Raw genomic sequence first — 99,272 nt, forward strand, 5'->3', positions numbered from 1 at the left:
GGACCCAGACAGAGCCGAGCAGGCGTGTGGGTCGACGGCAGCCGGGATGGGAGCTGGGGTGAGCGGTGGGCTGGAGAAGGCTTCTGGCCAGCCGTTGATGTGGCATCGCTGGGAAGGCCCTCACCTGCGATCATTTGAAAGGACCAGCAGCGCCCAGCGAGGCGCGTCCGAGATCCACTCAGAGATCGCGGTCATGGACCGCGCTCCGGCCAGGACACCCGCCGCCGCGGCAGCAACGAGAGCCGTCAGCGGGAAGCGCCAGCCACGACGGTCACGCGGGTCGGTCAGGCCCGCAAAAAACGGAACAAAGCATGCCATATCGGGCAACCGTCAACACGCAAGGCCCTTGGTGCCATGGCCACCATCCGCAACCTCGCCATCGATCTGCTCAAGAACCTCGACACTCCCGGAACTTGATCAAGCCCTGACCCTCATTAGCGGTCTACGACACGACATAGGATCGCCACGGACGTGACCGGGCATGACGATCGATCAGGAGTAGCACGGCCGATGGCGAACGAGCGCATCACTGAGGACATGGTCGAAGCCAGGCTGCGAGCGCTGGGCTACTACGACGACGAAGACGCCGTCGTGATCGAAAAGCAACAATCAACTGTACACGCGATTCGAACCGCCTTGTCGAAAGCATCGAAGACCGGCAAGGGAGGCGCGGGCTACCCTGAGTTTATTATCACCGCACCGGCCACACCCGACATGGTCGTGGTTGTCGAGTGCAAGGCAGATGTGAGAAACCATGAATCTGCAAAGCACGACCTTCCCGCCCAATACGCAGTAGACGGCGTTCTGCACTACGCGCGATATCTCTCCCCCAATTACACAGTCATCGCGGTAGCCGTCTCAGGCAATAGGCACACCAACAAGCACTCGTTCTTTGTACTCCCCAAGGGGGCAACTTCCGCAAAGCCTCTAGTGTCACCTACGGGCGCTCCTATTACCGAATGGGTCGGATTGGACGACCTACTGGCCGCAGCGTCCTTCGATCCAAACGTGCAGCAGCAACGCACGCACGACCTCATCGCGTTCTCGATGGAGATGCACGAATTCATGCGCGACGAGGCCGAACTCGAAGAAAAAGAGAAACCCCTTGCCGTTGCAGGTACTCTCATTGCACTAAACGATCCCGTGTTCGCAAAGACCTACGCCGAGTATCCCGCCACAGATCTCCCCGAATTTTGGATGCAGTCCATCCAGAAGGTAGTGCGAGCAGCAAAGCTCCCGGTCCCAAAGATCGAGAACATGACGCAGCCGTTCACTAACATTCAAGTACACCCGGAACTGCGCAAGCCGACCAAGGGATACCCAAAGGGACTTCTCAGCGAGATCGTGACACTGCTCGCCGATCGGGTAATGCCGTTTCTTAACGTTTATCACGACTTCGACGTGGTCGGAGCATTCTACGGCGAGTTTCTGAAGTACACGGGAGGCGACGGTAAAGGATTGGGCATCGTCCTTACACCCCGACACGTCACCGAACTATTCTCCTTGCTGGCAAACGTGACCAAGGATGACAAGGTCCTTGACATCTGCGCCGGCACGGGTGGGTTCCTCATCTCTGCAATGATGCAGATGATCCGCACAGCCACGACAGATACAGAAGTGGAGTCGGTGAAAAAGGAGCGGCTGATCGGCATTGAGCAGCAGGCGACTATGTACGCACTGGCTACTTCAAACATGATTCTTCGCGGAGACGGAAAAGCGAACATATACCAAGGATCATGCTTCGATGTCGCCATCACGAAGGAGATTAAATCCCATCGCGCGAACATCGGGATGATCAATCCCCCCTACGCCAAGTCCAAAGAAGATCTCCACGAACTACGTTTTGTCGAGCACATGCTCGACAACTTGGAGAAGGGTGGGACCGGGATTGCAATTGTCCCGGTTTCGTGCGCGACCCTCAGGTCCGAGCACAAAACAAATCTAATGAAGAAGCACACGCTGGAGGCAGTGATGAGCATGCCACCGGAGTTGTTCCACCCCGTAGGGGTAATCACGTGCATTCTCGTGTTCACTGCTGGCATTCCTCACGCCACCGCAAACAAGAAAACCTGGTTCGGATACTGGCGCGATGACCGATTTGTCAAGGTGAAGAATCTTGGACGCGTAGATAAGCACCAGGCTTGGCCGAAACTGCGGGACCACTGGGTTGAGATGTTCAGGAACCGCGAAGTTCATGCCGGCGAGTCTGTTATGCAAAAGGTCGGCCCAGGTGATGAGTGGGTGGCCGAGGCGTATATGGAGACGGACTACTCAGGGCTAGATCCCCTCATCCTTGAGAAGGTTATCCTCGACGACGCGATGCTGACCTTGAAGAGTGCTCAATCTGCCGCCGCGTCAGCGAGGCAGTTCTCAGACACGGAGACTTGGGGTCAGTTCGAACTTGGAAGCCTCTTCGACATTAAGAAGGGCAAGCGTGTCACGGCGGCCGATCGGGGACCCGGGACTACTCGCTTCATCGGAGCTTCCGAGTACAACAACGGGATCACCGACCTGTGTGATCTTGATCCTACTTTCCAGGAGCATTGCCTGACAGTTCCTTACAACGGCAACTCTGTCGGCGTGGCCTTCTATCAAGACCAGCCATTCTTTGCTTCCGATGACGTGCAGGTGCTAATTCCGAAGCAAGATGTATCCCGCTGGACACTACTGTTCGTTGCAGCAGTGATCAGATATGAACGCTATCGATTCACCTACGGGTACAAATGGAATCTCTCTCGCATGAAGAAGACCATCATTCGCCTGCCGATGACCGACGTTGGAGCGCCCGATTGGAGTCACATGGAGAGAGTTATGCAGGGGCTCCCATTCAGCACCGCAGTGGCATCTGATAGCGGGCACAGCTGAAGTCTGGAGGTTCCTATCGATCCGAAACGGTTGCCACTACAGCTCGCGAAGTGCAGTGAGAACCTGCCCCATCACAAACTAGGAGCCTTGCGTTTTGACGAGTTGCGTGGGCATGCCCGGTTGGTGATGGGCAGGACGCAGAAGCAAGCACGGCTTCCGTGATCATGTAGGTCAGCAGGGACGGCGGCCGCGCACGGCAGCCAGTCGTGGCACCGGTGCACGGGGCATACCCCGGCCAGATGAGTGCTGAACTCCTTATGCGGCGCTCCGCAGACGTGGACCATTCGTGGACCGGCACCACCGGATGTAAAACCGCCAGGCTCGTGACCTGCAGTCCTGCCCAGATGGCAACCGCCCTCCGGAGCCGTGTGCGCAGGTTCGAATCCTGCCGGGGGTACCTTGAATCAGGTGCCCAAAGACCCCGCCACCAGCGCTTTCGCTGAGGACGGGGTCTTGGCGTATGTGCAGCCATGTGCCGCTCGGAGCGGGCGTATGTCGGAGCCCGCGGCCTATTCGTGGCCAGGCCGCAGGGCAGAAAACCGCAGGTAGAACCCAGGAAACAACGAGGCGCCCGGACCGAAGTCCAGGGGCCATCATGCCGCAGTGCGTATGTCGGAGGCGTGTCGCGATCAGGGGCCGCCGCCGGGCCCGTCCTCCTGGCCGTCGTCCTCGCCGAGGAGTTCGGCGATCCGGCGATTGGCGACGTCCTGTCGTTCGTCGAGGCACTTCGCGTAGCGGCTGAGGAGCACTTCGACGCTGTTGGCCGCGCGCTCCGCAACCTCGGTGGGATCCACGCCGGCGGTGAGCCCGGACGACAGTGCCGCGTGCCGCAGGTCGTACGGTCGAGCCTCCAGCGGCGAGGCCACCTGTTCCGGGGTGAGCGCCAGATGCCGCGCCTCGTCCCAGACACGCCAGTACGTCGTCGAGGCGACCACGCCCCCGCGTTCGTTGGCGAACAGCCGGCCGTCCTTCGCGGCGCCGAACTCCCCGATATGCGCACGGAGCATCTGCACCAGACGGGGCGGGATCGGGACGACGCGTGTCTCGTTCGCCGGTCGGTTCTTCAAGCCGCGGTCGTCGTGAACGGCGCCGGTACCAGTCCAGCGCTTACCGACGGTCGGGCGGCTCTTCTCCAGGATCAGCGAGCCCCACCCGCTGTCCGGCAGCGTGCAGTCCTGACGGCGCAACGCCACCGTTTCAGCCGGACGCAGGCCGCCGAAGTACATGCAGGCGAACAGCGCGACAAGTCGACGCCCGCGAGCCCGGCGGTAGCCTCCCACGTACGAGACCGCAGCCAGGAGCTCCCCGGCCTGCCGAGGGTTCACGACGACCCGACGGTCTACTTCCTTGGTCACCTTGGGGGGTTTCCACTTCACGAGCGTGACCGGGTTCTCGGGGAGCTCCCCAGCTCGACGGCGTAGGCGAGGGCGTTGAAGAGGACGACCCGCTTGCGCCGCACCGTCTCGGCGGCGGCCGTGGCCCCGGACAGCGTGAGCTTGAGCGAGTCGAGGATGCGTCGGATGTCCGCCGGGTTCTTGAGCGTCGCCAGCGACAGCGATGCCTTGGCCACCCAGCGCAGGGCATTCGCGATCTCGACGGGAGGCGGTTCCTCCTTCTGACGCGCATACCTCACAAGCCCCCAGCAGCCCGCAGGACACACCCCCAGTTAGGCTCGCGGCCTTGGCATGGATCTGCCATCTGCCTTTGGGGGTTTGTGGGAATGTCCGTTCTTCTTTCCGTACCGCGCAGAGTGACGAGCGTGGCGTTCGCGGTCGTACTGCTCGCTGGGGGATCGGTAGCCTGCGGAGGGGGCGCCAAGAGCGATTCCGCGGTTGCAGCCCCACCCGAGGTGACTCCCGCGGCGGCCGTGGCGAAGGCTGCGAAGAACTCCGAGGACATCACGTCGCTCCACTATCGGATCAGCGGCACCGTGCCGGCGAAAGGCCGTCTGGAGGCCGAGGCCTCCATGAACACGAAACCGCTGGCCATGAGTATGAAGATGACCGCTGCGGCCGACCAGGGTGGGGACCACCATCTGGAAATCCGGTTCGTCGACGAGGCGATGTACGTCGGCGGGAGTGGGGTGAGTTCCGAGAAGCTGAACGGCAAAAGCTGGCTGAGCGCTGCGCCAGCCACATGGGGACGCAGTGCGGTGGACAACCAGTCCTATGGCGTGCTGCCCAGTCAGCTGCAGGGGACCCCAACTGCGCAGTCCACGCTTCTGACCGGGTCCAAGGACCTGCGGCTGGTCGGCACTGAGACGGTCGACGGCGCCAGTACCACGCACTACAAGGGGACGGTCAACAGCGACGGCCTGATTCGAGAGCGCCTCGATCAGTTCATACAGCTGCAAGTCTCCGACCCGCTCACCATGGACCTGTGGATAGACGGCGACTACCGCACCAAGCAGTTCCGTATGCGGGCCGAACACAACGACATGCTTGCCGGCACCGGAGACGGGCCGCTCGACCTGACCATCACCTTCCTCGACATCAATCAGCCTGTGACCGTCAAAGCCCCGCCGACCAAGGACACCGTCCCACTCGCGGACGACGCGCAAGAAGGCTGAGAGTCATCTGGGCAGAGGAGAACCCCTGACACGCTAGCCCCGTCTCAGTCTCCGTCTCATTCAGCCGCGTTCACGACGTTCAGGCGAGGCGCACAGCCCTGCCGGAAACCGACGACCGATCGGCCATGAACCCAGATGAACACCCCTGCACACGGCCCAACACTCCACCACCCCAGTTGGAGAGCGTGTTGGGCATCAGGCGGTGCCGACAGCTCCGTCAGGGAGCAGGATGAGGGGGGTGGGGATCCATGGCCTGGAACATAGTCCCGAGGTGGCTCCCGGGGAAAGCGCGCCGGCGCTCGTACCGCTCGAGTCGGTGGCTTCAGCCGCCCGCCGCCAACCTCTGCCCACGCTGGCCCGGCGAGACGCCCACTTGGGCCAAGCCGACATGCACGTTGGCTGCCGACCCGTAAGGCTGAAGCAACATCGCACGGTTAGGGAGCAACATGCCTCACGAACAGTGCCAGGCAGCTAAAACCAAACTTGAGCAAGCCAAGCAGCGAAGGAACCGCCTTCAGAGAGACCTGACAGAAGACGAAGCGAAACTCGCCCACTTGAAAGCGGACCCGCATCCGGACGCTGCCGCGATCGGCGCCCAAGAGCGCATGGTCGAAATCGACCGAAGGGTCCTCGGAGCGGCCGAAGTAGAAGTCACCGGCTTTGAAGAGCTGGTTCACGCCCTCTGTGATGATCTGCCGTAATCATGGGTCATGCCGCCCAGCCGCCCATGAACCCAGGTGAACGCCCCTGCGCACCGCCCACGGCTTCACCACCACAGTGGGAAAGCGTGCGTCCGCCCACGCAGAGGGGGTACGCGGTCGGCGCTGGCAGGTCATCTCATGGCCATCGACGAAGCCCGGCCGTCGGTTAGGTCCCGGACGAGTCTCCGGGCCGCCCCCGGACAGGCCGGGGATGAAACCTTTCCCTTCAGAGCTGGAACCCCCGGAAGCCGACCGCGCGCTTGAGACCATAGACGCAAGCACTGACAACGGACTCGCCAGCGATCGGCCGTTGAGCGGTGAGTGTCCCACTGCGTGACGATGCAGACGTACAACGGCGGACGCCCACGAACGTCTGCGGACCATCGGCGCAGGTGAGAGGCCCACCAGCCCAAGCCGGCACCCGCGCTCCCGATGGGTCGAGGCACCCGCTGACCCAACTGAACGTCGTCAGCAAACCACCCATCACCAGGTTGGCCAACGTCCCCGGGCAGTACACCTGGAACGCCCGCGAGAAAATCGCCTGGTGACTGTGTCTATCGACCGTAGTCGGTCCCTCGAGGAACTTGAACGTGATCGCCGGCAGGCGCCCCCACCCGACGCCACCCGTCTCATTGTGACGGCGCATGCCCTGCGGAGCCGGCCGGTCGGGACTCTGACCGTTGAGGACCTGCGCCTGCTGATCAGGCAGGACATTGGGCTGCCGGTGCTTCTTCCGCTCGCGGTGGAGGTGCTTCGTGACCACCCGCTGGCCGAAGGCCACATGGGCGAGGGCGACCTGCTGTGCGCGGTCCTGACCAGGACCTCGGCGGTCTGGAGCGTTCATCCGGAGCTTGCAAGGCAACTGACCTTCATCGTCGGCGGCCTCTGCGACCTCTCGTCAGACCTGCGAAGCGAGGTCGAGCGGTTCCTAGGCGCCGTCCAGAGTTCCTGACGCGTTGCAGGTGCCTGTCGTCAACTACCGTGCTGTCCACCGAAGACGCCGTGGTCCTGACCGTTCGGCCGGGCAACCTCGGGTGAACCGGCGGGCCATGATGCCGATCAGCGCCCATCGGATCATGGTCTCGGGCCGGGCGGGATCGGTCTGGTAGTCATGGACGGAGACCATCGAGGGCAGCGCACCGAAGAGGACGCCGCGCGGAGTTCCTCTGCACCAGGGCCTCGCAGGCCTCGGCGGTCCGGCTTCCAGCATCATCCGTCTCCCCTTGTCCGAGTGACGGAGACTGGCAAAGTACCGGAAGCGCTGGAGGGAACGTGGTGGACCGCGACTTGGTACGGGACCTGGGGGTGCCGGATCGACGCGAAGCGGCGGCGGACGCGTTGGTTGCTCTCGGGAGCGACGCGGTGGAGCGGCTGGTGCGGGAGTTGGCGCAGGAGGACTCTCCCGTGGACTGGCGGCCGATCGCCGCCGTGATGGGGAGGATCGGGGAAGCGGACGCCTTCGACAGCCTTCTCCGCGCTCTCGCCTCCGCGTCCAGCGAGAGTTCGCGCAAGCGCCTCGGCTTCGCTTTCTCCGGCTTCGGTGCGGCTGCCATTGACCGCTACACCACGGCCCTCTCCCATCCCGTGCCGCATGTGCGCCGGATGGCGGTCCGCGGGTTCCAGCGCTGCGGCGACGCTGGAACGTCCGCGGTCTCTGCCCTGCTGCCGTTGCTCGGGGACCCCGACCGGGAGGTCGCCCAGCAGGTGCAGGACGCCCTGATACTGCAAGGCGAGCACGTCGTTCCGCTGCTGCGGCGTATCCGGGAACTAGGGCCCGGTCGGCAGCGGGCGCGCGCCTTGACCATGCTCGCCGAGTTGGGCGGCGAACCGGCCCTTTCCCGCTCCGACGTGGCCGCGATCGAACGGCTCATCCGCGTCAAGCTCCCGGACGACCGGCCGGAAGGAATGTGGGCGTGCTGGAATCACTGGATGGCCGTCCCCGGCGGTGACCAGGCCGGAATCATGGACGCCCTCGGTCTGGTCGACCCCAGGCCCGTGACCTTCGCCCTCGGCAACGACATCGTCGACACCGACAGCCACGGCTTCGGTCCTGAGGACCCGTACGACGGCTACGAACGGGTCTTCGTGACACCCGAACTGGACGGCTGGACCCTCGTTCTCGGGGCCTGGTGCGATCCGTGTGGCGAGGAACGCGGCCCCGACGTGCTGCGGCTGTGCACCGAGCTCAGTGTCCGCTACGGCCGGGCACACGCGTACTACTACGGCGGCCAGGGCGACGGCTCCGCCTGGATCGTCGCCGAGCACGGCAGCGTCGTCCGGCGGTACTGCGAAACAGGTGAGGCCGACGACGAGTTGCTGACCCTCGGCGAGCCGCTGCCGTTCGAGCGGGCGCGCCGTGTGGAGCTGGGCCTCACGCCCGAGTGGGATGCCGCGCAGGAGGACCAGGACGCCGAAGACGAGTGGCGGTGGGCCGCCCACGACATGGCCGCCGATCTCGCCCACTCCTACGGCGTCAGCCCCCTGCACATCGGCCCTGGCACACCGTCACAGGGAACCGGGGTCATCGCCCTGACTCCGTACGGCCTCGCCCATGGCGTACCGGCGGGGGCCTACCGCATCTGAAGCACGGGCCGGAACAGGGCGACGCCGGTCGCTGCGCCAGCGTCCGGCGCAACGGACAAGGGCCCGTCCGGGGTGGCGGGTTCGAGGGAGCGGCCGATTCGCTTCGTGCTATCGCTCTGCGGCGCCACGGACGTCAGACTCCCTCGGCGCCCCCGGTGTGGCGCGTTGCGGAGTGCCTGGTCACGTAGGCGTCCAGGGGTTCCAGTGTGCCCCAGGCCTGGTCGAAGCTGTCCGCGAAGTACGCCAGGAACTGGGGATTTTCGACGCTACATCCCGTGAGCTGTCGGCGACCCGCGCCGGAGAAGGAGAGAAAGGTGACCGTGTCGTCGATGAGGCCCATGTTGTACCAGCCGCAGGAAGCGCTCCACGGCATGACGCGCGCCTCGTAGGCATAGAGATCCGTGACCTCGTCCTGATGTTGCCTCAGCCACTCGAATTAGCTCCCTTTCGGTACGCCCTTGCGTTCGGGGACGCCGATGATTCGCCGTACGCTGGCGCACTCGGCCGAGTTGTTTCTGGCGGCCGACAGGGGAACTGGTCGAATGAACCTCACTTCAGTCAGGGCAAAACAGGAAGAGGTGAGGAAGCGTGTACGTCACCTTCAGGACAGTGCTTCACGATCACTACATGGCATTCCTGGCGATTCTCGTGACCGGAATCATCCTGATCATCGCGGGAAACGGGATCTCGGAATCCACGTCGATCTGTCTGGACAGCGTGCTCGGTGTGGCCGGGCTGGTCGCCGCCTATGCGCTCACAACGCCTCCTGGACCGGAATCCCTGGCCCAGGACCCCGCACCTCGTCCGCTGTGACGGAAGTCGCCGACGGTTTCTGACCGCTGCGGAAGGCGGCGGGTTTGCTCAGCGGGTTTCCGGTTAGTCGTTGGCAGTGCTTGGCAAGGAGGCGATCGGACTCACCGCGGATTGGAGCCCTTGGTATGAGCCAGTTGCCCCGGCACCCGGCCGAAGCAGGCTCGGCGACCTACGCGTCCGACTCCGGGTCCGGGTCCGGGTCCGGGTCCGGGTCCGGGTCCGGGTCCGGCCAGGAGAGCGCGCTGCGGTGGCGGCAGGATGATCTCGATCTGCGCAACCGCCGGTACGGCCATGCCGGGGTCACCCGCGCCGAAGGGGTGTTGCTCCAGCGCTACGTCCTCGGCTCCGCCGCTGAGGCGTTCGCGCTGCTGAAGGGCGCGTCCCAGCAGTTCAACATCAAGCTCTCCACACTCGCCGACGCGGTCGTACGCACACCCGCGCCCGATCCCGACGCCGAGCTGTGGTTCCCGGGCCGGGTGCGGCGCGGGCCGCCCGCGCTTCCCGGTCTCCCGGTGGAGCGCGGCCACGGCACCAGCCAGGGCGCTGTCGTCGCGGCGGCCCTGCAACGGGTGCTGGCGATCACCCAGACGCCCATGGGCAACGTCCAGCTGAGCGAGAAGGGCCGGCTCCGCCTGGCCCGGCACACCGGCCTGAACAGGTACTTCTGCGACTTCTTCGCCTTCGTCGACACCCCTACCACCTCCTGCGCGCAGGCGGCGGGCCAGCGTCGGCAGGTCACCGTGCGGGACGTGGAGTCGGCGCCGGTCTTCGACGAAGCCTCCCGCCACGCCATCCTCCAGACGGGCAGTCGGGCCGCGCACAGTGTTCCGCTGGTGAACCGGCTGGGCGTGCCGCTGGGCATGGTGTCCTCCCATCATGAGCGGCCGCTGACCGGTTTCACCCACGCCGAACTGGCCGCGCTCCGGCAGACGGGCAGCGACGTCGGCCGCTGGCTGGCCTGGCACTGGAACACCGTCGTACTGGACGCCCTGGAACATCTCCACGCCGCGGCCACGCGGGGCACGCACGATTGAGCCCGGTCAGCGCGGTCAGCCCGGTCGGCGCGGTCAGCGCGGGCCGGTGGTGCTGTGGCGGACGCACAGGTCGACGGGGACGACCGTCAGCGGGCTTCCGGGGGTCGACGGGTTGTCGATGCGGTTCAGCAGGATGCGAAGGGAGATCGTGCCGATGTCCGTGAAGTCCGTACGGATCGTGGTCAGCGGGGGAAGGAAGTGGGCGGCCTCGGGGATGTCGTCGTAGCCGACGACGCTGACGTCCTCCGGCACCCGGCGGCCCGCCTCGTACAGGGCGCGCAGGACGCCGAGGGCCATCTGGTCGTTCGACACGAAGAGCGCGGTGACCGACGGGTCCTTCGCCAGTTCGCGGCCCAGGTCGTAGCCGGAGTCGGCGCTCCAGTCGCCGATGAGGGGGGCGTGCACCTCGGCTCCGGCCGCCTCGAGGGTGGCGCGCCAGCTCTCCGCCCGGCGGTCGGCCGAGGTCCAGCCCGTCGGGCCCGCGAGGTGGTGGACCGTGGGGTGGCCGAGGGAGAGCAGGTGCCGCGTGGCCTTGCGGGCGCCGGTGCTGGCGTCCGAGGTGACCATGGGGGTGCCGTCACCCAGGTCGTTGTCCATGACGACCAGGGGGGTGTCCAGGTGGGCCTCGGCCAGGGCCCGGGCCACCCGGACCTGGGGCGCGATCGCGATCACGCCGTCCGCGCCCTCCGCCGACAGCCGGTCCGCGGCCCGCACCACCGTGTCCCGGTCCGCGGTGTCCAGCGCGATCGAGCTCACCAGGTAACCGGCCTCCTGCGCCGCCGTGTTGATCGCGGTCAGGGTCGAGGCGGGGCCGTAGCGGGCCGCGTCGAAGGAGATCACCCCGAGCATTCTGGTGCGGCCGCTGGCCAGCGAGCGGGCGCTGCTGCTGGGGCGGTAGCCGAGCGTGCGCATGGCCGCCCGGACCGCCTCCCGGGTCTCGGCGCGGACGGCCGGATGGTCGTTGAGCACCCGGGAGACCGTCTGCTTGGAGACTCCGGCCAGTTTCGCGACGTCGTCCATGACCGGACGTGAGCCCGCGAAGTTGCGTCTGCTGCGTCCCCTGCTCGCCGGGCCGGCCGGGCCGTCGGCGGCGCTTCGGGTCATGGTGGGGGCTTCTTCCTCGGGACTGGTCCGGGGCCGGTCGCACTGGGCCGCCCGGCGGACCCACAGGATAGGCCGGGCGGACGAGGAGGAGGGGGTCAGGTCAGGTCAGGTCGTGCCGAGCCTCCAGGTGCGGGTGGTGATCCGTTCGGCGTGCCGTATCTCGGCGGTGCCGGGTGGCGGGGTGACGGGGAGGTGGACCGCCGCGTCGGCGGCGAGCGGCAGGATCCGTACGGTGAGCGGCTCGCCGGGCGGGAGTCGGTCGAGCGCGATGTCCCACGGGCGGCCCGTGAAGAACTGGTCGGCGACCAGTGTGTCCCCCACATAGGCGCGGGCCACGTCGCCGGTCCAGCGCAGGCGCAGCAGGTCGGCCCCGGGCGGGGTCGGGGTGCCGGGGCGGGAGGCCGGTACGTCGACGCGGTAGACGGCCGCCTTCGTGTCGTAGTGCTCGTCGGCGGGGGCGCTCGCCCGGTCCAGCACGCCCGTCTTTGGGGCCGGTGGCGGGCCCGCCGGGCGCAGCGCGGTGAGGGTGGGGGCGGGGGCGGTGGGCCCGTCCTCGTCGGGGACGAGTGTGTAGCGGATCAGGGCCCCGTCCTGGCTCTCCTTCACGGTGGCACCGGATGCCGTCGGTGGGCGGGGCGGGGCCGGGAGGACCGAGAGGGAGATCGTCGGGACGGGGGTACGGAACCCCCCGGCGGCCTTGGCAGCCCCGGAGTCCCCGGAGTCCCCGGCAGCCCCGGAGTCCCCGGCAGCCCCGGAGTCCCCGGCAGCCCCGGAGTCCCCAGCGGCCCCGGAGTCCCCAGCGGCCCCGGAGTCCCCAGCGGCCTCGGAGTCCCCGGCATCCGCGTCGCCCGCGTCGTTCTCGTCGCCCGCGTCGTTCTCGTCGCCCGCGCCGTTCTCGTCGCCCGCGCCGTTCTCGTCCGCGTCGTCCGAGGGGCGGGGGTGGATGCGTACCTCGTCGTTCGTCGCGTCGAAGACCACGCCCTCGGCGCACAGGACGAGCCGCTGCGCGCCCCAGGCCTCGCCACGGTAGGCGGTGCGGGCGGTGGCCGCGTCCAGGACCAGGAGCGCTACCCGGTCGCCGGCCGGTGTCTCCGCCTCGACCAGGGCGTCCGTGCCGGGGCGCAGGCCGGTGATCAGGATGCGGTCGTCGTCGGTCACGGCCGTGACGTCCGCACCGGGCGGGGCTGCGACGGTCGTCACCGTCCGTGTGTCCAGGGCCAGTTCGGGCTCGATGCCGTCCGTCGCCGCCAGCACCAGGATCGTACGGCCGTCGTCGTCCACGATCGTGCAGACCGGCTGGGCGGTGGCCCAGTCCAGGCGCAGGCCCGCCACGTCCAGCCGCAGCGGCCAGCAGAAGTAGGCGCCCGAGGGGACGGTGACGGGGGTACTGGGGAGGGTGAGGGGCGGGGCCTCGGGGAAGCCGATCGTGAAGCTGGTGTCCGGGTGGTCCGGGAGCGGCTCGTGCGGCTGGTGGTCGGTGACGAAGAGGAAGCCGGCGGCGCGCCCGTCACCGCGGACCGCCCAGCGCAGGGTGTCACGGTCGTGCTGGCCGCGCGGACGGCCGTCCGGCAGCACCGACCGCATGGGGGCGATCACCTCACCGAAGTCCGCCAAGAGCAGGTGCTGGAGGCGGAGTTCGTCGTACGAGGGGCGGTACTGGCCGTATTCGCCGAGGGGCGCCTGGAAGTCGTACGTCAGGACGGGGAGGTCGTTGGGGTAGGCGGTGGCGTGGGACTCCTGGAGGGTCGTCCGCTCCCCCGTCGGGTTGGTGCCGCCGTGGAACATGTAGTAGCCCTGCCAGACCGAGCCGCAGCCGATCTTCGTGAGGCCGAGGGCGCCGATGTCGGCGGCGTCGACGCGCGGGCGGCGGTGGTAGGCGACGGCCATGCCGCCGCCCAACTCGCAGGTGGCCCAGGGGAACCTGTCCGCGTAGGCGTCGGGATCCGCGCCGCGCACGGTCGTCGGGCGCAGGTCGGCGCCGATGCCCTCGTCGTCGCGCTGGTGGGTGAAGAAGAAGTGCTTGCGGCAGGTGTCGGGCCAGCCGCCGTCGGCCTCGGTCCAGAAGGCCTCGGGGTAGCCGCCGTAGAGGGGGAGCAGTTCGTCGTCGGGGAGGTGGACTCCGCCCCAGGCCGTCGAGGTCCAGAGGGGGGCGCTGAGGCCGGCCTCCTGAGCCATGCGCTTCAGGGTGCGGAGGTGGCCGGGCCGGTCGTAGAGCTCGTTCTCGATCTGGATCGCGACGATCGGGCCGTCGTGCGCGCGGTCCAGGCCGTCGAGTTGCGACGCGATCGCCGCCAGCCAGGGGCGGACGGCGGTCAGGTACGCCGGGTCGTCGGTGCGGGGGGCCGTGGTGCGGGCGAGTACCCAGTCGGGAAGGCCGCCGTTGCGGACCTCCGCGTGCGACCAGGGGCCGATGCGGGGGACGAAGTCCAGGCCGTGGCGGGCGCAGAGCAGGGCGAAGCGACGCAGGTCGCGGTCGCCGTCGAAGCGGACGCGGCCCTCGGTCTCCTCGTGGTGGATCCAGATGACGTACGAGGCGACGACCGAGACCCCGCCCGCCTTCATCTTCAGCAGCTCCTCCTCCCACTCCCGGGCCGGGTACCGGGAGTAGTGGAACTCGCCCGAGACCGGGAACCAGGGGCGGCCGCCCCGGGTCAGCCAGCGGCTGGTCACCTCGATGGGGTCGGCCGCGGCGGGGGCGTCGGCGAAGGGGAGGTGGCCTCGGAGCGGGGGCGCGGGAGGAGGCGGAACGCTCACCCGGTGCCGCATCAGGGCCGCTCCGGGCCGAGGTCGGGGGTGTCGGTGAGGTGGGCGTCGAGGGTGGTGGTGCCGTGCAGTTCGAGGACGACCAGCTCGTTGACGCCGGGGCGCAGGGCGGGGGCCGGGACGTAGAGGGTGTGCTGCGGGCCGCGGTTCCAGTAGCGGCCGAGGTGGAACCCGTTGATCCAGGCCTGGCCCTTGGTCCAGCCGGGGAGGGAGAGGAAGGTGTCGGCGGGGGTCCGCACCTCGAACGTGCCGCGGTGGAAAGCGGGTTCGGCGGAGGTGGAGGTCCCGGCGGGGGCGAAGGCGGCGGTGACCGGTACGTCGTCCAGGGGCAGTGCGTGGGAGTCCCAGCCGTGCAGGGGCGTGCCGTCGAGCGTCACGGGGCCCAGCAGGCCCTTGGGGACGCCGATGCGGGGGCCGTAGTTGACCCGTCCCATGTTCTCCACGAGCACCTCGAGCACGGCGTCAGGGCGGGGGACGTGGACGGGCAGGGTCTCCTCGTAGCGCTCGCGTTCGAGGACGCCCGCGGGGGCGCCGTCCAGGAAGACCTGGGCGCGGTCCCCCACTCCGCCGGAGAAGTGCAGGAGGCCGGCCCCGGGGGTGGGGACGGTGGTCCGGTACAGGGTGTACCCGGCGCGTTGGCCCAGTTGGTCGGCGGAGCGGGGGTCCGTGGCGTGCACGGGGCGGTCCGCGAGGGGCAGGAGGGGAGCGCGGTGGGTCAACCGGACGGTGGTCGGGGGGAGTTTGGGCGACGGGGCGGGCGCCGGCTCGTCCGGGACCGGGGCGTGGCGGGCGATGACCTCACGGAAGGCGTGGTACTTCGGGCCCGGGTCGCCGCTCTCGGTGAGCGGGGCGTCGTAGTCGTAGGAGGTGACGGTCGGCACGTAGGCGTGGTGGTGGTTGGCGCCGTTGGTGTAGCCGAAGTTGGTGCCGCCGTGGAACATGTAGATGTTGACGGAGGCGCCCGCCGAGAGGAGCCGGTCGAGGTCGGCGGCGGCGTCCTCGGCGTCCCTTCCGTGGTGCGGACCGCCCCAGTGGTCGAACCAGCCGATCCAGAACTCCCCGCACATCAGGGGACCTTCGGGCTGTGCCGCGCGGAGCCGCTGGAGGGACTGGTCCACGCGGCTGCCGAACGTGCCGGTGGCGAGGACTCCGGGCAGCACGCCGTTCTTGAGGTGGTCGCCGTCGGTCTGGTCGCAGGTGAAGAGGAGCTCCTCGACGCCGCGTGAGCGGAGCGAGTGCTCGAGGTGCTTGAGGTAGGCGATGTCGTCGCCGTAGGCGCCGTACTCGTTCTCCACCTGTACGGCGATGACCGGGCCGCCCGACGCCGCCATGTGCGGCAGGAGGGGCGGGAGGAGGAGGTCCAGGTAGCGGTCCACGACATCCGTGAAGCGGGGGTCGCTGGTGCGCAGGCGGATGTCGGGGTCGGTGGTGAGCCAGTGGGGCAGGCCACCGCCGTCCCACTCGGCGCAGATGAAGGGGCCGGGGCGGAGGAGGACGTGCAGGCCCTCCGCGGCGGCGAGGCGCAGGAAGCGGGGCAGGTCGAGGAGTCCGTCGAGGACGAGGGTGCCGGGTTCGGGCTGGTGGAGGTTCCATGGGATGTACGTCTCGACCGTGTTCAGGCCCATGAGGCGGGCCTTGCGCAGCCGGTCGGCCCACTGGTCGGGGTGGACGCGGAAGTAGTGCAGTGCGCCGGAGAGGATGCGGAACGGTTCGCCGTCCAGGAGGAAAGCGTCGGAGGTCGTGGTCAGGGCCGGCATGCGAGTCCCTTCGTCGGGGCGGACGTGCGGGTGCTGTTTGCGCTTGTGCTGGTGCGGGCGCGGGTGCGGGTTTGTGCGGGCGCGGGCGCGGGTGCGGGTTTGTGCTGGTGCGGGCGCGTATTTGTCTTGGTGCTCGTGCTGGTGCTCGTACTCGCGCTCGTGCTTCGGGATGGCTTCTCGTGCGGGTGCCTGTCCGTGTCTCGGGCCTGCCGGCGGGCGATGGGGTCGGCCGCACCACCCCGGGCCACGGGGTGCCGCGAGGCGACTCGGGGCGGCTCGGGGCGGCTCGGGGCGGCTCGGGGCGGCTCGGGGCGGCGGGGTGGTCATTTCAAGGGCTTCGGATGGGTCGCCCGGGTCAGCCAGAGGGTCGCCGCGAGGCAGACGGCGGAGACCGCGGCGAGGAGGAGCGGAACCGCTCGGACGCCGGACCACTCGATGACCTTGCCGAGTGCCGGGCCCGCCGCGACACCGCCCAGCATGGACGCGGCGATGACGACCGCGCCCGCCCGGCGGGCGTGCGGGGCGGCCCGGTGCAGCCAGGGCAGTCCGGTGGGGAAGATCGGTGCGATGAAGAGGCCCACACCCGCGTAGGCGAAGGGCGCCAGTTCCGGTACGGCCGCCAGCAGGAGGCAGACGGTCATACCCGCGCAGGAGACCGTGATGATGGTCTGGGCGGAGAAGCGCAGCGCGATGGGGGCGGCCAGGAAACGGCCTACGGTCATCATCAGCCAGTACACGGAGGTCGCGGTGGCGGCGACGCCGGCGCTGTGACCGACGGTCTCCAGGTGTGTGGGCTCCCAGCCGCCGACGCCCGCCTCGATGCCGACGTGCAGCACGTAGAGGGTGACGAAGACGGCGAGGACGGACCACAGGGCGCGGTCGGCCGGCGTGGACGACCCGGTGGACGTGGGGTGCCGCGAGGGCTGCGGCACCCGCGGGGGGCTGTCGCGGACGCCGCGCAGACAGAACAGCAGGGGCAGGTTGGCGAGCGCGAAGACCAGGAAGACGACGGGGTAGTGCTCGGCGCCCACCACCCCGATCAGGACCGGGCCGAGGATCGCGCCGATGCCGAAGTGGGCGTTGAGGACGTTGAGCATCGCGGTGGAACGGTGCCCGAAGCCCACCGCGAAGAGTTGGTTGAGGCCGTAGTCGATGCCGCCGAAGCCGAAGCCCGCGAGGAACGCCGCGGCGAGGGCGAGAGGCCAGTTCGGCGCGACCGCGAAACCCGCCGAGCCGACGGCCATCAGCAGATACGAGGCGGCGAGGATCCGCCGGTTGCCGGTACGGCCGTACAGCCGGTCGAAGAGGAGGACTCCGGCGACGCCGCCGACGAAGTGCGCGCTGAGCCCGAGCCCCGCGGCGGAGGGCGAGAGTCCGAACTCCTCGCGCAGGGCCGGGATCGCGGGGCCGTAGAACGCCTGGAGAGCGCCGATGAGCATGAAGCCGACGCAGGAGGCGACCACGGCGGACGTGGTGAAGACGGGACCGGGAGCGGCGGTGGTGCCGGTGTCGACGGTGGTGCCGACGGTGGTGCCGGCGTCGACGGTGGGGTCGGTGCCGATTGTGCCGACTGTGGGGTCGGTGGGGTCGGTGGGGTCCGGCGTAGGTGAGCCGGCCTGGGTGCGCTGGGCCGTGGGGTGGTCGGTCACGCGGACTCCAGAGAGCGGACGGCCCACCTCTGCGTGGGCGTGCGGGTGATGCTCCGACGGACAATGATGTTACCGGTAACATTCGGAGCGTCAAGATGCCTGACGCGTAGTCGGCGCTCTTGGACTTCGGGTCTGCGGGCGTTGTCAGTGGTGGCTGTCAGCATGGGGGCATGGTCGAAACGGGGGGCTTCGAGTGGCGTGACTTGCTGCTGCGGTGGAGCGGCGAGTGGACGGACGCGTGGGACGCCGAGGATTCGGCCGGAGCGCCGGACGAGCGGCTTCGGCGGGAGTGCCGGCCGGGGTTCGCGGGGGCGGACGAGGCACGGACGGCGATTGCCGAGCAGCGAGCGTCGCGCGGTGGTGGTGTGGCACTCCCCCTCGGGCCACCCCGGCCGGCAGAACGTCTTCCATCTCTCCGTCGCGCAGGACGGCGAGGAGCGGTAGCCGGGTGGTAGCGGGCCACCCGGTGGCGACGGGCCGGCGGGTATCGCCCCGGGAACGGGTTGGTTGCGACAAGGACTAGTCACCGTAGGGGAGTCGGGGGGCGGGCAGCATGCGACGTATGAGCCGAGACCGGTACGTCGACTTCCTGCGGGCCTGGGCGATCCTGCTCGTCGTGCTGGGGCACTGGCTGATCACCGGGCTGATCCGGCATCCGGACGGCGAGATCACCGCCCCGGAACTGCTGGCGACTCTGCCCTGGACGCAGTGGCTGACGCTGGGCTTCCAGATCATGCCGTTGTTCTTCCTCGCCGGTGGACATGCCGCCGGCGGTTCCTGGGCGCGGGCTCGGGCCGCCGGCGGGACCGCCGCGGGATGGGTGGGGCAGCGGGCGGTGCGGCTGCTGCTGCCCACGGCCGTGTACAGCGGCCTCGTGCTGCTCGCCGTCGGGGTGTGCTCCGCGCTCGGCGTGGACCGTGCGACCCTCGCGCTGGTGGGGTGGGCGATGGCCATGCAGTTCTGGTTCCTGCCGGTGTATCTGCTGCTCAGCGCCCTGACGCCGGTCCTCTACTCCCTTCACGAACGGTGGGGTGTGCGTGTTCCGGTGGGCATGGGCGTGGTGGGGCTCGGTGTCGGCGCGCTCATGGCGGCGGGCGACGCGTCCTCGCGCGGCTCGGCCGTCGAGACGATCGGGGCGCTCAACTACCTGCTTGTGTGGGGTGTCGTCTACCAGCTCGGCCTCTGCTGGCGGGACGGGTCGCTGGGCGGCGACGGTCGGACGGCGCCGCGAGCACACGTCCGGGCTCTGGCCATGGCGGTGGGGGGCGGGCTGGGGTTCACCCTGCTCGTCGGGCCAGGGCCGTATCCCGTCAGTCTGATCCTGGTGACCGGGCAGGAGCCGAGCAACACCGATCCCCCGTCGGCGGCCATGCTGGCGTGGAGCCTGGCGCAGGTCGGGGTGGCCCTGCTGGTCGCCCCTGCCGTACGTCGGGTACTGGAGCGGGCCCGGGTGCGGCGGGCGGTGCGGGTGCTGGGTGCCGGCAGCATGGCTCTCTACCTCTGGCACATGCTGCCCGTGCTGATCGTCGCCGCCGCGTTCTATCTGACCGGCCTCGCCCCCGAACCCCGCTACGGCTCGGCAGGCTGGTGGGCGCTGCGGGTGCCGTGGCTGCTGGTGCTGGCGGGCCTCCTGGTGGGGGTGGTGTGGGCGCTGCGGCCACTGGAGCGGGGGCTGGCCTCCGTGGACGTACGCGTGCGGCCCGGCGCGGGGATCCGGGGGGCGGCGGCCGGGCGGATATGGGCCGGGCTCGGCGTGAGCGTCTGGGCGCTGACGTATTTCGCGGGGCACGGGTTCGCGTACGGCGGTGAGTTCCCGGTGTGGCCGGCCGTGGGGCTGGGGCTGGGCACGCTGTGCGTGGCGTTCCCTCGCCGGGGCAACGGGGACGACGGAAGCCTTCCCCCTGCGGGGCGAGGGGACGTTCGAGTCAGGCAGCCTCTTCCAGTGCCCCTCGACGAGTGTGCCGCCAGGCAAGCCGGTGGGTGAGGCGAGGGGAGGGGAGCCGGGCGGGTCCGGCGGGCCGAGCGAGCCGCGTAGGCCAGGCGGTACAGGGGCCGGATGAGGCGCGCAAGCCAGGCGGGTCCGACGGACCGGATGAACCACGCAAGCCAGGCGGTCCGGCCAGCCGGATGAGACGCACAAACCAGCCGGTCCGGCGCCGCGTTCGCCGCGTAGGCCAGGCGGGCCAGGGACCGGATGAACCGCGCAAGCCAGGCGGTCCAGCCAGCCGGATGAGACGCACAAACCAGCCGGGTCCGGCGCCGCGTTCGCCGCGTAGGCCAGGCGGGCCAGGGACCGGATGAACCGCGCAAGCCAGGCGGTCCAGCCAGCCGGATGAGGCGCACAAACCAGCCGGGTCCGGCGGGCCGAGCGAGGCGCGTAGGCCAGGCGGGCCCAGTGGACCAAGTGAGCCGCGCAAGCCCGGCGGGGCGAGTCGGCCGGTGGGGAGTACGGGGCGGGGTCAGGCCGTGCGTTTGCGGGCTGTCGTCTTCTTCGCGGCCGTCTTCTTCGCCGTCGGCCCCTTTGCCGTCGTCTTCTTCGCGGCGGACTTCTTGGCCGTGCTCTTCGTCGCCGCCGTGCTCTTCGTCGCCGCCGTACCTTTCGCTTCGGCGGTGCTCTTCGACGCCGTTGCCTTCTTCGCCGGCTGCGTCGACTTCGCCGTCTTCGCCGTCGACTTCCTCGGGGTCGCCGTGGACTTCTTCGCCGTCGCCGTCGACGTCGACTTCTTACCGCCCGTCCCCTTGGGTGCCGCACGGGCCGACCTGCGCTGCGAAAGGTGTCTGACCTCGGCCCCCGACTCCGTCTCCTGTTCCGTCTCCTCCCCCGTCCCCGACGAGGCCTTCTCCGGTTCCTCGCCGCGCGACTCCTTCGCCGCGCGCACGCTCTTCTCCAGGGCCGCCATCAGGTCCAGCACCTTGCCGCTGGGCGGCGCGGCCGGGGCCTCGGGGGGTGTCTCGCCGGCCGCCTTCGCCGCCACGACCTCCTCCACCGCCTCGCGGTACTCGTCGTGCAGGTCGTCCAGGTCGACCTCGCCGAGGGTGTCCATCAGGGCGTCCGCGAGATCGAGTTCCTTGTCGCGGACGGTGACCGAGGTGTCCGGGGCCACGCCTTCCGGTGCGCGGACCTCGTCCGGCCAGAGCAGGCCGTGCATGGCGATCGCCTCGCCGACCACGCGGAGCATCCCGAGGCGCTCGCGGCCGCGCAGGGCGTACTTGGCGATCGCCACCTTGTGGCTGCGCTTCAATGCCTCCCTGAGCAGCGTGTACGGCTTGGCCGCCGGGGCGCCGCCCGCCTGGAGGTAGTAGGCGGCGTCCATCTGGAGCGGGTCGATCCGGTCGGCCGGGACGAAGGCCACGATCTCGATCGTCCTGGCGGTCGGGAGCGGCAGGTGGGACAGGTCCTCTTCGGTGATCGGGATGATCGTGCCGTCCGCGTCCTCGTACCCCTTGCCGATCTCCGCCGAGCTCACCTCGCGGTCCTCCAGCTCGCACACCTTGCGGTAGCGGATGCGGCCGCCGTCCTCCGTGTGGATCTGGCGGAAGGAGATCGAGTGGCTCTCGGTGGCGTTCACCAGCTTGATCGGGATGCTGACGAGGCCGAAGGAGATGGCGCCGTTCCAGATGGATCTCACGTGCAGCGCCCTCCTGAATGAGCCTTATGTGATGGTTTCATGTGATTCTCATCGTATGACGCCGATCACTGAGGTGGAGGGGAGACGGCTCGCGCTCAGCAATCTGGAGAAGGTGCTGTATCCGGCGACCGGCTTCACCAAGGGCGAGGTACTGCACTACTACGCGACCGTCGCCGACGCCCTGCTCCCCCATCTGCGTGACCGGCCGCTGTCTTTCCTGCGCTATCCGGACGGCCCCGACGGGCAGGTCTTCTTCGCCAAGAACGTGCCGCCGGGGACGCCCGAATGGGTCACCACCGCCGAGGTGCCCCGGTCGGAGGGACCCGCCCGGATGGTGGTCGTGCAGGATCTGGCGACTCTGGTCTGGGCGGCGAACCTCGTCACGGAGTTCCATACGCCCCAGTGGGTGATCCAGGATCCCGAGATCGCCGACCGGCTCGTCCTCGACCTCGATCCCGGCACGCCCGCGACCGTCGTCGAGTGCTGCGAGGTCGCGGTGTGGCTGCGGGAGCGGCTCGCGGTGGACGGGATCGAGGCGTTGCCGAAGACGTCCGGGTCCAAGGGGCTGCATCTGCTGGCGGCGGTGCGGGGGGCCTCCTCCGAACGGGTCACGGAGTACGCGAAGCAACTGGCCGTGGAGGCGGAGGGGGCGATGCCCCGGCTGGTTCTGCACCGGATGACGCGGAGTCTGCGGCCGGGAAAGGTGTTCGTGGACTGGAGTCAGAACGCGGCCCGGAAGACGACCGCGACGCCGTACACCTTGCGGGCGAGGGCCCAGCCGACCGTGTCGGCGCCGGTCACCTGGGAGGAGGTCGAGGAGTGCCGGTCCGCCGGGACGCTCACGTTCGCGGCCTCCGACATCGCTCCGAGGGTTCAGGACTTCGGGGATCTGCTGGCGCCGCTGCTCGATGCGGGGCGGGCGGGGGCGGTGCCGTGATCGGGCCGTCGGGCCCGCTCTTCTCTCGGGTCCGCTCTCTTCTCGCCCCCGCTGCCCCTACCCGCCCCGTCCCGCCCCTGGCCCACCCCCACCCCTACCCCTACCCGTCCCGTCCCTGGGGGCTGCGCCCCCGGGCCCCGGGCCACCGGGCCACCGGGCCACCGCTCTGTCGGCCCTGAACGGGCCTCGTCCTCGAACGCCGGACGGACTGGACAGCCGCGTCACACCCTCGCCCATGTCCCCCGGGCGCGGGCCATCGCGTGCAGGGCCTCCACATCGGCCGGTTTCAGTACTCCGCCGAGCCGGGTCAGGTCGGCGAGGTCGGTGTCGTTCAGGACGCGGACCTCGCGCGGGGGGACGGCGCCCGAGACGTCCGCCGGGCCGACCAGGGCCAGTACGGGGCGGACCTCGGCCGTCAGGGCGTGGGACGCGCGGTCGGCGGCGGCGCGCACCCGGCGCAGCAGCGGCTCCGGGTCCCGGCGGCCCAGGCCGACCAGGGGGTCGGAGATCCGGACCCGCTGTTTACGGGCGTACAGCGCGTGGATCGCGAACAGTCCGGCCGGGCCGATGGCGAGGTGGTGGACGCGGTCCCCGCCGGGGAGGGGCAGGGAGTGCAGGGTGTGCCAGCCGGCGCCGTCGAGTCGGTCCAGTGCCACGCCGACGGTCTGCTCGGCCTCCAGCGCGCGGCGGCGCGGGTCGGCCCGGAGGCGGCGGGCGGGGCCCGGGTCGCGGTCCAGGTCGATCAGGAGGGCCTCGCCGGGGCGGTTGGGGGCCAGGTCGTCGTCCGGGTGGAGGGAGAGACGGGCCAGCTCCGCAGGTGTGGGGACCGGGGGCGGGCCGACCGTGACCGGGCCGGTGATGAAGGGGCCGAGGGCCTCCAGGACGTCCGCTCTGCGGCTCTCCCCGATCAGGTTGATCCTGGCCGCATCACGGTCGTACCAGGCGATGTTCCTGCCGTCCGTGAGACATACGTAGAGCCGCTCCTGGCCATGCCGCCAGGTCGGTATGACGCGCAGTCCGTTCATGCACCATCACCCCACGACCATGGGAACAGGAGGGGCGCTCCGGGGGCAAGAAGGCGGTTACCTTCGGGGGGAGTTGGGCAGGGACTGGGCAGCGCGTTTGGGGAGGCGCCGTTGCGGACCCGCAGGAAGCAACTCGACGTACCGCCTCCGGACCGTCCGTGGAGCGAGATCGTGCCCGGCCTGTGGATGGGCGGGCACGAGTTCCGGGGACGCGCCGGGGAACTGGAACTCGCCGTGGTGCGGGGTGAGTTCGATCTCGTCCAGACGTTGACACGGGCCCGGCAGGGGCATGGGCCCGATCCCGGGGTGCAGCATCACGTGTGGCCGATTCCCGACGGTCCGCTGGACGGGACGCAGCTCGCCGGGGTGATCCGGCTGGCACGGGCCGCGGGAGACGCGATGGACGACGGCCGGACGGTCCTCGTCCGCTGCTACAGCGGCTACAACCGCTCGGGCCTGGTCATCGCCCACACGCTGGTGCGCCGGGGGCACTCGACCGAGGAGGCGATCCGGCTGATACGGTCGCGGCGCTCTCCGTGGGCTCTGCACAACGAGTTGTTCGTGGAGTACCTGCGGGTGGGGCTGCCGACGGCCAGGCTCCTGGAGGAACTGGCCGAATAATCGTTTCTCCATGGCCGGCACCCCGACACGTCCCACGCACCCCCACCCCCGGCCCACCAGTACGCAAAACGGACTTCCTCATGAATAAGGTGTACGGGCCTGACACCGTCCGTATCTCCAGAGGAGTCACAGGAGTCCCGTGCCCCGCCGCCGCACCTCCCGCACCTCCCGCACCTCCCGTCCCGTCCGGCGCGTGCTCGCCGCCGTCACCGTCGCCCTGCTGGCCTCGGTCGCCGTGGGGTGCGGTGACGCGGGTGAGCTTCAGGGAGCAGGGGCGACACCGACCGCGATCAGCCCGGACAAGCTCTGGCCGGATCTGACCCCCGCCTCCAGTCCGGCCTTCGACATCGGCGAGGTGGACACCAAGGTGGTGAAGGGCGTCACGGTGCCCGGCGGCGACATCCGCAAGGTGGACCCGGCGGCGGTCGTCCGCCAGGAGATCGCCGCACATCCCGGCGACTACGGCGAGGGGGCCTACGCCGAGACGGCCCGCCGGATGGCCGACTGCGGCAGGAGCGGAGCGGCGGGGACACGGTGCCCCGTGCTCGAGGCGTACTACCGGGACCTCACCGGCGACGGCCACGCCGACCTGACACTGGGCTTCCGGCAGCTGCCCGGCAAGCTGACCGCCGTCCGCGTCTACACCGCACGCAAGGACAGACTCGTGCAGGTCATGGCCTACGAGGACGCCGTGAGCGGGGTCGAACTGGCCGGACGGTCCGTGATCATCAGGGCTCCGTCGGAGGTCGCGGGCTACGAGTACCGCCTCCAGTGGACCTGGGACCAGCAGCAGCGGGCGATGCTGCTCACCCACGACGAGATGCTGCGCACCGGGGTCCGGAAGCACTCACCCCGGCCCTCCGCCTCCCCGACCCCATCCGCCTCCCCGACCCCATCCGCCTCCGCCTCCTCTTCCTCCGCCTCCCCCGCCGCGTCGGCGAGCGGCCGATGAGGCTCGCGTTTCCCTCGTGGGCCGGCACGCTCGCCGTGAAGGCCGCCGTCTTCATCACCGTGATGTGCTGTGCGCTGGCCGCCCTGCTCGGCGTACTGGTGCACGTCTCGGTGACGAACCAGACCGTCGGACAGGCTCGTGACCTCGCGCTCTCCCGGCTGACGGACGCGACGGCGGCGTTCGAGGCCGGGGACACCCTCGGGTGGGGCGCGCGCCTCGATCCGCCGGGACTGCCCGCGTCGCTGCGGACACTGGCCATGGCCGGCGAGCGCGGCACGATGGTCGCCGACCACCAGGGGCGCCCGACGATGTGGGCGGCCGGCCCCGCCGACGGTGCGCGGGCCCTCGCGGTCCCGGTCGACTACTCGCAGAGCGCCCGCACCATCGAGGCCCTCGACACCGCGATCCTGTGGTCGTCGGTCCTGGCCATCGGCGCGACGCTGCTGGTCGGCGCCGTCGCGGTCACCCGGGTGACCCGGCGGCTGCACACCACCGCGCAGGTGGCCCGGCGGATCACCGCCGGCGACCTGGACGCGCGCGTGGACGACCCCCGTGCGAAGGAACCGGGCCGGCCGCAGGACGAGGTGGGGGCCGTCGCCGTCGCGCTGGACTCCATGGCCTCCTCGCTCCAGGGCAAGCTGCTGAGCGAGCAGCGGTTCACCGCCGACGTGGCGCACGAGCTGCGCACGCCGCTGACCGGGCTGCACGCGGCGGCGGAACTGCTGCCGCCGGGACGGCCGACGGAGCTGGTCCGCGACCGGGTGGCGGCGCTTCGCACGCTGACGGAGGACCTGCTGGAGATCTCCCGCCTGGACACGGGGCGGGAGCGGCTGGAGCTGGACGCCGAGCAGCTGGGCGCGCTGGTGGCCCGGGTGGTGCGGACGGCGGAGGCTTCGGACACCTCCGGGGCCTCGGCGTCCGGCACCGAGGTGACGGTGGTCCGGGACGCGCGCGTGGAGACCGACCGGCGACGCCTCGAGCGGGTGCTGGGGAATCTGCTGGCCAACGCGCACCGGCACGGGCGGTCGCCCGTCGTTCTGACGGTGGACGGGCCCGAGGTCACCGTGCGGGACCACGGGGACGGCTATCCGGAGTACCTCGTCACGCACGGGCCGCAGCGGTTCCGTACCGAGGGCGGGGCCAGGGGGCACGGGCTCGGGCTGACGATCGCGGTCGGACAGGCGGAGGTGCTGGGCGCTCGGCTGACGTTCGCCAACGCCCCGGACGGCGGTGCGGTGGCGACACTGACGCTCCCTCAGACGCCTCCTGCCGGGAGCGGCCTCCCCGATGGCGCAGCGTGACGGGCGGCACGCGCGAACCGCTCCTAATGTGGCGATTAGTCAGCTTCACCCTCTTCATGGAGGTATCGCCATGCCCCTGCGCACCGCTCTCACCCGCATCGCCATACTCACCGCAGCCGGCACCCTCGCCGCCACCGCGGCCGTCGCCCCGGCGCTCGCCGACGACTGGGACGGCGACGGTCTCACCACCCAGGACGACGGCTCGTCCGACTGGCAGGACCAGGGCGGCGACGGCTTCCAGGAGAACCAGAACCAGGGAGGCGGAGGCGGCCAGGGCAACCAGAACCAAGGCGGCGGCCAGGGGAATCAGAACGCCCAAGGCAACCACAACCAGGGCGGGGGCCAAGGCAACCAGAACCAGAGCGGCGGCCAGGGCAACCAAGGCGGCGGCCAAGGCAACCAGAACCAGGGCGGGGGCCAAAGCAACCAGGGCGGAGGCCAAGGCAACCAAGCCGGGGGCCAAGGCAACCAGAACGGCCAGGGCAACCACGCCGGTCAGGGCAACCAGGCCGGGCAGAGCAGCCAGGCCGGGCAAGGCAACCAGAACGGCCAAGGCAACCAGAACGGGCAAGGCAACGAGAACGGCCAGGGCAACCAGGCCGGGCAGAGCAGCCAGGCCGGGCAAGGCAACCAGAACGGCCAAGGCAACCACGCCGGCCAGGGCAACCAGAACGGGCAAGGCAACCACGCCGGGCAAGGCAACCAGAACCAGAGCGGCGGCCAGGGCAATCAAGGCGGCGGCCAAGGCAACCAGGCCGGGCAGAGCAGCCAGGGCAACCAGAACGGAAGCTGGCAGTCGGGCGGGAGCGACTGGCAGTCCGGCAGCGGCAACTGGCAGCAGCCCGGCGGGGGTGACGACAACTGGCAGTCCGACGGGGGTGACTGGCAGTCCGGCAGCGGCAACCTGAACGACTCCCGCCGTTACCGCGGACGCGTCACCGCGAGCGAACTGCTCCTGCGCAGCGCGCCCACCCGAGCCAGCCAGGTGATCCGTGTGGCCCATCGCGGCGAGATCGTCTCGATCTTCTGCAGGACCCCGGGCCAGAACGTCCAGGGCAACTCCGTCTGGTACCTCCTCACGGACGGCACCTGGGCCTGGGGCTCGGCGCGCTACATCGACACCATCGGAACGACACCTCGCTGGTGCTGATCCGGCTCTGACACGAAAGCATCCAAGGCTCACAAGGAGCCGCATTTGAGTAAGTTCCGGACATGACGAAAGCCGGAGTCGGAGCAGGGACAGGAGCAGGGACCGGAGCGGGGGCGGAAGCAGGGGCTGGAGCGGGAGCCGGTACCGGAACCACCGGTACCGGAACCACCGTGGCGGCGGCCGACGCGCCCGCCCCCGCGGCGCTCCTCCCCCGGCGCCGTGGCGTCGAACTCTCCCTCATCGTCCTGGCCGTGCTGCTCTCCGTGTACGGCTACTGCGCCGTCGGCCTCGCGAAGGACGGCACCGTCCCGCCCGGCGCCGCCGGCTACGGCGCCGGGCTCGGCGTGCTCGCGCTGCTGGCGCACCTCGCGGTGCGGCTGCGCGCCCCCTGCGCCGACCCGCTGCTCCTCCCCATCGCCGTACTGCTCAACGGGATGGGCCTGGTGCTGATCTACCGGCTCGACCTGGAGACGCCGGGCGACCGGGCGGCGCCCACCCAACTGGTGTGGTCCACGCTCGGGGTGGCCCTGTTCATCATGGTGGTGGCCGCACTGCGTGACCACCGTGTGCTCCAGCGGTACGCGTACGTCTGTGTGGTCGCCGCGCTCGCCCTTCTCGCGCTGCCGATCCTCTTCCCGGCCGTGAACGGCGCCCGTATCTGGATCCGGATCGCCGGGTTCTCCATCCAGCCGGGCGAGTTCGCGAAGGTGCTGCTGGCGGTGTTCTTTGCCGCGTACCTGGCGGCCAACCGCACGGCGCTGGCGTACGCGGGCCGGAAGATCTGGCGCTTCGAACGGCTGCAGCTGCCCACCGGGCGCGTCCTCGGTCCGATCGTCACGATCTGGCTGCTGAGCGTCGGGGTGCTGGTGCTGGAGCGGGACCTCGGCACGTCGCTGCTCTTCTTCGGGCTGTTCGTGGTCATGCTCTACGTCGCCACCGGCCGCACCGGCTGGATCGCGGTCGGGCTGCTGCTCGCCTCGCTCGGCGCGGTCGCCGTCGGCCGCCTGGAGCCGCATGTGCACAGCAGGGTCGAGGACTGGCTGCACCCCTTCGCGACGATCGAGGCCGGTGAGGGCCCCAACCAGCTCGCGCAGTCGCTGTTCTCCTTCGCGGCGGGGGGGATGTCCGGCACCGGGCTCGGCCTGGGCCACTCCGTCCTCATCGGCTTCGCCGCGAAGTCGGACTTCATCCTGGCGACGGCGGGCGAGGAACTGGGCCTGGTGGGCCTCTCGGCCCTCTTCCTCCTCTACGGCCTGCTGGTGGAGCGCGGCTACCGGGCGGGCCTGTCGCTGCGCGACCCCTTCGGCCGGCTGCTGGCGACCGGTCTCGCCTCGATCGTGGCGCTCCAGGTGTTCGTGATCGCGGGCGGGGTGACCGGGCTGATCCCGCTGACCGGCATGGCGATGCCGTTCCTGGCGCAGGGCGGCTCCTCGGTCGTCACCAACTGGGCGATCGTGGCACTGCTGATCCGGGTGAGCGACTCCGCGAGACGGCCGCGGCACGCACCCCACGACACACCGCGGCACACACCGCACGAAGCACCGCGGCACGCACCCCACGAAGCACCGCGGCACGCACCGCACGAAGCACCGCGGCACGCACCCCACGACACACCGCGGCACACACCCCACGACACACCCGACGGCACACTCCACGATCCACCCCACGGCACGCCCCACGACCCACTCCACGACGAGGACCCACGGAGGCCCGGTTGACCCGGCACATCCGGCACGCCGCCGCCTTCTGCGCCCTGCTGCTGGTGGCGCTCCTGGTCAACGCACTGCGCGTCCAGGTCGTCCAGTCCGGCACGTACGACGACAACCCGGCCAACCGGCGCGACACCATCGCCCGTTACGCCCAGCCGCGCGGCGACATCCTGGTCGACGGCGCCCCCGTGACCGGCTCCCGGGACACCGGCGAGCAGCTGCGCTACGAGCGCACGTACCGCGACGGGCCGTTGTACGCGCCGGTGACCGGATTCGCCTCGCAGGTGTACGGGACGACGTTGCTGGAGCACGCCGGGGACGACGTGCTCTCCGGGGCCGATCCGATGCTCTCGCCGTTCCCGTTGTGGAACGACGTCACGCACGGCCGGCCGGCCGGCGGCAACGTGGTGACGACCCTGAACCGCCGGGCCCAGGAGGCCGCGTACGAGGGGCTCGGCGGGCGCAAGGGCGCGGTGGCGGCGGTGGAGCCGTCGACGGGGCGGGTGCTGGCGCTGGTGTCCAGCCCCTCGTACGACCCGGCCGTGCTGTCCGGGAACGACCCCGCGGCCGAACGGGCCTGGGTACGGCTGAACGGCGACCCGGACAAGCCGATGCTGAACCGGGCGGCGCGCCAGACGTATCCGCCGGGGTCGACGTTCAAGGTGGTCACCGCGGCGGCGGCGCTGGACGCGCGGGTGATCACCGACCTCGACGCGGCCACCGACTCCCCCGCCCCCTACCGGCTGCCCGGGACGACGACAGGCCTGACGAACGAGGGCGACGGCTGCGAGGACGCTCCGCTGCGGGACGCCTTCGCGTGGTCGTGCAACACGGTGTTCGCGAAGCTCGGCGTGGACACGGGCCTGGCGCAGATGACCCGGACGGCGCAGGCGTTCGGTTTCAACGACGTGGACGTGCGGATCCCGTTCGCCGTCGCGCCGAGCACCTTCGACACCTCGCTCGACCAGGCGCAGCTGGCGCTGTCCTCGATCGGCCAGTTCAACACCCGGGCGACCCCGCTGCAGATGGCGATGGTGTCGGCGGCGGTGGCCGACGGGGGGCAGGTGCGCACGCCGTACCTGGTGGAGCGGACGACACGGCAGGGCGGGGCCACGGTCGCCACGGCCGGTTCCCGCCCGTCCCGCCAGGCGATGCACCCCTCGACGGCGCGGCTGATGCGGGAGCTGATGGTGGACGTGGTGCGGAAGGGCACCGGCACGAACGCCGCGATCCCCGGCGCGGTCGTCGGCGGCAAGACCGGCACCGCCCAGCACGGTCTCGGCAACGCCGGGATCCCGTACGCCTGGTTCGTCTCCTGGGCGCGGGGCGAGCGGGACATGGAGCCGAGTGTGGCGGTCGCGGTGGTGGTCGAGGACGGGTCGGCGCGCCGCGGGGACATCACCGGGGGCGGGATGGCGGCGCCGATCGCCCGGGCGGTGATGGAGGCGGTGCTCAACTCGTGAGACGGGGGGTACCGGGACCGCACAGGGGCGTCCTACGGTTCGCTCATGACTGACACGAGAGCTGAGAACGTCACCGGATCCGCCGCTTTCGAACTCGCCCAGGTCAACATCTCCCGCCTCAAGTTCCCGCTGGACGCACCGGAGTTGAAGGACTTCGTGGACGCCCTCGACCCGGTCAACGCCACCGCGGAGACGGCGGACGGCTATGTCTGGCGGCTCCAGTCCGACGGGGGCGACGCGACCGACATCCAGGTCTTCGGGGACTCCTGGCTGATCATCAACATGACGGTGTGGCGGGACATCGACGCCCTGACCACGTTCATGTACCAGGGGCAGCACCGCGAGCTGCTCTCGCGCCGCCGGGAGTGGTTCGAGCGGGTGGCGGAGGCGATGACGGCCCTGTGGTGGGTGCCGGCGGGCCACCGCCCGACGGTCGCGGAGGCCGAGTCCCGCCTCCTCCATCTGCGCGCGAACGGCCCGACCCCGTACGCCTTCGGCCTGCGCACGGCCTTCCCCGCACAGGGCGCGGAGCCGACGACGTTCTCGGTACCGGAGGACCTGGGCTGCTCGGTCTAGCCGGTCCAGCCGGTCCAGCCGGTCCAGCCGGTCCAGCCGGTCCAGCCGGTCCAGCCGGTCCAGCCGGTCGGGCCGGTCTAGCCGGTCCAGCCGGTCCAGCCGGTCGGGCCGGTCCAGCCGGCCGGTCGCCGGCCCGCTCGCTCCCCGGTCGGCCGGTCGGCCCGGCGCTCCCCCGTCGGCCGCGCGGCCAGATCGCTCCCCGCCGCCGCTCGGCCGGACCGAGGGGACTAGGGAAGCTCGATCCGGAACGGGCCGACGGGCCGGGGCCTGTTGTGGCCGCAGTCGATCTCGTTGCCGTCGACGTCCCCGACGTAGGCGGGCAGCACCTCGGCGTACACGGTCACCGTCCCCGGCCTGTGGTCCACTTCGAACGCCTCGGACGTCCCGGCCGCCTCGGACACCCCGTCGCCCGGCCACCCGAGCGTCCAGATCACGAAGGTCTCGCCGGGTCGCATCCAGTGATCGCTGCCGTACGGCTCGAGGATGAGTTCGAGCAGCTCACTGCCGGAGTTGCGCACCCGGAGGGCGGCAACGGGCTGCACCTCGGCGGTCATCGGCGCCCCGCCTTCCCGGGCAGGGGTTCCCGGCGCTCCAGCCACGGTGCGGGGACGGCGTCGACGCCGGTACGGGCGGCCACGATGCCGCCGGTGATGGCGCAGGTGGTGTCGACGTCGCCGAAGCCCTCGGCGGTGGTCCACAGCGCGGCGACGAGGTCGTCGGGGTGGCGGGCGGCGGACCAGACGGCGAAGGGCACGGTGTCGTCGGCGCGGATGCGCTGACCGTTGCCGAGGAGGTCGGAGGCCTTCCAGGGCTCGGTGGTGAAGGGGAGTTCGGCGGCGCGGGCGAGGCCGTCGCGGGTGGCGCTGTCCGGGGTCAGCGCCACCACCTCGGCGAGGCCGAGCCGTCCCGTGGCCGAGAGCGCCGCCGCCACCGCCACGGCGACCGCGCCCGCGATGCCCTCCGGGTGGGCGTGGGTGACCTCGGCGGAGCGGGTGGCCTGTTCGACGACCCGGGCGAGATCGGCGTGGAACCAGGCGCCCAGCGGTGCCACCCGCATCGCGGACCCGTTGCCGAGGCTGCCCTCGCCGCCGAAGAGCTCGCGGCTGAACTCGGGCCAGCGGTCGGGTTCCCGGAGCAGTCGGGGCAGCAGCTGGTGCATGCCGTGGCCGTACCCGCGGGCCGGGTCGGCGTCGAAGCCGAGCGCGAAGGCGAGGGCGAGGTCCCGCTGCCGCACCTCCCCGTACTGGTCGAGCACCCGGACGAGGCCGAGGGCCATCGCCGTGTCGTCGGTCCAGTGCCAGTGGGGTTCCTCGGGCATCCGGCGGGCGCGGACCTCCTCGTACGCCTGCCGGGGATCCCGGAAGAGCGGGAACCAGCGTTCCCCGAACGCGTCCCCGAGGGCCACGCCCTCCAGACTGCGGCGGGCGGCGGCGCGGCCGGCGTCGTTTCCGTGCGCGGAGCTCAAGTCGGTTCCCCCTGCGGCTCGTAGGGACCGATTCTCGCAGACCCGAGGCCGGACCCCGGATCAACAAATGGTGCGTGAGGGATTGACGGCCTTGCTGACAAGCAGTCTCATAAGAGCCATGACGACCCTCACCGATGCCGACGCACTGGAAGGGCTGCGGGACGCGCTGGGCCTGCTCAAGGACCGGGAGCAGGTGGCCGAGCGGCTGCTCGCGTCCTCCGCCAAGCACTCCTTCGACCCCGACAAGGAGCTGGACTGGGACGCCCCCTTCGAGGAGGGCAAGTGGTTCTGGCCGCCGGAACTGGTGTCGCTGTACGACACCCCGATGTGGCGGCGGATGAGCGAGGAGCAGCGGATCCTGCTGTCGCGGCACGAGGCCGCCGCGCTCGCCTCGCTCGGCATCTGGTTCGAGCTCATCCTCATGCAGCTGCTCGTCCGGCACATCTACGACAAGGCGGCGACGAGCGCGCATGTGCGGTACGCGCTGACCGAGATCGAGGACGAGTGCCGGCACTCGAAGATGTTCGCCCGGCTGATCACCCGGGGCGGGACGCCCTATTACCCGGTGAGCCGCGCCCACCAGAACCTGGGACGCCTGTTCAAGACGATCTCCACGACCCCCGGCTCCTTCACCGCGACCCTGCTCGGCGAGGAGGTCCTCGACTGGATGCAGCGGCTGACCTTTCCGGACGAGCGGGTCCAGCCGCTGGTCCGGGGCGTCACCCGGATCCACGTCGTGGAGGAGGCCCGGCATGTGCGCTACGCCCGTGAGGAACTGCGCCGCCAGATGGTGACGGCGCCGAAGTGGTCCCAGGAGTTCACCAGGGTCACGTCGGGCGAGTTCGCGCGGGTGTTCTCCGTGGCGTTCGTGAACCCGGACGTCTACGCGAACGTGGGCCTGGACAAGCGGGAGGCCATGGCGCAGGTGCGGTCGAGCGGGCACCGGCGGGAGGTCATGCAGACGGGATCGAAGCGGCTGACGGACTTCCTGGACGACATCGGGGTGCTGCGGGGCGTCGGGCGGCGACTGTGGAGGTCGTCCGGACTGCTGGCCTGACCGAGCGGCGGGCACGGGGCGGCGGCGGACGATTACGCTGCACGTATGACCCCCGCCGCCCCCGCCTACCGTCGCCTCAGCGTCGAGGAGCGCCGCAGCCAGCTGCTCGAGGCCGCGCTCTCGCTCTTCGCGCACCGCGTCCCCGAGGACGTCTCGCTGGACGACGTGGCGGAGGCCGCCGGGGTGTCCCGGCCGCTCGTCTACCGGTACTTCCCCGGCGGCAAGCAGCAGCTCTACGAGGCTGCCCTGCGCTCCGCCGCCGAGGAGCTGCACCACTGCTTCGACGAGCCCCACGACGGTCCGCTGCTCCCCCGCCTCGCCCGTGCCCTCGACCGCTACCTGACGTTCGTCGGGCGCCACGACGCCGGCTTCAGCGCCCTGCTCCAGGGCGGCAGCGTCGTCGAGACGTCCCGGACGACCGCCATAGTCGACGGCGTACGGCGGGCCGCCGCCGAGCACATCTACAGCCACCTGGGGGTCCCCGATCCCGGTCCGCGGCTCCGGATGACCGTCCGGATGTGGATCACCGCGGTCGAGGCGGCCTCCCTCATCTGGCTCGACGAGGACAAGCAGCCGCCCGCCGATGAGCTGCGGGACTGGCTGGTCGACCAGTTCTTCGCCGTCCTCACGGTGACCGCCGCGCGGGACGCGCAGACCGCCGAACTGGTCCGGGGTGCGTCGGCCGCGGAGACCTGATCGACACTGGTGGGGTGAAGAGCGAAGACACCCCCTTCGAGGGCGGCCCCATGGACGGCCGGGTGCTGCCCGTGCTGCTGGGCCCGACCGGACACCCGCCGAAGACGTACCGCATCCCCGTCCCCGACGCGGCCGGGGGCCCACCCACCGTCCTGGTCTACCGGCGAGTGCCGCGCGGCCACAGCAAGAAGCTCGGACTGCCCCAGGGCTGGAAGTACGAGTTCGCCGCCGAGGGCGACAGCGGCGCGGGGAAGTGGAGCCTCGGACCGGGCGGACCGAAGTGGCCGTGGTCGAAGCCCGGCGCCGAAGCCGACACCGAGCCCGGCACCCAGCCCGGCGCCACGCCCGACGCCACGCCGGGCGGACGGCGGGATGACGCCGACGAGTGACCCCGTTGCGCCGAGCGCGCACCTCCAGCGCGCGGGCCGCGCACGCGCGCCTGATGCTCGCCCTGCGGGATGGAGGGGCCACCCCGCAGCGGAGGTGATGGCGTGTCAGGAAGACTGCTGCGTCTGGCCTGTACGGTCGCCACGGCGGCGCTCGCCGTACAGGCCGTCGTGGGCCCCGGGCTCGCCGTGGCGGCACCGGAGCCCACGGAGCCCGGCGAACACACGGTGACGGCACCGGAGCCCACGGAGCCCGGCGAACACACGGTGACGGCACCGGAGCCCACGGAGCCCGGCGAACACACGGTGGCGGCACCGGAAACGCCGGACCCGGACGAACCGCCGGCGGCCGGGACGCGGGGCCCGGACGGCGCGGAGCAGACCGTGGCCGAACTCCTGACGGAGCTTCAGCGGCTGTACCAGGAGGCCGAACAGGCCACCGAGGCCCTCAACGCCACCGAGGAGCAGCTGAAGCGGCGGCGGGCCGAGACCGGGCGGCTGGACGCCGACCTGGTGAAGGCCCGGCTCTCCCTGCACCGGAGCCGGGGCGCGGCCGGACGGCTGGCCCGCCAGCAGTACCAGGGCAGCACCGACATCTCCCCGTACGTACGGCTGCTGCTCGCCCGCGACCCGCAGCACGCCCTCGACCAGGGGCATCTGATCGGCCGGTTGGCGCGCGAGCGGGCCGGGACGGTCGGGCGGCTGGCGAGCGGCGAACGCCGGGCCGACGAGCTGGCGCGCAAGGCCCGCGCCGCCCTGGACGAGCAGCTCACCCTCACGGAACGCCGGAAGAAGGAGCGCGACGACGTGATCCGGCGTCTGGACGCCGTCGAGGGACTCCTCGCCTCCCTCACCGCCGAGCAGCTCACCGCCCTCGCCGAACTGGAGCGCAGCGGCGTCGCGCGGGCGCAGGAGAAGCTCATGGCGTCCGGTGCGCTCGCCGAGGACCGCAAGCCTTCGAAGGAGGGCCGGAAGGCTTTGCGGTACGCCGTACGGCAGATCGGGAAGCCGTACGAGTGGGGCGCGGAGGGCCCGAGGTCGTACGACTGCTCGGGCCTCACGTCCGAGGCCTGGGGGCACGCCGGGACACCGATCCCGCGGACCAGCGAGGAGCAGTGGGCGCATCTGCCGAGGATCCCGCTGACGCAGCTGCGCCCCGGCGACCTGGTGATCTACTTCCCCGAGGCCACCCATGTCGCGATGTACCTGGGCAAGGGCAAGGTGGTCCAGGCGCCGAGAACGGGCGAGCAGGTCAAGATCACCGAGATCGCGGCCCAACCGGTCCTCGGAGCCGTACGCCCGGACGCCCCGCCCGCTCAGGCTCCGGCGACCGAACCCAGGTAGGCGGCCGTCTTCTCGGGCTCGTAGAAGAAGTTCTCGAAGTCGGCCGGGTCGTTGAACGCGTTGGCGAAACGATCGGCCACGGGCGGCAGCTGCCCGGCCGCGCCCAGCAGGTTGACGATGTGCTCCGGCGGCGGGGCCAGCATCGCGTTGGTCCACTTGGTGACGTGCTGGGCGGTGTCCCAGTACCGGTCGAACGTGGCGCGCATCCAGTCCTCGTCGAACTCCTTCTCGCCGTGCTCGAGGATCGAGGAGAGGTACGCGGCCGCGCACTTGGACGCCGAGTTGGAGCCCTGACCGGTGATCGGGTCGTTGGCGACGACGACGTCGGCTACGCCGAGCACCAGGCCGCCGCCGGGGAGTCGGCCGACGGGGTTGCGGACGGTCGGCGCGTAGCGGCCGGCCAGGGTGCCGCCGGCGTCGGTCAGTTCGACCTTGGTGGCCCGCGCGTACTCCCAGGGCGTGAACTTCTCCATGAGCTCCAGGGTCAGGGAGAGGTGTTCCGCCGGGTCCTTGACGCCGTTGAAGACGTCCAGCGGGCCGCCGGGTATGCCCTCCCAGAAGAGGATGTCCGCGCGGCCCGAGGTGGTGAGCGTCGGCATGACGAACAGTTCGCCGACACCGGGGACGAGGTTGCAGCGGACGGCGTCCAGGTCCGGGTGCTCCGGGCGCGGGCCCAGTCCGTGGACGTAGGCGACGGCGAGGGCGCGCTGCGGCTCGCCGTAAGGAGAGCGCTCCGCGTCGCGGCCGAACATCTGGACGAGCTCACCCTTGCCCGCCGAGACCAGGACCAGGTCGTAGGCGCGGGAGAAGTAGTCGAGGTCGGAGACCGCCGCGCCGTGGATCACCAGCTGGCCGCCGCGCTGGGCGAACGTCTCCATCCAGCCGGCCATCTTCACCCGCTGGTCGACGGACTGCGCGTACCCGTCGAGCCTGCCCAGCCAGTCGATCGCGCGCTGCGTCGGGCCCGGGTCGTGCGAACCGGGGGCCGCCACCGAGACGCCGAGCCCGCCGATCTTCGGGGCCTGCTGCTCCCAGAAGTTGAGCTGGAGGTCGCGCTCGTGCTGGAGCGCGGTGTCGAACATGCACTGCGTCGACATGACGCGGCCGGAGCGGATCTCGTCCGCCGTCCGGTTCGACATCAGGCTGACCTCGTACCCGTGCGACTGGAGGCCGAGGGCGAGCTGGAGACCGGACTGGCCGGCTCCGACGACGAGTATCTTCCGCATGGGGGGACTCTCCTTGAGGGCCTTACTCGGGGGTTTCGTCGAGCGCGTGACCCACCAGGGCCAGGAGGGTCTCGATCACCGAGATCCGGCGCCGCGCATCCATGATCATGACAGGTATGTGCGCGGGGATCGTCAGCGCCTCCCGCACGTCGGCCGGCTCGAACGCCTCGCTGCCGTCGAAGTGGTTGACGGCGACGACGTACGGCAGCCCGCAGCTCTCGAAGTAGTCCAGCGCGGGGAAGCAGTCCCTCAGGCGGCGGGTGTCGGCCAGCACGACCGCGCCGATCGCGCCACGCACCAGGTCGTCCCACATGAACCAGAACCGCTGCTGTCCCGGCGTACCGAACAGGTAGAGCACCAGGTCGTCGTCGAGGGTCAGCCGGCCGTAGTCCATGGCGACCGTGGTGGTGACCTTCTCCGGGGTGCCGGTGAGGTCGTCGGTCCCCTCGCTGGCCTCGGTCATCAGCGCCTCCGTCTGGAGGGGCTCGATCTCCGAGACGGTGCCCACGAGGGTGGTCTTGCCGACGCCGAACCCGCCCGCCACCACGATCTTCGTGGCGATGGGGGCACGGGTGCGGTCCGTCTGCCAGGGCTGCAAGGGCTCGTCGGGCTCGGGTTCGACGAAGGGGGAGACGCCACGAGCGGCGTCAGAGACGACGGAGTCCACTCAGCACCCTTTCCAGCAGAGCGCGGTCGGGACGGCCCGTACCGTGAGCGGTACCGGTGCCGTACACACGGATCTTTCCCTGGTCCGCGAGGTCGCTGAGGAGCACCCGGACCACACCGAGCGGCATCCTCAGCAGCGCGGCGATCTCGGCCACCGTGCGCATACGGCGGCACAGTTCGACGATGGCCCGCAGTTCCGGCATGACCGTGGACTTGAGGAACCCTCCCCCATGGCCCAACACATGGGTGGTACTTCCCGTCAGTTCCCCGCGTTCTTCGGGGGCTTCGAGAGCCGCCACGAAGGTCTCCACCAACAGGACGTGCCCGAAGCGGGTACGGCCGCCGGTGAGCGAGTAGGGGCGCACCCGGGCCGGCCTGCGGTCGCCGCCGCGCACGGGGAGCTGCTGACGGTCGCCCTGGGGCTGCTTCGGGACGGCGCTCATCGGACGCCCCCCGTCTTCTCGGACTCCAGTGACTGCCGTAGCTCGCTGCGGAGTTCCGGGGTCAGGGCGTGTCCGGCGCGGCCCACGAAGAGGGCCATGTGGTACGCCACCACGCTCATGTCGCAGTCGGCGGAGCCGTGCACTCCGAGGAGCGAGCCGTCGCTGATCGACATGACGAAGAGGCTGCCCTCGTCCATGGCGACCATGGTGTGCCTGACCCCGCCGAAGGCCATGAGCTTGGCGGCGCCGATGGTGAGGCTGCCGATGCCGGAGACGACGGTCGCGAGATCGGCGGCGGAGCCGCGTGGACCGGAGGGTTTCGCCTCGCGGGCCTGGCGTGCCTCGAGGTTGCGGCCAGGGTCCGAGGACAGCAGGAGCAGGCCGTCCGAGGAGACGACGGCGACGGACTGGATGCCGGGTACTTCCTCCACGAGGTTGGTCAACAGCCAGTGCAGGTTTCGGGCTTCACTGCTCAGTCCGAAGGTACTGGGCGCGGTCAACTGCTTGCCTCCTCGACTGTGCCCCCCGTGTCTTCTTCGGCGTGTGCGTGTGCTTCTTGAGCTGTTCTGCGAGCCGCTTCGGGGGACGGGACCTGGTTCTGGCCCGTCCGTTCGGCGATCTCGGCTTCCACGTCGCGGTAGCCGGCCTCCGCCCCCCGGCGGAAGCCGCCCAGACGGCGGCGGAGGGCGTCCGCGTCGACGGAACCGGTCCGCCGGCGCGGGGCTTGGGTGGGTACGGTGATCTTGGGGGTGCGCTTGGGGAGGCCCTTGTCCGTGACGAGCTCTTCCGGGGCGTCCGGTGTGCGGGTGTGTTCCGTCTCGGCCTCGCCCGTGGCGGGTTCGTCGGCGGCTGCGGGTGGGCCCTGTGGGGTGTCCTCGCCGTCGGCGGCCGGCGGGTCGAGGTCGAGGACGGCGGCCGCGGCGGTGTTCCGCTCCCCCGCCTCGTCGGCTTCCCCCGCCTCGTCGGCCTCCTCCGCCACGCCCGCGTTCTCCCCCTGCGGGACGGGCAGCAGCAGTTCCATCGTCGTCTCGGCCGGCGTCTCGGCCGGCGTCTCGGCCGGCGTCTCGGCCGGCGTCTCGGCCGGCGTCTCGGCCGGCGTCTCGGCCGGATGGTGTGCCGGCGCCGGAGCGGGCGCCTCGGCCGGGGTCTCCGACTGTCGTACCGTCCTCTCCGCCAGCACGACCAGCGGGTCCGGGGACTGCGTACGGCCCGGCAGGACATTGGAGTTGGCTTCCGCGTCCGCGCCCGGCAGCGAGAAGGACCGGGGGGTGGCCGACGGGTTCGTCACCGGCACCGCGGCGGCCGGGGCCGCGGCGAGGAGCGCGGTCGGCAGGACGACGACCGCCGCCACCCCGCCCTGCTTCTGCTCGCGCAGCCGCACCCGCGCCCCGTGCCGGTGGGCGAGCCGGGCCACCACGTACAGGCCGAGGCCGAGACCCTCGTCGCCCTCCTGGTCGTACGGCGTCTCGGGGTCGAACTCGGCGAGGCGGGCGTTGAGCCGGCCCATCCGGTCCTCGGCCATGCCGATGCCCTCGTCCTGGACGGAGAGCATGACCTCACCGTTCTCCAGGAGCCAGCCGGAGACCTCGACGGGCAGGTCCGGCGGGGAGAACGAGGTGGCGTTCTCCATGAGTTCGGCCAGCAGGTGGGAGAGGTCGTCGGCGGCGAATCCCGCCACGTGCGCGTGCGGCGGGAGGGCGGAGATGCGTACCCGCTCGTACCGCTCGATCTCGCTGACCGCCGCGCGGACCACGTCCACCAGCGGGATCGGGCCCGCGTGCTGCTGGACGTGTTCCGTGCCGGCCAGGACCAGCAGGTTCTCGCTGTGGCGACGCATGACCGTGGCGAAGTGGTCGAGCTTGAAGAGGGTGGCCAGCCGTTCGGGGTCCTGCTCGCGCTCCTCCAGCCCCTCGATGACGGCCAGTTGGCGTTCGACGAGGCCGAGAGTGCGCAGGGCGAGGTTGACGAAGGTGCCGCCGATGCTGTCCCGCAGTCCGCCCAACTGAGCTGCGGAGTCGGCGAGTTCGGCGCGCAGTTCCTCGCGGGCGTCGGCCATCCGCTGGCGCTGCCCGACGAGGTGCTTGCGATCGGACTCCAGGGTGCCGACGCGCTCGTGGAGAGCCACGGCGTGCTCGTGCAGGGCGTTCACGGAGCGGACGACCTGGGCGAACTCGTCGTTGCGGCCGGTGAACCGCACCGGTTCCTCCGCCGCCGGGTGCTCGGCCTGTGCCAGTCGCGCCGATCCCCGGCGCAGCACGGAGAGCGGGCGGGTGAGGCTGCGGGCCAGGCCCGTGGCGACGACGACCGTCAGCAGCATCAGGGCCCCGAGGAGGGTGACGCGCAGCTCCAGGTCGGTGACGTCGTCGTCGCGCAGCTGGGCGAGGTCCTCGACGCGGTGACCGAACAGCGAGGACTCGACCCCGCGCATCAGGTCGACCCGGGCGGAGAGCGCGGCGTCGAGCTTCTTGACGCTGGTGTCGAGTTCGCCGGCGCTCAGCTTCGGCTGGTCGGTGAGGGAGGCGAGGTAGGCCTCGGCGGTGTCGACGTCACCGCCGGTGACCGTGGAGTCGTACGAGGCCACCGCCTCCTGCGGCGCGCCCTCCCGGAAGTCCGCGAGGGCCGCGTCGGAGCGCAGCCGGGCCTGCTGCGCGGCGGCGGTGAGCGCGTCGCGCCGCTTGGTGTCGGCGCCCGAGGAGACCTTCTCGGTGACCGACCGGCCGGTGACGGGGTCGTACTCGGTCTCGGTGCTCGTCGGCACGTTCAGCGCCGCGAGCAGCAGCCCCCGGGTAGCGGAGGCCTGCTGGACGACGGTGTCGAGCTCGGCGAGGGCGTACGCGCCGGAGCCCGCGCGAGGCGGCATCTCCTCCGCGAGCCGGTCGACGAGCACATGGAGCGCGGCGATGGCACGGGAGTACGCCTCGTGCGCCTGGAGCGCCGAGCTCTCGCCGGTGAGGGCCGACTGGCGCACGGACGGCACGGCGGCGAGGGCCTCGCGCAGCGCCGCGGAGACGTCCGTCCCGGCGGTCAGCTCGCCCGCCTGCCGGTCCACCCGGGCGCTGCCCTGGGCTGAGGGCGCCTTGGACTTCACCCGGCCGGCCGCCACATAGGTGGTGACCTCGTCGCGCTCGTCCGCCAGGGACTGGGCGAGGGCGAGGGCGTCCTGGGTCTGTTCGGCCAGGGTGACCAGGTCCTGGGAGTCCTTCAGCTGCCCGGAGGCGGCGAGGATCGAGGGAGCGCCCGCCCCGGCGACGGCGGCGGCCACGACGGCCACCGCGACGATCAGCCGGTTGCGTACATGGGTCGGACGGCCCTTGCCGACAGGGGTGCGCTCCGCGCCCCCCTCGGAGGCCGTCTGCCTGCCTGTACGCCGAGGCCGCGTCTTCTGCACCGGTGCTCGCATTCCTGACTCGTGTGCCATGGGCCGGATGTGACGCTCCGTCAACTGACGCGTACGCCCGGTACGGTTTCCGACCCTCCCAGTGCCGGTGGGCAGGGGCCTCGCATCGCTTGCCCCGCCACCCGAAGGAGTGAACATCGGAGGAGAGTTGGCGGGCAAGTTCCGCCGACGTGCGCAGGGCCCTTGCACGGCAGGCCGGTTGGACGTGGGCGGCGGGCTTTGACAGTATTCGCCGCCACGCCTTCCCGGAGTGCTTCATTCCCGCCCAAACCAGGCGTCTGACCTGCGACGGTACGTAAGTTCGGGGAACGGTGCCAGCCTTTCGCGAAGGCTGTGAAGGGGTCGTGCAGACTGGCCCGATGCGTACGGAACTTGTATCGGAGGCCGGCGATCGGGCGCGCCCCAACGAGGACTTCGCGAGTGTCGGACTTCCCGCCTTTGGGCAGGGGGGTTCGCTCGTCCTGCTGGACGGGGTGACGCCGCCGCCGGACGGCGCGGGCTGTCTTCATTCGGTCCCCTGGTTCACCGCGCGGCTCGGCGGCGCACTGACCGAACTGACCGTTTCACTCCCGGATGTTCCCCTGGCCGAGGCGCTCGCCCTGGCCATCGCGCGCACCGCCGGGACCCATGCGGGAACCTGTGACCTTTCTCACCCACGTACCCCGCAGGCCACCGTGGTCCTCGCGCGGTGGTCGCCGCGATCCGTCGAGTACCTGGTCCTGTGCGACGCGACGCTGCTGCTGACGGCCCCGGACGGCACGGTCACCCCTGTCCGCGACGACCGGCTGGCCCGCCTGCCGCGCGCCCTGCTGCGGAGCGCCGAGGTCGTCGACGGCACGCTCCGCAACAAGGAGGGCGGGTTCTTCACGGCCGCGGCCGATCCCGAGGTGGCCGCCCGCGCGGTCACCGCGAGCGTGCCGCGCGCGCAGGTCCGCTCGCTGGCCGCGCTGTCGGACGGCGCCACCCGGTGGACGGAGCTCTTCCGGGAGGGCGACTGGACGGACCTGTTCACCCTCGTCCGCGAGGAGGGCGCGCGGGCGCTGGTGGAGCGGGTCCGGGCGCTGGAGCGGGCGGACGCCGACGCCGGACGGACCCTGCTGGGCCGGGCGAAGACGCACGACGACGCGACGGTGGTGTGCGTGGAGCTGTGAACGGTGCCGTCGCGCCCCTCGGGGTGACGTCCTCGTCGGCTACTTCTCCATCCCGCGGTTCAGCTGGTGGAGCAACCGGGCCAGCTCCGCGACCTCTTGGCGGTCCCAGTGGGAGAAGTGGGTGACGTACCGCTCGCGGCGGGCCTCGCGGACCCGGCTCACCCGGGTGCGGCCCTCCTCGGTGAGGTCGACGAGCCAGGCGCGGCCGTCCGCCGGGTCCGGCTCGCGGGCGACCAGCCCGAGCTCCTCCAGGGCGCGCAACTGGCGGGACATGGTGGCCTTGCCGACGCCGATGTAGCCGGCGAGTTCCGTGGCGCGCTGGCGGCCGCACTCCTCCAGCCGGACGAGGAGCCCGTAGGCGGCGGACTCCAGGTCCGGGTGGACCTCACGGGCCATCTCCCCCTGGTTGGCGCGGGCGCGGCGCAGCAGCACCGTGAGCTCCCGCTCCAGGGACAGGAACTCCCGGTCGCCCTGCTCCACACCGCGCGGCGACGCGGCGGACCCGCTGTCGCGTCCGTCGCCGTTTGTGTCCTCGTGCACGTCAGCACCCCTGATCTCGCCGGTCGCCGCCATCGGCGCAGCTCTTAAGTATTTCGCAGGCACGGACCGGCGGCGCTTCCCAGGACCCCGGTGGGGGTTCGCGGCGGAACCGGGAAGGCCCGGGCCTCCCTCACGGGACCCGGGCCTTCCCCTTTCCGGTGGCGTCCGTCACGCCGCGACCGGAACCTCCGGCGTCGCGCCGTTCGTGGCGGGCGCGAGCGCCAGTTCCAGGACCTGGCGGACGTCCGTGACGGCGTGGACGTCGAGCTTGTCCAGAACCTCCGCCGGGACGTCGTCCAGGTCGGGCTCGTTGCGCTTGGGGATGACGACGGTGGTGACGCCCGCCCGGTGCGCGGCGAGCAGCTTCTGCTTCACACCGCCGATCGGCAGGACCCGTCCGGTCAGCGAGACCTCGCCGGTCATCGCCACGTCCGTGCGGACGAGCCGGCCGGACAGCAGGGACGCGAGGGCCGTCGTCATCGTGACGCCGGCGCTCGGGCCGTCCTTGGGCACCGCGCCGGCCGGGAAGTGGATGTGCACGCCCCGGTCCTTCAGGTCGCCCACCGGCAGCTCCAGTTCGGCGCCGTGACTGCGCAGGAAGCTGAGCGCGATCTGCGCCGACTCCTTCATCACGTCACCGAGCTGACCGGTCAGGGTCAGACCCGCCGCGCCGGTCTCCGGGTCGGCCAGCGACGCCTCGACGAAGAGGACGTCTCCGCCGGCGCCGGTGACCGCGAGACCGGTCGCGACACCGGGCACGGCGGTCCGGCGCTCGGCCGGGTCCTGGGCGGACTCGGGCACGTGGTGCGGCCGGCCGATCAGAGCGCGCAGGTCCTCGTCCCGGATGGTGAACGGCAGCTCGCGGTCGCCCAGTTCGTGCTGGGCCGCCACCTTGCGCAGCAGCCGCGCGATGGACCGCTCCAGGGTGCGCACCCCCGCCTCGCGGGTGTACTCGCCGGCGAGCTTGCGCAGCGCGCTCTCGTCGAGGGCCACCTCGTCCTTGTCCAGGCCCGCCCGCTCCAGCTGGCGGGGGAGCAGGTGGTCGCGGGCGATGACGACCTTCTCGTCCTCGGTGTAGCCGTCGAGGCGGACCAGCTCCATACGGTCGAGCAGGGCCTCCGGGATGGCTTCGAGCACGTTGGCGGTGGCGAGGAAGACCACGTCCGACAGGTCGAGCTCGACCTCCAGGTAGTGGTCGCGGAACGTGTGGTTCTGCGCCGGGTCCAGGACCTCCAGCAGGGCGGCCGCCGGGTCGCCCCGGAAGTCGGATCCCACCTTGTCGATCTCGTCGAGGAGCACCACCGGGTTCAGCGACCCGGCCTCCTTGATCGCCCGCACGATCCGGCCGGGCAGCGCGCCGACGTAGGTGCGGCGGTGGCCGCGGATCTCGGCCTCGTCCCGGACGCCGCCGAGGGCCACGCGGACGAACTTGCGCCCCATGGCGTGGGCGACGGACTCGCCGAGGCTGGTCTTGCCGACGCCGGGCGGGCCGACGAGCGCGAGCACCGCGCCGCCGCGCCGCCCGCCCACGACACCCAGGCCGCGCTCGCCGCGCCGCTTGCGCACCGCGAGGTACTCGGTGATCCGCTCCTTCACGTCGTCCAGGCCGGCGTGCTCGGCGTCGAGGACGGCGCGGGCGCCCTGGATGTCGTACCGGTCCTCGGTCCGCTCGTTCCACGGCAGTTCGAGGACGGTGTCCAGCCAGGTGCGGATCCAGGAGCCCTCGGGCGACTGGTCGCTGGAGCGCTCCAGCTTGTCGACCTCCTTGAGAGCGGCCTCGCGGACCTTCTCGGGCAGGTCGGCGGCCTCGACGCGGGCGCGGTAGTCGTCGGACTCCTCGCCCTCCTGTTCGCCGTTGAGCTCGCGCAGCTCCTTGCGCACGGCCTCGAGCTGGCGCCGCAGCAGGAACTCGCGCTGCTGCTTGTCGACGCCCTCCTGGACGTCCTTGGCGATCGTCTCGGCCACGTCCTGCTCGGCGAGGTGGTCGCGCAGTTGCTGGGTGGCGAGCTTCAGGCGGGCCACCGGGTCGGCGGTCTCCAGGAGCTCCACCTTCTGTTCGGTGGTCAGGAACGGCGAGTAGCCGGAGTTGTCGGCGAGCGCGGAGACGTCGTCGATGGCCTGGACGCGGTCGACGACCTGCCAGGCGGCGCGCTTGCGCAGCCAGGCGGTGGCGAGCGCCTTGTACTCCTTGACGAGTTCGGCGACATGACCGGGCAGCGGCTCGGGGACGGTCCGGTCGACCTTCGTCCCCTCGACCCACAGGGCCGCGCCCGGCCCGGTGGTACCGGCGCCGATCTTCACGCGGCCGCGGCCGCGGATCAGCGCGCCCGGGTCGCCGTCGGCCAGCCGGCCGACCTGCTCGACGGTGCCGAGCACACCGGTGTTCGCGTAGGTCCCGTCGATGCGCGGGACGAGCAGCACACGGGGCTTTCCGGGCTCCGAGCGGGCGGCGGCCTGAGCGGCCTCGACCGCGGCGCGTACATCGGTGTCGTTGAGGTCCAGTGGAACCACCATGCCGGGGAGCACGACCTCGTCATCGAGAGGCAACACAGGCAGGGTGAGCGGTGTGGACGGCGAAGCCATGATCTCCCCTTAGGCAGTCAAGTTGAGCTATGCCGACTCAATGCACGTGAGTCCCCGAATGTTCCCCGCGAGAGGACCCGTTCGCTGTGGGCGATCACGGCTGTTCCGGCGGGCGGTTTCGGACTTACGGTCGGCTGTAATGGGTCAACAAGCCCAGCACCTCTTACCAGGCCGTCATCAGGGGGTTCGTATGGATCGTTTCGCGCAGGCGTGGGTGGACGGGTGGGTCGTGTCGCGTGGGGCGGCTCCGCCCGTGGCCGAACCATGGGGCTGGACCGTCGACGTGGGAGCGGGAACCCATCACGTCACCCGGCACGTGCTCGGCGCGACGAACGACGCCGTGGCGGAGCCGGCCGTCCGGAAGGCGGCGGGCGCGGTGACCGGGGCCGGCGTGTGGCTGAAGGTCTTCGCCGACCCGGCGGTGGTCGGGCCCTGGCTGGGGCCGGACTGGTGGACCGACCCCGAGCCCGGCTTCCTGATGACGGCTCCGCTCGCGGACGTCCCGCCCGGCGCCGCCCCCGACGGCTACCGGACCCGCACCTGGTCGCGCGGCGGCGTGACCCGCACCATGATCGCCGCCCCGGACGGCTCCCTGGCCGCGCGCGGCCAGATCGCCCCGACCGGCGCCACGGCCGTCGTCGACCAGATCGAGACCTCCCCAGGCCACCGCCGCCGCGGACTCGGCGCCCTCGTCATGCGGACCCTGCACCGCGCGGCGGCCGAACAGGGCGCCCGGACCGGCGTACTGGGCGCGACACCGCAGGGGCGGGCACTGTACGAGTCTCTGGGCTGGCGCGTCGAGTCATCGCTGACCAGCGCGAAGTTCACGGGAGACACACGGGGGTGACGTCCGGCGGCCGAGAGGGCGCATCCTTCGCCGCCGCACGACGGGGCACGCCCCTCGCGCCCCCTCTCCGTACCCCGCCCACTTCCGGCATTCACCCCGAAGCCACCCGCCCGCGCGACCACAATGCGCGTATGAGCGATGACTGGAAGCGACGGCTCGACGCCCTCCACGCCGACCTGGTCCGCCGTGACGACCCCGTCGCCTGGGTGACGGAGGCGGACGCCGTCGAGGCCTCACGGCACTATCCGCACATCGCGCTGCGCGGACCCGTCTTCGGTGTCGCCGCGCGGGAACCGTCGGCCGCAGAGCCGGGCTGGCGGCTGCTGAAGCCGGTGGTGGACGGCATGCCCCAGCAGGCCCGGGACGGACTCAACTCCCACCTGTGGTTCAAGGCGAAGGACGGCACCGACGACCCGGCCGCCCGGCGCGAGCTGCTGGCGGCCGTGGCCGTGCTGGAGCGGGCCCCGGCCGACGAGGTGGAGGCGCTGGGCGTGCGCTACCGCGTGGTGCGCGGCGACGAGTTCGCCCGGACCGGCGACGACGGTCTGGAGCCGCCCCGGCCCACCGACCTCGAGTCCGTGAACCCGTCGTGGGAGGACCCGGGCGCCGTCCCGTCGCCGGACGTGGGATACGTCCTGGACCCCGACCGGGACGAGGGCCCGATGGCAGGCGCCCTCCGGCTGGGCCTGCGCGACTTCACGTACACGGGCGCCCGCTTCCCGGCCGACGTGCGCGCGGACTCCGAGTGGGCGGCCCGGACCCATCCGGACGTGGTGCGGCTGCCCGTCGGCTTCTCGGTGGCCGAACGCGACGGGTCCGGCTGGACCCCGTGCGGGTCCCTGGCGGCGACCCCGCACGAGGCACGCCGCTCGCTGTACGAGGGGATGGCCCGCGTCTGGGCGATGCTCTACCGCTTCGACGAGCGCAAGAAGGCCCTGTACGCGCGGGCCGCGGAGGCGTTCCGCGCGGCCGGCCGAGCCGACGAGGCGAGCGTGGAGGACCGCCTGTTCCGGATCTGCCGCGTCGAGCGGATGGTCCGCCTGGGCCCCGACGGCCCCGAGCCGCCCCGCCCGTCGGACCTCGACGAGTACGGCCCCATGAAGCTCCACCCGACCCTGCACGCGGACGGCAGGGTCCAGTACGACGACTGACCGGGAAGGACGGGCACCGGCCGGTGCCCGGAGCGGCGTTCAGCAGCCGGGAGCGGTCGGGTCCGCGGCGGCCGCCGGAGCCACGGCCAGGTGCCGACGCCTATCGCCAGCGCGATCAGGTGTCCCCAGTTCGTCATCGGGTCGGTGAAGGCGACCAGGTCCTGGAGCAGCATCCCGCCGAAGGCGGCGAGCAGCGGCCAGCGCAGCCACGGCCCGAGCAGGCCGGCCAGGGCGCCGACACTCGCCGCGACGCCGAAGCTGATGCCGTAGTCGAGGCGGTGCAGCGAACTGTCGGGCAGCCGGCCCACGAGCACGGCCAGGCCCACCGGCACCTCGGTCGCGAGGGTGGCCAGGACATGCCCGAGCAGGAAGACGACGGCCGTACGGACGCCGCCTATGCGCCGCTCCAGCGTCGTGAGGACGGCCAGGAAGCCGAGCGTGAACGGGGAGGCGAAGCCGCCCGCCACCCACAGCGCGCTGGCCACCAGCACCAGCACGGGGGTCCGCACCAGATGCGCGACGTCGGTGCTGGACCCCTGGTGCAGGGCGTGCACCAGGGCGGGGCCGGCGTGCGCGGTGACATAGGAGGTGACGGCGAGGACGGCCGCGTACGCGAGGGTGAAGGGGGCGGGGATCCGATACCGGCGGCGGAGGCCCGGCTCGGCGGACGGGTCGACGCGGGACGGGTCGACGCGGGACAGGTCGACGCGGGGCGGGTCGACGCGGGACAGGTCGACGCGGGGCGGGGTGCGCTGCCCCGGGATGCCGTCCAGCAGCCCGCCGACGTCGGGCAGCGGCGGGCTCGTGGGTGCGGCCGTGCGTTCCACCGTGGGGCGCTCCTTCCGTTCCACCCCACCCTTCGCGTCACGCCGGTCCGCTGTCTGTGACCGACGCCACGCCTGAGCCGATTCACAGCAAGCTCCGAGCCTTCTCCCGGCTGATCCCCAGGCGCCCCGAAGCCGCTCCGAAACCGCGCCGAGGCCGTTCCCGACAGATGCACGTCAACCTCATCCGCCGCTCACGGAAATCCCTCAACAAATCGTCAGGGAAGTGCCAGGATGGGCCGATGCCCATCCCGTACGACATCCCCGACGGGCCCGAAGTGCTGGACCGTCGCGAGGGCCCCTACGGTGAGGTCGTCCTGCGCAGGCACGGGGAGTTGCTCCAGATCATCGCCAACGGCTGCTTCCTGATGGACACCTCGGACGGCCGCTCGGAACGACTCCTGGTCGACGCCGCGCTGGCCGCGCTGGACGGCCGCCGCTCGCCCGACCTGCTGATCGGCGGCCTCGGCGTCGGCTTCTCGCTCGCGCACGCCGCCGCCGAGCCCCGCTGGGGCACCGTCACGGTCGTGGAGCGCGAGCCCGCCGTCATCGACTGGCATCTCGACGGCCCCCTGGCCGCGTTCTCCGGGGAGGCGCTCACCGACCCCCGGTCGAAGATCGTCGCAGCGGATCTGCTCGACTACGTCAATGAGACATGCGACACGTTCGACGCGGTATGCCTCGACATCGACAACGGGCCCGACTGGACCGTCACCGAGGGCAACGACAGCCTCTATTCCGCGACCGGACTCGCAAGCTGCGCACGGGTGTTGAGACCCGGTGGGGTACTGGCCGTGTGGTCCGCCCAGCCCTCTCCGGATTTCGAGGGAACCATGGGGAATGCCGGGTTCCAACAGGTGCGTACCGAAGAGATCCCCGTTGCCCGAGGCGTGCCGGACGTCGTGCACCTCGCCGTCCGACCTGGATAGCAAAGCCGTGGTGACTCCCCGTACGCTGCACCCCTGACGCCGATCATTTACGCGTCAACCGCAGTCATGCGCAGACAAGGGATCACCCCACTGGTTCCGGAAAGCACACTCAGGGGCGGGCGATGGAGCAGACACACACCGCACACAACAACACGGCGACGGCGACGCCGGGCGCGCAGCGGCGCGTCCTGGTGGTCGAGGACGACCCGACGATCGTCGACGCCATCGCGGCCCGCCTGCGCGCCGAGGGATTCCTCGTGCAAACGGCGGGTGACGGCCCGGCGGCCGTCGACACCGCCGAGGCCTGGCAGCCCGATCTGCTGATCCTCGACATCATGCTGCCCGGCTTCGACGGCCTGGAGGTCTGCCGTCGTGTGCAGGCCTCCCGTCCGGTGCCGGTGATGATGCTCACCGCGCGCGACGACGAGACCGACATGCTGGTCGGGCTCGGCGTGGGCGCCGACGACTACATGACCAAGCCGTTCTCGATGCGGGAGCTGGCGGCACGCGTGCACGTGCTGCTGCGCCGGGTGGAGCGGGCCGCGATCGCGGCGACGACTCCGCGCAGCGGGATCCTGCGGCTCGGCGAACTGGAGATCGACCACGCGCAGCGCCGGGTGCGGGTCCGCTCGGAGGACGTGCACCTCACGCCCACCGAGTTCGACCTGCTGGTCTGCCTGGCCAACACCCCCCGCGCGGTGCTCTCCCGTGAGCAGCTCCTCGCGGAGGTCTGGGACTGGGCGGACGCCTCCGGCACCCGTACCGTCGACAGCCACATCAAGGCGCTGCGGCGGAAGATCGGCGCCGAGCGGATCCGCACGGTGCACGGCGTGGGCTACGCACTGGAGACCCCGACGCCATGACCTCCGGGCCGGACGGACCGAGAAGCCCCGGGGAGCCCTGGGGCCGTGTACGCCCGTTCTCGATCAAGACCAAGCTGGGTGCGCTGGTCGTCATCTCGGTGCTGATCACCACCGGGCTGTCGATGATCGCGGTGCACACCAAGACGGAGCTCCGCTTCATCACGGTCTTCTCGATGATCGCCACCCTGCTCATTACGCAGTTCGTGGCGCATTCGCTCACCGCGCCGCTGGACGAGATGAACACGGTGGCCCGGTCCATCTCGCACGGCGACTACACCCGCCGGGTGAGCGAGAACCGCCGCGACGAGCTGGGCGACCTGGCCCAGACGATCAACGTCATGGCGGACGAGCTGGAGGCGCAGGACCGGCAGCGCAAGGAGCTGGTGGCCAACGTCTCGCACGAGCTGCGCACGCCCATCGCCGGTCTGCGCGCCGTCCTGGAGAACGTCGTCGACGGCATCGCCGAGGCGGACACCGAGACGATGCGCACCGCCCTGAAGCAGACGGAGCGGCTCGGGCGGCTGGTGGAGACGCTGCTGGACCTGTCCCGCCTCGACAACGGCGTCGTCCCGCTGCGCAAGCGGCGCTTCGAGGTGTGGCCGTACCTGTCCGGGGTGCTGAAGGAGGCCAACATGGTCGCCTCGGCGCGCGCCACGATGGGCTCGGGCGGCAACCACACGCGCACCGACGTCCATCTGCACCTGGACGTGTCCCCGCCGGAGCTGACCGCGCACGCGGACCCGGAGCGGATCCACCAGGTCGTCGCGAACCTGATCGACAACGCCGTCAAGCACAGCCCCGCGCACGGACGGGTGACGGTGAAGGCCCGGCGCGGGCCGCTGCCGGAGTCGCTGGAGATCGAAGTCCTGGACGAGGGGCCCGGCATTCCGCGCTCGGAGTGGCGCGGCGTGTTCGAGCGGTTCAACCGGGGAGCCGTCCGCCGGCCGCACGGGCCGGGCAGCGACGGCGGTACGGGGCTGGGGCTGGCGATCGCCCGCTGGGCGGTCGATCTTCACGGCGGCCGGATCGGAGTGGCCGAATCCGAGCGGGGTTGCCGGATTCTTGTCACTCTTCCGGGAGAGTCTTCCGTTCCAAGTTGACGTAAAGTTCGAACCGGAGCCACAAGATCCACCGACGTTCGCGCAGCCGGACACGTGTGATCAGGCAGCGGACCGTCCCAGGTCGGCACGGGTCCGCACGCTCAGCGTGCGCGACCTGCGCCAACGCACCCCTTTTGACGCGCAACCGCGCTTGTTTCCCGCCATTTACAGCCGCGAAACGCACGTTCCGATGTGACTTACGCGACGATGCACCGACCCGGCCTGACTCTTCCCCTCCAGGGGGCGTAGCCTTTATTCCCGCTGTCCATCACCTTGTGAAGCGGAAGAGGGCGGTTGCCGCCGTGTCGCCACAGTCCCCCAGTAACGCATCGAGCATCTCGACCGACGCAGACCAAGCGGGCAAGAATCCCGCTGCCGCGTTCGGGCCGAACGAGTGGCTCGTCGACGAGATCTATCAGCAGTACCTCCAGGACCCGAACTCCGTAGACCGTGCCTGGTGGGACTTCTTCGCCGACTACAAGCCGGGGGCCCCCAGCGCCTCGGCTCCGGCGGGTACTGCGGCCGCGGGGGCCGCAGCGACCACCACGCCCCCAGCGCCCGCCGCACCGGCCGCTCCTGCCCAGGCGGCTCCTGCCGCCCAGGCTCCTGCCGCTCCGGCTCCCGCTGCCCCGGCTCCCGCGCCGGCCGCCGCCCCGAAGCCCGCAGCCGCTGCTCCGGCCCCGGCTCCGGTGAAGGCGGCCCCCGCCGCCAAGCCGGCCGCGGCGAAGCCCGCGCCCGCCGCTGCCTCGGCCGCGCCGGCGCAGGGTCCGGAGTTCGTGACGCTGCGCGGCCCGTCCGCCGCGGTCGCCAAGAACATGAACGCCTCGCTGGAGCTGCCCACGGCCACGTCCGTGCGCGCGGTCCCCGTGAAGCTGCTGTTCGACAACCGCATCGTCATCAACAACCACCTGAAGCGTGCCCGGGGCGGGAAGATCTCCTTCACCCACCTCATCGGCTACGCGATGGTGCAGGCCATCAAGGCCATGCCGTCGATGAACTGGCACTACGCGGAGAAGGACGGGAAGCCCACCCTCGTCAAGCCGCCGCACGTCAACTTCGGCCTGGCCATCGACCTGGTGAAGCCCAACGGCGACCGCCAGCTCGTCGTCGCCGGCATCAAGAAGGCCGAGACGCTGAACTTCTTCGAGTTCTGGCAGGCCTACGAGGACATCGTCCGCCGCGCCCGTGACGGCAAGCTGACGATGGACGACTTCACCGGCGTCACGGTCTCCCTGACCAACCCCGGCGGCCTCGGCACCGTCCACTCGGTCCCGCGCCTGATGCCCGGCCAGTCGGTCATCATGGGCGTCGGCTCGATGGACTACCCCGCGGAGTTCCAGGGCACCAGCCAGGACACCCTGAACAAGCTCGGCATCGCGAAGGTCATGACGCTCACGTCGACCTACGACCACCGGGTCATCCAGGGCGCCGCCTCCGGCGAGTTCCTCCGCGTCGTCGCCAACTCCCTCCTCGGGGAGAACGGCTTCTACGACGAGATCTTCGAGGCGCTGCGCATCCCCTACGAGCCGGTCCGCTGGCTCAAGGACATCGACGCCAGCCACGACGACGACGTCACCAAGGCGGCCCGGGTCTTCGAGCTGATCCACTCCTACCGGGTCCGCGGCCACGTCATGGCCGACACCGACCCGCTGGAGTACCGCCAGCGCAAGCACCCCGACCTGGACATCACCGAGCACGGCCTCACCCTGTGGGACCTGGAGCGCGAGTTCGCGGTCGGCGGCTTCGCGGGCAAGTCCCTGATGAAGCTGCGCGACATCCTGGGCGTGCTGCGCGACTCGTACTGCCGCACCACCGGCGTCGAGTTCATGCACATCCAGGACCCCAAGCAGCGCCGCTGGATCCAGGACCGCATCGAGCGCGCGCACAGCAAGCCGGAGCGCGAGGAGCAGCTGCGCATCCTGCGCCGGCTGAACGCGGCGGAGGCCTTCGAGACCTTCCTGCAGACGAAGTACGTCGGCCAGAAGCGCTTCTCCCTGGAGGGCGGCGAGTCCGTCATCCCGCTGCTCGACGCGGTGCTGGACAGCGCGGCCGAGTCGCGGCTGGACGAGGTCGTCATCGGCATGGCCCACCGCGGCCGCCTGAACGTCCTCGCGAACATCGTCGGCAAGTCGTACGCGCAGATCTTCCGTGAGTTCGAGGGCAACCTCGACCCGAAGTCGATGCACGGCTCCGGCGACGTCAAGTACCACCTGGGCGCCGAGGGGACCTTCACGGGCCTGGACGGCGAGCAGATCAAGGTCTCGCTGGCCGCGAACCCGTCCCACCTGGAGACGGTCGACCCGATCATCGAGGGCATCAGCCGCGCCAAGCAGGACATCATCAACAAGGGCGGCACGGACTTCACCGTCCTGCCGGTCGCCCTGCACGGCGACGCGGCCTTCGCGGGCCAGGGCGTGGTGGCCGAGACCCTGAACATGTCGCAGCTGCGCGGTTACCGCACGGGCGGCACGGTCCACATCGTCATCAACAACCAGGTCGGCTTCACCGCCGCCCCGGAGTCCTCGCGCTCGTCGATGTACGCCACGGACGTGGCGCGCATGATCGAGGCCCCGATCTTCCACGTGAACGGCGACGACCCGGAGGCCGTGGTCCGCGTCGCGCGGCTGGCCTTCGAGTTCCGCCAGGCGTTCAACAAGGACGTGGTGATCGACCTCATCTGCTACCGCCGCCGCGGTCACAACGAGTCGGACAACCCGGCCTTCACCCAGCCGCTGATGTACGACCTGATCGACAAGAAGCGCTCGGTGCGCAAGCTGTACACCGAGTCCCTCATCGGTCGCGGCGACATCACCCTGGAAGAGGCCGAGCAGGCGCTCCAGGACTACCAGGGCCAGCTGGAGAAGGTCTTCACGGAGGTCCGCGAGGCCACCGCGCAGCCCGCCGCCGGTGACGCCCACGAGCCGCAGGACAACTTCCCCGTAGCGGTGGACACCGCCGTCTCCGCGGAGGTCGTCAAGCGCATCGCCGAGTCCCAGGTCAACATCCCGGACTACTTCCACGTCCACCCGCGTCTGCTGCCGCAGCTGCAGCGCCGGGCGTCGATGGTCGAGGACGGCACGATCGACTGGGGCATGGGCGAGACCCTCGCGGTCGGCTCCCTCCTCCTGGAGGGCACCCCGGTCCGGCTGTCCGGCCAGGACTCGCAGCGCGGCACCTTCGGCCAGCGCCACGCGGTCCTCATCGACCGCGAGACGGGCGAGGAGCACACCCCGCTCCAGTACCTCGACGAGGAGCAGGCGCGCTACAACGTCTACAACTCCCTCCTCTCCGAGTACGCGGTGATGGGCTTCGAGTACGGCTACTCGCTGGCCCGCCCCGACGCGCTCGTGATGTGGGAGGCGCAGTTCGGCGACTTCGTCAACGGCGCGCAGACCGTGGTCGACGAGTACATCTCGGCGGCCGAGCAGAAGTGGGGTCAGACGAGCGGTGTCACGCTCCTCCTCCCCCACGGCTACGAGGGCCAGGGCCCGGACCACTCCTCGGCCCGTGTCGAGCGCTTCCTCCAGCTCTGCGCCCAGAACAACATGACGGTCGCGATGCCCACGCTCCCGTCGAACTACTTCCACCTCCTGCGGTGGCAGGTGCACAACCCGCACCACAAGCCGCTGGTCGTCTTCACCCCGAAGTCGATGCTGCGCCTGAAGGCCGCCGCGTCCAAGGCGGAGGAGTTCACGACCGGTCAGTTCCGCCCGGTCATCGGCGACTCGACGATCACCGACCCGGCGGCCGTGAAGAAGGTCGTCTTCTGCACCGGCAAGGTCTACTACGACCTGGAGGCCGAGCGTCAGAAGCGCGGCGTCACGGACACGGCGATCATCCGCCTCGAGCGGCTGTACCCGCTGCCGGGTGCCGAGGTCCAGGCGGAGGTCAACAAGTACCCCAACGCCGAGAAGTACCTCTGGACCCAGGAGGAGCCGGCCAACCAGGGTGCCTGGCCGTTCATCGCCCTGAACCTGATCGACCACCTGGACCTCGCGGTCGGCGCCGACGTGCCGCACGGCGAGCGCCTGCGCCGCATCTCGCGCCCGCACGGCTCGTCCCCGGCGGTCGGCTCCGCCAAGCGGCACCAGGCGGAGCAGGAGCAGCTGGTGCGTGAGGTGTTCGAGGCGTAGTCCTCACCCACCACACGCGAAGGGCCCGGCCCCGGAGGTTTCCGGGGCCGGGCCCTTCGGCGTGCTCGGGCCGGCCGGGCGTCAGATGACCTGGGGCTCGAAGTCCCAGTAGGGGCGGTTGCGGGAGCGGGCCGAGACGGTGTGCGGGTGCTTGCTGCCGAGCGTCGAGTCGAGGTCCGAGAGTGCCTCCTGCTCCACCTTCTCCGCCTGTCGCCGGTCCCGCAGACCGCGCAGGTCCGCCGCGTACGCGATCCGTGCCGACAGGGTCAGCGGGTGGGTCCGGCCGAGCGACTCGATGGCCCGGGTCACCGTGTCCCGGCTGAGGTCGGCGGCGCTCTCGGTGTCGCCGACGATGTTGCGCAGGGCCGAGGCGTTCAGGGCAGCGCCCAGCGTCCAGGCGTGGTTCTCGCCCACCGCCTCGGTCATCGACGCCAGCGCCTGCTCCAGGAGGACGTGGCCGGCCTCCCGCTCGCCGACGTTGCGCAGGATCAGCGCCTGGTTGACGCGGGCGCCCGCGACGAAGGGGTGCCCGTCGCCGAGCATCACCTCGTAGCGCGCGACGACGGCCTCGCTGAGCTCGTGGGCCCGGTCGATGTCGCCGTGCTCGCGGGCGTAGCAGCTCTGGGCCGTCGCGAAGATCAGGGTCAGCGGATGCGTCTCGCCCAGCACCCGCTCACCGCGCTCCAGCACGCTGGAGAGCATCTCCCCGGGCTCCTCCCACTCGATGCCGCGGTCCCGGCCGCGGTCCCGATCGCCCAGGCGGTAGCGGCACAGCGCGAGGTTGTGCTCGGCGCTGAGGGTCTGCGGGTTGTCGCGGCCCATCACGAGACGGCTCTCGCGGACGTTCTTCGCCTGGATGGACTCGGCCTCCGCGTAGCGGCCGAGGAGTCGCAGGTCGATGGCGTAGTAGATCTCGGAGCCGAGCGTCCACGGGTGACGGGCCCGCAGCAGCACCCGCCGGGACTCCAGGGTCTGCCGGTCGATGTCCAGGGCTTCCTGGTAGCGCCCGAGCAGCCGCAGGGAGACCGCCAGGTTGTTCAGCGAGTTGAGACTCCGCGAGTCCTGCTCGCCGAGCAGGTCGCGGTATCCGACCAGGACCCACTGGGAGAGTTCCAGTGCCTCGTCGTAGCGGCCGAGGCCGCGCAGGTCGGCGGCGAGACCGGCCGCGGCCCGCAGATGCTCCAGGTCCTGGGGTCCGCGCTCCGCCTTCAGGTGCTCGGAGGCGGCGCGGCTGAGGGCCTCGGTCCCGGCGTAGTCGCCGACGGCGCGCAGCAGGTTGGTGTAGTGGTAGCTCAGCTCCCAGATCCTGGGGTGGGTCGGGCCGAGCAGCTCGCGCCAGGCCTCCATCGCGCGCTCACCGAGCTTGATGCCGGCGTTGTACTCGCCGGAGAAGTACATGTAGCGCAGGCAGTTGAAGACCAGCCGCTGGACGGCCGGGTCCTGGGTCTGGAGCACGTCCGCGTACTTCAGATGCGGCACGATCTGGGCGTAGCCCGGCCACAGGTCGGGGTCGGTGGGCCGGCGCGGGTCGGCCGCGGCGAGCGCCTGGCGTACGACGTCGATGAACTCCTTGCGGTCCGTGTCCGGCATGTCCTTGTGCACGATCTGGTGGACCATGCGGTGCAGGTAGAGCGACTCGCCGGAGGCGGCCGCCTCGTCGCCGAGCGCTTCGTGGGACTCCAGGCGGACCACCGAGTACTGGCGGAGCTGGTTGATCGCCTTGTTCCACAGCAGCGGGTCGTTGAGCAGTCCGGCGAGCTGTTCGGGCAGCGCTTCGCTGGACATCTCGCGCAGCAGGCGGACGGGGATGAAGCCCGGTGCGAAGAACGTGCACAGCCGCAGCAGGTCGACCGACTCGGGGACGGTGTCGCGGAGTTTGTTCAGCAGTATCGACCACGCGGTCTGGAAGGCGAGCGGGAAGTCCGCCGACACCTTCACCACGTCGCTGTCGATGCCGCCGTCGAGCAGGGCGATGTACTGGCGCACCGAGAGGTCGGAGTCGTTCAGCCAGCCCGCCGTCTGGTCCAGCAGCAGCGGCAGGTCCTCCAGTGCGTCCGCGAGCTGGTCGGCCTCCACCTCCGTCAGCCGTGGCGCGCGGCGCCGGATGAAGGCCACCGACTCGTCGCGGGCGTAGACGGGCACTTCCAGCAGCTTGCTGTTGTGCTCGGTCCATTCGGGGTTGCGGGAGGTGATGATGACGTGGCCGGGGCCGGTCGGCACCAGGTCCCAGATCTGGTCGGGTTCGTCCGCGCCGTCGAGGATCAGCAGCCAGCGCCCGTACGGTTCGCCGCGGCGCAGCGAGTCGCGGACCGCGCGCAGCCGCTCGCCGTACTCCTGGCCGGTCTGGAGCCCCAGTTTCGGGGCGAGTTCGGCGAGCAGCCGACGGTAGGTCACGCGTTTCTCGGCGTTGACCCACCAGACGACGTCGTACTCGGAGCCGAAGCGGTAGACGTACTCGGCGGACAGCTGGGTCTTGCCCACGCCCGACATGCCGTGGAACGTGACCACGCCGGCGCCCGGCTCGGCGTTCCGCAGCACGTGGTAGGCCTCGTTGAGCAGCGACTCGCGGCCGGTGAACCGGGTGTTGCGGCGGGGCACCCCGCCCCAGACCTCGGGCATCGACGCCGGGAACCGGGGACCGCGGCGCGCCGCGTCGAGGGGCTCGGGCAGCGGGTCGGTCGGCAGGTCGAGCCGGTCGAGCAGCCGGCGCTCGGCCTCCTCGGCTCCCATGTTGGTCAGGTTGACCGGGGCGAGGACGGCGGTCGCCGAGGGCACGGACGCCGAGGTGACGGAGACGGCGGCGAACCGGGACGCGTCGGGGGCGACGACCTCGCGCAGCGCCGTGTTCCACTCCTCCTGCGTCCGGGGACCGAGCTGGAAGTACCACTCGCTGACGACGATGAGGATGCGGCCCTCGGCGAGTTCCAGGTCGCGCAGCAGGTCCGCCAGGGGGACGTCCGCCGGGGAGTCCCAGCGCAGGTACACCACCCGCAGGCCGCGCCGTTCGAGCCGGTCCCCGACCCAGGCCGCCCAGGCCCGGTTGAAACCCGCGAAATGGATCGTGACCGTCTGCCTCGCGGCCCCTCTCCCGGTTGCCCCCACCGGCGTACGAGCTCCAGACATGCAGCGGCCTCCAGCGCGTAGTACCAAAATCCTAGAACCTCGGCGCGTCGTGCGTAAGTCCGCCGACTTCATCCACGCGTGCCTCGATTCGACGATCTTCGCGCACGGGACGGCCCCTTGCAGGCCATCCTCAGTCTTTCGGGCGTGGCAAAGCGGGAGCATGACGCTGTGTCCACAGAGCGCGTGCGGCCTTCACGTACGCCTGGGCCCGCGTGGTGTGGTTCCGGGGCGCCGGACGGTCGGCCATGCGTTCGTAGGTGGCTGTCATCTCGTCGACGAACCGGCGTCCGCGGACGGTGAGGTCGGGCGAGCCGACGAGTCCCGGCAGGGCCGCTCCGACCTGGGCGCGGTAGCGGGCGTGCCGGGACCAGGCGTACTCGCTGTCGGGCGGTGCGGTGCGCAGTGCGCGGCGCTGGAAGTAGTCCGCGAGGGCCAGGTGCGAGTAGATCCCCTGGAGCAGACCGTCGTACGGCCGGGGGTCCGTCTTCCAGGGGGCGAAGTAGCGCGGTTCCGGGCCGGCGTGATGGAGCGTCACCAGGTCTCCCAGGGCGGCCAGTTTCGCGTGGTGCAGTTCGTGGACGAGGGTCTCGGCCAGGGCCAGGGCGTCCTGCGGGGCGCTGGAGAGCAGAGCGCCGAACGCCTCGTGCCGGGTCGCGCTGCAACTGTCCCGTCCCGCGGCACCGGGCGGCCGCTCCAGCGGGACCAGGCAGCGCAGCAGCGCCACCGCCTCGGTCACCCGGTGCGCGCCGCCGGTGCACAGCGCGGCCTCGGTGCCCGACCAGGCCTGGAGCCAGCGTTTGCAGTCCCCGTCGTCGAGGGTCGCGGGTCCGCCGAGCGTCCGGTGGCGGGGGCCGGGCGCGACACGGTAGGGATCCACGTCGTCCAGGGGCATGGGGCCCTGGGCGCAGGACAGTCCGGGCAGGGCGTGCACGGGAGTCCAGGCGAGCGCGCCGGACCAGGCCCCGATCCCGCTCTCCAGACGCACGACGACGTCCGGCGCGTCGGGCCGGCGCACCGTCAGACACCCTTCCCGGTGGGTGACGTCGACGGGGACGTCACCTGTGGTGGCCGTGCGCAGCGAGCCTAGGGACGGCAGGGTGAGCACTCCGGCGTACGCGGTCAGCCGTACGGTGAACGGGATCCCGGCGCGCGCGGCGGCCACGGCGGCGATCGCGCTGAAGTGCGCGAGGTCCTGCCGGAGCCGGCGGGACCGGGGCTCGTCCGGGGGGCCTGCGCGGCCGTCGAGTCCGTGCAGACAGCTCAGGGCCCATGGCCCGGTCAACGGATGGAAGAGCCGGGCCCGGGCAGGCGAGAGCACGGCTTCCGGAGGGGGCGGGTGGGCGGTACCTGGCGAGGGCGGGGGCGCGGTACCGGGTATGGGGTGCGGCGCGCCGAGCGAGGACCGCGGCGTCCCCGGCGGGTCCTGGGATCCGCCGGCCGGACGGTACGCGGTACCCGACGGGTGCGGCGCGCCGAGCCGGGGGTGCGGCACCCTTCGCGGGTCCTGCCCCGCGCCCCCCGGAGAGTACGCGGTGTCCCTCGACGGGTGGGGCGGCGCCCCGAGCCAGGGTTGCGGCGTCCCTCGAGCGTCCTGTGATGCGGCTCCCGGAGGGTGGGCGGTGCCGGCTGGCTGTGGTCGGTCGGCCTCGGCGAGCAGGGACCAGTCCTCGCGCAGCCGGGCCTTTCGGCCGGGGGAGCACAGCGCGGGGTCCGCCGCCTCGGCCGCGTCGAGCACGGCGCGCAGCAACAGCAGCCGTCGGGTGTCCTGGTCCCGCACGAGGAGGGCCAGGGTGTCGGGGGTCCCCTCGGTGCGGCCGAGTTCCACCAGGGCCCGGTCGGGGACCGTAGGCCTCGTCACGGTGCGCCTCCTTTCCGAACGGCGGGGACGGCGGCCGCGGCCGTGTCCGCGGCGAGCCGGCCGGCGACGTGGCGGATGAAGCGCTGGAGGTCCGTGCAGTACACGGACGGGTTGCGGAAGCCGTGCCCCGCCCGGTAGCGGTGGGCGTAGTGACCGCCTCCGCAGACGGACAGCAGAGGGCAGGCCCGGCACTGGTCCGCGAGAGCCGCGGCGCCCGCCTGCCGGGCCGCCACCGCGGGATGCAGCAGCGCCTCGTCGAAGGCGTTCCGGAAGACGTCCAGGCCGGTGCGCGCGGCACCGTCGTAGGCGGACTTCAGGGCGTCCACCTGCTCTATCGACCCGTCGGTCTCCACGACGACCGCGTCGAACGGCGCGAGGCCGAGGGCCTCGGTGACCGAGGGCAGCCCCAGCAGAAGCGCGACGCACTCCTCGAAGAGGCGGACGCGGGTCTCCCGCCGGCCGGCCCGCCACCAGCGGTCGAAGACGGCGCACAGCCACTCGCCGTGGCGGGCGTCCGCCCAGTGGGGCGGTGGGGCGGACCAGTTGCCGTGCGGCAGCAGGAAGTCCAGGCCGGGCGGTCGCAGGGTGAGGAGGGACTCGTACGTCTCCACCGGGTCCAGCGTGACGTCGACGACGGTGAGGATGCCGGCGTAGGCCTGCGGGGCCTGCTCGGCGACCAGCAGCGCCCCGCGTGCGGCGGCGGGCCAGGACGGGCGCCCCGCGTGGTCGACGCGGCGGGCGTTGTGCGCGGCGAGGCCGCCGTCGAGGCTGACGCCGATCCGGATGCCGGCGTCGGCCAGCACGGCGAGACGCCGCGCGGTGAGCAGGGTGGCGTTGGTCTGGACGGTGGCGTGGACCGTGCAGCCGGCCGGGGCGCGGTCGCGCACCAGGGCGGTGAAGCGGGCCAGCTTCCCGGCGCCGGCCAGCAGGGGCTCGCCGCCGTGCAGGACGAGGGAGACGTCCGTGAGGGCGTGGGTGCCGGCGTGTTCGGCGATGCGGGCGGCGGTGCGGTCGAGGACGTGGTCGGCGGTGGCCGCGGGGCGGGTGCGCCAGGTGGAGTCGGGGCCCTCGTAGAGGTAGCAGTAGGTGCAGGCGAGGTTGCAGCGGCCGTGCGTCTTCACGATGAACTGGCGGAAGGCCTGCTCGGACACTCCAGCACCCCCATGCCTGGGCACTTGAGCCCCGTGGGGGCGCATTCCCGGGCGGGCACGGGTCACAAACCCCACGCGACCGAAGTTGTCCGAGTCATGCGCAGAAGCAACCGGAATCGACTTCGAACGATCGGATGACGCGAATCGGATGGCTCGACATCGTGACGCGCATCGGGTGACGCGCGTCGGGGTCCGGTGGAGCCGACGGCGGTCGGCTCAGAGCGCCGAGGCGAACCCCCACAACGGCTCGCTCGCCTGTCCCGCGCGGTCCCGCAGCTCTTCCAGCAGCTCCAGCAGCACGGGATGCTCGATCGTCCCCAGCTCCATGAGACCCAGCGACAGCAGATCCGGCAACGGCTCCCCCACACCGGGCGCCTCCGGCGCCACCGTCACCCCCGCGAACCCGTCCTGTGCGTCCATGCCCACCCCTCCCGACTCGCTCCGCTCATGTCACACGTTCCAGCGCGGCCAGCCGCCGCGCCGTCTGCTCGGCCGTCGGCTCACCCGTGCCCAGGTGGTCGTCCGGCAGCCGCGACCACTCCGCGCGGGCCAGGCGGTAGGCCTCGCGGGCGGCGCGCGGCCGGGCGGCCGCCTCATAGGACATACCCCGCCAGTGATGCGCCTGCGCGCACAACTCGACGGCCTCATGGCGCCGGCGAACGGTTTCGGCCACCCCCTCCGCCTCCCGGGCCGCCTCCGCCGCGTCCCGGAAGGCGTCGACGGCGAGGTCGAGCCGGGCCGGGCGGCGCAGGCTGCGGTAGGCCTCGAACTGGACCTGGCCGAGGTCCAGCCGGCAGCGGGCGGCCAGCAGCGGATCCCCGGCGTCCGCCGCGGCGAGGCCGAAGAGGTGCTCGGCCTCGCGCAGGTCGACACGGTCGCCGCGGGCCCGGTAGCGCAGCATCAGCGCGCGGCCGAGCAGCAGCAGCCGGTGGGCGACCTGACGGCTGCCCGCCGGGGTCTCCATCCGGCAGTCCCGCAGCACGCGGATCGCCCGGGACAGCACGTCCTGCGCCCGTGCCCCGGACTGGAGCCCGGCCAGCCGCAGCAGTGCCTCGCCCCACTCGGCGAGGACGTCGGCGTGCGCGGGCGCGTCGCGGGACATCCGCTGGGCGGCCTGCGCGAAGCGGTCCGCGGCGGCCTCCAGCTCCGCCGGTTGGCCCGACTCGGCGTAGCGGGCCACGGCGATCCGGCCGGCCCGCGCCAGCAAGGACGCGCGCCGGCCCTGTTCGCGCACCAGGGCGAGGGCCTCGTCGACCCGGGCCTGGGCGTCGTCCAGCGGGCCGCCCGCCCTGAGCAGCGCGTCGACCAGGTCGAGCAGGATGCGCACCCGCGCGCGCGCCGACTCGGCGGTGTACGGCTCCGCGCCGGCGTCCAGGGCGTTGCGCAGCGACTGCGCGCCCTGCTCGGCGTAGAGACGGGACTGGACGGGGTCGGCGGTGGCGCCGGAGAGACGCAGCAGGATCCGGCCGTGCTCCAGGGGGAGTTCGGGCGGTCGTCGGCGCCGGTCGGGCCAGACGTCGGCGAAGGCCTCCAGCATGCCGACGGCGCCCTGGAGCAGCGCGCTGTCCCCGCCGAGCCGCCACTGTGCCTCCAGGGCGCGCACCCGCTCCAGGGTGAGTTTCAGCGCCTCATTCTCGTCGAGCCCGGGCGCGGCGCAGGCGACGGCGTACTCGCGGTCGGCGCGGCGCAGCAGGTCCAGGGCGCCGGCGCGGTCGCCGCGCCGCCTGCGGTCGGTCGCGCCCGCGTGCAACACCCGTGCCAGTACGGCCCGTTCGTGCAGGCGGCGCGGATGCGCGGTGGCCCGTTCCGCGGCCGCCTCGGCCTCCTGGAGGAGGTCGTCGCCGCCCTGTACCTCCCACAGGCGCAGGGTGCAGTGCGCGTACTCGGCCCACAGTTCGGGGTCCGCGGCGGCCCGCTCGCGCTCGGTGGCGCCGCGCAGCAACTGCACCGCGTCGATGGCGTCCTGGATCATGCCCTCGCTGTCGAAGCGCTCGATCAGCGCGCGGGCCCTGCGGACCGCCTGGTGCGTCGGCCGGTCCGCGGGCTGTCCCGGTCCGGTCCGGCTTCCGGGGCTCTCGAACTGCTCGGGCAGCGGCATGAACCGCCGCAGCACGCGGGCCGCGACCTCGGCGAAGGGCTGGGGCACGGGGGTCTCCTCGCCGTTGCCGCCGCTGTCCCCGTGGTCGTCGTGGTCACCGTTGTCGCCGTGGTCCGTGCGCTGGGTGGTGGGCGCGTACGGGCGGCCCGCGCCGCCGTCGCCGAGCTGGGCCAGGGCGAGGGCCGGGAAGTTGGGGCCGCCCTTGCCGAAGCGCTGCTCGATGTACTCCGAGCAGTGCTTGAGCACCAGCATGGCCTCGTCGCGGCCCAGCCGGGACAACAGGGCGTCCCGCACGTCGGGTTCGATGCGGTACCACTGGGCGCCCCCGTCGGCGTACTCCTCCGACGCGCGCGTGAGCAGACCGCCGACCAGCACCTCGGCGAGTTCGGCCGGCCCGGAGTCGGGCAGCATCGTGCGCTGGACGAGCTGCATCACGGGCAGGCACAGGGGTGCGGCGGCCAGGTAGACGGCGAGCCGTCCGGCGGCCGGGGAGGCGCTGGAGCTGAACCTGCTGACCCGTTCGAACGGCGTGCGCCGTCGGTCGGCGCGCGCCGCCGGGGCGGCCGGCTGGTCCGCGCGCACCCAGCCCACGGCCCCCGGGACGGGGCCCGCGCCGGCCCCCGACAGCAGCCTGGCCCAGGCGCCCAGGGCCACCGGCTCGGGCGGCAGCACCGGCACCGGCAGCGCTCCCCGGCGCACCTCCGCCGGGACCCCCGCCGGAGTGCGGACGCGCAGCGCGGCCGCTCCGCCCAGCGTCTCGCCGCGGCTCAACTCGCAGAACAGCACGGGCAGTCGGGTGCGGCTCCACAGGCGCTGCGGCAGCGGCTGGAGCACGGCGACCGGGCCCTGCCGGGAGAGGTGGTGCAGCAACCGGTGCGCGTGGCCGCTGTGCCACAGGGGGCCCGCGCAGTCGCTGACGAACAGGACGATCCGGCGGCCGGTGGGGTCGCTCAGCCGGTCCGTGGAGTGCAGCGGCGCCGCATAGGCGTCGGGGCTGCGGCTGACGGCCGGCTCACCGTCCGGACCCTGGTGCAGATGACTGACCTGGATGTCGGAGAAGGCACCCAACTGGCCGAAAACCTGCTGCAGTTCGACGAACAGCCGGTCCCACACACGCATTGAGGAGGAGGCGTCCAGGACCAGCTGGAGCCGGGCGTCGCCCCGGGTGACGGCCCGGTGGACGGGCAGGATCAGGCCGCCCGCCTGCGCGCTGCGCTCCGCCGTCGCCGTCTCGTCGAGTCGCATGCGCAGCGGCGGCGCGGGGCTCCGGTAGCGCTGCAACCGCCGTAATGCGCGCTGGAGTTCGAGCGGGGCGGGCAGCACGGGGGCAGCGGGTACGCCCACCGGCAGCGCGGCGGCACGGCCCGCGCCGCGGGTCCGCTCCGCTCCGTCCTGCGGGACCGGGTACAGGCTCACCCGCCCGTCGGCCCCCACCTCCTGCGGCGGCGGCTCCGGCCGTTCCGGGCGGTCCCCCCGCGGCCGTCCGTCCCCGTCCCGGCCGCGTCCGCCGCCGGGCCGGGGCGCGGGCCGGCCGCCGGTTCCGGCGGGCGGGTCCTCCTGGCCGGGGGCCTGGGCCGGCCGGGTCCAGCGCGCCAGCCAGAGCGCGTCGCACAGCTGCGGCACATCGGGGTCGAGCCCGACGTCACGCAACCGCGCGACGAGTTCGGCGAGCGGATCACCGCCGCGCGGAGATGACGTCGAGGCGCCGACGGGCGCGAGGGAGCCGCCCGGGGTGTCGGGGCGGCCGCCGTCGGGCGGGACCGGACCGTGGCGGGCCGCTGCGTCGGGCATCAGGCCCTCACCTCGGGCGGTCGAGTCGCTGGATGAGCAGGTCGGCCAGGCGGTCACGACTGGGCGGCGCGGCCGCGTCGGTGAGGTAGATCGCGTTCAGCAACTGGTCCGCCGCGAGGAGTTCGCTGCGCGACCGCTCCAGGAACCGCGTGATCAGATCGTCCCCCGCGCGCGCCGCCTCGTCACCGAGATGCGCGCGTACGAAGGTGGCGAGCCGGTTGTGATCGGGGCGCCCCAGCTCCAGGTGGATGCACCGGCGCATCAGCGGGGCCGGGAAGTCGCGCTCCCCGTTGCTGGTGAGCACGACGAACGGGAAGGCACGGCAGCGCACCCGGCCGTCCCGCACCCGGACCTTCACCCCGTCGGCGGTCAGCACCTCCGCCTCCCCGTCCGGCAGCCGGTCGGCGATGCGCTCCAGCTCGGGGATCGCGAACTCGCCCTCCTCCAGCACGTTCAGCAGGTCGTTGGGCAGGTCGATGTCGCTCTTGTCCAGCTCGTCGATGAGCAGCACGCGCGGGGTGTCGGAGGGCAGCAGCGCGGTGCCGAGCGGTCCCAGCCGGATGTAGCTGCCGATGCCCTCGACCGCGCCCGGCGAGCCCGCCGCCGACCCGAACCCGCCCTGCGCGGCGATCTGCACGTCCTGGAGCCGGGCGATCGCGTCGTAGTGGTACAGCCCGTCCTGGAGCGCGGAACGGCTGACGATCGACCAGCGCAGCACGCTGCCGAGGCCGAGTTCGTACGCCACCGAGTGGGCGAGCGTGCTCTTGCCCGCGCCGGGGCTGCCCGTGACGAGCAGAGGGCGGCGCAGATAGAGCGCCGCGTTGATCATCTCCAGCTCCTCGGCGCCCGGCCGGTGCAGTTCCGCCAGGTGCCGGTGTGCGCCGAGCCTGCGGTCCTGGGACCCGTCGCCGGAGCCGGCCGCGTCTCGGCTGGTGAAGTCCCGCCAGGGCGGCGGATCGGGCAGCCGCTCGATCCCCTCGTGCGGTTCGCCGGCGCCTCGGTAGATGAGCCACTCACTGGATTCGGTCATGATCCGGTCCTCGTCACTCGTCCACCGCCGCGGCCGTCCGAACGTGCATCACGTTATCCATCCTGGAGGTGCCTGGTAAGGGGCCGTCCAGCCCCGCGGGCGGGTGGATTCAAGGGGGCCTCAAGGGGCCTCCAGCAGGTCTCCTGTTCCGGGCAGCGGCTGGTGGGGATCGTCGTACAGCAGGGCGACGCCGTCGGCCCAGAACGACTCCGTGCGGCCCGCACGCAGCCGCATCCGGAGATCGTGCACGGCCTCGGGCAGGTGCTGCGCGCTCGGTGGCTCGGCGATGCCGTCGATCGTGCCGCGGTGGAACTCCCCGCAGACGGCGTCGGCCCGGCCGCGCCGCCGGCGCCACAGGGCCACGCCGTAGCCGCCGAGCACGATCCGGGCGAGCGCCTCCGCGTCGTCCTCGTAACGAAGGTCGCCGTAGCGGCAGAGCACCGGGACGGTGCCGTGCGACAGGGCGCGCAACTGCTCCACGGTCGGTACGGGTTTGCGCAACCCCTCTTCGCAGTCCAGGACTTCGGCCTTGGCCCGGTGCGCGTGCAGCCATCGCCACCGGGCCCGGCGCTCCGCGTCCAGGTCGTCCGGATCATCCAGGTCGTCGGCGTCTTCGGCGTCATCGGCTTCGGCGTCATCGGCTTCGGCCGCGTCGTCCGGTTCTCGCCCGCCGAACGCGCCGAACGCCTCGTCGGGCAACAGGTCGCGGTCGGCGCAGCGCACGACGACCGGCCGCAGCGTACCCAACGGCTCCTGCCCGGGCGCGAGTTGCCAGTTGTCGACCTCCAGGCCGAGGAGCGCGTGCGGCAGCGCGACCTGGAGGAGCGCGGGCCTGCCGGGCTCGTCGCAGCGCCGGAAGGCCTCCGCGAGCGGGCCGGCCAGGTGTGCGGGCAGGTCGGCCAGCGGAGTGCGTTCGGCCTCGTGCAGCCGGACCACCTCGCCGCCGGGCGCGGCCACGGAGACCGACCAGTCGCAGCGGTCCGGCTCCCAGCCGCGCCGCACCAGTTCGAGCAGGGCGGAGGGCCTGGCCACACTGCCGACGGAACGGGCACGCGTGCGTGCGTGGGGCCCACCACGCCGGTGCTGTCCGCGCCCGCCGGGACCGTCCGTCGGGTGGATGCCGCCGGAGACCGTGTCGGCGGTGTCGCGCTCCGCCTCGTCCCGTCGGCGCAGCCGGTCGATCCGCTGCTCGGCGAGACCGGACCGGTAGCGGGCGCCGAGCCGCTGCGCGGCCTGCCACACCCAGACCCACAGGGCCTTCTCGGCGTCCGGGGTGCTGGGCACGACGAACGGGCGCGGCGCGGACATCGCGCGCATCGCGTAGTCGAGGACGAGTTCCAGTGCCCCGTCGTCACTCGCGCTCTCGTACAGCGCTCCGAGGCCGTCGCGCCAGCCGCGGGGCGCCGGCAGCGGGGTGAGGGCCTGGAAGTCGGGGAGGGAGTCGAGGATGTCCAGCAGGCCGCGGGTGCTCTCGGGCGGCGGGAGTTCGGCGAGCCGGCCCAGCAGCTGGATCCGCTCGTCCGGGCTGAGCGTGCGGCCCGGCCGTGCGCCGAGCCTGCCCTGTACGTCGGTCCAGGTCTGGCGCCGGGCGGCCGGGTGACGCTGCCGGTCGCGGTGGTAGCGGTCGTGGGCGTGGAAGACCGCCTGGTAGAGGTCGCTGTGCTCGGCCGGCACCGCCTCCGCGGCGACCCGCAGGGTGCGCAGCTGCTCGATCCCGGTGGACGTGCCGCCGGGCCGGTGGTCCGAGCGCGCCTTCAGCACGCCGATCACCTCGCCGCGCTCGGGATCGATCACCGGGCCGCCCGAGACGCCGTACGGCAGGTCGTTGTCGCCGAGCCGCATCTGCACGTCCGAGGACCAGCCGCCGATGGTGCCCTGCACGGTGAGCGTGCCGTCCAGGACCTGTAGGCGGCCCTCGTTCTCGGTCCAGCCGGCGTACAGCACCCGGCCCTCGCCGTAGTAGGCCGCCGGGCGCTCGGAGACGTACACGCACTCGTGGTCGTCGACGGGCTCGGTCAGCTGGACGAGGGCGAGGTCCGGGGCGGGCCAGTTGCCCGCGGGCAGGGGCCGCCCGGCGCGGTCCGCCCGGTCGGCCCGGTCGGGAAGGGTCGCCACCACCCGGCCGGGAGCGGTGGCCGTGCCCCGCCCCGGTGCCGTCTCATACACCACCGCGACCTCGCCCCCCTCCCCGCCGCAAGCCACATGTGCGCAGGTCAGAACCCAGTTCGGGGCGACGAAGAAGCCGCTCCCGAGGAACGTGTCGGGCTCCTCCAGGGCATACCCGACGACCGGGCGATGAATGCGCACGGTCGCCGCCACGACGAGTCCACGCAGCGCACGACGGGCCGCATCGAACGCGTTCGATGCGCCCGGGGCGTGCCCGCCCGTCATTCCACGCCCCCGCCCACGGTGCCGTCGGCGCCCCCGTGCATCGACGCGCCGGGGGACGCGCCCGCGCGCCGGACCCCGTCCTCGCCGGACGATGAGCCCTCACGCGCGCGTGAGCCCGCGCCGGGGGGCGCGGAAGACGGTGTGTCGAGGTCCGGTGGCCCGCTGTGCCAGGTGAGGGTGACCGTGATGCCGGCCTTGGCTTCTCCGTCGGCGAGCAGGCCCACGACCTTCCCGGCCTTGGCGGTCAGCTCGATGCCGAACTCGACGCTCACCTCGTCGGGCCGCACCGCGCGCAGCGGCTCCGCCAGCGACCGCGCTACCCCCGTGACGAGCGCGTGCAGGCTCTCCACGCTCGCCTCCACCCGCTCGGCGAACCCGGTGTCGCTGTACGACAGCCGCCCGGACGGCGCGGCCAGTTCTCCCGCCCCCGAGATCCGGGCCCAGACGGGCGTCCCGTCCGGCAGCGCGATGCGCGCCACCCGCGTCACGTCCTCACCACTCATGGCACTCCCCCGTCGTCCCCAGCCCCCCGGCCCCGCCCTTCGGTGCGCGGGCCGGCCGCGGGGTTCCGATCGCGCGAGGGTCCTGGCGACCCGCGGGACGCCGCCCCCCTGCGCCTATCCTTTTCCTGTCCCCTCCCCACCGGAGAGCGGGTCTCTTCCTCCCCTCGCGGGAACAAGGGTCCTTCCCCCGAGGGGGGATCCCTATCCCTGCGACCGACCCACGGAGCACGATCCATGTACTTCACCGATCGCGGAATCGAGGAACTCGAGAAGCGGCGCGGCGAGGAGGAGGTCACCTTCGAGTGGCTCGCCGAGCAGCTGCGGACGTTCGTCGACCTGAATCCGGACTTCGAGGTGCCGGTGGAGCGGCTGGCGACCTGGCTGGCACGGCTGGACGACGAGGACGACGAGTAGGCGGTTCACGGCTGTTCGCGTGGAGGGGCGCCCTGGGGGCGCCCCTTTTGCGTGTACGAGGTGATCACCGAAACGGGTGCCTTGACTTTCACTGTCCGCGATATATCGTGTTTTACGGGAGACGCGATATGGCGTGTCGTGTCGCTGCCGTGGAGGAGGTCCGCACCATGTCCGAGTGGTCCGTCGCCGAGCCGAGGAAGCTCTCTTTCGACGAGCCCGTGAGCGAACTGCGCGTGCGCATCGTCGACGGCACCGTGAACGTCGTGGGCACCGACGAGGGCCCCGCCCGCCTGGAGGTCTCGCGGATCGAGGGACCGCCCCTGGTGGTCAGTCACCGCGACGGGAATCTGACGGTGGCGTACGAGGATCTGCCCTGGAAGGGCTTCCTGAAGTGGCTCGACCGCAAGGGCTGGCGGCGCAGCGCCGTGGTCTCGCTGGCCGTGCCGGCCGGCACCCGCGTTGAGGTGGGCGTGGTCAGCGCCGCCGCGGTGGTCTCCGGCATCGAAGGCCGAGCCGAGGTGAAGGGGGTCAACGGGGACACGACGCTGGTGGGGCTCGCGGGCCCGGTGCGCGCGGACACCGTCTCCGGCAGTGTGGAGGCCCAGGCCCTCACCGGCGACCTGCACTTCAACTCCGTGTCCGGCGACCTGACCGTGGTCGAGGCCGGCTCCTCCGTGAAGGCCGACTCCGTGAGCGGGTCGATGATCGTCGACCTCGATCCCACGAGCCGGCCCACGACCATCGACCTGACCAGCGTCTCGGGGGAGATCGCCATCCGGCTGCCCCATCCGGCGGACGCGCGGGTGGAGGCGAACACCGCGAGCGGCTCGGTCTCCAACGCCTTCGAGGACCTCCGCGTCAGCGGCCAGTGGGGCGCCAAGCGCATCACCGGCCGGCTGGGCGCGGGCAACGGCAGCCTGAAGGCGACGACGGTCACCGGCTCGATCGCCCTGCTGCGGAGGCCCCCGGCGGAAGACGGGCCGGTCGCCCCGGCGGCCGACGCGGGGCACGAGGAGCGGAAGACGCACGAGGAGCGGAAGACGCGGGAGACCAAGACGGCGACCGACGCACCGAAGCAGACACCGGCGGCAGCGGCAGCAGCAGCGGCGGCGGAACCGGCTCCGGCCCCGGCCCCGGCGGCCGTTCCGGAGGGTGAAGCGCGTCCAGGCCGGCCCACCGACTCGGGGGACAATGCCGTTTCCGGCCCGGGCGGCGAGAGCTCCTCCGGCGACCCGGCCGACAGCACGACCGACAAGAAGGTGCTCTGACATGCCTCCCGTCTTCGCCCACGGCCGTCTCCGTCTCTATCTGCTGAAGCTGCTGGACGAAGCGCCGCGCCACGGCTACGAGGTGATCCGCCTCCTCGAAGAACGCTTCCAGGGGCTCTACGCGCCGTCGGCGGGCACGGTCTACCCCCGGCTGGCCAAGCTGGAGGCCGAGGGCCTGGTCACCCACACCACCGAGGGTGGCCGCAAGGTCTACGCCATCACCGACGCGGGCCGGGCCGAACTGGCGGACCGCAGCGGCGAACTGGTCGACCTGGAGCTGGAGATCCGCGAGTCGGTCGCCGAGCTGGCCGCCGAGATCCGGGCCGACGTACGCGGTGCGGCGGGCGATCTGCGGCGCGAGATGCGAGCGGCGGCCACCGAGGCCCGCCAGGGCACCGGGGCGGGCTCCACCGACCAGGGCGAGCACAGGGAAGACGGGGAGTACGGCGACAAGGAGTCGTGGCGCGCCGCCAAGGAGGAGATGCGCCGCGTCAAGCAGGAGTGGAAGGAACAGGCGCGCCGGGCCAAGGACGAGAGCCGCCGCGCCCGCGAGGAGGCCCAGCGGGCCCGCCGCCAGGCCAAGGAGGCGCAGGAACGGGCCAGCACCCAGGCCCAGGAAGAGGTGCAGCGCATCGCCCGCCGGGTCCAGGAACAGGTCCAGGACCACTTCTCCCGGGGCGACTGGCCGACCGGCGTCCGCGAGGGCCTGACGGAACTCGCCAAGGAGTTCGGGGACTTCGGCAGGGAGTACGGCAGGGACTTCGGCTTCGGCCGCACCGGCACGACGGGCTCGGCGGGCTCGGCGACGACGGGCGGCCCGACGGCGGCGGGCCCGACAGCACCCCCGCACCCCGAGGACTCCCGCACAGCGGAGGGCTCCCGCGCCGCCGAATACTCCCGCACCCCGGAGGACTTCCCCGCCGAGTACGAACCGGCCTGGGCCCACGAGGACACCGGCGGCGACCCCGCCCGCGATCTGGACCGACTGCTCGACCGCTTCCGGGACGACATCCGCGACGCGGCCCGCGACCACGGCGTCACCGGAGACCAACTCCGCGAAGCGCGCCGCCACCTGTCCACGGCGGCGGCACACATCGGGGTGATCCTGCGAGCGCCGAAGCCCTGACGCTCCCGGCCGGCACAAGGCGGACAGGCGGCAGGCGGACAGGCGGCAGGCGGCAGCTGGCAGCCGGCAAGCGGCGAGCGGCTGTCAGGCCCGCTCAGCCGGCCTTGGCCTCGGTCGCGGTCCCGGGCTCGCCTCCTCGGCTGTCGCCGTACAGCACCCGGGTGAGGGACGCGTGCGTGACACCGTGGTCGGCGAGGATCTCCGAGGCGACGCCACGGCGAGCGGTGAGGGCGATCAGCAGATGCTCGTCGCCGATGTGGCGTTCGCCGTGGGCGACGGCGACGCGCAGGGTCCCGGTGAGCAGGTCCTTGGCCCCGCGGCTGAACGGCCGCCGCCCGGACCGTCCGCCGAAGAGGCCACCCCGGCCGGCGGCGGCAAGCGCTCCTTCGCCGTGCGTCTCCTCGACCCGGGACACGATCTGCGACAGGTCGATGCCCAGCCCGGACAGGGCGTCCGCGTCGGCCCGGGAGAGTCCGCCGCGGCGGCGCGTCTCGTCCAGGTCCCGCACCGGCCCCGCCCGCCCACCGGGCGGCAGACCGAGCGAGGCCAGCGCGAAGGAACCGCGACTGCCCTCACGGTCGAGCAGGGAGAGCAGCACATGTGTCTCCTCGACCCGCGTCGCCCCCTCCCGCTCGGCGTGTGCCACCGCGCCCTCGACCACGGCACGGGCGTCCTTCGTGAACCGCTCGAACATCAATGCCTCCCGTACTTCTTGTGCACGGCCTGCCTGCTGACTCCGAGCTCCGCGGCGATCTCCTGCCACGACCAGCCCTGGTTGCGCGCACTGCGCACCTGCACCGCCTCCAGTTGCTCCAGCAGCCGGCGCAGTGCGGCGACGGCGCGCAGCCCGACCCGTGGATCGCGGTCTCCGGCGCGCTCGGCGAGATCCGTTGCTTCGGTCATGACGTCAACCTACGTTGACGCATCCGGCATGTCAACCAAAGTTGACGTGAGCGGCACGCGAAAGGCGGGTCCGGACCTCCGGACCCGCCTGACAGCCGTGGCACCAACCTGACAGCCGTAGCACTGACCCGACAGCCGTAGCGGAAAGCGCGGCCGCGGCCGCGGACTCAGCCGCCGGTGAGCACGATCTTGCCGAACTGATCGCCGGACGCGAGCCGTTCGAAGCCCTCGCGGGCCCGGTCGAGCGGCAGCACCTCGTCGATGACGGGGCGTACGCCGGTGGCGGCACAGAAGGAGAGCAGGTCCTCCAGTTCGTCCTTGGTGCCCATCGTGGAGCCGACGACCTTCAGCTCCAGGAAGAAGATCCGGGTCAGCTCGGCGTGCGAGGGCCGGTCACCGCTGGTGGCGCCGGAGATGACGAGCGTGCCGCCGGGCCGCAGGGACTTCACCGAGTGCGACCAGGTGGCCGCGCCGACGGTCTCGATGACGGCGTCCACCCGCTGCGGCAGCCGGGCACCCGGCTCCACCGCCTCGACGGCGCCGAGCTCCAGGGCCCGCTTCCGCCTGGCCTCGTCCCTGCTGGTGGCGAAGACCCGCAGCCCGGCCGCCCGGCCCAGCACGATGGCCGCCGTGGCGACACCGCCGCCGGCACCCTGGACGAGGACGGAGTCACCGGGCCGTACACCCGCGTTGGTGAAGAGCATGCGGTACGCCGTCAGCCAGGCCGTGGGCAGACAGGCGGCCTCCTCGAAGGAGAGCTCCTTGGGCTTGGGCAGGATGTTCCAGGTCGGCACGGCAACCTGCTCGGCGAAGGTGCCCTGGTACCTCTCGGTGAGGATGGAACGAGGCTCGTCGGGCCCGACACCGTGCCCGGTCTGCCCGATGACGGAGTGCAGGACGACCTCGTTGCCGTCCTCGTCGACCCCGGCGGCGTCGCAGCCGAGGATCATCGGCAGCCGGCCCTCGGGGAGTCCGACGCCCCGGAGCGACCAGAGATCGTGATGGTTGAGGGAGGCGGCCCTGACATGGACGGTGCTCCAGCCCGGCCGGGCGTCGGGGGCCGGGCGCTCCCCCAACTCCAGGCCGGAAAGCGGCTGGTCGCGGTCGATTCGGGCGGCGTAGACGGCGAACATGCAGCCGACGATAGGGTCCACCGGCGGCAAGCGAAACCGGACGCCACTGTGAGACATACCCTCTTGCGCTTCCGGCCCCACGGCACCGGTCGAACACCGGCCCGGCATATCAGACCGACCCGCCCCACGGCGCCGGTCGAACATGGGCCGGGTACATGCGCCCGCCCTCGGCGCCGATCGAGCACCGGCCCGGTACATCCAGGCCGCCCACGGCACCGATCGAGCACCGGTGGCCCGGTCTATCCAGCCCGTCCGGCGTTTGAGGACGAGGCCCGTTCAGGGCCGATGCGGGGGTACGGGGGCGGCAGCCCCCGGGGACGGCGCCTCGTCATCACCCGATCGGGCGGGTGGGTGGGCAAAAAAAGGGTGGCCCCGCCGAAACCGACGGGGCCACCCACCAACACGTCAGCGACGAGCGACCCCTTCGGCGCGAGCGGCCGCGGCGACCGCCGCGGTCACCGCAGGAGCAACCCGCTCGTCGAACGGCGACGGAATCACGTAGTCCGCCGCGAGATCGTCACCGACGACCCCCGCCAGCGCCTCGGCCGCCGCGATCTTCATGCCCTCGGTGATCCGGGACGCCCGCACCTGAAGCGCGCCCGCGAAGATCCCCGGGAACGCCAGCACGTTGTTGATCTGGTTGGGGAAGTCCGACCGCCCGGTCGCGACGACGGCCGCGTACTTGTGGGCGACGTCCGGGTGCACCTCGGGGGTGGGGTTGGCCATCGCGAAGACGAACGCGCCCTTCGCCATCGAGGCCACCGCCTCCTCCGGGACCGTACCGCCGGAGACGCCGATGAAGACGTCGGCGCCGGCCAGCGCCTGCTCCAGCGAGCCGCTCAGCCCGGCCTTGTTGGTGAACCCGGCCACCTCACGCTTGACGTCGGTGAGGTCCTCGCGGTCCGCCGAGACGATGCCCTTGCGGTCGGTGACCGCGACGTCCCCGATGCCGGCCTCCACCAGCATCTTGGCGATGGCGACACCGGCCGCGCCGGCGCCCGAGATGACCACGCGCAGCTCGCCGATGCCCCGGCCGCTCAGCCGCGCGGCGTTGCGCAGCGCCGCCAGCGTCACGATCGCCGTGCCGTGCTGGTCGTCGTGGAAGACCGGGATGTCGAGCGCGTCCTGGAGCCGGCGCTCGATCTCGAAGCAGCGCGGCGCCGAGATGTCCTCCAGGTTCACACCGCCGAACGAGGGCGCGAGGCGCACCACGGTCTCGATGATCTCGTCCACGTCCGTGCAGGCGAGCGCGAGCGGAACCGCGTCCACACCGCCGAACTGCTTGAACAGAATCGCCTTGCCTTCCATGACCGGGAGGGAGGCCTCCGGGCCGATGTCACCGAGCCCGAGCACGGCCGTGCCGTCGGTGACGACGGCGACGACGGACGACTTCCACGTGTAGTCGTTCACCAGCTCCGGACGCTCCGCGATCGCGGTGCACACGCGCGCGACGCCGGGAGTGTAGGCGAGGGACAGGTCGTCCTTGTCGCGAACCGGGACGGTGGCCTGCACGGCCATCTTTCCGCCGCGGTGCAGCGCGAACACCGGGTCGAACGAGTCGAGGGGCTCCGCACTGCCCTCCTGGCCCGTTCGGTCGGCGCTCTCGCTGCGAGGATTGACGATCTCCGCTGCCACTGTGTCTTACCCCTTAGGTCTGCATGGTTTGAGGGTGGCCACTCCTGATTGAGAAGTGGGCGGGCATCGCGCGGGCCCCAGAGGTGATGCGTAACGGGCGCCTGCGCGTCGGGCGCGCCGCACACGCGCCCTGAGCCCCGGATGAGGGGTGTAAAAATCCTTCTTACCGGACGGAGACCACAGCCGACGAGTCCATTCCGTGCAAGGTCACATGGCTCACTCTGTGGACCTTGGACAGCGGTCACCTTGAGTGACATGACTCATGCGCGAAGTCTCGCCAAGCTCCCGAGAACCCTTGACACGGACTCAAGTCGAAGAACAGGGCGCCCGCCGAGCGAGCGCATCATGAGATCAACCGAAGATCTTTCGGCCGGAACGGGAGATTCCCGCAGATGGTCCGGCTCCGCCCGGTCGTGATGTACCGGACTGATGCGGTTCGGGGGTCGCCCGTTATCCGATTTTGACATGACTGGCCCCCTGAATGGCGTAGTCCGAATGGCAAGATGCCGTAATCACACGAGGTCGCGACACCCGAAGGTGTGTGTTGTCGTCGACTCATCGGCATTTGTCGACCCATCGGCATCTCCATCCACCCGCCGGAGGAATCCACCATGACCGCAAGCTCCACCCGACGCACGACCGCCGCGCGAACCCGCCTGGCAGCGGTCGGCTCCCTCGCGGTCGCGGGCGCCTTGCTGCTCACCGCCTGCGGCGACCAGACCGAGGGCGGCGGCAGCTCCTCCGAGTCGTCGAGCGGCTCCGACAAGGCTCCCCTCTTCTCGAAGCTCCCGGCCGACATCCAGAAGGCGGGTGTCATCAAGGTCGGCACCAACGCCGAGTACGCCCCGATGGAGTCCGTCGAGGGCGGCAAGATCGTGGGCGTCGACCCCGACGTCGCCGCCGCGCTCGGCAAGCAGCTCGGCGTCGACTTCCAGTTCACCTCGGGTGGCTTCGACACCCTGATCACGGCGGTCAACACCGGCCGCTACGACGTCGCCATGTCGTCGATCACGGACAACAAGCAGCGCCAGGAGGGCCTGGACGACAGCGGCAAGAAGCTCGGCACGGGCGTCGACTTCGTCGACTACTTCACCGCCGGCACGGCCATCTACGTCCAGAAGGGCAACCCCAAGGGCATCAAGACCATCGACGACCTCTGTGGTCAGACGGTCGCGGTGCAGCGGGGCACCACCTACGAAGAGGCCCTCAAGGCGCAGTCCAAGACGTGTACGGAGGGCGGCAAGAAGGCCCTCAAGATCGAGTCCTTCGAGAACGACACCGAGGCCCAGACCCGCGTGAAGTCCGGCGGCGCCGTGGCCGGCGTCAACGACTACCCGGTGGCCGTGGACATGGCGCGCAAGGCGGGCAACGGCAACACCTTCGAGGTCCTCGACAAGCAGTACGAGGCCGCTCCGTTCGGCATCGTCGTCAACAAGAAGAACACCCAGCTGCGTGACGCCCTGAAGGAGGCCGTCGACGCGATCATCAAGGACGGCTCCTACCAGAAGGTGCTGGAGAAGTGGGGCGCCGAGAGCGGCGCGATCAAGGCCTCCGCGATCAACGGCGGCAAGTGATCCACCCGCACCTCTTGAAGTCTTCGAAGGGCAGTCCCCATGACTGACAAGCTCGACAAGTCCGCCTCGGGCGGCGCACCACCCGAGGACACCCCGCCGGTGGCCGAGGACTCCGGGTTCTCCGGCCCGCCGGAGGCCATCAAGGCCATCCCGGTACGCCACTACGGCCGCTGGGTCAGCGCCGTGATCGTCATCGTGCTCCTGGCGCTGGTGGTCAACGCCTTCGCGAACGGCGACATCCAGTGGGACACGGTCGGCGACCAGCTGTTCAACTCGACCGTCATCGCGGGCGCCGGGCGCACCCTGCTGATCAGCGTCCTGTCCATGGTCCTGGGCGTGGTCCTGGGTGTGCTGCTGGCCGTGATGCGGCTGTCGAAGAACCCGGTGACCAGCACGGTCGCCTGGCTGTACATCTGGTTCTTCCGCGGCACCCCGGTGTACGTGCAGTTGCTGATGTGGTTCAACCTGGCGCTGATCTTCCCCGTCCTGAACCTCGGTCCGATCTACAAGGACGAGATGACGGACGTCATGACGCCGTTCATGTGCGCCCTGCTCGGACTCGGTCTGAACGAGGCCGCGTACATGGCGGAGATCTGCCGGGCCGGCCTGCTGGCCGTGGACGAGGGACAGACCGAGGCCTCGCACGCGCTCGGCATGAGCCACGGCAAGACGCTGCGCCGGATCGTCATCCCGCAGGCGATGCGGGTGATCGTGCCGCCGACCGGCAACGAGTTCATCAACATGCTGAAGACCTCGTCGCTGGTGTACGTGGTGACGTACAACGAACTGCTGCGCTCGACCTCGGTGATCGGCTCCTCGTCGTTCGCCGTGATGGAGCTGCTGTTCGTCGCCTCCATCTGGTACCTGGTCATGACCAGCATCTTCAGCGTCTTCCAGTACTACCTGGAGCGGTACTACGCCCGCGGTTCGAGCCGCAGCCTCCCGCCCACGGTCTTCCAGAAGATCCGGGCGAACCTGCTCTCGATCGGCCGCGAAAGGAGTGCGTCATGACCGCGATGGTGAAGGCCGAGGGCGTTCACAAGTCCTTCGGCGCGGTCGAGGTCCTCAAGGGCATCGACCTGGAGGTCAAGAACGGCGAGGTGTTCTGCCTCATCGGCCCCTCCGGCTCCGGCAAGTCGACCTTCCTGCGGTGCATCAACCACCTTGAGAAGATCAACGCCGGGCGGCTGTACGTCGACGGCGAGCTGGTCGGCTACCGCCAGAAGGGCGACAAGCTGTACGAGCTCAAGGACAGCGAGGTCGCGCTGAAGCGACGGGACATCGGCATGGTGTTCCAGCGGTTCAACCTGTTCCCGCACATGACGGCGGCCGACAACGTCGTCGAGGCTCCGGTCCAGGTCAAGGGCATCAGCAAGGCCAAGGCGAAGGAGCGCGCGAAGGAGCTTCTGGACCGCGTCGGCCTCGCCGACAAGGCCGGCAGCTACCCCTCGCAGCTCTCCGGCGGCCAGCAGCAGCGCGTCGCCATCGCCCGGGCCCTGGCGATGGACCCGAAGCTGATGCTGTTCGACGAGCCGACCTCGGCGCTCGACCCGGAGCTGGTCGGTGACGTCCTCGACGTCATGCGCGACCTGGCCGAGTCAGGCATGACGATGGTCGTCGTCACCCACGAGATGGGCTTCGCCCGCGAGGTCGGCGACAGCCTGGTCTTCATGGACGGCGGGGTGGTCGTGGAGTCCGGCAACCCGCGCGACGTCCTGACCAACCCGCAGCACGAGCGGACGCAGGCGTTCCTGTCCAAGGTGCTGTAGCGGCACGGCGAACGAGGGAACGAGAAAGGGGCGGTACGGGATTCCCGTACCGCCCCTTTCCGCCGTTCGGGACGTATCAGCGCCGGCTGGCTGGTTCCGGCCGGTCCGCGGGCACGGTCACTTCAACGCCAGCAACAGGGTGTCGGAGGGTGACGCCCACACGGGCCGAGCCTCGCTGAAGCCCTGTTCGAGCAGCACGCGAGCGTGCCAGGAGGCGGAGGGCATGTCGCCGTCCGCGTGCTCGCCGTAGATCTCGAAGCGGCGGGCGGTCGGCCCGGCGAGGACGGGGTCCTCGGCGGCGAGCTGCCACCACTCGGCCCAGTCGAGCACCCCTTCGGCCCTGGCCTGATCCATGCGGGCGTGGCGCTGCGCGCGCTCCGCCGCGTTGATCCGGGGCGTCGTGTCGTCGATCATGTGGTCCGCGTTCATGAAGGCACCGCCGTCGCGGACGAGTTCCGCGACCTGACCGTAGAGGGCGGCGAGGGGCTCGCTGTGCAGCCAGTGCAGGGCCGTGGCGGTCAGGACGGCGTCGTACGCGTCGTACGGCAGGCGGGCCGGCCAGTCCGGGTCCTTGAGGACCGCCGTCACGAAGGTGACGCGGTCGTCGCCCTCGAAGGTGCCCTCGGCGATGGCGAGGAGCGCCGGGTCGAGGTCGACGCCGGTGCTGGTCGCGCCGGGGAGGCGGGCGAGCAGCCGGGCGGTGATGGTGCCGGTGCCGCAGGCGAGGTCGAGGACGCGCGGGGCGGGCCCGACGAGCCCCTCGACCTCCCCCATAGCCTGAAGGGCATGGGGGGACCCCCACCGAGCATGATCTGGAAGCGTTCCTCGCGGTCGGGCATGTACCACTCCTGCTGGCGGTCCCAGCTCCGCTGCCAGGCAGCCCAGTCGGCCCGGTCGGCGCCGGTCGTGTCGACGCCGGTCGTGTCGGCGCCGGTCGTGACACCGTTCGTGGGACCGGTCATGGCGCTGGTCGTGGCACCGTTCGTGGTCGTCTGCGCGTCCGTCATCGCAACCCTCCGCCGCGTTCGTCGCGTAATACCCTGGAAGCACGAACGGCCGTTACCCCGCCCGCATCTCGACCCTAGAGCGCCCTCGTAAGGACTACAAGTGGAACTGGCCTATTACTCGGATTACGCCGTGCGCCTCGTCAACAGCGAGGAACCGGCCCGGGGCAAGGACGCGCTGACCTCGGTCGAGGCCGTCCGCGCCCTCTTCGGCGGCAACCGGTCGGCGGGCCGCCGGGCCACCGACGCGGACGTCACCCGGTTCCGCTCGGTCCGGGCCCGCCTGCGCGCGGTCTTCGAGGCGGCCGACGGCGGCGACGAGACCCTCGCGGTGGACCTGCTGAACTCGCTCCTCCTGGAGTTCCCGGTGAGCCCGCAGATCTCCGGCCACGACTTCCGCGACGACGACGGCCGCCCGCTGTGGCACATGCACCTGGCCGACCACCCGTCGAACGCGACGGCGGGCTACGCGGCCATCGCCGCCATGGGCCTGGCGTTCCATCTCACCGAGTACGGCGTCGACCGCCTGGGCCTGTGCGAGGCAAGCCCATGCCGCAACGCCTACCTCGACACCTCGACCAACCGCTCCCGGCGCTACTGCTCCGACCGCTGCGCGACCCGCGCCAACGTGGCCGCCTACCGCGCCCGCAAGCGCCTGGAGGCGGACCGCACGGCCGGCACCGGCCTGGCGGCCGACAGCGCCCAGCGCACCACCGCCAGCGGCGAGCGCTGACCGGGCTTCAGCGGGCGGTAGCGCAACCGCACCCTGCCCAGGATCAGCTCGTCGGGGACGGTCCCGTAGTCGGTGCTGTCGCCGCCGGCGTAGGTGTTGTCCCCGCGGACCCACCACCCGCCCTGACGGCGCTCCGCGGCCCGCTTGACGACGAGCAGGTCCTGCTGGAACGGATGCCGCAGCACGATCACGTCACCGGCCCGGACCCGGGCGCCGTACTGCACCACCAGCCGGTCCCCCTGGTACAGCGTGGGCACCATGGACGGGCCGGTCACCTCGGCCAGTCCGAAGAGCGCGGCGGCCCGCGCGCGCTCGGTCTCCTGCGACAGCTCCGGCATGGCCGGCACCTCCCCGGTCCGTTCCTCCACCAGTCCCAGTCTGACCCCGGACTTTTGTCCTACGCCCATGGGGGCACTCGCGAAAAGCCGTGTCCCAGGGAGTAATGTCCCACCTGAGAAGACGATCACGAGGAAGGAACGCTCCATGCTTTCCCGCCTGTTTGCCCCCAAGGTCAAGGTCAGCGCACACTGCGACCTGCCCTGCGGTGTGTACGACCCGGCCCAGGCCCGCATCGAGGCGGAGTCGGTGAAGGCCGTCCAGGAAAAGATGGCCGCCAACGACGACCCGCACTTCCAGGCGCGCGCCACCGTCATCAAGGAGCAGCGTGCCGAGCTCGCGAAGCACCACGTCTCCGTGCTGTGGAGCGACTACTTCAAGCCCCCGCACTTCGAGAAGTACCCCCAGCTGCACCAGCTGGTCAACGACACCCTGAAGGCCCTGTCGGCCGCCAAGGCCTCGACGGACCCGAAGACCGGCGAGAAGGCCTTGGAGCTCATCGCCGAGATCGACAAGATCTTCTGGGAGACCAAGAAGGCCTGATCTTCGCCCGGGCCGTCCGACCTGCCCTTGCGCCGGTCGCCACGCCCACCTGTCCGCACCCGGTCCACGGGGCGCCGAGCACGGCGTCCCCCGCGGTCCGGGTGCGGTCTCCTTTTCCGCCCCCTCCCGGGCGTCTCCCTGCGTGCGATGCTGGTCCCGTGACCCTCGAGGACCTGAGACGGCTGCGGCAGGCACGCGACCGGATGGACCGTGAGTACGCGGAGCCGCTCGACGTCGCCGGGCTCGCGCGCACCGCGCTGATGTCCCCGGGCCACTTCCAGCGCAGCTTCCGCGAGGCCTACGGCGAGACGCCCTACAGCTACCTCATGACCCGGCGGGTCGAGCGCGCCAAGACCCTCCTGCGCCGCGGCGACCTGACCGTGACGGAGGTCTGCATGGCGGTCGGCTGCACCTCGCTCGGCTCGTTCAGCTCCCGCTTCACCGAACTGGTCGGCGAGACCCCGAGCGCGTACCGGGCGCGGTCGCACGAGGCCGGCGCGGTGATCCCCTCCTGTGTGGCCCGGACGTACACCCGCCCGCGGCGCGGCAGGCCCGCCTAGGCTGGACGCCATGGACCTCAAACTCCACCAGTGTTTCGTCGCCGTCGACGACCACGACAAGGCCCTGCACTTCTACGTCGAGGTGCTCGGTCTCGAAGTCCGCAACGACGTCTCCTTCGAGGGGATGCGGTGGGTGACCGTCGGGTCACCGCTCCAGCCGGACGTGAACCTCGTGCTGGAGCCGCCGGGCGCGAACCCGGACTTCTCCCCCGCCGACCGGGAGGCGATGGCCCGGCTGCTCGCCAAGGGGGTGCTGCGCGGGGTCATCTTCACCACCGCCGACTGCGACGCGCTGCACGCGCGGGTGCGGGAGGCGGGCGTCGAGGTGCTCCAGGAGCCGACGGACCAGCCCTACGGGGTGCGCGACTGCGCGTTCCGGGACCCGGCGGGCAACATGCTGCGGTTCATGGAGCGGACCGGATGAGCCGACCGGTCCGCTGGGCCTACGCCTTCGTCGACCGGCCCGCCGGCGGCTTCGCGCGGGCGTGCGAGTTCTGGACCACCGTCACGGACACGTCCCTGTCCGAACCCAGGGGCGAGGGAGGCGAGTTCGTCACCCTGCTACCGAAGGGCGGCGCCGACGCCTGTGTGAAGGTCCAGGCGGTCGCGGACGGCGACGGCGGCGCGCATCTCGACCTCGCCGTCCAGGACGTGCCCGCTTTCGTCGCGGCGGCGCTGGAACGGGGCGCGGAGACGGCCGCGGCGCACGACGGCTGGGCCGTACTGCGCTCCCCGGCCGGGCAGTTGTTCTGCGCGGTGCCGTGGCACGGGGAGTCCGTGCGGCCGCCCGTGGTGGCCGGCAGCCGTCTCGACCAGGTGTGCGTGGACGTCCCGCCGTCGGTGTACGAGACCGAAGTCGCCTTCTGGAGCGCCCTGTTGCCCGACTGGTCGGCCCGGCCGGGTTCCCGGCCCGAGTTCCACGTGGTCGAGCCGCCGCCGGGACTGCCGGTCCGTATCCTGCTCCAGCGGCTCGACGCGGAAGGCGCCGTCCACGCCCATCTCGACCTGGCCTGCGGCCCGGACGTCGACGCCGTACGCGCCCGCCACGAGGAGCTCGGCGCGGTCCTCGTCGCCCGCCAGCCCCACTGGACGGTGATGCGCGACCCGACCGGCGCCCTGTACTGCCTGACCGGGCGCGACGCGGAGACGGGCGGGCTGCCACGAGCCGGTTCCCGGGCCACCGGACCGACCACCGACCACCGACCACCGAACGACCACTGACCACTGACCACTGACCACTGACCGGCGACCGGCGACCGGCGACCGGCGACCGGCGATCCTCCTACGGTCCCTCTCCCAGTGGCGCGCCCACCCGCAGGTTCCACCGCCCCGCCCGGCCGCTCAGGTCCACGGCGGTCAGCGGGCGTACGTCGAGGCGCCAGAAGGCCGGTTCCGGCAGGCCCAGCGCACGGACCAGCACGGCTCGCACGACGTCGGGTTCCACCACGGCGGTCACCCGCCCCGGAACGCGGGCGATGTCCTCCAGCCATGCCCCGGCCCGGTCGCACAGCGCCCGCACCGTCTCGCCGCCGTGCGGGGCATGTGCCGGATCCGCCAGCCAGGACGCCACCGCGTCCGGCTCTTCGGCCGTCACCTCGGTGAGGGTCCGGCCGCGCCAGCGGCCCACGTCGAGAGCGGCGGGCGCGGGCATCCGGGGCGCGGGCAGGCCCAGTGCCTCGGCGGTCTGCCTGCACCGTGCGGAGGGCGAGGCCGCCGAGCGGTCCGCGCCGGGCAGCAGCGCCGCGACCGACCGGGCCCGGCGCACCCCGGCGTCGTCCAACTCGCTGCTGCCGTCGTCGAATCGCGCCTCGCGCAGAGCCGAAGTGATCGCCGGTGAGATCAAGGTCACTCGGCTGGTCATCGGTCTCCGCTCGGTGAGGTCAGGGGGTCGGGGCGGTCGGGGCCCCGGGTTCCTCTTCGGTCTCGGCAGCGTCGTGCTCGGTCTCGGCTGCCTTGCGTCCGGTCTCGGCGGCCTGGTGCCGGCCGCCCGGTTCCACGTAGGCCTCGCACCGCGGGTTGTGACACGGGCCCGGCACCCAGCGCGGAACCCACGCGCCCAGCGTCTTGTGTCGCCGGACGACGGACTGCACAGGCTGCCCACAGGCGGGGCAGACGCGTTGTTCCCGGTCCATGCCCTACAGAGTAGGGCGGCCCGGACGCGAGCGCTCCCCGCCGTACGTCAGCGTTCCCTGTCGTACGTCCGTACGACCGCGCCGTTGCCGAAGGAGCGCACCCCGCCGAAGGTGAAGCGGGCGGCGTCGAAGCCGGCGCCGAACATCGGCATGCCGGTGCCGTAGACGACCGGGTAGGTCTTGATCACGAGCTCGTCGATCTCGTCGAACAGCTCGCCCGCGACACGGGAGCCGCCGCAGAGGTAGATGTCGAGGCCGCCGTCCTCCGCCTTCAGCTCGCGGACCTTGTCGAGCAGGCCGTCCGCGATGATCTCGACGTCCGGGGAGGGCGACGCGCCGAGGGTGCGAGAGGCGACGTACTGACGCAGGTGCGCGTACGGGCTGGGGACGCCCTCCTTGAGCGCCAGGTCGTAGCTGGCCCGGCCCTGGATGATCGTGTCGAACCTCTTGTTCTCCAGGTCGTCGAGGCCGAGCGCACGGCGGCCGTGGGTCGGCATGGTCTCCGGGTAGTCCGCCTTCAGGAAGCCGAGGAACTCCTCGTCGACGTAGGGGAACATCGCCGCGGCGTCGCCGTTCACGTCTCCGATGAAGCCGTCGACGGAGCAGGCGATGAAGTACGTGAGCTTTCGCAAGTGGGTGCTCTTTCCGTAGGCTGACTTCCGAACCACTTCAGTTGTAGTACTTCACCTGTAGTGGTTGCAAGCGGGTTTCCCGTGTTCCGGGAAACGGAGCCAAGTGAGAGAGAAGGTTCCGCATGGCCGGAAATCCGGAGCGCCGGGCGGCCCTGGTGGACGCCGGGGTGGAGGTGCTCGCGCGTGAGGGCGCGCGAGGGCTCACGTTCCGCGCGGTGGACTCGGCGGCGGCGGTGCCGGTGGGCACCGCCTCCAACTACTTCACCGGGCGCGACGACCTGCTGCGGCAGATCGACGCCCGGCTGCACGTCCGGCTGGCGCCCGACCCCGAGGTGCTCGGCGCGCTGCTGGCGCGGCCACGCGACCGCTCCCTGGTCACGGCGTTCATGCACGACCTGATGGCCCGCGCGACCCGTGACCGGAGCGGCTACCTCGCCCTGCTGGAGATGCGCCTCGAGGCCACCCGGCGCCCCGAGCTCCGCGCCTCCTTCACCACATCGGTGCGCGGCGACCTCGTCCACGGCATGGACTTCCACCGTGAGGCCGGCCTGCCCGGCGGCGACGAGACCGTCGTCGTGCTGTACCTCGCGATGCTCGGGCTGATCCTGGAGCACCTGACCCTGCCGGGCGTCCTGGACGGCGTCCTGCCGGGGGTGGGGGTGCCGGAGGCGCTGGTCGAGCGGATCGTGGCGACGGTGGTCCCGGACGACGGCGAGGGACCCGCGTAGGCCGCACGGCGACGGGTCCCGCACACCATGGGGATGTGCGGGACCCGTCGGCCTTCCCTGGAAACGTCCGGCTCCGGCTCCCTGCGTCGCCTCTCGTACTCGGACCGGTCAGGTCCTCACGTGCTGCGCCGGGTCACGAACTCCGCCAGGGACAGCAGACCGCCCGCCGACTCCGGGTCCGGGATCGCCCGGGCCAGTTCGTGCATCGCCCGGGCCATCCGGTCGGCCGCCTGCTCCTGCGCCCACTCGCGGCCGCCGGCCCGTTCGACGGCCAGCGTCGTGCGGTCCAGGTCGGCCGGGTCGTAGGGCGCCGCGTACAGCTCAGCCAGTTCGCCGGCCGCCGGGGTGCCGGAGGTCAGCGCGGCGACCACCGGCAGGGACTTCTTGCGGGCGGCGAGATCCGCGCCGGCCGGCTTGCCGGTGTGCCGCGGGTCTCCCCACAGGCCGATGACGTCGTCGATGAGCTGGAAGGCGAGCCCGGCCTCCCGGCCGAACGCGTCCAGCGCGTCCACGTCCTCCTCGGCCGCCCCCGCGTACAGCGCACCCACGGCGCAGGCGCAGCCGAGCAGCGCTCCCGTCTTGGCCTCGGCCATGACGAGCACCTCGTCGAGGGTGATCTCGGCGGGGCCGCGTTTCTCCATGGCCGTGTCCGCCTGCTGGCCGGCGCAGAGCTCGACCACACAGGCCGCGACCCGGCCGACGGCCGCCGAGGCCGCGGGATGCGGATCCGCGGCCAGCAGCCCGAGGGCGAGGGCCTGCAGGGCGTCCCCGGCGAGGATCGCGTCGGCGTCGCCGAACACGGTCCAGGCGGTGGGGCGGTGCCGGCGGGTGGTGTCCCGGTCCATCACGTCGTCGTGCAACAGCGTGAAGTTGTGGATTAGTTCGACCGCCGCGGCCGCCCGCAGCGCCGCCGCGCGGGCCGCCGGGCCACCGAGTGCGGTGGCCGCGGCGAGCACGAGGGCCGGGCGGATCGCCTTGCCCGCGTTGCCCGCCGTCGGGGTGCCGTCCGCGTGCTGCCAGCCGAAGTGGTAGAGCGCGACCCGGCGCATGGAGCCGGGCAGCGAGTCGATGGCCGCGCGCAGTTCGGGGTCGACCGACGCCCGGGAGCGCTCCAGGATCACCGCCGCGTCGTGCCCGTCGGCCGGCCCCGGACCGCTGTCGCCCTGACTGCCGATGGGCCTCCGCCTTTCGCGCGCCTCACCCCGGTGCCGCCTGGTGGCGGAGGTCACCGCCAGCGGCCGATCTCGACGTTCTCCAGGACGCCCAGCGCGTCCGGCACGAGGACCGCGGCCGAGTAGTAGGCCGTGACCAGGTACTTGATGATGGCCTGTTCGTTGATGCCCATGAACCGCACGGACAGGCTCGGCTCGATCTCGTCCGGGATGCCGGACTGGCGCAGTCCGATGACGCCCTGGTCCTCCTGGCCCAGACGCAGCGCGATGATGGAGCTGGTGCGGGCCTCGGTGACCGGGATCTTGTTGCACGGGTAGATCGGCACCCCGCGCCAGGTCGGGATCCGGTTGCCGCCGACGTCGATCGTCTCGGGGACCAGCCCGCGCTTGTTGAGCTCACGGCCGATCGCGGAGATCGCGCGCGGGTGGGCGAGCAGCATCTTGGTGCCGCGCCGCCTGCTGAGCAGTTCGTCCAGGTCGTCCGGGCCGGGCACGCCGTCGTGCGGCTGGAGCCGCTGGTCGTACTCGCAGTTGTGCAGCAGCCCGAACTCGCGGTTGTTGACGAGCTCGTGCTCCTGGCGTTCCTTGAGCGCCTCGACCGTCAGCCGCAACTGCTGCTCGGTCTGGTTCATCGGCTGGTTGTAGAGGTCGGCCACGCGCGAGTGGATGCGCAGGACCGTCTGGGCGATGCTCAGTTCGTACTCGCGCGGCCGGGCGTCGTAGTCCACGAACGTGTGCGGGATGTCCGGCTCACCGGCGTGACCGGCGGCGAGGTCGACCTCCTTCTCGCCGTACTTGTTGGTGCGCTGCTCGGGGATCGCGCGCAGCTCCTGGAGGTGCTCGCTCAGCGACTCGGCACGCTCCGCGACCTGCTCGACGTCCTGCCTGGACAGGGTCAGCACCGTGCAGGCCGTGTCCGCGCGGGCCGTGTACTCCCAGATGGCGTCCGCGTCGAGCAGCGCCTGTTCACCGAAGTACGCGCCGTCCGCGAGGACGCCGAGCACCTGGTCGTCGCCGTAGGGACCGGTGCCGACCTTCTCGACGCGGCCGTGTGCCAGCAGGTGGACCTCGTCGCTCTGGCTGCCGAAGGAGGCGATGACCTCCCCCGGGCCGAACTCCCGCTGCCGACAGCGCTGGGCGAGTTCCCCGAGCACCTCCTCGTCCTCGTAGGAGCGCAGCGCGGGCAGTTCGCCCAGCTCGGCCGGGATGACCTCGACGCGGTCTCCGGTCTTCACGAACGTGATGCGGCCGTCGCCCACCGCGTACGTCAGACGCCTGTTGACCCGGTACGTACCGCCCTGCACATCCACCCAGGGCAGATTCCGCAGCAGCCAGCGGGAGCTGATCTCCTGCATCTGCGGTGCGGACTTGGTCGTGGTGGCCAGGTTCCGCGCGGCCGCGGTGCCGAGACTCTGCTGCGGCTTGCCCGAATCCGCGCGGACCTCTTCGCCTACCGACATGAGAAACGCCCTCCCGATTCATGCACGGGCGCCGAACTGCGCCGGTGCACTTCGTTCACGCGGCAAGCCTTTCATCACGGTCTGTGCCCGTGCTATTACCCGAAAGAGCGGGAATGGATCAACGCCGGGCAGGGAACAGGTACGTTTCACCGAACGGTGTTCGACAATGAGCGGGTGACCGACCTCCACCCCCGCCTGCCGTCTCCCCTCCAGGAGGTGTCCGACGACCGGTTCGGGCGGCACGGCGTCCGGCTGCTGCTGAAGCGGGACGACCTGATCCACCCCGAGCTGATCGGCAACAAGTGGCGCAAGCTCGCGCCCAACCTGGAGCGGGCGGCGGGGCGGACGCTGCTCACCTTCGGGGGCGCCTACTCCAACCACCTGCGGGCCACGGCCGCCGCCGGCCGGCTCCTCGGGCTGCCCACGGTGGGCGTGGTGCGCGGCGACGAACTGGCCGGCCGGCCGCTGAACCCGTCCCTGGCCCGGTGCGCGGCCGACGGCATGCGGCTGCGCTTCGTGGACCGCTCGACGTACCGCCGCAAGACCGAGCCGGACGTCCTCGGCAAGCTGCTGGACGCGGTCGGCGCGCGGGACGCGTACGTGGTTCCCGAAGGCGGCAGCAACGCGGCGGCGGTCCGCGGCTGCCGGGCGCTCGGCGAGGAGCTGCGCGGCCGTACCGATGTCGTCGCCCTCGCCTGTGGCACCGGAGGCACCCTCGCCGGCCTGGCCGCCGGCCTCGCCCCCGGCCAGCGGGCCCTGGGAATACCGGTCCTCAGAGGAGGCTTCCTGAGCGACGGGATACGGGCGCTCCAGGAGGAGGCCTTCGGCGGCCGACGGGGTGAGTGGCGGCTCGACGAACGCTTCCACTTCGGCGGATACGCCCGTCTCACCCCCGAGCTCGAGACCTTCGCCGCGGACTTCGAGCGACGCCACGGAGTGCCCGTGGAACGTCTCTATGTCGCCAAGTCGCTCTACGGCCTTGTCACCCTGGCCGAGGAGGGCGCCTTCCCGCGGGGCACGACCGTGACGGCCGTGATCACGGGCCGCCCGTTCCCCTGACGGCGCGGGCGGGCGGGCGACGGACCTACGCCGCCTCCCGGAACGCCGCCGCCTCCTCCAGGTCCAGTCGGCGCAGCAGCGTGCGCAGCATCTCGTCGTCGATGTAGCGGCCGTCCCGCAGCCGGACGAACATCTCGCGCTCGGCGCTGATCATCTCGCGCGAGAGGCGCCGGTAGGTGTCGTCGACGGTCTCGCCGGTGACCGGGTTGACCTGCCCGAGGCGCTCCCAGACGGCGTTGCGGCGGCGCTCCAGGACGCTGCGCAGACGGTCGGCGAGCGGCGGCGGCAGCGCGTTGCGCTCGTCGGACAGCAGCGCGTCCAGGCGCTCCTCGGCGACCCGGGAGGCCTGTGCCTGGGCGTTGGCCTCGGCGAGCGTCGCGGCCTGCGGGTCGGGCTCGGGGAACTTCAGCAGGCGGATCAGCGGCGGCAGGCTCAGCCCCTGCACCACCAGGGTGCCGATGACCGTCGTGAAGGTGAGGAAGAGGATCAGATTGCGGTACGGGAAGGGCGCGTGGCCGTGGTCCACGGTGAGCGGGATGGAGAAGGCGATGGCGAGCGAGACCACGCCCCGCATGCCCGCCCAGGCGATGACGATCGGCCCCCGCCAGGTCGGATTCTCCTCCCGCGCGCGGATACGTGCCGACAGCAGCCGGGGCAGGAAGGTCGCCGGGTACACCCACAGGAAGCGCGCCGCCACGACCACGAGGAACAGCGCGACGGCGTACCAGGCGGCATCCACGCCCTCGTAGGCGCCGAGGCCCTTCAGGACGACGGGGAGCTGGAGGCCGATCAGCGCGAAGACCGCCGACTCCAGGACGAAGGCGACCATCTTCCACACGGCCTCCTCCTGGAGGCGGGTCGCGAAGTCGACCTCCCACGCGCGGTGGCCCAGGTAGAGGGCGACGACGACCACCGCGATGACGCCGGAGGCGTGGAACTGCTCGGCCGCCGCGTAGGCGACGAAGGGGATCAGCAGGGAGAGCGTGTTCTGGAGCAGGGGCTCCTTGAGGTGGGTGCGCAGCCAGTGCAGCGGGGCCATCAGGATCAGGCCGACGGCGGTCCCGCCGACGGCCGCCACCAGGAACTCCTCGATACCGCCGGCCCAGGACGCGCCCTCGCCGACCACGACCGCGAGGGCCACCTTGTAGGCGGTGATCGCGGTGGCGTCGTTCAGCAGCGACTCGCCCTGGAGGATCGTGGTGATCCGTGACGGCAGGCCGACCCTGCGGGCCACCGCCGTGGCCGCGACCGCGTCCGGCGGCGCCACCACCGCGCCCAGCACCAGCGCCGCCGTCAGCGGCAGCCCGGGAACGATCAGATAGGCGGCCCAGCCGACGGCGAAGGTCGCGAAGAGCACGTATCCGACCGACAGCAGGGCCACCGGCCGCAGCTGGGCGCGCAGGTCGAGATAGGAGCTGTCGGTGGCCGACGTGTAGAGCAGCGGAGGCAGCAGGAGCGGCAGCACGACGTCCGGGTCCAGGGTGTAGTCGGGCACCCCCGGCACATAGGACACCACCAGGCCGACCGCCACCAGCAGCAGCGGCGCGGGCACCGGGGTGCGCCTGGCCGCCGCCGCGAACGCCGCACTGCCGGCCACCAGCAACAGCAGTGGCATCACGTCCATGTCCTGCCCGCCCTCGTTTTTCCGCGCGGTCGTCCGCGCGCCCGTCGTAATCTGGCAATCATGAAACAGTGCACGCACGCCGACGCGCTGCCCCACCCGGAACCCGTCCCGCTCGGTGAGACGTGTCCGGAGTGCCTGCGGGACGGCACCCACCCGGTGCAACTCCGGCTGTGCCTGACCTGCGGCCATGTCGGCTGCTGCGACTCCTCGCCGAGCCGGCACGCGACGGGTCACCACAAGGAGTCGGGTCATCCGGTGATGCGGACCTTCGAACCCGGCGAGAACTGGCGCTGGTGCTTCGTCGACCACGTGCTCGTATGAGGAGACCATGACGTCCCGGCCGTCCGGCGGGTACGGTTCGACCATCTGACGCCTGGGTACGTCAACCCGGCGCGCCCTGTTCCCATTTGGGCCGACCGACCACTAGACACGGAGCGTGTTCACAGCTTTACTGTGAGTGACGCCAGGGGGTTGGGGTCCCGGGGACAGAAACTTGAGAGCGCGATAGCGTCACCGCTGCACCACACACGCGTTACCCCGGGGGGCGACCCTCGGCCCCGAGAAAGCTTGTACCACCTTGGAGGTGAGGGTGTCCCAGATCGCAGGCGAGCCCGCGACCCAGGACTTCGTGGAAGTCCGGCTGCCGGCTGCGGGTGCCTACCTGTCGGTGCTGCGGACGGCCACGGCCGGCCTCGCGGCCCGTTTGGACTTCACCCTGGACGAGATCGAGGACCTGCGCATCGCGGTGGACGAGGCCTGCGCGATCCTGCTCCAGCAGGCCGTGCCGGGCTCCGTACTCAGTTGCGTGTTCCGACTCGTCGACGACTCACTGGAAGTCACCGTGTCCGCGCCGACCACGGACGGACACGCCCCCTCACGGGACACCTTCGCCTGGACCGTCCTGTCCGCCCTCGCGGGCAAGGTGTCCTCCGCCGTCGACGAGGACAAGACCGTGACGATCAGTCTCTACAAACAACGCGGCGCGGGACCCGGGCCGGCGTGAGGAACGGGGACGGGCCGGTGCGGGACGAAGAGCGCGGCACACGGGAGCTGCCGGCCGAGAACGCCGAGATTCCAGTCTCTCCGGACGGTTCCCGACGCATGGCGGACGGCATCGACGGCATTCCGGAGCAGGCCCGGCCGCATCCGGAGGACGACTCGGTCTCCGCGCAGGCGGGTCCGCCGGAAGGTGCCGTGCAGGGCTCGCCTCGGGAGAGGCGGATCGGGGGCTCGCCCCCGGGCCGAGCAGAGGCGAGGGCTCGACAGAGGGCGACGGGCGGGACAATGAGCGAGCACCAGCGAGACGGCGAACAGAGCGTGCCGGGCACGCAGCACGAACCACCGGCCACCCCCGCCCCGGGGGACCGCAGCGGAGCACGGGCGATGTTCGTCGAGCTGCGCAAGCTCGAGAGCAGCAGTGCCGAGTACGCGGAGATGCGCAACCAGCTGGTCCGCATGCATCTGCCGCTCGTCGAGCACCTCGCGCGGCGCTTCCGCAACCGCGGCGAGCCGCTGGACGACCTCACCCAGGTCGCCACCATCGGCCTGATCAAGTCGGTCGACCGCTTCGACCCGGAGCGCGGCGTGGAGTTCTCCACGTACGCGACCCCGACGGTCGTCGGCGAGATCAAGCGGCACTTCCGTGACAAGGGCTGGGCGGTGCGGGTGCCGCGCAGGCTCCAGGAGCTGCGCCTGGCGCTGACCACGGCGACGGCCGAGCTGTCGCAGCAGCACGGTCGCTCCCCCACGGTCCACGAGCTCGCCGAGAAGCTGGCGATCTCGGAGGAGGAGGTCCTGGAGGGCCTGGAGTCCGCCAACGCGTACTCCACCCTCTCCCTGGACGTGCCCGACACCGACGACGAGTCGCCGGCGGTCGCGGACACCCTGGGCGCGGAGGACGAGGCGCTGGAGGGCGTCGAGTACCGGGAGTCCCTCAAGCCGCTCCTGGAGGACCTCCCGCCGCGCGAGAAGCGGATCCTGCTGCTGCGGTTCTTCGGCAACATGACCCAGTCGCAGATCGCGCAGGAGGTCGGCATCTCGCAGATGCACGTCTCGCGCCTGCTGGCCCGCACCCTGGCCCAGCTGCGGGAGAAACTGCTCGTCGAGGAATAGCGGTACAGCGCTTCAGCAGCGCCGCTACTCCGATGCGCGGCCCGGCCCCCGGATCCCGAGGGCCCGGGTCGTCTCGCCGTTGACGAGCAGGACGAGCGACGCGACGGCGGTGGCCGCGAGCGCGATGCCCGCCGGGATCGCCATGCTGTCGGCCTGCAACAGGCTGTAGGCCACCGGCAGCGCCATGATCTGGGTGATGACGGCGGGTCCCCGGCTCCAGCTGCGCAGACCCAGCAGCCCACGGGCGGCGAGCAGCGGCAGCAGCGCGAGCACGATCAGCGTGACTCCGCCGGTGAGGGCCTGCTGACGGCCGTCCGGGTCGCCGCTGATCCCCAGGGCGAACATCCACACCCCGCCGACGACCAGCGCCAGCCCCTCCAGGGAGACGAGCGCGGCGGCGTACGTCAGCCGGCGCGGGCGGGGTTCTGCGGATTCCGGGACGGCGGGAGTCTGGTCACTGCTCACCCCAGAAGGGTAGCCCGCGCCCCTGACCGGGCCCCGGGCCGCCCGCGCGGGCAGGCGCGGCGCTCGTGTCGAGGCTCACCCCGCGATCTCTTACCCGATCCCCACCTCGGCCTGTGCCCGGTACCACCCAGTAGGTACGCTGCAACTCATGCGTGCACTTCTCGTGGTCAATCCGGCGGCAACCACTACGAGTGCACGGACGCGCGACGTCCTCATCCACGCGCTCGCGAGCGAGATGAAGCTCGAGGCGGTCACCACGGAGTACCGCGGGCACGCGCGTGACCTGGGCCGGCAGGCGGCGGACAGCGGAAACGTCGACCTGGTGGTGGCCCTCGGCGGCGACGGCACGGTCAACGAGGTGGTCAACGGCCTCCTGCACGACGGCCCCGATCCGGGGAACCTGCCCGGCATCGCGGTGGTCCCCGGCGGCTCCACCAACGTCTTCGCCCGCGCCCTGGGGCTGCCCAACGATCCGGTGGAAGCCACCGGCGCGCTGCTGGACGCCCTGCGTGAGAACAGAGAGCGTACGGTCGGGCTCGGCCTCGCCGCGGGTACGCCGGGCACGGAGGACGAGGCGGTGCCCTCGCGCTGGTTCACGTTCAACGCCGGGCTGGGCTTCGACGCCGGGGTGGTCGGAAGGGTGGAGCAGCATCGCGAGCGCGGCAGAAGATCCACCCACGCTCTTTACATCCGTCAGGCCGTGCGCCAGTTGTTGGGTGAGTCACAGCGCAGGCACGGGTCGATCACCCTGGAGCGGCCGGGCGCGGACCCGGTGACCGATTTGGTGCTGTCCATAGTCTGCAACACGGCTCCGTGGACCTATCTGGGCAATCGCCCGGTGTACGCGTCACCTAAGGCCTCGTTCGATACAGGGCTCGACGTACTGGGCCTCAGCCGTCTGTCCACGGCCTCGGTTGCCCGATATGGCACCCAGTTGCTCACTTCGTCCCCCGAGCGGGGCCCGCACGGCAGGCATGCCGTCTCACTGCACGATCTGGACCAGTTCACCTTGCATTCGAAGGTCCCTTTGCCCCTTCAGATGGACGGTGACCACCTGGGGCTGCGAACAAGCGTGACGTTCACAGGCGTACGCCGTGCACTGCGTGTGATTGTGTGAGCAGAAAGGGCTGAAGTCCTTTCACTCGAACGTTTAGACCAGGGTCCACCCCATGGAAGTACGGCTGTGACCTAGTCGACACCGAGGAATCAAAAAAAACTTTCCGGAAGGGGTTGTATCCGCCGCTGAGGTTTGCGAGTCTCTACGTGGCGATCGGGACAGCCCGCAACACCGGCATCCACTGATCACCGGAACCCCTCTTCAAACAACAGGACCGCGCCAGGGAACCTGGCTGGTGGCCCTTCACTTGTTGAGGGATTCGTGAAAGCGTTCACATTCACAAGCAACCCGCACGTAATACCAAGGAGAGGTAGCAGCCATGGACTGGCGTCACAACGCCGTTTGCCGCGAGGAAGACCCCGAGCTCTTCTTCCCCATCGGCAACACCGGTCCTGCGCTGCTGCAGATCGAGGAAGCCAAGGCCGTCTGTCGTCGCTGCCCGGTTATGGAGCAGTGTCTGCAGTGGGCGCTCGAGTCCGGTCAGGACTCCGGCGTCTGGGGTGGCCTCAGCGAGGACGAGCGTCGCGCGATGAAGCGCCGCGCCGCCCGCAACCGGGCCCGTCAGGCCACCGCCTGACAACACCCGCCCCGCGAGCCTGAGCTTGGCGGCGCGTACAGCGAGTACGCATCTCCCGCCCCCGAGCCGCAGCGCGCAGTACCCCCGATGCGCAGCACAAGCTGGCAACGAGCATTCGAGCCCCGGACCCCTGAACGGTCCGGGGCTTCTTGCTGTGCGCCCGCACCTTCTGCCCACGCCGTCACGTGCGCGGGCCGTCCCATGCCCACGCCGCCCCATGCGCGCGCGTCGCTCGTCCGCGCCGTCGCTCGTCCGCGCCGTCGCCCGTCCGCGCCGTCGCCCGTCCGCTACTTCTGCGCGCGCACCGGGATGTCCAGGATCACCTGCGTGCCGCGCTCCGGCCCCGGGACCATGTCGAAGGTTCCGCCCAACTCGCCCTCCACCAGCGTCCGTACGATCTGGAGGCCGAGGTTTCCGGAGGTGTGCGGGTCGAAGCCCTCGGGCAGCCCGACACCGTCGTCCTGGACGGTGACCAGGAGACGCATCTCCTTCGTGGTGCCGCCGCGGACCGCGGAGACCTCGACCGTGCCGGTGTCGCCCTCGCCGAAGCCGTGCTCCAGGGCGTTCTGGAGGATCTCGGTGAGGACCATGGACAGCGGGGTGGCGACCTCGGCGTCCAGAATGCCGAAGCGTCCGCTGCGCCGGCCGGCGACCTTGCCCGGCGAGATCTCGGCGACCATCGCCAGCACCCGGTCGGCGATCTCGTCGAACTCCACCCGCTCGTCCAGGTTCTGAGACAGCGTCTCATGCACGATGGCGATCGAGCCGACCCGGCGGACCGCCTCCTCCAGCGCCTCCCGGCCGCGCTCGGACTCGATGCGCCGGGCCTGGAGGCGCAACAGGGCCGCCACCGTCTGAAGGTTGTTCTTCACCCGGTGGTGGATCTCCCGGATGGTCGCGTCCTTGGTGATCAACTCACGCTCGCGACGGCGCAGTTCGGTGACGTCGCGGAGCAGCACGAGCGCGCCGATGCGGGTGCCCTTGGGCTTGAGCGGGATCGCCCGGAACTGGATGGCCCCGTCCTTGGCCTCGATCTCGAACTCGCGGGGCGCCCAGCCGCTGGCGACCTTGGCGAGCGCCTCGTCCACCGGACCCCGGGTCGGGGCGAGTTCGGCGGTGGTCAGGCCGAGGTGCTGGCCGACCAGGTCGGAGGCGAGGCCCATGCGGTGGTAGGCCGACAGCGCGTTCGGGGAGGCGTACTGGACGATTCCGTCGGCGTCGACGCGGATCAGGCCGTCGCCGGCGCGCGGGGCCGCGTCCATGTCCATCTGCTGGTTGGGGAAGGGGAAGGAGCCGGCCGCGATCATCTGTGCGAGGTCGGAGGCGCTCTGGAGGTAGGTGAGCTCCAGGCGGCTGGGAGTACGCACGGTGAGCAGATTGGTGTTGCGGGCGATGACCCCGAGGACACGCCCCTCACGCCGTACGGGGATCGACTCGACCCGGACGGGGACCTCCTCGCGCCACTCCGGGTCGCCCTCGCGCACGATCCGGCCCTCGTCCAGGGCGGCGTCGAGCAGCGGACGACGACCACGCGGGACGAGGTGGCCGACCATGTCGTCCTGGTAGGAGGTCGGCCCGGTGTTGGGCCGCATCTGGGCGACGGAGACATAGCGGGTGCCGTCGCGGGTGGGGACCCACAGGACCAGGTCGGCGAAGGAGAGGTCGGAGAGCAGCTGCCACTCCGAGACCAGCAGGTGGAGCCACTCGAGGTCGGAGTCGTCGAGTGCGGTGTGCTGGCGTACGAGTTCGTTCATGGAGGGCACGTCTGCGAGCGTACCTGTGGGTTTGTGCGGGGCCTAAACCTGCCTACGGCGCGCGGTCGGCCGTAGGCGGCCCGGTCCCGGAAACACCCGCGGGCCGCGGCGCCTGAGAGGGACCCTCAGCCCTCCCGGCACCGCAGCCCGGAGCAATATCGGCCGCGGGGTGTGCGGTCCCGTCGACCGAAGGGTGAGGAGCCGGGCAGTCAGGGCAGAGAGCACCGGATCCTCGGTCCGCCCTCCTGTGCGGGGAAGGCGGAAGTTCTATGTCCCGCTACCTTCCATTGTGGACTAGACCACTAGGGGTGTCCATGCGGGGAAGGTCGTTCGTCGTTGTGGGTATGCGGACGCTCTGACATCCACAACGCAGCCTAGCCTGTGCGGGTTCCCGCGCGGGGCCAGTTGCGCGGGGCATTTTCCGCGATCCGCTCCACAGCCGGCCGCCTCCCCCTTCGCACCCGAGGACGGACACTGCCGACTCTGTTAGATTGACCTCATAGATTGGTCTAAACCACATAGTCCACCACATAGCCCTTCCGGGCCCTCCGAGCCCCTCTCAGAACGGCAGGCCAGCGTGGAAGTTGTCATCGTTGCGGACGCCCGGTCGGGCGGCGAGCTCATCGCCGATGCCATGGCGCAGCTCCTGCGGCGCAAGCCGGACGCCTTGCTCGGTGTGGCCACCGGCTCCACCCCGCTGCCCGTCTACCAGGCGCTGGCGGCCGAGGTGCGCTCCGGATCGGTGGACACCGCGCGGGCGCGGATCGCCCAGCTCGACGAGTACGTGGGCCTGCCCGCCGAGCATCCCGAGTCCTACCGTTCGGTGCTGCGGCGCGAGGTGCTGGAGCCGCTCGGCATCAGCATGCAGGCCTTCCTCGGGCCGGACGGCACGGCCACCGACGTACAGGCAGCGTGCGAGGCGTACGACCGCGCGCTGGCCGCGGCCGGCGGAGTGGACCTCCAGCTGCTCGGGATCGGCACCGACGGACACATCGGGTTCAACGAGCCGTGCTCGTCGCTGCGCTCGCGGACCCGGATCAAGACGCTGACCGAGCAGACCCGGGTGGACAACGCGAGGTTCTTCGACGGGGACATCGAACAGGTGCCGCATCACGTCATCACCCAGGGCATCGGCACGATCCTGGAGGCGCGGCACCTGGTGCTGCTCGCCACCGGGGACGGCAAGGCGGACGCCGTCGCGGCCACCGTCGAGGGGCCGGTCGCCGCGGTGTGCCCGGCCTCCGCGCTCCAGCTGCACCCGCACGCGACGGTCGTCGTCGACGAGGCCGCCGCGTCCAAGCTGAAGCTCGCGGAGTACTTCCGGCATACGTTCGCCGACAAGCCGGCGTGGCAGGGCATCTGAGGGCGCCGCCGCCACCGGCCACGACGAAGGCGCCGGGCTCCTGAAGAGGCGCCAACGCCACCGTGACGGCCCGCAGCGAACTCGGCGGCGTCCGGGTCACGGACAAGGTCCGCGGGGCCCCGGGCAAGCCCC

At 71.4% G+C, this 99,272-nt stretch carries 85 protein-coding genes and 2 pseudogenes; 45 read left to right on the top strand and 42 right to left on the bottom strand.

The features are described from left to right. Window positions 1–120: 120 nt before the first annotated feature. A complete protein-coding gene (locus tag ACFWBD_RS24645) occupies window positions 121–318 on the bottom strand; it encodes a transposase family protein (RefSeq protein WP_385670571.1) in 198 nt (65 codons plus the stop codon). Window positions 319–510: 192 nt separating this feature from the next. On the opposite strand from ACFWBD_RS24645, the gene ACFWBD_RS24650 reads away from it, so the two are divergent. Further along, window positions 511–2,865 (top strand): N-6 DNA methylase, encoded by a 2,355-nt coding sequence (locus ACFWBD_RS24650; protein ID WP_385670574.1) that lies wholly within the window; start codon window positions 511–513, stop codon window positions 2,863–2,865. A 629-nt stretch (window positions 2,866–3,494) separates the two neighbouring features. On the opposite strand, the gene ACFWBD_RS24655 is transcribed toward ACFWBD_RS24650, so the two are convergent. Both ACFWBD_RS24655 and ACFWBD_RS24660 read right to left on the bottom strand, forming a co-directional pair. Beyond that, a complete protein-coding gene (locus ACFWBD_RS24655; RefSeq protein ID WP_385670577.1) occupies window positions 3,495–4,220 on the bottom strand; it encodes a tyrosine-type recombinase/integrase in 726 nt (241 codons plus the stop codon). A 17-nt stretch (window positions 4,221–4,237) separates the two neighbouring features. Further along, window positions 4,238–4,435 carry a hypothetical protein gene (locus ACFWBD_RS24660; RefSeq protein WP_385670580.1) on the bottom strand — a complete coding sequence of 66 codons (198 nt, stop codon included), beginning with the start codon at window positions 4,433–4,435 and terminating at the stop codon, window positions 4,238–4,240. A gap of 150 nt (window positions 4,436–4,585) precedes the next feature. On the opposite strand from ACFWBD_RS24660, the gene ACFWBD_RS24665 reads away from it, so the two are divergent. After that, window positions 4,586–5,434 (top strand): LppX_LprAFG lipoprotein, encoded by an 849-nt coding sequence (locus ACFWBD_RS24665; protein ID WP_385670583.1) that lies wholly within the window; start codon window positions 4,586–4,588, stop codon window positions 5,432–5,434. 434 nt (window positions 5,435–5,868) lie between these two features. Here the strand turns inward: ACFWBD_RS24665 and ACFWBD_RS24670 are convergent, their stop codons facing one another. Continuing rightward, the gene (locus ACFWBD_RS24670) at window positions 5,869–6,111 is read right to left on the bottom strand and encodes a hypothetical protein (RefSeq protein ID WP_385670586.1); all 243 of its coding nucleotides are present in this window, start codon (window positions 6,109–6,111) and stop codon (window positions 5,869–5,871) included. Between the two features lie 574 nt (window positions 6,112–6,685). Here ACFWBD_RS24670 and ACFWBD_RS24675 point away from each other — a divergent pair. Then, entirely contained in the window at window positions 6,686–7,087 is a 402-nt protein-coding gene (locus ACFWBD_RS24675) for a contact-dependent growth inhibition system immunity protein (protein WP_385670589.1), read from the top strand. A 323-nt stretch (window positions 7,088–7,410) separates the two neighbouring features. Beyond that, window positions 7,411–8,718: a HEAT repeat domain-containing protein gene (locus ACFWBD_RS24680; protein WP_385670592.1), complete on the top strand. Its 1,308-nt coding sequence runs from the start codon at window positions 7,411–7,413 to the stop codon at window positions 8,716–8,718. A 133-nt stretch (window positions 8,719–8,851) separates the two neighbouring features. Here the strand turns inward: ACFWBD_RS24680 and ACFWBD_RS24685 are convergent, their stop codons facing one another. Next, window positions 8,852–9,091, bottom strand: coding sequence for a hypothetical protein (locus ACFWBD_RS24685; protein ID WP_385670595.1), 240 nt, complete (start codon window positions 9,089–9,091; stop codon window positions 8,852–8,854). Between the two features lie 215 nt (window positions 9,092–9,306). Here ACFWBD_RS24685 and ACFWBD_RS24690 point away from each other — a divergent pair, with 215 nt between their 5' ends. Beyond that, complete coding sequence (locus tag ACFWBD_RS24690; protein WP_385670598.1) at window positions 9,307–9,531, top strand: hypothetical protein; 225 nt, start codon at window positions 9,307–9,309, stop codon at window positions 9,529–9,531. A 125-nt stretch (window positions 9,532–9,656) separates the two neighbouring features. After that, entirely contained in the window at window positions 9,657–10,565 is a 909-nt protein-coding gene (locus ACFWBD_RS24695) for an ANTAR domain-containing protein (protein WP_385670601.1), read from the top strand. Between the two features lie 33 nt (window positions 10,566–10,598). Here the strand turns inward: ACFWBD_RS24695 and ACFWBD_RS24700 are convergent, their stop codons facing one another. From ACFWBD_RS24700 to ACFWBD_RS24715, 4 genes are all read right to left on the bottom strand, one after another. After that, window positions 10,599–11,669 (bottom strand): LacI family DNA-binding transcriptional regulator, encoded by a 1,071-nt coding sequence (locus ACFWBD_RS24700; RefSeq protein WP_385670604.1) that lies wholly within the window; start codon window positions 11,667–11,669, stop codon window positions 10,599–10,601. A 105-nt stretch (window positions 11,670–11,774) separates the two neighbouring features. Next, the gene (locus tag ACFWBD_RS24705; RefSeq protein WP_385670607.1) at window positions 11,775–14,435 is read right to left on the bottom strand and encodes a beta-galactosidase; all 2,661 of its coding nucleotides are present in this window, start codon (window positions 14,433–14,435) and stop codon (window positions 11,775–11,777) included. Further along, window positions 14,435–16,189, bottom strand: a complete 1,755-nt coding sequence (locus ACFWBD_RS24710) for a beta-galactosidase (RefSeq protein WP_385670610.1) — start codon at window positions 16,187–16,189, stop codon at window positions 14,435–14,437. The genes ACFWBD_RS24705 and ACFWBD_RS24710 overlap by 1 nt, the downstream gene beginning before the upstream one ends. A gap of 323 nt (window positions 16,190–16,512) precedes the next feature. After that, on the bottom strand, window positions 16,513–17,628 hold the full coding sequence (locus tag ACFWBD_RS24715; RefSeq protein ID WP_385670789.1) for an MFS transporter: 1,116 nt from the start codon (window positions 17,626–17,628) through the stop codon (window positions 16,513–16,515). A gap of 772 nt (window positions 17,629–18,400) precedes the next feature. Here ACFWBD_RS24715 and ACFWBD_RS24720 point away from each other — a divergent pair. After that, window positions 18,401–19,822, top strand: a complete 1,422-nt coding sequence (locus ACFWBD_RS24720) for an acyltransferase (RefSeq protein WP_385670613.1) — start codon at window positions 18,401–18,403, stop codon at window positions 19,820–19,822. A gap of 475 nt (window positions 19,823–20,297) precedes the next feature. Here ACFWBD_RS24720 and ACFWBD_RS24725 read toward each other — a convergent pair whose 3' ends face one another. Further along, a complete protein-coding gene (locus ACFWBD_RS24725; RefSeq protein WP_385670616.1) occupies window positions 20,298–21,467 on the bottom strand; it encodes a Ku protein in 1,170 nt (389 codons plus the stop codon). 55 nt (window positions 21,468–21,522) lie between these two features. Between ACFWBD_RS24725 and ligD the strand changes: the two genes are divergently transcribed. Further along, a complete protein-coding gene (gene ligD / locus ACFWBD_RS24730; protein WP_385670619.1) occupies window positions 21,523–22,404 on the top strand; it encodes a non-homologous end-joining DNA ligase in 882 nt (293 codons plus the stop codon). Window positions 22,405–22,625: 221 nt separating this feature from the next. Here the strand turns inward: ligD and ACFWBD_RS24735 are convergent, their stop codons facing one another. Further along, on the bottom strand, window positions 22,626–23,429 hold the full coding sequence (locus tag ACFWBD_RS24735; RefSeq protein ID WP_385670622.1) for a nuclease-related domain-containing protein: 804 nt from the start codon (window positions 23,427–23,429) through the stop codon (window positions 22,626–22,628). A 111-nt stretch (window positions 23,430–23,540) separates the two neighbouring features. Here ACFWBD_RS24735 and ACFWBD_RS24740 point away from each other — a divergent pair, with 111 nt between their 5' ends. The 7 genes from ACFWBD_RS24740 to ACFWBD_RS24770 all read left to right on the top strand — a co-directional run bounded on the left by ACFWBD_RS24740 (window position 23,541) and on the right by ACFWBD_RS24770 (window position 31,201). After that, window positions 23,541–24,050 (top strand): dual specificity protein phosphatase family protein, encoded by a 510-nt coding sequence (locus ACFWBD_RS24740; protein WP_385670626.1) that lies wholly within the window; start codon window positions 23,541–23,543, stop codon window positions 24,048–24,050. A 139-nt stretch (window positions 24,051–24,189) separates the two neighbouring features. Next, window positions 24,190–25,002: a hypothetical protein gene (locus ACFWBD_RS24745; protein WP_385670629.1), complete on the top strand. Its 813-nt coding sequence runs from the start codon at window positions 24,190–24,192 to the stop codon at window positions 25,000–25,002. Continuing rightward, window positions 24,999–26,303: an ATP-binding protein gene (locus ACFWBD_RS24750; protein WP_385670632.1), complete on the top strand. Its 1,305-nt coding sequence runs from the start codon at window positions 24,999–25,001 to the stop codon at window positions 26,301–26,303. Before ACFWBD_RS24745 ends, ACFWBD_RS24750 begins: the two co-directional genes overlap by 4 nt. A gap of 70 nt (window positions 26,304–26,373) precedes the next feature. Continuing rightward, on the top strand, window positions 26,374–27,453 hold the full coding sequence (locus tag ACFWBD_RS24755) for an SH3 domain-containing protein (protein WP_385670635.1): 1,080 nt from the start codon (window positions 26,374–26,376) through the stop codon (window positions 27,451–27,453). Between the two features lie 170 nt (window positions 27,454–27,623). Beyond that, a complete protein-coding gene (locus ACFWBD_RS24760) occupies window positions 27,624–29,171 on the top strand; it encodes an FtsW/RodA/SpoVE family cell cycle protein (RefSeq protein WP_385670638.1) in 1,548 nt (515 codons plus the stop codon). After that, a complete protein-coding gene (locus ACFWBD_RS24765; RefSeq protein WP_385670641.1) occupies window positions 29,168–30,625 on the top strand; it encodes a peptidoglycan D,D-transpeptidase FtsI family protein in 1,458 nt (485 codons plus the stop codon). Before ACFWBD_RS24760 ends, ACFWBD_RS24765 begins: the two co-directional genes overlap by 4 nt. Window positions 30,626–30,670: 45 nt before the next feature. Continuing rightward, window positions 30,671–31,201, top strand: coding sequence for a DUF3291 domain-containing protein (locus ACFWBD_RS24770; protein WP_385670644.1), 531 nt, complete (start codon window positions 30,671–30,673; stop codon window positions 31,199–31,201). A 227-nt stretch (window positions 31,202–31,428) separates the two neighbouring features. Here the strand turns inward: ACFWBD_RS24770 and ACFWBD_RS24775 are convergent, their stop codons facing one another. Both ACFWBD_RS24775 and ACFWBD_RS24780 read right to left on the bottom strand, forming a co-directional pair. Next, window positions 31,429–31,755 (bottom strand): hypothetical protein, encoded by a 327-nt coding sequence (locus ACFWBD_RS24775; RefSeq protein ID WP_385670647.1) that lies wholly within the window; start codon window positions 31,753–31,755, stop codon window positions 31,429–31,431. After that, on the bottom strand, window positions 31,752–32,666 hold the full coding sequence (locus tag ACFWBD_RS24780) for an ADP-ribosylglycohydrolase family protein (protein WP_385670650.1): 915 nt from the start codon (window positions 32,664–32,666) through the stop codon (window positions 31,752–31,754). Before ACFWBD_RS24780 ends, ACFWBD_RS24775 begins: the two co-directional genes overlap by 4 nt. Window positions 32,667–32,784: 118 nt before the next feature. Here ACFWBD_RS24780 and ACFWBD_RS24785 point away from each other — a divergent pair, with 118 nt between their 5' ends. From ACFWBD_RS24785 to ACFWBD_RS24800, 4 genes are all read left to right on the top strand, one after another. Beyond that, the gene (locus tag ACFWBD_RS24785) at window positions 32,785–33,723 is read left to right on the top strand and encodes a diiron oxygenase (RefSeq protein WP_385670653.1); all 939 of its coding nucleotides are present in this window, start codon (window positions 32,785–32,787) and stop codon (window positions 33,721–33,723) included. A gap of 45 nt (window positions 33,724–33,768) precedes the next feature. Beyond that, entirely contained in the window at window positions 33,769–34,419 is a 651-nt protein-coding gene (locus ACFWBD_RS24790) for a TetR/AcrR family transcriptional regulator (protein WP_385670656.1), read from the top strand. Window positions 34,420–34,433: 14 nt separating this feature from the next. After that, a complete protein-coding gene (locus tag ACFWBD_RS24795; RefSeq protein ID WP_385670659.1) occupies window positions 34,434–34,808 on the top strand; it encodes a hypothetical protein in 375 nt (124 codons plus the stop codon). A gap of 117 nt (window positions 34,809–34,925) precedes the next feature. Then, entirely contained in the window at window positions 34,926–36,149 is a 1,224-nt protein-coding gene (locus ACFWBD_RS24800) for an NlpC/P60 family protein (protein WP_385670792.1), read from the top strand. On the opposite strand, the gene ACFWBD_RS24805 is transcribed toward ACFWBD_RS24800, so the two are convergent. The 5 genes from ACFWBD_RS24805 to ACFWBD_RS24825 are packed head-to-tail and all read right to left on the bottom strand — an operon-like array spanning window position 36,122 to window position 41,872. Further along, window positions 36,122–37,375: a styrene monooxygenase/indole monooxygenase family protein gene (locus tag ACFWBD_RS24805; RefSeq protein WP_385670662.1), complete on the bottom strand. Its 1,254-nt coding sequence runs from the start codon at window positions 37,373–37,375 to the stop codon at window positions 36,122–36,124. The two genes, ACFWBD_RS24800 and ACFWBD_RS24805, sit on opposite strands and share 28 nt — an antisense overlap. 22 nt (window positions 37,376–37,397) lie before the next feature. Then, a complete protein-coding gene (locus ACFWBD_RS24810) occupies window positions 37,398–38,042 on the bottom strand; it encodes an ATP/GTP-binding protein (protein WP_314218829.1) in 645 nt (214 codons plus the stop codon). Next, window positions 38,023–38,484, bottom strand: coding sequence for a DUF742 domain-containing protein (locus tag ACFWBD_RS24815; RefSeq protein ID WP_385670666.1), 462 nt, complete (start codon window positions 38,482–38,484; stop codon window positions 38,023–38,025). Before ACFWBD_RS24815 ends, ACFWBD_RS24810 begins: the two co-directional genes overlap by 20 nt. Beyond that, a complete protein-coding gene (locus ACFWBD_RS24820; protein WP_385670669.1) occupies window positions 38,481–38,984 on the bottom strand; it encodes a roadblock/LC7 domain-containing protein in 504 nt (167 codons plus the stop codon). Before ACFWBD_RS24820 ends, ACFWBD_RS24815 begins: the two co-directional genes overlap by 4 nt. Continuing rightward, on the bottom strand, window positions 38,981–41,872 hold the full coding sequence (locus ACFWBD_RS24825) for a nitrate- and nitrite sensing domain-containing protein (protein ID WP_385670672.1): 2,892 nt from the start codon (window positions 41,870–41,872) through the stop codon (window positions 38,981–38,983). The genes ACFWBD_RS24820 and ACFWBD_RS24825 overlap by 4 nt, the downstream gene beginning before the upstream one ends. 368 nt (window positions 41,873–42,240) lie before the next feature. Here ACFWBD_RS24825 and ACFWBD_RS24830 point away from each other — a divergent pair, with 368 nt between their 5' ends. Further along, window positions 42,241–43,032: a hypothetical protein gene (locus ACFWBD_RS24830; RefSeq protein ID WP_385670675.1), complete on the top strand. Its 792-nt coding sequence runs from the start codon at window positions 42,241–42,243 to the stop codon at window positions 43,030–43,032. A gap of 39 nt (window positions 43,033–43,071) precedes the next feature. On the opposite strand, the gene ACFWBD_RS24835 is transcribed toward ACFWBD_RS24830, so the two are convergent. Both ACFWBD_RS24835 and lon read right to left on the bottom strand, forming a co-directional pair. Beyond that, the gene (locus ACFWBD_RS24835) at window positions 43,072–43,572 is read right to left on the bottom strand and encodes a MarR family winged helix-turn-helix transcriptional regulator (RefSeq protein ID WP_385670678.1); all 501 of its coding nucleotides are present in this window, start codon (window positions 43,570–43,572) and stop codon (window positions 43,072–43,074) included. A gap of 168 nt (window positions 43,573–43,740) precedes the next feature. Then, on the bottom strand, window positions 43,741–46,155 hold the full coding sequence (lon, locus tag ACFWBD_RS24840; protein WP_385670681.1) for an endopeptidase La: 2,415 nt from the start codon (window positions 46,153–46,155) through the stop codon (window positions 43,741–43,743). Window positions 46,156–46,345: 190 nt separating this feature from the next. Between lon and ACFWBD_RS24845 the strand changes: the two genes are divergently transcribed. Then, window positions 46,346–47,002 (top strand): GNAT family N-acetyltransferase, encoded by a 657-nt coding sequence (locus ACFWBD_RS24845; protein ID WP_385670684.1) that lies wholly within the window; start codon window positions 46,346–46,348, stop codon window positions 47,000–47,002. Between the two features lie 131 nt (window positions 47,003–47,133). After that, on the top strand, window positions 47,134–48,153 hold the full coding sequence (locus tag ACFWBD_RS24850; RefSeq protein WP_385670687.1) for a DUF5954 family protein: 1,020 nt from the start codon (window positions 47,134–47,136) through the stop codon (window positions 48,151–48,153). 56 nt (window positions 48,154–48,209) lie between these two features. On the opposite strand, the pseudogene ACFWBD_RS24855 reads toward ACFWBD_RS24850, so the two are convergent. Beyond that, a pseudogene (locus tag ACFWBD_RS24855) lies at window positions 48,210–49,004 on the bottom strand (rhomboid-like protein); the annotation flags it as partial. Between the two features lie 215 nt (window positions 49,005–49,219). On the opposite strand from ACFWBD_RS24855, the gene ACFWBD_RS24860 reads away from it, so the two are divergent. The 4 genes from ACFWBD_RS24860 (at window position 49,220) to ACFWBD_RS24875 (ending at window position 56,002) form a co-directional block, all read left to right on the top strand. Then, window positions 49,220–49,906, top strand: coding sequence for a spermidine synthase (locus ACFWBD_RS24860; protein WP_385670689.1), 687 nt, complete (start codon window positions 49,220–49,222; stop codon window positions 49,904–49,906). Window positions 49,907–50,028: 122 nt separating this feature from the next. Beyond that, window positions 50,029–50,769 (top strand): response regulator transcription factor, encoded by a 741-nt coding sequence (locus tag ACFWBD_RS24865; RefSeq protein ID WP_384125076.1) that lies wholly within the window; start codon window positions 50,029–50,031, stop codon window positions 50,767–50,769. Then, the gene (locus ACFWBD_RS24870) at window positions 50,766–51,869 is read left to right on the top strand and encodes a sensor histidine kinase (protein WP_385670692.1); all 1,104 of its coding nucleotides are present in this window, start codon (window positions 50,766–50,768) and stop codon (window positions 51,867–51,869) included. Before ACFWBD_RS24865 ends, ACFWBD_RS24870 begins: the two co-directional genes overlap by 4 nt. 302 nt (window positions 51,870–52,171) lie before the next feature. Next, window positions 52,172–56,002: a multifunctional oxoglutarate decarboxylase/oxoglutarate dehydrogenase thiamine pyrophosphate-binding subunit/dihydrolipoyllysine-residue succinyltransferase subunit gene (locus ACFWBD_RS24875; protein WP_385670695.1), complete on the top strand. Its 3,831-nt coding sequence runs from the start codon at window positions 52,172–52,174 to the stop codon at window positions 56,000–56,002. An 81-nt stretch (window positions 56,003–56,083) separates the two neighbouring features. Here the strand turns inward: ACFWBD_RS24875 and fxsT are convergent, their stop codons facing one another. The 8 genes from fxsT to ACFWBD_RS24915 form a co-directional block, all read right to left on the bottom strand. Next, window positions 56,084–59,125: an FxSxx-COOH system tetratricopeptide repeat protein gene (gene fxsT, locus ACFWBD_RS24880; RefSeq protein WP_385670698.1), complete on the bottom strand. Its 3,042-nt coding sequence runs from the start codon at window positions 59,123–59,125 to the stop codon at window positions 56,084–56,086. A 130-nt stretch (window positions 59,126–59,255) separates the two neighbouring features. Then, window positions 59,256–60,983: an aKG-HExxH-type peptide beta-hydroxylase gene (locus ACFWBD_RS24885; RefSeq protein WP_385670701.1), complete on the bottom strand. Its 1,728-nt coding sequence runs from the start codon at window positions 60,981–60,983 to the stop codon at window positions 59,256–59,258. Further along, on the bottom strand, window positions 60,980–62,179 hold the full coding sequence (locus ACFWBD_RS24890) for an FxsB family cyclophane-forming radical SAM/SPASM peptide maturase (RefSeq protein WP_385670795.1): 1,200 nt from the start codon (window positions 62,177–62,179) through the stop codon (window positions 60,980–60,982). The genes ACFWBD_RS24885 and ACFWBD_RS24890 overlap by 4 nt, the downstream gene beginning before the upstream one ends. A gap of 171 nt (window positions 62,180–62,350) precedes the next feature. Continuing rightward, window positions 62,351–62,554, bottom strand: coding sequence for an FXSXX-COOH protein (locus tag ACFWBD_RS24895; protein ID WP_385670704.1), 204 nt, complete (start codon window positions 62,552–62,554; stop codon window positions 62,351–62,353). A 25-nt stretch (window positions 62,555–62,579) separates the two neighbouring features. Next, entirely contained in the window at window positions 62,580–66,023 is a 3,444-nt protein-coding gene (locus ACFWBD_RS24900; RefSeq protein ID WP_385670708.1) for an SAV_2336 N-terminal domain-related protein, read from the bottom strand. A gap of 7 nt (window positions 66,024–66,030) precedes the next feature. Beyond that, complete coding sequence (locus tag ACFWBD_RS24905) at window positions 66,031–67,053, bottom strand: MoxR family ATPase (protein WP_351760943.1); 1,023 nt, start codon at window positions 67,051–67,053, stop codon at window positions 66,031–66,033. 120 nt (window positions 67,054–67,173) lie between these two features. Next, entirely contained in the window at window positions 67,174–69,444 is a 2,271-nt protein-coding gene (locus ACFWBD_RS24910) for a trypsin-like peptidase domain-containing protein (RefSeq protein ID WP_385670712.1), read from the bottom strand. Next, window positions 69,441–69,947 (bottom strand): CU044_2847 family protein, encoded by a 507-nt coding sequence (locus tag ACFWBD_RS24915; protein ID WP_385670715.1) that lies wholly within the window; start codon window positions 69,945–69,947, stop codon window positions 69,441–69,443. Before ACFWBD_RS24915 ends, ACFWBD_RS24910 begins: the two co-directional genes overlap by 4 nt. A 234-nt stretch (window positions 69,948–70,181) precedes the next feature. On the opposite strand from ACFWBD_RS24915, the gene ACFWBD_RS24920 reads away from it, so the two are divergent. From ACFWBD_RS24920 to ACFWBD_RS24930, 3 genes are all read left to right on the top strand, one after another. Beyond that, window positions 70,182–70,361, top strand: coding sequence for a DUF6104 family protein (locus ACFWBD_RS24920; protein WP_003992906.1), 180 nt, complete (start codon window positions 70,182–70,184; stop codon window positions 70,359–70,361). 167 nt (window positions 70,362–70,528) lie between these two features. Continuing rightward, on the top strand, window positions 70,529–71,629 hold the full coding sequence (locus tag ACFWBD_RS24925) for a DUF4097 domain-containing protein (protein ID WP_385670723.1): 1,101 nt from the start codon (window positions 70,529–70,531) through the stop codon (window positions 71,627–71,629). 1 nt (window position 71,630) lies between these two features. Beyond that, window positions 71,631–72,755 carry a helix-turn-helix transcriptional regulator gene (locus ACFWBD_RS24930; RefSeq protein WP_385670726.1) on the top strand — a complete coding sequence of 375 codons (1,125 nt, stop codon included), beginning with the start codon at window positions 71,631–71,633 and terminating at the stop codon, window positions 72,753–72,755. 94 nt (window positions 72,756–72,849) lie between these two features. On the opposite strand, the gene ACFWBD_RS24935 is transcribed toward ACFWBD_RS24930, so the two are convergent. From ACFWBD_RS24935 to ACFWBD_RS24950, 4 genes are all read right to left on the bottom strand, one after another. Further along, window positions 72,850–73,449, bottom strand: coding sequence for a Clp protease N-terminal domain-containing protein (locus ACFWBD_RS24935; protein WP_385670729.1), 600 nt, complete (start codon window positions 73,447–73,449; stop codon window positions 72,850–72,852). Then, window positions 73,449–73,658 carry a helix-turn-helix domain-containing protein gene (locus ACFWBD_RS24940; RefSeq protein ID WP_016437953.1) on the bottom strand — a complete coding sequence of 70 codons (210 nt, stop codon included), beginning with the start codon at window positions 73,656–73,658 and terminating at the stop codon, window positions 73,449–73,451. The genes ACFWBD_RS24935 and ACFWBD_RS24940 overlap by 1 nt, the downstream gene beginning before the upstream one ends. A gap of 167 nt (window positions 73,659–73,825) precedes the next feature. Further along, window positions 73,826–74,791 carry a zinc-binding dehydrogenase gene (locus ACFWBD_RS24945; protein WP_385670732.1) on the bottom strand — a complete coding sequence of 322 codons (966 nt, stop codon included), beginning with the start codon at window positions 74,789–74,791 and terminating at the stop codon, window positions 73,826–73,828. A 405-nt stretch (window positions 74,792–75,196) separates the two neighbouring features. Next, a complete protein-coding gene (locus tag ACFWBD_RS24950; RefSeq protein ID WP_385670735.1) occupies window positions 75,197–76,426 on the bottom strand; it encodes an NADP-dependent malic enzyme in 1,230 nt (409 codons plus the stop codon). A 611-nt stretch (window positions 76,427–77,037) separates the two neighbouring features. Between ACFWBD_RS24950 and ACFWBD_RS24955 the strand changes: the two genes are divergently transcribed. Genes ACFWBD_RS24955 through ACFWBD_RS24965 form a run of 3 tightly spaced genes read left to right on the top strand, consistent with a single transcriptional unit; the run spans window position 77,038 to window position 79,769 of the window. Next, window positions 77,038–78,000, top strand: a complete 963-nt coding sequence (locus ACFWBD_RS24955) for an ABC transporter substrate-binding protein (protein ID WP_385670738.1) — start codon at window positions 77,038–77,040, stop codon at window positions 77,998–78,000. Between the two features lie 39 nt (window positions 78,001–78,039). Beyond that, the gene (locus ACFWBD_RS24960) at window positions 78,040–79,011 is read left to right on the top strand and encodes an amino acid ABC transporter permease (RefSeq protein ID WP_385670741.1); all 972 of its coding nucleotides are present in this window, start codon (window positions 78,040–78,042) and stop codon (window positions 79,009–79,011) included. After that, window positions 79,008–79,769 carry an amino acid ABC transporter ATP-binding protein gene (locus ACFWBD_RS24965; protein ID WP_385670744.1) on the top strand — a complete coding sequence of 254 codons (762 nt, stop codon included), beginning with the start codon at window positions 79,008–79,010 and terminating at the stop codon, window positions 79,767–79,769. The genes ACFWBD_RS24960 and ACFWBD_RS24965 overlap by 4 nt, the downstream gene beginning before the upstream one ends. A gap of 117 nt (window positions 79,770–79,886) precedes the next feature. On the opposite strand, the pseudogene ACFWBD_RS24970 reads toward ACFWBD_RS24965, so the two are convergent. Next, window positions 79,887–80,731: pseudogene (locus tag ACFWBD_RS24970) on the bottom strand (class I SAM-dependent methyltransferase). A 145-nt stretch (window positions 80,732–80,876) separates the two neighbouring features. Here ACFWBD_RS24970 and ACFWBD_RS24975 point away from each other — a divergent pair. Next, complete coding sequence (locus ACFWBD_RS24975; RefSeq protein ID WP_385670747.1) at window positions 80,877–81,506, top strand: CGNR zinc finger domain-containing protein; 630 nt, start codon at window positions 80,877–80,879, stop codon at window positions 81,504–81,506. Here ACFWBD_RS24975 and sodX read toward each other — a convergent pair. Further along, entirely contained in the window at window positions 81,410–81,844 is a 435-nt protein-coding gene (gene sodX, locus ACFWBD_RS24980) for a nickel-type superoxide dismutase maturation protease (protein ID WP_385670798.1), read from the bottom strand. The genes ACFWBD_RS24975 and sodX overlap by 97 nt on opposite strands. A 145-nt stretch (window positions 81,845–81,989) precedes the next feature. Here sodX and sodN point away from each other — a divergent pair, with 145 nt between their 5' ends. From sodN to ACFWBD_RS25000, 4 genes are all read left to right on the top strand, one after another. After that, a complete protein-coding gene (gene sodN, locus ACFWBD_RS24985; protein WP_020130742.1) occupies window positions 81,990–82,385 on the top strand; it encodes a superoxide dismutase, Ni in 396 nt (131 codons plus the stop codon). A gap of 158 nt (window positions 82,386–82,543) precedes the next feature. Further along, window positions 82,544–82,945, top strand: a complete 402-nt coding sequence (locus tag ACFWBD_RS24990) for a helix-turn-helix transcriptional regulator (RefSeq protein WP_385670750.1) — start codon at window positions 82,544–82,546, stop codon at window positions 82,943–82,945. Between the two features lie 10 nt (window positions 82,946–82,955). Then, window positions 82,956–83,369 (top strand): VOC family protein, encoded by a 414-nt coding sequence (locus ACFWBD_RS24995; RefSeq protein WP_054242786.1) that lies wholly within the window; start codon window positions 82,956–82,958, stop codon window positions 83,367–83,369. Further along, entirely contained in the window at window positions 83,366–84,166 is an 801-nt protein-coding gene (locus ACFWBD_RS25000; protein ID WP_385670753.1) for a VOC family protein, read from the top strand. The genes ACFWBD_RS24995 and ACFWBD_RS25000 overlap by 4 nt, the downstream gene beginning before the upstream one ends. Before the next feature lie 61 nt (window positions 84,167–84,227). Here the strand turns inward: ACFWBD_RS25000 and ACFWBD_RS25005 are convergent, their stop codons facing one another. Then, window positions 84,228–84,806 (bottom strand): histidine phosphatase family protein, encoded by a 579-nt coding sequence (locus ACFWBD_RS25005; protein WP_385670756.1) that lies wholly within the window; start codon window positions 84,804–84,806, stop codon window positions 84,228–84,230. Between the two features lie 318 nt (window positions 84,807–85,124). Then, window positions 85,125–85,709, bottom strand: coding sequence for a dihydrofolate reductase family protein (locus ACFWBD_RS25010; RefSeq protein WP_385670759.1), 585 nt, complete (start codon window positions 85,707–85,709; stop codon window positions 85,125–85,127). A 122-nt stretch (window positions 85,710–85,831) separates the two neighbouring features. On the opposite strand from ACFWBD_RS25010, the gene ACFWBD_RS25015 reads away from it, so the two are divergent. Then, window positions 85,832–86,437, top strand: coding sequence for a TetR/AcrR family transcriptional regulator (locus tag ACFWBD_RS25015; protein ID WP_385670762.1), 606 nt, complete (start codon window positions 85,832–85,834; stop codon window positions 86,435–86,437). Window positions 86,438–86,553: 116 nt separating this feature from the next. Here the strand turns inward: ACFWBD_RS25015 and ACFWBD_RS25020 are convergent, their stop codons facing one another. Continuing rightward, entirely contained in the window at window positions 86,554–87,666 is a 1,113-nt protein-coding gene (locus tag ACFWBD_RS25020) for a family 2 encapsulin nanocompartment cargo protein polyprenyl transferase (RefSeq protein ID WP_385670765.1), read from the bottom strand. Beyond that, on the bottom strand, window positions 87,663–89,069 hold the full coding sequence (locus ACFWBD_RS25025; protein ID WP_385670768.1) for a family 2B encapsulin nanocompartment shell protein: 1,407 nt from the start codon (window positions 89,067–89,069) through the stop codon (window positions 87,663–87,665). The genes ACFWBD_RS25020 and ACFWBD_RS25025 overlap by 4 nt, the downstream gene beginning before the upstream one ends. A 174-nt stretch (window positions 89,070–89,243) precedes the next feature. Here ACFWBD_RS25025 and ACFWBD_RS25030 point away from each other — a divergent pair, with 174 nt between their 5' ends. After that, on the top strand, window positions 89,244–90,128 hold the full coding sequence (locus ACFWBD_RS25030; RefSeq protein ID WP_385670771.1) for a 1-aminocyclopropane-1-carboxylate deaminase/D-cysteine desulfhydrase: 885 nt from the start codon (window positions 89,244–89,246) through the stop codon (window positions 90,126–90,128). 25 nt (window positions 90,129–90,153) lie between these two features. On the opposite strand, the gene ACFWBD_RS25035 is transcribed toward ACFWBD_RS25030, so the two are convergent. After that, window positions 90,154–91,752 carry a Na+/H+ antiporter gene (locus ACFWBD_RS25035; RefSeq protein WP_385670774.1) on the bottom strand — a complete coding sequence of 533 codons (1,599 nt, stop codon included), beginning with the start codon at window positions 91,750–91,752 and terminating at the stop codon, window positions 90,154–90,156. A 60-nt stretch (window positions 91,753–91,812) separates the two neighbouring features. On the opposite strand from ACFWBD_RS25035, the gene ACFWBD_RS25040 reads away from it, so the two are divergent. From ACFWBD_RS25040 to ACFWBD_RS25050, 3 genes are all read left to right on the top strand, one after another. Next, window positions 91,813–92,073, top strand: coding sequence for a UBP-type zinc finger domain-containing protein (locus tag ACFWBD_RS25040; RefSeq protein WP_069773670.1), 261 nt, complete (start codon window positions 91,813–91,815; stop codon window positions 92,071–92,073). Window positions 92,074–92,341: 268 nt separating this feature from the next. After that, entirely contained in the window at window positions 92,342–92,755 is a 414-nt protein-coding gene (locus tag ACFWBD_RS25045) for an anti-sigma regulatory factor (RefSeq protein WP_020130755.1), read from the top strand. Between the two features lie 17 nt (window positions 92,756–92,772). Further along, on the top strand, window positions 92,773–93,864 hold the full coding sequence (locus ACFWBD_RS25050; RefSeq protein ID WP_385670777.1) for an RNA polymerase sigma factor SigF: 1,092 nt from the start codon (window positions 92,773–92,775) through the stop codon (window positions 93,862–93,864). 24 nt (window positions 93,865–93,888) lie between these two features. Here ACFWBD_RS25050 and ACFWBD_RS25055 read toward each other — a convergent pair whose 3' ends face one another. After that, window positions 93,889–94,329, bottom strand: coding sequence for a hypothetical protein (locus tag ACFWBD_RS25055; RefSeq protein WP_385670780.1), 441 nt, complete (start codon window positions 94,327–94,329; stop codon window positions 93,889–93,891). 148 nt (window positions 94,330–94,477) lie between these two features. Between ACFWBD_RS25055 and ACFWBD_RS25060 the strand changes: the two genes are divergently transcribed. Next, window positions 94,478–95,446 carry a diacylglycerol/lipid kinase family protein gene (locus ACFWBD_RS25060; protein WP_385670783.1) on the top strand — a complete coding sequence of 323 codons (969 nt, stop codon included), beginning with the start codon at window positions 94,478–94,480 and terminating at the stop codon, window positions 95,444–95,446. A 319-nt stretch (window positions 95,447–95,765) separates the two neighbouring features. Beyond that, on the top strand, window positions 95,766–96,023 hold the full coding sequence (locus tag ACFWBD_RS25065; protein WP_006380970.1) for a WhiB family transcriptional regulator: 258 nt from the start codon (window positions 95,766–95,768) through the stop codon (window positions 96,021–96,023). Window positions 96,024–96,310: 287 nt separating this feature from the next. On the opposite strand, the gene ACFWBD_RS25070 is transcribed toward ACFWBD_RS25065, so the two are convergent. Beyond that, the gene (locus ACFWBD_RS25070) at window positions 96,311–97,777 is read right to left on the bottom strand and encodes a sensor histidine kinase (RefSeq protein WP_385670801.1); all 1,467 of its coding nucleotides are present in this window, start codon (window positions 97,775–97,777) and stop codon (window positions 96,311–96,313) included. 577 nt (window positions 97,778–98,354) lie between these two features. On the opposite strand from ACFWBD_RS25070, the gene nagB reads away from it, so the two are divergent. After that, window positions 98,355–99,140, top strand: a complete 786-nt coding sequence (nagB, locus tag ACFWBD_RS25075) for a glucosamine-6-phosphate deaminase (protein WP_385670786.1) — start codon at window positions 98,355–98,357, stop codon at window positions 99,138–99,140. Window positions 99,141–99,272 lie beyond the last annotated feature (132 nt).

The organism is Streptomyces sp. NPDC060002, assembly GCF_042737245.1.
Lineage (GTDB): Bacteria > Actinomycetota > Actinomycetes > Streptomycetales > Streptomycetaceae > Streptomyces.

Bases quoted from the DNA above. Each gene is read 5' to 3' on its own strand.
- ACFWBD_RS24965 (WP_385670744.1), top strand. From the start codon at position 79,008: ATGACCGCGATGGTGAAGGCCGAGGGCGTTCACAAGTCCTTCGGCGCG.
- ACFWBD_RS24805 (WP_385670662.1), bottom strand. From the start codon at position 37,375: ATGCGGAAGATACTCGTCGTCGGAGCCGGCCAGTCCGGTCTCCAGCTC.
- ACFWBD_RS24815 (WP_385670666.1), bottom strand. From the start codon at position 38,484: ATGAGCGCCGTCCCGAAGCAGCCCCAGGGCGACCGTCAGCAGCTCCCC.
- sodX (WP_385670798.1), bottom strand. From the start codon at position 81,844: ATGCCGGAGCTGTCGCAGGAGACCGAGCGCGCGCGGGCCGCCGCGCTC.
- ACFWBD_RS24755 (WP_385670635.1), top strand. From the start codon at position 26,374: ATGCCCCTGCGCACCGCTCTCACCCGCATCGCCATACTCACCGCAGCC.
- ACFWBD_RS24705 (WP_385670607.1), bottom strand. From the start codon at position 14,435: ATGCGGCACCGGGTGAGCGTTCCGCCTCCTCCCGCGCCCCCGCTCCGA.
- ACFWBD_RS25040 (WP_069773670.1), top strand. From the start codon at position 91,813: ATGAAACAGTGCACGCACGCCGACGCGCTGCCCCACCCGGAACCCGTC.
- ACFWBD_RS24910 (WP_385670712.1), bottom strand. From the start codon at position 69,444: ATGACGGGCGGGCACGCCCCGGGCGCATCGAACGCGTTCGATGCGGCC.
- ACFWBD_RS24695 (WP_385670601.1), top strand. From the start codon at position 9,657: ATGAGCCAGTTGCCCCGGCACCCGGCCGAAGCAGGCTCGGCGACCTAC.
- ACFWBD_RS25060 (WP_385670783.1), top strand. From the start codon at position 94,478: ATGCGTGCACTTCTCGTGGTCAATCCGGCGGCAACCACTACGAGTGCA.
- ACFWBD_RS24935 (WP_385670729.1), bottom strand. From the start codon at position 73,449: ATGTTCGAGCGGTTCACGAAGGACGCCCGTGCCGTGGTCGAGGGCGCG.
- lon (WP_385670681.1), bottom strand. From the start codon at position 46,155: ATGGCTTCGCCGTCCACACCGCTCACCCTGCCTGTGTTGCCTCTCGAT.
- ACFWBD_RS25070 (WP_385670801.1), bottom strand. From the start codon at position 97,777: ATGAACGAACTCGTACGCCAGCACACCGCACTCGACGACTCCGACCTC.
- ACFWBD_RS25000 (WP_385670753.1), top strand. From the start codon at position 83,366: ATGAGCCGACCGGTCCGCTGGGCCTACGCCTTCGTCGACCGGCCCGCC.
- ACFWBD_RS24775 (WP_385670647.1), bottom strand. From the start codon at position 31,755: ATGACCGCCGAGGTGCAGCCCGTTGCCGCCCTCCGGGTGCGCAACTCC.
- ACFWBD_RS24905 (WP_351760943.1), bottom strand. From the start codon at position 67,053: ATGACCGAATCCAGTGAGTGGCTCATCTACCGAGGCGCCGGCGAACCG.
- ACFWBD_RS24715 (WP_385670789.1), bottom strand. From the start codon at position 17,628: ATGCTCATCGGCGCTCTCCAGGCGTTCTACGGCCCCGCGATCCCGGCC.
- ACFWBD_RS24920 (WP_003992906.1), top strand. From the start codon at position 70,182: ATGTACTTCACCGATCGCGGAATCGAGGAACTCGAGAAGCGGCGCGGC.
- ACFWBD_RS24915 (WP_385670715.1), bottom strand. From the start codon at position 69,947: ATGAGTGGTGAGGACGTGACGCGGGTGGCGCGCATCGCGCTGCCGGAC.
- ACFWBD_RS24685 (WP_385670595.1), bottom strand. From the start codon at position 9,091: ATGCCGTGGAGCGCTTCCTGCGGCTGGTACAACATGGGCCTCATCGAC.
- ACFWBD_RS24940 (WP_016437953.1), bottom strand. From the start codon at position 73,658: ATGACCGAAGCAACGGATCTCGCCGAGCGCGCCGGAGACCGCGATCCA.
- ACFWBD_RS24720 (WP_385670613.1), top strand. From the start codon at position 18,401: ATGAGCCGAGACCGGTACGTCGACTTCCTGCGGGCCTGGGCGATCCTG.
- ACFWBD_RS24930 (WP_385670726.1), top strand. From the start codon at position 71,631: ATGCCTCCCGTCTTCGCCCACGGCCGTCTCCGTCTCTATCTGCTGAAG.
- ACFWBD_RS24710 (WP_385670610.1), bottom strand. From the start codon at position 16,189: ATGCCGGCCCTGACCACGACCTCCGACGCTTTCCTCCTGGACGGCGAA.
- ACFWBD_RS24895 (WP_385670704.1), bottom strand. From the start codon at position 62,554: ATGGACGCACAGGACGGGTTCGCGGGGGTGACGGTGGCGCCGGAGGCG.
- ACFWBD_RS25035 (WP_385670774.1), bottom strand. From the start codon at position 91,752: ATGGACGTGATGCCACTGCTGTTGCTGGTGGCCGGCAGTGCGGCGTTC.
- sodN (WP_020130742.1), top strand. From the start codon at position 81,990: ATGCTTTCCCGCCTGTTTGCCCCCAAGGTCAAGGTCAGCGCACACTGC.
- ACFWBD_RS24845 (WP_385670684.1), top strand. From the start codon at position 46,346: ATGGATCGTTTCGCGCAGGCGTGGGTGGACGGGTGGGTCGTGTCGCGT.
- ACFWBD_RS24850 (WP_385670687.1), top strand. From the start codon at position 47,134: ATGAGCGATGACTGGAAGCGACGGCTCGACGCCCTCCACGCCGACCTG.
- ACFWBD_RS25025 (WP_385670768.1), bottom strand. From the start codon at position 89,069: ATGTCGGTAGGCGAAGAGGTCCGCGCGGATTCGGGCAAGCCGCAGCAG.
- ACFWBD_RS24960 (WP_385670741.1), top strand. From the start codon at position 78,040: ATGACTGACAAGCTCGACAAGTCCGCCTCGGGCGGCGCACCACCCGAG.
- ACFWBD_RS24955 (WP_385670738.1), top strand. From the start codon at position 77,038: ATGACCGCAAGCTCCACCCGACGCACGACCGCCGCGCGAACCCGCCTG.
- ACFWBD_RS24830 (WP_385670675.1), top strand. From the start codon at position 42,241: ATGCGTACGGAACTTGTATCGGAGGCCGGCGATCGGGCGCGCCCCAAC.
- ACFWBD_RS24750 (WP_385670632.1), top strand. From the start codon at position 24,999: ATGAGGCTCGCGTTTCCCTCGTGGGCCGGCACGCTCGCCGTGAAGGCC.
- ACFWBD_RS24665 (WP_385670583.1), top strand. From the start codon at position 4,586: ATGTCCGTTCTTCTTTCCGTACCGCGCAGAGTGACGAGCGTGGCGTTC.
- ACFWBD_RS24650 (WP_385670574.1), top strand. From the start codon at position 511: ATGGCGAACGAGCGCATCACTGAGGACATGGTCGAAGCCAGGCTGCGA.
- ACFWBD_RS24995 (WP_054242786.1), top strand. From the start codon at position 82,956: ATGGACCTCAAACTCCACCAGTGTTTCGTCGCCGTCGACGACCACGAC.
- ACFWBD_RS24645 (WP_385670571.1), bottom strand. From the start codon at position 318: ATGGCATGCTTTGTTCCGTTTTTTGCGGGCCTGACCGACCCGCGTGAC.
- ACFWBD_RS24860 (WP_385670689.1), top strand. From the start codon at position 49,220: ATGCCCATCCCGTACGACATCCCCGACGGGCCCGAAGTGCTGGACCGT.
- ACFWBD_RS24890 (WP_385670795.1), bottom strand. From the start codon at position 62,179: ATGCGCCCCCACGGGGCTCAAGTGCCCAGGCATGGGGGTGCTGGAGTG.
- ACFWBD_RS24790 (WP_385670656.1), top strand. From the start codon at position 33,769: ATGACCCCCGCCGCCCCCGCCTACCGTCGCCTCAGCGTCGAGGAGCGC.
- ACFWBD_RS24865 (WP_384125076.1), top strand. From the start codon at position 50,029: ATGGAGCAGACACACACCGCACACAACAACACGGCGACGGCGACGCCG.
- ACFWBD_RS25005 (WP_385670756.1), bottom strand. From the start codon at position 84,806: ATGACCAGCCGAGTGACCTTGATCTCACCGGCGATCACTTCGGCTCTG.
- ACFWBD_RS24945 (WP_385670732.1), bottom strand. From the start codon at position 74,791: ATGTTCGCCGTCTACGCCGCCCGAATCGACCGCGACCAGCCGCTTTCC.
- ACFWBD_RS24735 (WP_385670622.1), bottom strand. From the start codon at position 23,429: ATGAACGGACTGCGCGTCATACCGACCTGGCGGCATGGCCAGGAGCGG.
- ACFWBD_RS24700 (WP_385670604.1), bottom strand. From the start codon at position 11,669: ATGACCCGAAGCGCCGCCGACGGCCCGGCCGGCCCGGCGAGCAGGGGA.
- ACFWBD_RS24870 (WP_385670692.1), top strand. From the start codon at position 50,766: ATGACCTCCGGGCCGGACGGACCGAGAAGCCCCGGGGAGCCCTGGGGC.
- ACFWBD_RS24925 (WP_385670723.1), top strand. From the start codon at position 70,529: ATGTCCGAGTGGTCCGTCGCCGAGCCGAGGAAGCTCTCTTTCGACGAG.
- ACFWBD_RS24900 (WP_385670708.1), bottom strand. From the start codon at position 66,023: ATGCCCGACGCAGCGGCCCGCCACGGTCCGGTCCCGCCCGACGGCGGC.
- ligD (WP_385670619.1), top strand. From the start codon at position 21,523: ATGACGCCGATCACTGAGGTGGAGGGGAGACGGCTCGCGCTCAGCAAT.
- ACFWBD_RS25015 (WP_385670762.1), top strand. From the start codon at position 85,832: ATGGCCGGAAATCCGGAGCGCCGGGCGGCCCTGGTGGACGCCGGGGTG.
- ACFWBD_RS25065 (WP_006380970.1), top strand. From the start codon at position 95,766: ATGGACTGGCGTCACAACGCCGTTTGCCGCGAGGAAGACCCCGAGCTC.
- ACFWBD_RS24770 (WP_385670644.1), top strand. From the start codon at position 30,671: ATGACTGACACGAGAGCTGAGAACGTCACCGGATCCGCCGCTTTCGAA.
- fxsT (WP_385670698.1), bottom strand. From the start codon at position 59,125: ATGTCTGGAGCTCGTACGCCGGTGGGGGCAACCGGGAGAGGGGCCGCG.
- ACFWBD_RS24785 (WP_385670653.1), top strand. From the start codon at position 32,785: ATGACGACCCTCACCGATGCCGACGCACTGGAAGGGCTGCGGGACGCG.